The 115343-nt window shown below is 24.1% G+C and carries 96 protein-coding genes (2 of these 96 running past the window's edge); 62 read left to right on the top strand and 34 right to left on the bottom strand.

Going from position 1 to position 115343, the window contains the following annotated elements; all coding sequences use genetic code 4:
* Together SCANT_RS03055 and SCANT_RS03050 are read left to right on the top strand one after the other, a co-directional pair.
* A protein-coding gene (locus SCANT_RS03055) for a hypothetical protein (protein WP_053946259.1) crosses the window boundary here: on the top strand, positions 1-67 show its final stretch. 488 nt of this gene lie to the left of the window's left edge; the window shows 67 of its 555 coding nt (coding positions 489-555); its start codon lies off the left edge, out of view; the stop codon is at positions 65-67.
* The gene (locus SCANT_RS03050) at positions 67-372 is read left to right on the top strand and encodes a PTS lactose/cellobiose transporter subunit IIA (protein ID WP_053946258.1); all 306 of its coding nucleotides are present in this window, start codon (positions 67-69) and stop codon (positions 370-372) included. The genes SCANT_RS03055 and SCANT_RS03050 overlap by 1 nt, the downstream gene beginning before the upstream one ends.
* Before the next feature lie 29 nt (positions 373-401).
* Here the strand turns inward: SCANT_RS03050 and SCANT_RS03045 are convergent, their stop codons facing one another.
* A complete protein-coding gene (locus SCANT_RS03045) occupies positions 402-1232 on the bottom strand; it encodes a MurR/RpiR family transcriptional regulator (RefSeq protein WP_053946257.1) in 831 nt (276 codons plus the stop codon).
* 145 nt (positions 1233-1377) lie between these two features.
* On the opposite strand from SCANT_RS03045, the gene SCANT_RS03040 reads away from it, so the two are divergent.
* The 7 genes from SCANT_RS03040 to SCANT_RS03010 all read left to right on the top strand — a co-directional run bounded on the left by SCANT_RS03040 (position 1378) and on the right by SCANT_RS03010 (position 8768).
* Complete coding sequence (locus tag SCANT_RS03040) at positions 1378-3276, top strand: PTS transporter subunit EIIC (protein ID WP_053946256.1); 1899 nt, start codon at positions 1378-1380, stop codon at positions 3274-3276.
* Between the two features lies 1 nt (position 3277).
* A complete protein-coding gene (locus tag SCANT_RS03035; RefSeq protein WP_053946255.1) occupies positions 3278-3952 on the top strand; it encodes a ribulose-phosphate 3-epimerase in 675 nt (224 codons plus the stop codon).
* Position 3953: 1 nt separating this feature from the next.
* Positions 3954-4376, top strand: coding sequence for a ribose 5-phosphate isomerase B (gene rpiB / locus SCANT_RS03030; RefSeq protein WP_053946254.1), 423 nt, complete (start codon positions 3954-3956; stop codon positions 4374-4376).
* Between the two features lie 191 nt (positions 4377-4567).
* Complete coding sequence (locus SCANT_RS03025; RefSeq protein WP_053946253.1) at positions 4568-5299, top strand: ABC transporter ATP-binding protein; 732 nt, start codon at positions 4568-4570, stop codon at positions 5297-5299.
* A gap of 118 nt (positions 5300-5417) precedes the next feature.
* Positions 5418-7034, top strand: a complete 1617-nt coding sequence (locus SCANT_RS03020; protein WP_235443279.1) for a hypothetical protein — start codon at positions 5418-5420, stop codon at positions 7032-7034.
* A 143-nt stretch (positions 7035-7177) separates the two neighbouring features.
* Positions 7178-7879, top strand: coding sequence for an ABC transporter ATP-binding protein (locus tag SCANT_RS03015; RefSeq protein ID WP_053946251.1), 702 nt, complete (start codon positions 7178-7180; stop codon positions 7877-7879).
* A 1-nt stretch (position 7880) separates the two neighbouring features.
* A complete protein-coding gene (locus tag SCANT_RS03010) occupies positions 7881-8768 on the top strand; it encodes an ABC transporter permease (RefSeq protein ID WP_053946250.1) in 888 nt (295 codons plus the stop codon).
* Between the two features lie 77 nt (positions 8769-8845).
* Here SCANT_RS03010 and SCANT_RS03005 read toward each other — a convergent pair whose 3' ends face one another.
* On the bottom strand, positions 8846-9682 hold the full coding sequence (locus SCANT_RS03005) for an SDR family oxidoreductase (RefSeq protein WP_053946249.1): 837 nt from the start codon (positions 9680-9682) through the stop codon (positions 8846-8848).
* Positions 9683-10316: 634 nt separating this feature from the next.
* Here SCANT_RS03005 and SCANT_RS03000 point away from each other — a divergent pair.
* The 5 genes from SCANT_RS03000 to SCANT_RS02980 are packed head-to-tail and all read left to right on the top strand — an operon-like array spanning position 10317 to position 16985.
* Positions 10317-11999 (top strand): PTS transporter subunit EIIC, encoded by a 1683-nt coding sequence (locus SCANT_RS03000; protein ID WP_053946248.1) that lies wholly within the window; start codon positions 10317-10319, stop codon positions 11997-11999.
* A 29-nt stretch (positions 12000-12028) separates the two neighbouring features.
* Entirely contained in the window at positions 12029-12727 is a 699-nt protein-coding gene (locus SCANT_RS02995; RefSeq protein WP_053946247.1) for a GntR family transcriptional regulator, read from the top strand.
* 32 nt (positions 12728-12759) lie between these two features.
* On the top strand, positions 12760-14610 hold the full coding sequence (locus SCANT_RS02990; RefSeq protein ID WP_053946246.1) for a PTS transporter subunit EIIC: 1851 nt from the start codon (positions 12760-12762) through the stop codon (positions 14608-14610).
* Between the two features lie 3 nt (positions 14611-14613).
* Entirely contained in the window at positions 14614-16065 is a 1452-nt protein-coding gene (locus tag SCANT_RS02985) for a glycoside hydrolase family 32 protein (RefSeq protein ID WP_053946245.1), read from the top strand.
* Between the two features lie 2 nt (positions 16066-16067).
* Positions 16068-16985: a carbohydrate kinase family protein gene (locus SCANT_RS02980; RefSeq protein WP_053946244.1), complete on the top strand. Its 918-nt coding sequence runs from the start codon at positions 16068-16070 to the stop codon at positions 16983-16985.
* A 76-nt stretch (positions 16986-17061) separates the two neighbouring features.
* On the opposite strand, the gene SCANT_RS02975 is transcribed toward SCANT_RS02980, so the two are convergent.
* A complete protein-coding gene (locus SCANT_RS02975) occupies positions 17062-17916 on the bottom strand; it encodes a formylglycine-generating enzyme family protein (RefSeq protein ID WP_053946243.1) in 855 nt (284 codons plus the stop codon).
* Between the two features lie 80 nt (positions 17917-17996).
* On the opposite strand from SCANT_RS02975, the gene SCANT_RS02970 reads away from it, so the two are divergent.
* The 31 genes from SCANT_RS02970 to SCANT_RS02825 all read left to right on the top strand — a co-directional run bounded on the left by SCANT_RS02970 (position 17997) and on the right by SCANT_RS02825 (position 65372).
* On the top strand, positions 17997-18827 hold the full coding sequence (locus SCANT_RS02970) for a sulfite exporter TauE/SafE family protein (RefSeq protein ID WP_053946242.1): 831 nt from the start codon (positions 17997-17999) through the stop codon (positions 18825-18827).
* Positions 18828-18951: 124 nt separating this feature from the next.
* Positions 18952-20490, top strand: coding sequence for a sulfatase (locus SCANT_RS02965; RefSeq protein WP_053946241.1), 1539 nt, complete (start codon positions 18952-18954; stop codon positions 20488-20490).
* Positions 20491-20528: 38 nt separating this feature from the next.
* Positions 20529-23186: a PTS transporter subunit EIIC gene (locus SCANT_RS02960; protein ID WP_053946240.1), complete on the top strand. Its 2658-nt coding sequence runs from the start codon at positions 20529-20531 to the stop codon at positions 23184-23186.
* 29 nt (positions 23187-23215) lie between these two features.
* Positions 23216-24187 (top strand): ROK family protein, encoded by a 972-nt coding sequence (locus SCANT_RS02955; RefSeq protein WP_053946239.1) that lies wholly within the window; start codon positions 23216-23218, stop codon positions 24185-24187.
* Between the two features lie 389 nt (positions 24188-24576).
* Positions 24577-24795 (top strand): 4Fe-4S cluster-binding domain-containing protein, encoded by a 219-nt coding sequence (locus tag SCANT_RS05600; RefSeq protein ID WP_200902955.1) that lies wholly within the window; start codon positions 24577-24579, stop codon positions 24793-24795.
* Positions 24796-25124: 329 nt separating this feature from the next.
* Complete coding sequence (locus SCANT_RS02950; RefSeq protein ID WP_053946238.1) at positions 25125-25850, top strand: MurR/RpiR family transcriptional regulator; 726 nt, start codon at positions 25125-25127, stop codon at positions 25848-25850.
* A gap of 96 nt (positions 25851-25946) precedes the next feature.
* On the top strand, positions 25947-27398 hold the full coding sequence (locus SCANT_RS02945) for a glycoside hydrolase family 1 protein (protein WP_053946237.1): 1452 nt from the start codon (positions 25947-25949) through the stop codon (positions 27396-27398).
* Between the two features lie 91 nt (positions 27399-27489).
* On the top strand, positions 27490-28227 hold the full coding sequence (locus tag SCANT_RS02940; RefSeq protein WP_158500863.1) for a MurR/RpiR family transcriptional regulator: 738 nt from the start codon (positions 27490-27492) through the stop codon (positions 28225-28227).
* Between the two features lie 82 nt (positions 28228-28309).
* Positions 28310-30964 carry a PTS glucose transporter subunit IIABC gene (locus SCANT_RS02935; RefSeq protein WP_053946235.1) on the top strand — a complete coding sequence of 885 codons (2655 nt, stop codon included), beginning with the start codon at positions 28310-28312 and terminating at the stop codon, positions 30962-30964.
* Positions 30957-31895: an ROK family protein gene (locus SCANT_RS02930; protein WP_053946234.1), complete on the top strand. Its 939-nt coding sequence runs from the start codon at positions 30957-30959 to the stop codon at positions 31893-31895. The genes SCANT_RS02935 and SCANT_RS02930 overlap by 8 nt, the downstream gene beginning before the upstream one ends.
* The gene (locus SCANT_RS02925; protein WP_053946233.1) at positions 31888-33291 is read left to right on the top strand and encodes a glycoside hydrolase family 1 protein; all 1404 of its coding nucleotides are present in this window, start codon (positions 31888-31890) and stop codon (positions 33289-33291) included. The genes SCANT_RS02930 and SCANT_RS02925 overlap by 8 nt, the downstream gene beginning before the upstream one ends.
* The gene (locus SCANT_RS02920; protein WP_053946232.1) at positions 33291-34742 is read left to right on the top strand and encodes a glycoside hydrolase family 1 protein; all 1452 of its coding nucleotides are present in this window, start codon (positions 33291-33293) and stop codon (positions 34740-34742) included. The genes SCANT_RS02925 and SCANT_RS02920 overlap by 1 nt, the downstream gene beginning before the upstream one ends.
* An 84-nt stretch (positions 34743-34826) precedes the next feature.
* Entirely contained in the window at positions 34827-35564 is a 738-nt protein-coding gene (locus SCANT_RS02915; RefSeq protein WP_053946231.1) for a MurR/RpiR family transcriptional regulator, read from the top strand.
* Between the two features lie 82 nt (positions 35565-35646).
* Positions 35647-38298, top strand: coding sequence for a glucose PTS transporter subunit IIA (locus SCANT_RS02910; protein ID WP_053946230.1), 2652 nt, complete (start codon positions 35647-35649; stop codon positions 38296-38298).
* Between the two features lie 112 nt (positions 38299-38410).
* Entirely contained in the window at positions 38411-39814 is a 1404-nt protein-coding gene (locus SCANT_RS02905; protein ID WP_053946229.1) for a glycoside hydrolase family 1 protein, read from the top strand.
* A 554-nt stretch (positions 39815-40368) separates the two neighbouring features.
* The gene (locus tag SCANT_RS02900) at positions 40369-42990 is read left to right on the top strand and encodes a PTS glucose transporter subunit IIA (protein WP_053946228.1); all 2622 of its coding nucleotides are present in this window, start codon (positions 40369-40371) and stop codon (positions 42988-42990) included.
* A gap of 149 nt (positions 42991-43139) precedes the next feature.
* Positions 43140-45758 carry a glucose PTS transporter subunit IIA gene (locus tag SCANT_RS02895; protein ID WP_053946227.1) on the top strand — a complete coding sequence of 873 codons (2619 nt, stop codon included), beginning with the start codon at positions 43140-43142 and terminating at the stop codon, positions 45756-45758.
* Between the two features lie 86 nt (positions 45759-45844).
* Positions 45845-47074: a serine hydroxymethyltransferase gene (locus tag SCANT_RS02890; protein WP_053946226.1), complete on the top strand. Its 1230-nt coding sequence runs from the start codon at positions 45845-45847 to the stop codon at positions 47072-47074.
* A gap of 69 nt (positions 47075-47143) precedes the next feature.
* Positions 47144-50035, top strand: coding sequence for a cation-translocating P-type ATPase (locus SCANT_RS02885; protein WP_053946225.1), 2892 nt, complete (start codon positions 47144-47146; stop codon positions 50033-50035).
* Positions 50036-50534: 499 nt separating this feature from the next.
* A complete protein-coding gene (locus SCANT_RS02880) occupies positions 50535-51464 on the top strand; it encodes a hypothetical protein (RefSeq protein WP_053946224.1) in 930 nt (309 codons plus the stop codon).
* Between the two features lie 2 nt (positions 51465-51466).
* Complete coding sequence (locus tag SCANT_RS02875; RefSeq protein ID WP_053946223.1) at positions 51467-52600, top strand: SGNH/GDSL hydrolase family protein; 1134 nt, start codon at positions 51467-51469, stop codon at positions 52598-52600.
* A 24-nt stretch (positions 52601-52624) separates the two neighbouring features.
* Positions 52625-54733 carry an MOLPALP family lipoprotein gene (locus SCANT_RS02870; RefSeq protein WP_158500862.1) on the top strand — a complete coding sequence of 703 codons (2109 nt, stop codon included), beginning with the start codon at positions 52625-52627 and terminating at the stop codon, positions 54731-54733.
* 143 nt (positions 54734-54876) lie between these two features.
* Entirely contained in the window at positions 54877-55239 is a 363-nt protein-coding gene (locus tag SCANT_RS02865; RefSeq protein WP_053946221.1) for a hypothetical protein, read from the top strand.
* An 88-nt stretch (positions 55240-55327) separates the two neighbouring features.
* On the top strand, positions 55328-55975 hold the full coding sequence (locus SCANT_RS02860) for a hypothetical protein (RefSeq protein ID WP_053946220.1): 648 nt from the start codon (positions 55328-55330) through the stop codon (positions 55973-55975).
* Between the two features lie 53 nt (positions 55976-56028).
* On the top strand, positions 56029-57810 hold the full coding sequence (locus SCANT_RS05270) for an ATP-binding cassette domain-containing protein (RefSeq protein WP_083434207.1): 1782 nt from the start codon (positions 56029-56031) through the stop codon (positions 57808-57810).
* Between the two features lie 252 nt (positions 57811-58062).
* On the top strand, positions 58063-58554 hold the full coding sequence (msrA, locus tag SCANT_RS02850; RefSeq protein WP_053946219.1) for a peptide-methionine (S)-S-oxide reductase MsrA: 492 nt from the start codon (positions 58063-58065) through the stop codon (positions 58552-58554).
* A 179-nt stretch (positions 58555-58733) separates the two neighbouring features.
* Positions 58734-59543 (top strand): hypothetical protein, encoded by an 810-nt coding sequence (locus tag SCANT_RS02845; RefSeq protein WP_053946218.1) that lies wholly within the window; start codon positions 58734-58736, stop codon positions 59541-59543.
* 154 nt (positions 59544-59697) lie between these two features.
* On the top strand, positions 59698-60567 hold the full coding sequence (locus SCANT_RS02840; protein WP_053946217.1) for a Pr6Pr family membrane protein: 870 nt from the start codon (positions 59698-59700) through the stop codon (positions 60565-60567).
* The gene (locus SCANT_RS02835) at positions 60548-61423 is read left to right on the top strand and encodes a hypothetical protein (RefSeq protein ID WP_053946216.1); all 876 of its coding nucleotides are present in this window, start codon (positions 60548-60550) and stop codon (positions 61421-61423) included. Before SCANT_RS02840 ends, SCANT_RS02835 begins: the two co-directional genes overlap by 20 nt.
* 69 nt (positions 61424-61492) lie before the next feature.
* The gene (locus tag SCANT_RS02830) at positions 61493-62323 is read left to right on the top strand and encodes a hypothetical protein (RefSeq protein WP_053946215.1); all 831 of its coding nucleotides are present in this window, start codon (positions 61493-61495) and stop codon (positions 62321-62323) included.
* Positions 62324-62711: 388 nt separating this feature from the next.
* A complete protein-coding gene (locus SCANT_RS02825; RefSeq protein ID WP_053946214.1) occupies positions 62712-65372 on the top strand; it encodes a valine--tRNA ligase in 2661 nt (886 codons plus the stop codon).
* A 13-nt stretch (positions 65373-65385) separates the two neighbouring features.
* Here SCANT_RS02825 and SCANT_RS02820 read toward each other — a convergent pair whose 3' ends face one another.
* Entirely contained in the window at positions 65386-66024 is a 639-nt protein-coding gene (locus SCANT_RS02820) for a hypothetical protein (RefSeq protein ID WP_053946213.1), read from the bottom strand.
* Between the two features lie 181 nt (positions 66025-66205).
* On the opposite strand from SCANT_RS02820, the gene SCANT_RS02815 reads away from it, so the two are divergent.
* The 3 genes from SCANT_RS02815 to SCANT_RS05385 all read left to right on the top strand — a co-directional run bounded on the left by SCANT_RS02815 (position 66206) and on the right by SCANT_RS05385 (position 71458).
* A complete protein-coding gene (locus SCANT_RS02815; RefSeq protein WP_053946212.1) occupies positions 66206-68779 on the top strand; it encodes an ATP-binding cassette domain-containing protein in 2574 nt (857 codons plus the stop codon).
* A 110-nt stretch (positions 68780-68889) separates the two neighbouring features.
* Positions 68890-69426 carry a hypothetical protein gene (locus tag SCANT_RS02810; RefSeq protein WP_053946211.1) on the top strand — a complete coding sequence of 179 codons (537 nt, stop codon included), beginning with the start codon at positions 68890-68892 and terminating at the stop codon, positions 69424-69426.
* A gap of 1348 nt (positions 69427-70774) precedes the next feature.
* A complete protein-coding gene (locus SCANT_RS05385; protein WP_158500861.1) occupies positions 70775-71458 on the top strand; it encodes a ComEC/Rec2 family competence protein in 684 nt (227 codons plus the stop codon).
* Between the two features lie 24 nt (positions 71459-71482).
* On the opposite strand, the gene rpsT is transcribed toward SCANT_RS05385, so the two are convergent.
* A complete protein-coding gene (gene rpsT, locus SCANT_RS02800) occupies positions 71483-71725 on the bottom strand; it encodes a 30S ribosomal protein S20 (protein ID WP_053946209.1) in 243 nt (80 codons plus the stop codon).
* Between the two features lie 131 nt (positions 71726-71856).
* Between rpsT and holA the strand changes: the two genes are divergently transcribed.
* From holA to coaE, 9 genes are all read left to right on the top strand, one after another.
* Positions 71857-72810, top strand: coding sequence for a DNA polymerase III subunit delta (gene holA / locus SCANT_RS02795; RefSeq protein ID WP_053946208.1), 954 nt, complete (start codon positions 71857-71859; stop codon positions 72808-72810).
* A gap of 19 nt (positions 72811-72829) precedes the next feature.
* A complete protein-coding gene (locus tag SCANT_RS02790; protein WP_053946207.1) occupies positions 72830-74290 on the top strand; it encodes a hypothetical protein in 1461 nt (486 codons plus the stop codon).
* 99 nt (positions 74291-74389) lie between these two features.
* Complete coding sequence (locus tag SCANT_RS02785; protein WP_053946206.1) at positions 74390-74884, top strand: methylated-DNA--[protein]-cysteine S-methyltransferase; 495 nt, start codon at positions 74390-74392, stop codon at positions 74882-74884.
* 127 nt (positions 74885-75011) lie between these two features.
* Positions 75012-77057 (top strand): fructose-specific PTS transporter subunit EIIC, encoded by a 2046-nt coding sequence (locus SCANT_RS02780; protein ID WP_053946205.1) that lies wholly within the window; start codon positions 75012-75014, stop codon positions 77055-77057.
* 268 nt (positions 77058-77325) lie between these two features.
* Complete coding sequence (locus SCANT_RS05430; RefSeq protein ID WP_053946204.1) at positions 77326-77766, top strand: lipoprotein; 441 nt, start codon at positions 77326-77328, stop codon at positions 77764-77766.
* Positions 77767-78660: 894 nt separating this feature from the next.
* A complete protein-coding gene (locus tag SCANT_RS02770; RefSeq protein WP_053946203.1) occupies positions 78661-78939 on the top strand; it encodes a hypothetical protein in 279 nt (92 codons plus the stop codon).
* Positions 78940-78952: 13 nt separating this feature from the next.
* Entirely contained in the window at positions 78953-79993 is a 1041-nt protein-coding gene (locus SCANT_RS02765; RefSeq protein ID WP_053946202.1) for a hypothetical protein, read from the top strand.
* A gap of 96 nt (positions 79994-80089) precedes the next feature.
* Positions 80090-81799: a hypothetical protein gene (locus SCANT_RS02760; protein WP_053946201.1), complete on the top strand. Its 1710-nt coding sequence runs from the start codon at positions 80090-80092 to the stop codon at positions 81797-81799.
* Positions 81800-81823: 24 nt separating this feature from the next.
* A complete protein-coding gene (coaE, locus tag SCANT_RS02755; protein ID WP_053946200.1) occupies positions 81824-82399 on the top strand; it encodes a dephospho-CoA kinase in 576 nt (191 codons plus the stop codon).
* 53 nt (positions 82400-82452) lie between these two features.
* Here coaE and SCANT_RS02750 read toward each other — a convergent pair whose 3' ends face one another.
* The 6 genes from SCANT_RS02750 to SCANT_RS02725 all read right to left on the bottom strand — a co-directional run bounded on the left by SCANT_RS02750 (position 82453) and on the right by SCANT_RS02725 (position 88640).
* Positions 82453-83313, bottom strand: a complete 861-nt coding sequence (locus SCANT_RS02750; RefSeq protein WP_053946199.1) for a hypothetical protein — start codon at positions 83311-83313, stop codon at positions 82453-82455.
* A gap of 123 nt (positions 83314-83436) precedes the next feature.
* Positions 83437-84051 (bottom strand): SprT-like domain-containing protein, encoded by a 615-nt coding sequence (locus tag SCANT_RS02745; RefSeq protein WP_053946198.1) that lies wholly within the window; start codon positions 84049-84051, stop codon positions 83437-83439.
* An 11-nt stretch (positions 84052-84062) separates the two neighbouring features.
* Positions 84063-85376: a Y-family DNA polymerase gene (locus SCANT_RS02740; protein ID WP_158500860.1), complete on the bottom strand. Its 1314-nt coding sequence runs from the start codon at positions 85374-85376 to the stop codon at positions 84063-84065.
* Positions 85363-86184, bottom strand: a complete 822-nt coding sequence (locus tag SCANT_RS02735; protein WP_053946196.1) for a TlyA family RNA methyltransferase — start codon at positions 86182-86184, stop codon at positions 85363-85365. Before SCANT_RS02735 ends, SCANT_RS02740 begins: the two co-directional genes overlap by 14 nt.
* Positions 86185-86209: 25 nt before the next feature.
* Positions 86210-87001, bottom strand: a complete 792-nt coding sequence (locus SCANT_RS02730) for a hypothetical protein (protein ID WP_053946195.1) — start codon at positions 86999-87001, stop codon at positions 86210-86212.
* Positions 87002-87005: 4 nt separating this feature from the next.
* Positions 87006-88640, bottom strand: coding sequence for a 1-deoxy-D-xylulose-5-phosphate synthase N-terminal domain-containing protein (locus SCANT_RS02725; RefSeq protein WP_053946194.1), 1635 nt, complete (start codon positions 88638-88640; stop codon positions 87006-87008).
* 143 nt (positions 88641-88783) lie between these two features.
* On the opposite strand from SCANT_RS02725, the gene SCANT_RS02720 reads away from it, so the two are divergent.
* The gene (locus tag SCANT_RS02720; protein ID WP_053946193.1) at positions 88784-89503 is read left to right on the top strand and encodes a glucosamine-6-phosphate deaminase; all 720 of its coding nucleotides are present in this window, start codon (positions 88784-88786) and stop codon (positions 89501-89503) included.
* 23 nt (positions 89504-89526) lie between these two features.
* Here the strand turns inward: SCANT_RS02720 and xseB are convergent, their stop codons facing one another.
* From xseB to SCANT_RS02695, 5 genes are read right to left on the bottom strand one after another with little or no spacing between them, the layout of a single operon-like run.
* Entirely contained in the window at positions 89527-89730 is a 204-nt protein-coding gene (gene xseB, locus SCANT_RS02715) for an exodeoxyribonuclease VII small subunit (RefSeq protein WP_158500859.1), read from the bottom strand.
* Position 89731: 1 nt separating this feature from the next.
* Positions 89732-91000: an exodeoxyribonuclease VII large subunit gene (xseA, locus tag SCANT_RS02710; protein WP_053946191.1), complete on the bottom strand. Its 1269-nt coding sequence runs from the start codon at positions 90998-91000 to the stop codon at positions 89732-89734.
* A 30-nt stretch (positions 91001-91030) separates the two neighbouring features.
* Entirely contained in the window at positions 91031-92533 is a 1503-nt protein-coding gene (locus SCANT_RS02705) for a hypothetical protein (protein WP_053946190.1), read from the bottom strand.
* A 12-nt stretch (positions 92534-92545) separates the two neighbouring features.
* Positions 92546-92947 carry a transcription antitermination protein NusB gene (locus tag SCANT_RS02700; RefSeq protein ID WP_053946189.1) on the bottom strand — a complete coding sequence of 134 codons (402 nt, stop codon included), beginning with the start codon at positions 92945-92947 and terminating at the stop codon, positions 92546-92548.
* A 20-nt stretch (positions 92948-92967) separates the two neighbouring features.
* Positions 92968-93960, bottom strand: coding sequence for a lipoprotein (locus SCANT_RS02695; protein WP_053946188.1), 993 nt, complete (start codon positions 93958-93960; stop codon positions 92968-92970).
* Positions 93961-94025: 65 nt separating this feature from the next.
* Here SCANT_RS02695 and SCANT_RS02690 point away from each other — a divergent pair, with 65 nt between their 5' ends.
* Complete coding sequence (locus tag SCANT_RS02690) at positions 94026-94451, top strand: hypothetical protein (protein WP_053946187.1); 426 nt, start codon at positions 94026-94028, stop codon at positions 94449-94451.
* A gap of 22 nt (positions 94452-94473) precedes the next feature.
* Here the strand turns inward: SCANT_RS02690 and SCANT_RS02685 are convergent, their stop codons facing one another.
* From SCANT_RS02685 to SCANT_RS02675, 3 genes are all read right to left on the bottom strand, one after another.
* Positions 94474-95379, bottom strand: a complete 906-nt coding sequence (locus SCANT_RS02685) for a deoxyribonuclease IV (RefSeq protein WP_053946186.1) — start codon at positions 95377-95379, stop codon at positions 94474-94476.
* A gap of 680 nt (positions 95380-96059) precedes the next feature.
* Positions 96060-96956, bottom strand: a complete 897-nt coding sequence (locus SCANT_RS02680; RefSeq protein WP_053946185.1) for a riboflavin kinase — start codon at positions 96954-96956, stop codon at positions 96060-96062.
* On the bottom strand, positions 96946-97218 hold the full coding sequence (locus SCANT_RS02675) for a hypothetical protein (RefSeq protein ID WP_053946184.1): 273 nt from the start codon (positions 97216-97218) through the stop codon (positions 96946-96948). Before SCANT_RS02675 ends, SCANT_RS02680 begins: the two co-directional genes overlap by 11 nt.
* A 236-nt stretch (positions 97219-97454) precedes the next feature.
* Here SCANT_RS02675 and SCANT_RS02670 point away from each other — a divergent pair, with 236 nt between their 5' ends.
* Positions 97455-98213 (top strand): hypothetical protein, encoded by a 759-nt coding sequence (locus tag SCANT_RS02670; RefSeq protein WP_053946183.1) that lies wholly within the window; start codon positions 97455-97457, stop codon positions 98211-98213.
* Positions 98214-98223: 10 nt separating this feature from the next.
* Here the strand turns inward: SCANT_RS02670 and SCANT_RS02665 are convergent, their stop codons facing one another.
* The 5 genes from SCANT_RS02665 to SCANT_RS02645 all read right to left on the bottom strand — a co-directional run bounded on the left by SCANT_RS02665 (position 98224) and on the right by SCANT_RS02645 (position 105247).
* Positions 98224-100869, bottom strand: a complete 2646-nt coding sequence (locus tag SCANT_RS02665) for an Ig-like domain-containing protein (protein WP_053946182.1) — start codon at positions 100867-100869, stop codon at positions 98224-98226.
* A gap of 145 nt (positions 100870-101014) precedes the next feature.
* Complete coding sequence (locus tag SCANT_RS02660; protein ID WP_053946181.1) at positions 101015-101302, bottom strand: hypothetical protein; 288 nt, start codon at positions 101300-101302, stop codon at positions 101015-101017.
* Complete coding sequence (locus tag SCANT_RS02655; RefSeq protein WP_053946180.1) at positions 101302-102051, bottom strand: polysaccharide deacetylase family protein; 750 nt, start codon at positions 102049-102051, stop codon at positions 101302-101304. The genes SCANT_RS02660 and SCANT_RS02655 overlap by 1 nt, the downstream gene beginning before the upstream one ends.
* Positions 102052-102161: 110 nt before the next feature.
* Positions 102162-103880, bottom strand: coding sequence for a PTS transporter subunit EIIB (locus SCANT_RS02650; RefSeq protein WP_144416877.1), 1719 nt, complete (start codon positions 103878-103880; stop codon positions 102162-102164).
* A gap of 5 nt (positions 103881-103885) precedes the next feature.
* Entirely contained in the window at positions 103886-105247 is a 1362-nt protein-coding gene (locus tag SCANT_RS02645) for a glycoside hydrolase family 1 protein (protein ID WP_053946178.1), read from the bottom strand.
* A gap of 118 nt (positions 105248-105365) precedes the next feature.
* Between SCANT_RS02645 and SCANT_RS02640 the strand changes: the two genes are divergently transcribed.
* The gene (locus tag SCANT_RS02640; protein ID WP_053946177.1) at positions 105366-106118 is read left to right on the top strand and encodes a MurR/RpiR family transcriptional regulator; all 753 of its coding nucleotides are present in this window, start codon (positions 105366-105368) and stop codon (positions 106116-106118) included.
* A gap of 6 nt (positions 106119-106124) precedes the next feature.
* Here the strand turns inward: SCANT_RS02640 and SCANT_RS02635 are convergent, their stop codons facing one another.
* A complete protein-coding gene (locus SCANT_RS02635) occupies positions 106125-106436 on the bottom strand; it encodes a hypothetical protein (protein WP_053946176.1) in 312 nt (103 codons plus the stop codon).
* A 12-nt stretch (positions 106437-106448) separates the two neighbouring features.
* Complete coding sequence (locus tag SCANT_RS02630) at positions 106449-107099, bottom strand: hypothetical protein (protein WP_144416876.1); 651 nt, start codon at positions 107097-107099, stop codon at positions 106449-106451.
* A gap of 164 nt (positions 107100-107263) precedes the next feature.
* On the opposite strand from SCANT_RS02630, the gene plsY reads away from it, so the two are divergent.
* The gene (gene plsY / locus SCANT_RS02625; protein ID WP_053946174.1) at positions 107264-108103 is read left to right on the top strand and encodes a glycerol-3-phosphate 1-O-acyltransferase PlsY; all 840 of its coding nucleotides are present in this window, start codon (positions 107264-107266) and stop codon (positions 108101-108103) included.
* Positions 108104-108169: 66 nt separating this feature from the next.
* Here plsY and SCANT_RS02620 read toward each other — a convergent pair whose 3' ends face one another.
* The 8 genes from SCANT_RS02620 to SCANT_RS02585 form a co-directional block, all read right to left on the bottom strand.
* Positions 108170-108847 (bottom strand): MBL fold metallo-hydrolase, encoded by a 678-nt coding sequence (locus SCANT_RS02620; RefSeq protein WP_053946173.1) that lies wholly within the window; start codon positions 108845-108847, stop codon positions 108170-108172.
* 141 nt (positions 108848-108988) lie between these two features.
* A complete protein-coding gene (locus tag SCANT_RS02615) occupies positions 108989-109213 on the bottom strand; it encodes a YneF family protein (RefSeq protein ID WP_053946172.1) in 225 nt (74 codons plus the stop codon).
* A gap of 53 nt (positions 109214-109266) precedes the next feature.
* The gene (tkt, locus tag SCANT_RS02610) at positions 109267-111234 is read right to left on the bottom strand and encodes a transketolase (protein ID WP_053946171.1); all 1968 of its coding nucleotides are present in this window, start codon (positions 111232-111234) and stop codon (positions 109267-109269) included.
* A gap of 207 nt (positions 111235-111441) precedes the next feature.
* Complete coding sequence (locus SCANT_RS02605; protein WP_053946170.1) at positions 111442-112065, bottom strand: lipoprotein; 624 nt, start codon at positions 112063-112065, stop codon at positions 111442-111444.
* Positions 112066-112213: 148 nt separating this feature from the next.
* A complete protein-coding gene (locus SCANT_RS02600; protein WP_053946169.1) occupies positions 112214-112420 on the bottom strand; it encodes a DUF896 domain-containing protein in 207 nt (68 codons plus the stop codon).
* Positions 112421-112450: 30 nt separating this feature from the next.
* Positions 112451-113413, bottom strand: coding sequence for an ROK family protein (locus tag SCANT_RS02595; RefSeq protein WP_053946168.1), 963 nt, complete (start codon positions 113411-113413; stop codon positions 112451-112453).
* A 173-nt stretch (positions 113414-113586) separates the two neighbouring features.
* Entirely contained in the window at positions 113587-114891 is a 1305-nt protein-coding gene (gene yqeH / locus SCANT_RS02590; RefSeq protein ID WP_053946167.1) for a ribosome biogenesis GTPase YqeH, read from the bottom strand.
* On the bottom strand, positions 114878-115343 hold the 3' portion of the coding sequence (locus tag SCANT_RS02585; RefSeq protein WP_235443301.1) for a YqeG family HAD IIIA-type phosphatase. Its footprint extends 119 nt past the window's final position; 466 of the gene's 585 nt are visible here — the last part of the coding sequence; the start codon falls outside the window, past its right edge; it ends in the stop codon at positions 114878-114880. The genes yqeH and SCANT_RS02585 overlap by 14 nt, the downstream gene beginning before the upstream one ends.

The following is a 115343-nucleotide window of genomic DNA, read 5'->3' as shown; positions in this document are numbered from 1 at the left end:
AAATTGATATCTTGAGGACTTATTATTTCAATTTAAAGATATAGAAAAATTAGGAGATTATAAATAATGAATGAAAAAATTATAAATGTTAGTATGGAGTTAATAGCAACAGCTGGAACTGCAAAATCAATGGCTTTATCTGCAATAACAATTGCTCAAAAGAAAAATAAAAAGAAAGCTTTGGAAATGCTTTCAGAAGCAAAATTAGAATTAAATAAAGTACATAATATTCATGGTGACTTAATTGCACAGGAAGCTGGTGGTGAAAAACTGGATATATCTTTACTTTTTGTCCATTCACAAGATCATTTAACAAGTGCTATTATTATTATCGATTTGGCCGAACACTTGATTAATTTATATACCAATTAAAAAATTGCCTTAGGCAATTTTTATTTTATTTAAGATTTATTTCACTTAAGAGTCATTTCGTTACCCATCTCAATCTTACTTTTAAAGTCCTTTGTCTTTTGAATTAATCTATTAAAAATTATATTTATTATAAATATTTGCGAATAAAAAGAACTTATCATTGGAAACGAATATTTCTCCTTTGAGTTAATAGAATATTCAATAGTGCACCTTGCAAATTTTATAAATTCATTTTCACTGTTATTTTTATTTGAGGTTATTAATAGGTAAGGAATATTATTATTTTTTAAGAAGTTTAATATAAATTTAATTTCCTTTGTTTTTAATGTATTTGAAATTATTATAGATATATTTTTATTTTTCAAAAACCCAGTTTGCATTAAAAACCCATGAACAGAATCTTGTAAACTTGATAAAATTCCTATTCTTTGTAACTGATTATTTAAAAATGATGCTGAGTTTTTTGAATTTCCAATTCCAAAAATTGAAATACTTGAACTTTCTAAAATTATATTTACAAATTTTTCAACAGCTTTTTTATCTAAATTTTCTTCAGTTCTAAATATTGAATAAAGACTTAAGGCTGTTATGCTAGAGATAGTTTCGTCGATATTAGTATTTGTTTCAAATAATGAGTCCTCCTTAAAATTGTTTATCATATTGCTAATTTTTAATTTACTTCCAAACTCAATTTGCATTTCTTTTAGTGATTTATAATCAAGTTTTTTTACCAATCTTAGAATTGAGGCGTCAGATGCATAATACAATTTACTTAATTCTGAAATAGATTTATTTGTAAAAGTTTCAATATCATTTTCAATTTTCAATAGAATTAGTTTTTCAGTACTTGTTAGTTCCATATTATTATTCCTTTACTCTACTTAAAGTATATCTTTTAAAAATTGTTGCTAAGCAACAGAAAATAAATAAAAAATAGTAATACCTTTTTGAATAATAAAATAAGGCTGAAGGATAGGAGTATCCCTCAATAGAAAGGTATTTAATATGAAATTATTTAAAAAAGAAACTTGAAAAGTTTTTGGTACAAAAACAACAAGCAAAATTTCAAACTTATCAAGAGCAATTGTTTTTCCAATAGCAATATTGCCAATTGCAGGTATATTGCTTGGAATTGGTGGTGGGTTTTTAGCAGCAGCTCAAACTCATGGATGAGGAATTGGTTGAGTTAACTTTTTTCAAGTAATAAAGACAATAGGAAATGTTGTATTTTCCTGTTTGGGAATTTTATTTGCATCATCTATAGCTTTTGGTTTTGCAAAAAAATCAAAAGGTGTTGCTGCTGTATCAGCTATGATTGCATTTATGACAATGACAGTTACAGTATCTGCTCTATTTTTACCGCATCTGAATCAAAATAAAGAATTAATTGTTGGTTTTGATCCTTGAAAAATAACAGGTGATTCTAAATTGGTTGAGATAGGAAAAAACAAAGGTATGTTATCAAGTGTTATGGGTATTAATCCAACAATGGATCTTTCTGTTCTTGGAGGAATAATTGTAGGTTCACTAACAGCAATTGTACATAATAAAACTTATAATATAAAAGTTCCTAGAATGTTATCATTTTTTGGTGGAGAAAAATTTGTTCCGATAGCTACTTTTTTTATGGGAATAGCTTTAGGAGTTGTTATTTTCTTTGTATGACCAATTATGATGATAGCTTTATTTCAAATTGGTTCAGGTTTAGGGACTTGAATGAATGTTGGAAGTAAGGAAGAGTATGCAAGAACATCAGGTTCAATTGCTGCATATTTTTTTGGAGTATTTGAACAATTGTTAATTCCTACAGGATTACATCACGTGTTTTATACACCATTTTGGTTTACCTCAGTTGGAGGTACTTGATATGCACCTGAAATATCTGATGGAGTTATAACAGGTTGAAATTTAACTCAAGGAGCATATACAATTTTTTTTGAACAAATGAATTGAATTGGTCGAAGTTTTGAATTATCAGAAGAAGCTTATCAAAGTATTTTAGATAATAATATGACAAGTTATTTAGATATTATTTATAAAAGTGGAGATGTTTGAAATATTTCATTCAATCATTTTACTACAGAGGTAGGAACTGGATTTATGAGTGGAAGATTTGCAGTTTATAACTATGGTCTTCCTGCAGCTGGATTGGCTATGATATTTTTAGCAAAACCAGAAAATAAAAAAGAAGTTACAGGTATTTTGGGATCAGCAATAGTTACATCTATGGCTACAGGAATTATTGAACCATTAATATTTTCTTTCATTTTTGTAGCTCCTTTATTATTTGGTGTTCATGCTTTAATAGGAGGACTTAGTTATTTATTTGCTTATTTATTAAATATTCAAGCAGGTAATGGATTTACAGCTGGAATGATTGATTATGTTTTCTTTGGTTTAATTCCGGGGTATTCAAGTGGAGTTGATATAATTGGAAAAAGTGAAATAACTATATTTGGAATGTTTGCAGGAAGAAATGGCTCATTGTGAATAATGATTTATGGTTTATTAATAATTGCTCCTGCGTATTTCTTTTCATTTTGATCATTAATCAAATTTAAAGATCTTAAAACTCCAGGAAGAAATTCTCAAGAAGAAGATATAGCACTTCAAAAAACTGAGCAATCCTTAAATAAGACTAAAAATAGTAAAGATATAGTTTATACAATTGAACAGACAAATAAAATAATTAATGGACTTGGTGGACAAGAAAATATATTAGAAGTTAATAATTGTGCGTCAAGATTAAGAATTAAAGTCAAAGACTCTCGATTAATAAATGAAGATATTTTAAATCAAACGGGAAATATGGGAATAATAAAAAAGGGTGAAAACATTCAAATAATTTATGGCCCTCAAGTTTCAAATATTTCATTAAATGTAAAAGAGAAATTAGGTAGATAATATGAAAACAAAAGTTGCAGTATCTATATATGTATTTAATTTTTTAGAAATAGGTAAAAAACTTGATCAATTAGTTAATGCTGGTGTTGATTGAATTCATGTTGATATAATGGACGGCAATTTTGTAAATAACTATGCTTTATGTCAAAAATTTTGTAAAGATATAAAGGAAAAGTATAAAAATTTAATTATTGATGTTCATTTAATGTGCTTAGAACCGCAAAGATATATTAAATCTTTTTCAGAAGCTGGAGCAAATCATTTTAATTTTCATTTTGAATCAGTTACTAATAAAAGTCACGAAAATATTATTAATATAATTAAAGAGATAAAAAAAACTGGAATGAAAGCAATTTTAGCAATAAATCCAGAAACAAATCCTGTAGTTTTAAAACCATACTTAAAATTACTTGATGGTGTAATGTGCATGGCAATTAAACCAGGATTTAATGGGCAAAAGCTTAATGAAATAGTTTATGATAATTTAAATTATTTGTCAAAATATAAAATAAATAGTAAATTAAATTACTTTATACAAGTTGATGGTGGTGTAAGAGAAAATACATATGAAAAATTAAAGTTAGAGGGAGCTGAAGTTCTTGTAGTTGGAGCATTTATAAATAATAAAGAAGCTAATTTAAAAGAACAATTACTAAAAATTGAAAGGGAATTATAAAATGAAAATAGCAATAGGTAGTGATCATGTTGGTTTGGTTTTAAAAGAACCAATAAAGAAATGATTTTATGAATTAGGTTATGAAATAATTGATGTTGGTACAAATAAACTTGAAAGAACCGACTACCCATTATTTGGAAAAGAGGTTGCAAAATTAGTAGCAAATAAAGAAGTTGATTTAGGTGTTATTTTTTGCGGAACAGGTGTTGGAATATCATTGGCTGCTAATAAAATAAAGGGAATAAGAGCTGTTGTTTGTAGTGAACCTTATAGTGCTAAACTTTCAAAGGAGCATAATAATACAAATATTTTATCATTGGGGTCAAGAGTTATAGGATTAGAACTTGCAAAAATGATAATTAATGAATGAATTAATGCGAATTTTGAGGGTGGAAGACATCAAAAAAGAATAGATATGTATTAATAAATATGAAATAAAAAGTGCTTTAGAAGTACTTTTTATTTCATATTGCAAAATTTGATAAAATTTTTTATGTTAATTATTAATAATTGTATTAAAATTATTATGTAATAAATAAAAAATATTTTTAATTAAATTTGCATAATAATATAAAATTTATAGTTATTTTATAGATAACTTTTTTGGGGGAAAAAATGATTAAAATTAATAATATTTCAAAAGTCTATCAAAACTTTGAATTAAAAGATGTAAATTTAGAATTTAAAAGTAGTGATATTATTGCTTTAATTGGGGAAAATGGTTCAGGTAAAACTACTTTAATAAAATCAATATTTAATCTTGTAAAATTAGATTCTGGAAATATAGAATTTGATAATGAGAATTTGCATATTTGAAAAAATTTAACAAAAATATCATTTTTCTCAGATCAAAATAGTATTCCTTTGGAATTGACTTTAAAACAATATCTTTGATATTTATCAAAATTAAATAATATGAAAAAAGATATTTTTATTAAAAAGCAAGAAAAAATATTAAAAATGATTGAGATAGAAGATTTAATAAATAAAAAATTAAAAAATCTTTCATCTGGACAAAAGAAGAAAGCTATTTTAGCAGGTGTATTGCTTACTGAACCAAAATTCATCTTTTTTGATGAACCTACAGCTAACTTGGATATTGATTCAAAAATTGAGTTTTTAGAAATAATTAAGTATCTTGGTGAATTAAAGATAGGGATGCTTATTACAAGTCACTTAGCAGAAGAATTACAACTTATTGCAAATAGAGTAATTTTAATTAAAAAGGGAAAAATTTTATATGATGAATATTTTGATAATAAAAAAAATAGTATTCAAGATATTTATCAAAAATATTATACTAATAAAAAAATGAATATAGATTTGTTGAGGGAAGTTTATGAATAATGGATACTTAAATTTCAAAATGATATTCAATTTGAATTTCATATTTTTTCTAAGGCAATGAAAAACATTATTGTTTAGTTTAATCTTTTTAATTATTAATCTCATTTTTCAAATTGTTTTGATAAATTTGAAAAATGAATTTATTGACGCAAGTAGTACTGCAATTTTAATATTAAGTAATTTATTTAATTATCTTTTTATAGGTATTTTTTCAATAATATTGACATCAACATTATTTAAAAGTAGTACAACTTTAAATATATTAAATATGGAACAAAGACATGGTATTAATAAAAATATAATGTTTTTTACAAGAATTTTATTTATTCTAGCATTTTTATACTTATTAATTATTATAAATTTAATTACAAGTTTATTTTTCTTAATTGGAAATGAAGATACCAATAGAACATATTATTATTATGTAATAAAACCTTATTTGATATTATTGTTTATAACAATATTTTATGTTTCATTTTCAGTATTAATTTTTAGTTATTTTAAGAAAAATAGTGCTTCAATTATAAATTCATTCCTTGTGTTTATTTTATCATTCTCGGGCTTATTTAATTATATTGGAAAACAGATAATTAGTAGTTCTCCAGTAGATGATGTAAAGAGAATGTCTGAAGTAAATGTAAAAATAAATATGGGATATGAATTTTACGAACAATATAAAAATGATGAGTATTTTAAAGATATTTTTATAGCTCCAAATTTTGCAAAAAATATTTGAAATGCTTCGGGTGAGCAAAAGATTAATTTAGCAACTTTTTTTCACGAATATGGTAACACATTAGATCCAGAAACTGCTCGTTTTTATAAAATGGGTCAAATTTTAAATGTAAAAAGTGATGAAACTACAGAAGAAATTTTGCAAGATGATCTAATTATCAATGATGGTAATAAAATATTGGGTAGTTTTGCATTTGATACTTATGAGGTTTTAAAAGATTGAAAAAGCCCATATAATTTAGAGATGATGCCGATGAACATTAAAAACTCAAATAAAATAAATTTTGATACAAAATATTTTATTAAAGAGCTTAAAAAAGATAATAAATATTGAAATAAATACTCTGATTTAATTTTATTTTTAAATAAACGTAAATTATTTTTCTTTCAATATGGTAGATATATGAACTTATATTTTAAAAATAATATCGGATCTGATTTTGGTGAATGAGAAAGTAGTAATAAAACTGAAAAACAACTAAAAGTTAATGAATTTTACAAAAATGCACCAGAATATCTTTTGTTTTCTCAGATGTTGTTTACTTATTGAGCTTATTCAATGAAAATACCATTAAATTCAAATAAAATATATACTGAAAATTATTTTGGAGAATCATTTACTTTTGAAAATTATAATAAGATTTTTATTAAAAATAATGTTGAATCTTTTTTAAATATATTTACATTTAATTCATTTTTAAATGAAGTAAATATAGATAATAACTTTAATAGTGATTATATTTCAAATATAGGACCTATGAATAATTATAAAACTCTTAAGTCAAGATTTGATTTAAAAAATGTCAAAGAAGATATAGATAGAGTTCAAAATGATGAAACTAGTCAATTGAGTACAGACTCAAGTATATTTGATCAAGGTATAAAACCAAAAGAAAAGGGAATATTTTTAATAATTTATATTTATTTATTTTATATAATATTAGATGTCATTTTCATATTTTTTGCTAATAGAAAATTCAAAAAAAATATATATAGTTAAAATAATTTAATATTCAATAGCTTAGTTATAATTAGCAATTTAATTTAGAATTATGTATCTAAAAATATTTGAAAAAATAAACTTAATGTTTATTTTTTTAATTTAAAAATATGTTATAGTAAATACTTATAAGGAGAATTTATATGAAAACTTTAATAGAAATTAATAATATTTCAAAAGCATTTGGTAAAAAAGTTATCTTTAAAGACTTTAATTTAGAAATAAAAGAGGGTCAAAAGGTGGCTTTAATGGGAGCCAATGGTTGTGGAAAAACTACATTAGTTGAAATGATAGCACAATTTTCTAAACCTGATTCAGGAGAAATTAAAATTAATTTGGAAGACAATATTAAGCAAGAAATTGGAATTCAATTACAAGAAGGTAATTGACCAACAGGGATTACAGCACATAATATGTTGGATTTCTATAAAGCAGTTTATCCAAAATTAACAAAAGAGTGAGAAGAAAAAATTAAAAAAGTTTTTGAAATTGATGAATTTATTGACAGACCTCTTAAAAAATTAAGTGGTGGGCAAAGACAAAGATTTAATGCAATGATTTCAATTATGAATAATCCAAAAATTATAATTCTAGATGAGTTAACAACGGGTTTAGATATGGAATTACAATTTAAAATTATTGATTTCTTTTCAAAAAATACAAAAGAATTTAATCAAACTTTACTGTTAGTTTCCCATCACCCAGAAGAAGTTGAAGAAATGTGTGATCGCTTAATTATAATAAAAGATAGTAAAGTTTTTTATGATGACTCAATAGTCAATACAATTAAAAAACACAAATCAGTTAGAGCTCTAATGGATAAATTCTTTAAGGGAGAAATATAATATGAATAAATTAAAAAAACAAAAGGATGTAAATATTAAAAAACAAATTAGTATATTTAATAATTTATCTTTATTACTTTCTAAATCTTTTATTAAAGAACCAAAATCAATAATTTTTATGCTTATTGTTCCAATTTTTTTTAACATTATGTTTTTCTTTATAATGGGTGAAAAAGCAGCTATTGGTGGAAATGGAAATCCTAATTCAATTTTATTCGCCTATACTTTATTGCCTTGTCTTACTTGCTTAACATTATTAGCACCAGCAGTAGTTGAATGAAAAAACTCTGTTTTTTTGAAAAGAATTGATATAACTGGAATCAGAAAAGGGATGTTTATTGGAGCTCTTTGATTTGTCTACTTAATTGCTGGAATAATATCATTTATATTAATGATGATCTTTAATCTAATTTTCTCTGAAATTTATAGTTTAGCTTTAAATAAAAATGATCCTACTTTTGCAAAGCTTTTAGGAGGAGTTCATTGAGGTTATTTATTATTATCAATGATTTTAATAACTTTAACTTCAATTGCTTTAGCAACAATGTTTGGGGGACTATTTAGTTCTGTTGGTTCAATGCAAGGTATGATTATGATGATTTACTTTTTTAGTATATTCTTGTCTGGGATAATGCTACCTCCAGAAACATTTGAATCAAGCAAAGGAATGATTATATTTACATATTTCATTCCTCATAAATATTCAGTTTTTATATTTTTATATGCAACAAGAGGTTGAAGCGATAAGGGATGAGATAGTGGATTTAATTTGCATGATGGTTCAAAAGACTTTACAGCAACATGACAACCAGTACTTGGGGCTATATTGATACTTATTGCAATTTTTACAATTACTACTTTAACTTTTAAATGAACTGCTAAAAAATAAAAAATGAACATATAAATAAATTTTTGATAACTAGATTTAGTTATCTTTTTTATTTCTATGTTCATTAGCAATAAAATTTACTTTACATGTAAATTTGTAGCTTCTTTTTTTAATATTTTCATATCTTTTTTTAAATTTGCAATTTTAGTTTCTGCTTTTTTATAAGCATCTCGACCTGTAAAAATATGAAGAGGTGGTTTTGTAGTTTTATTAGTTAAATTAATAATAAAGTCACAATATTTTTCTGGATCTCCATCTTGTTGTTTATTAAATTTTGCAATTCCATCAAAATAAGCATCTCTTGCAGTTTTATAGTCCTCAATTTTACTTTCACCAGTAACCATTGAAGTTGATTCTAAAAAGTTTGTTCTAAAACCTCCTGGTTTTATACAACTTACACCAATATTTAAATTTTCAAGTTCATGACTTAGTGCTTCTGTTCAACCATCAGTTGCAAATTTAACAGCTGCATAAGTAGAAATATAGGGATCTCCTACATATCCTCAAACAGATGAAGTTGTAAAAATATGTCCTGATTTTTGTTGTCTCATATATGGCAATGCTGCTCTAGTTGCATTTAGTGTTCCAAAAAAATTGACTTCAAAACATTTTCTAATTTCTTCATCACTAGTTTCTTCGAAAGTTCATAGTTGACCATATCCCGCATTATTTAGTAAAATATCAATTGAACCAAATTTATCAAAACATTGTTTCATTGCTTTATCCAATTCTTTTTGTTTTGATAAGTCAACTTTAACTGCTAACAAATTTTCATTTTTGCCAATTTCTTGAACTATTTTTTCTGGATTTCTACTTGTTGCTAAAACACAATGTCCTTTTTCTAATAATTTTTTAACAAATATTAGACCAAATCCTTGACTTGCCCCTGTAATAAATCACACTTTATTTTTCATAAATTAATTTCCCCCTTAATTATTTTATTATTATACAACTTAATAGAGTCAAATTAATTTAAAACTAATTATATTTTTATAAAAGATGTGTTAGTTATAATAGGAAATAACTAACACTTTCTAATTATAAAAAAAAAAAAAAAAGCAAATAGTAAAATGAAACTTAAAAATGTTTTATTAAGAAATAAAGCATTTTATAAAACATTTTTAAGTTGAGTAATTCATTTTAACTTATAAAAGTGTATAGATTTTTTCCTTAAATTTTGAAACAATATAAATGGAGGGGAGAAATCTCCTTCACAAATGTTTTTCTCATATTACTAATACTTTTAAATAAATAAACAACAAATGGGATTATTTCTTTGTTCTTAAAATCCTGTTTTATAATTATTTATAAATTTACTATTTACTTATATAACTACTCATAGTTTTCCGAATAAATGTTTAATAGTATTAGTCTTAAAAAAATATTTCCAATAACCAATGTTATGTCCTTAATATTGGTTATTTTTTTTGCTTTTTTACAATTTCATTTTAGCAGTATATTTTATTAATTAAAACTTATGATTATAGGTATATATATTTTTCTTATAAAGTTAAATAATTAATATGAAAAGGTTTGAAGGTGTTCAAAATGTCAAAAAATATATTTTATGACAATGCTGTACTAATGATTGATTTACTTGGTGGTAAAGAAAATATCAAAGAAATTCAGCATTGTGCAACTAGATTAAGATTTGTATTAAAAGATGATGATAAATTTGATTTAGAGCAAGTTAAAAAGCATCCTTTATTTAAAGGATATAAAAAACAAGAAAATCAACATCAAATTATTATTGGTGCTGGGGTTGTAGATAAACTCTATAAACAAATTGATATTGTTCTTAATAATAATTCTATTGATGGAGAATTAAAAATAGAAAATAAAGAGCCATTTTGGAGAAAAGATGTTTCTGTTAAATCTAATTTATTTATGATTTCAAAAAGGGGAATGAATTCCTTTGCTTCAATTTTTGTACCTTTAGTTCCAGTATTTATTGCTGGGGGTATGTCTTTAGCACTTAAATCATTAATTGGATCATTTGCACCTTCATCAGGTTTTACAAAATTACTTGATGTAATTGGAGGAGCAATATTAGGTTCAATTCCAGCATTTGTAGGTTATACTGCAGCAAAAAAATGGGGAGGAAATCCTTATTTAGGAATGGCAATGGGACTGGTTTTAATATCACCAGGATTATTAAATAGTTATTCAACAAGTACGCCAGTATTATTAGAATTTGATTTAGGAGCTAGTGCAAGTGCAATAGAAGAGGCAAGAAAATCAGCTTTTAGTGAGTACTTAATAAATAATGGTCTGCCTGTTATTGGACCAGAAGATGAAGGGTATTTAGAAGCTTTAAATAAAACAGTAGGTATTTATTATCAAGTGTTTGGCGGAGTTGCTGGAGGATTTTTTAAAATTAAATTAATTGGTTATCAAGCTCAGATAGTTCCGGTTTTATTAGTTTTAGCTCTTTCTGTAAATTTAGAGAAACTATTGAAAAAGATTACTCCAAATGTAATTGCTATATTAGTAATTCCGTTAGGAACAATTTTAGTATCATCATGATTAGCTTTTTGAGTAATTGGACCTTTGGGGCAAATTATTGGAAAAGGAATATCAATTGGTTTAGCAGGAATATTTAAATATACAAATTGAAGTTTTATTGGTTTTGGTGGAATGATCTTTGCCTTCTTCTATCCATTTCTTGTTATTACAGGTTTACATCAAGGATTTTTACCAATTGAAACACAATTATTAGTTGATAGTCAATTAAAATATGGTCATTCATTTTCATTTATAACACCAGTAGCTTGTGTTTCAAATATTGCTCAGGGAACAGCTGCTTTAATGCTAATTTTCTTTGTAAAAAAAGATAAGGAACAAATTACAAAAGCTAGTTCTAGTGCAATTGGAGGATATACTGGTATAACAGAACCAGCAATGTTTGGAATTAACTTACAAGTAAAACCTTTATTTATTGCAGCTGCAATTGGAAGTGGAATTGCTGGTTGATGATTAGGAATGACACACACAGTTGCAAACTCACTTGGAAGTGCAAGTTGAATTGGACTTGTCCAATTTGATTGAACAACTTCACATACTGTTGAATACTTTAATCAAGAAGGAATTAATTCAGTTTTACAATCAGTTCCAATGGGAGCACATATCTCAATTGCCATGTTAATTTCTGGGGGAGTCACTGCGGGGGTAAGTACTGGATTTTTAAAAACTAAATGAGGTAAAAAATCTCTTGAAAATTACTTAAAGTAGTATAATTAATTTAATAAAGGGATTATACTATGAATAAAAAATGAGAAGTTATATTCGATTATTTAATGTATTTAATTAGAGAAAATAAAGTTCTTCCTGGAGAAATTTTACCTAGTCAAAATATGTTAAAAACTAAATTTGGTTATTCAGAACAGCCAATAAGAATAGCTTTTAATAAACTAATTGAATTGCAAATTGTTAAGTCAATTAATGGAAAGGGTTTTGTTGTTCAAGATAAAATATCTAATAATTTATTATTTAGTTTTAGAGAACTTTTCCCAGGCTCAAAAAATAAATATTATGACTTAGTTGAAATTACTTGCAATAAGCAATTATCTAAAATGACAGGATTCCAAGAAGGCAAAAAATTATTGTATTTTAAATGTCTAAGAAAAACAAATACAGATGAAATAATTTTGTATCAGGAAAGTTATATATTAAGAGATAAATTCAAAAGTATAACAATTGAAAAATTAAACGAAAGTGGTTTAATGCTTTGAATTGAAAATAATTCTAATTCAATTATAAGTCACTCTTCTAAGGAAATATCTTTTGTTAATGAAAGTGATAATAATGATCTATTAAATAATTTTAAAGATAAAGATTCATTTAACTTTATTCTTGATTTAGGAAAAGTCTATGATATTTTTGGTGAAATGTTAGAGTTTAGAAAGAGCTGATATGATCCAAAATACTTTAAATGAAATTTTATTGAATGAAGAAAATAATTTAATAAAGTAACAAGTGAGGGTATAAAATAATGAAAAAAGTTAATTATGCACAAGAAGCAGAAAAATTTATTAATGCTGTTGGGGGAAGAGCAAACATTGAATCTTATTTACATTGTGTAACAAGATTGCGCTTTAATGTAATTGATAAATCAAAAGTCAATATTGGTGAAATAAAATCTTCACCAATTGCAAAAGGTACAAATTGAACTCAAAATCAATTGCAGATTATTTTAGGAACTGGTGTTGTTGAAGCAACATATAGTGAAGTGCAAAAAATTTTGGAAGTTAATTCTAAATTGGATGAATTAGATAGCATATCAAAAAGTGATTCTTATGAAGAATTTAAACTTAAAGCAAAAGCAAATAAAGAAGCTTTAAGAAATAGTGGTGGAAAATTTGCGTGAATACAAATGAGCATGAAGACTTTGGGAGATATATTCTTACCAATTATTCCTGCAATTGTAGCTGCAGGTTTGGCAATGGGTTTTGCTGCTTTAATTAAAAATTTAATTCCATATGATCCTGAATCAGATTCATTATTATGAATAATAGTAGATATTGTAACTAAAACTGCTTTTAGTTCATTAGCCGTATTAGTTTGTTGGTCAACTGTTAAAAGATTTGGTGGAAATCCTGTTTTGGGTATTATTATTGGATTAATGTTAATTAATCCATTATTGCCTGACAAGGGATTAATTGCAGCTTATAATGCTCAAAGTAATTTTGAAGCTAATGGTGGAAAGCAAGAAGAGTGAATTGCAGCTGGTTTAAAATGATTGGATACTCCAGTTACTGCTAAAATGGTTTGAATAATTCCAATTACAGGTTATCAAGGTTCTGTTTTACCAGCTTTAGTAGTTGGAATTGGTGTGGCTTATCTTGAAAAGTTTATAAAAACATGAATGCCTAAATCTGTAAATATTATTTTTACACCATTTCTAACAATTTTAATTGCATTGTTGGCAGCTTTATTTATATTAGGACCAATTTTATTATTAGTAGAACAAGGTGTATTAATAGGAACCAAATCTATTTTAGCAATACCATTTGGATTTGGTACAGGAATAGTTGCAGGTTTACTACAAGCAATTGTTATAACAGGTTGTCATCAAGTTTTACAAGGTTTAGAAATGCAATTAGTAATTGATGGAAGCATTCCTCAAGGAGTTAATGCAGAAGTAACTGGTTCAATATTTAATGCTATTTGAACTGCATCAATTATTTCACAAGGTGGAGCTGCAATGGCAGTGGCGCTTAAAACAAAATCAAAACAAGAAAAAAATTTGGGTATGTCATCTGCAGTATCAACAATGTTTGGTATAACAGAGCCTGCAATTTTTGGAGTTAATTTACCTAAAATAAAACCATTCATTTATGCTTCAATTGGTGGATTTATTGGGGGATTCTTTGCAGGATTATTAAATGTAACATGTCCTGGAATGGGTGTAACTGTAATTCCTGGATTATTATTATATTCAGGAGATTGAGTTAAATTAATATTAATTATTTTAGTAAATATTATTTCATTTGGTTCTGCATTCGCTTTAGTTATATTTTTCTATTGAGAAGCAGGAAGAAAAATTTCTCAAAAGCAAATTGATAAGCAAGCAACAAAAATTGTTAATAAACAAATTGAAATTAAAAATATACAACAAAATAAAGATACAAAAAATTATCAATTATTAATTAACAAAGCTGAGAAAAAATTGTTAAGTATGAAAACAAAAGAGAAAAAACTAAAAGAAGATAAAATTAAATATGAAAAATATATTGAAGAATTAAAACAAATAAAACAAAAAGAAAAAGAAGAATCAAAAAATAATAAACTTGAAAAAATAAAACTGAAAGAAGAAAAAAAATTAAAAAATAAGGGAGTATAAAAAATGAAATGAGAAAAATATAGTTTAATTAATGAAAATCACCTAAACTTATTTCAAAAATATCATAATAAAAAAATAAAGAATTGATATAATAATCAATTTCACTTGGCAGGTTTTTCTGGTTCAACAAATGATCCAAATGGTTTAGTATTTTATAAAGATCAATACTTTATTTTTATGCAAAATTGTCCTTTTAGTATTCAACATTATAATAAGTCTTGAGCTTTGTATACTACAAAAGATTTTATTAATTATGTTTATGAAGGTTTAACGTTAATTCCTTCAACTGATTATGATAAAAATGGAGTCTTTTCTGGAAGCGCTAGAGTTAATAAAAATGGTGAAATGGAAATTTATTATACAGGTAATGTTAAGTTCAATGATTTAGAAAGAACTAGTTATACTTTAAAAGCATTAATTGATTTAAAAGAAAAAGTTGTATCTAAAGAATTGTTATTTGAATGTGATTTAAAAAAATATACTGGTCACTTTAGAGATCCAGTAGTTTTTGAAAAAGATAATAAACTCTTTATGTTAAATGGTGCACAAACTTTGGAAAACAAAGGAGTACTAAACGTTTATGAGTTCCAAGATGAAGAATGAAAATGAAGCAAAGATATTTTAATAGATGAAAATGATGAGCAAAATTCCTATATGGTTGAGTGCCCAAATTATTTTAATATAGAGAATAAGGAATATATCTTTGCATGTTTAGAACAAGAAACTTCTTTAGCAGAAGGAAGTCATTTTGTTAAATATAGAGAAGTAAAAGTTGATAATAAAGCTAATTTTAAATTTAAATCAAAATTAAAAAAAATTGATTTAGGATTTGATTTTTATGCACCTCAGATATTTTCAAATACTGAAAATAGAATTATTATGTTAGGTTGATTGGGAAATTCAAAATCAAATCCTTTTCCAAAGGAATTAAAAACTTGAAGTAATCATTTAACTGTACCTAGACAATTAACTTTAAAAAATGACTTATTATATCAAATGCCAGTTAAAGAGTTAGAAAAATTAAGATTAAATAAAATCGATTTAAAAAATAATATTTTTAATTATCAAAATGGAATTGTAGAAATTATTTCACAAAAAGTTGCAAATGAAAATTTTGAAATTATAATTAAAAGTAAGAAAAAAAATATTATCATCAAAAATGAAAATAATATTTTTTCAATTGATAGAAGCTTAATGGATTACAATGATGAATTAAATTTGCCATCAAAAATAAATTTTGATAATTTAAAAATTGATTCAATAAGAATTTTAATAGATAGAAGTTGTTTAGAAATATTTATTAATGAGGGAGAGCATGCAATTTCCTTAAGATTTTTTATTAAAAATCATAATCAAATAGAAACTAATTTAAAAAATTTAAAAGTATTTCAACTGGATTCAAATAAATATGTTTGAAATAATATTATTTTTAAAAATGAATTAAAGGAAAAATAAATATGAAAAAAATAATCTCAATAGGTGAAGTTCTAGTAGATGTATATTCTAATAATAGTGAATTACAAGTTGAAGTAGGAGGAGCAAGTTTTAATGTTGCTTGTTCAATTGCGGCTTTAAAAAATAATGAAAGTTTTTTTATGGGTAGTTTAGGAAACGATGAGTATAAAGAGAAGATAGAATTATTAATTAATAAATTTAATATAAAAAAGCAGTTCATTCAATATTCAAAACTTGCAACAACTATTGCAAAAGTTACATTAGATGAAAATAAAGAAAGATTTTTTGAATTCATAAGAAATAGTGATGCCGATTTTAAGTTAGAAAATATTGATACTGATAAATTAAAAGAAATTGATTTTATTCATTTTGGTAGTGCAACAGCTTTTTTACCAGGAAATTTAAATAAATCCTATTGAGATTTATTTAAATTTGCAAAGGAAAATAAAATAAAATTTTGTTTTGATCCAAATTTTAGAGATAAGCTTTGAGTAACTGAAAATGAAGTTAAGGAATTTACAAATTTATGTGAACAATTTTTAGAAACTGCAAATTTAATTAAATTAAGTGATGAAGAATTATTTTTATTAACAAAAATAAAAGATGAAAAAGAAGCATTAAAAATTCTTATGAATAAAAATAAAAAGAGTTTAATTTGTATAACAAGAGGTAGTAAAGATACAATGTGTAGTTGAAATAATGAAATAATTTTTGTACCAACTATAAAATCTGATGTAATTGCTGATACAACAGGAGCTGGTGATGCATTTATTTCTTGTTTGATAAATGAGTATGTAAAGGAAAAAATAGATGTTAACTCATCAAAGGAAAAGATAATTGAAATAGTTTCAAAAGCTAATAAGTTTGCAAATAAAGCTGTTAAATATATTGGAGCGTTATCTTTCTTAGAAAAACTATAAGACATTTTGTTAAACAGTAAATATAAAAAATAAAAAAAGTATTTAAATTTTTGTTTTAAATACTTTTTTTATTTTATTAAACATCTTTAACACATCTAAATCCCATATTTCCTGCAGTTGATCTAGGAGCTGTTCCATTTCTAGAATAAACCTTATATCTTTTACAAAAACCATCATGACATAAATATGAACCACCTCGAAGGGCATAGTCTTTACTTTCATTGATTTCTAAATCTATTATTTCCTTAGTGCTATTTTTTTTAAAATATTCTAGCGGAACATTTTTTACATTGATACATCATTCTCAAATATTTCCTAACATTTGATAAATTCCATATCCATTAGGATCAAAGCATTTTGCAGGAGCTAAATCTAAATAACCATCTTCTAAAGTATTGCCAAATGGAAAGTCTCCATTTCAAATATTTAGATTATATTTATTATTTTGTTTTAATTCATTTCCTCAACTGAATTTATTTTGTACTAAACCTCCTCGAGCTGCATATTCTCATTCAGCTTCGGTTGGTAATCTTTTTCCAGCTCATTTACAATATTCAATAGCATCAAATAAAGATACGTGAACAACTGGGTTGTTCATTTTATCGGCAATATTTGTTTTTGGTCCTTGTGGATGTCTTCAATTTGCTCCAGGAACATCGTATCAAATTCCCATTAAATCAGCTTTTTGATATGTAAGTCTTTCATCATCACTTAATAATCCTGCAAATACAAATGAATTTCCAAATTTTTCAGCTTCGGTTATATAATCAGTTTCATTTGTAAATTTTTGAAATTCTGCATTAGTTACAGAAGTTTCATCAATATAAAACGCATTAATATCTATAAGAGTAGGTGGTCCTTCTTTATCATATATAAAACCATCTTCGGCATCGCCACCCATTAAAAAAGTACCACTTTGTATTAAAATCATTTTTATCCTCCATTACTTATTATAGAATTTTTTCCAAAAAATGCAATTATTATTGTAAAATTTATTTGGAGATATAAAAAATGGGAATTACATTATTATGGCTATCAATTATTATTTTATTGATATCAATATTGGGATCTATTTCTGGAGTTGGTGGTGGGGTACTTTATGTGCCTTTATTTTTACTTTTTTTAAATGATGAATTAAATGAAATAAAGTACATATCGACTTTTTTAGTATTTTTAGGTTCTTCCATGAATGTGTTAATTGAAATTATTAAAAAGAGACTTAATTACAAAATTTTATTAGTTGGTATTGTCTTTTCGACAATATCAATTTTAATTGGAAATACAATATCAAAAAGTATTAATTCAGATAGTGTAATCAAAATTATAGTAGCAGTTACTTTAGTAATTGTGACCTTTATGCTAATTTACTCAGAGTATTTTTTAAAAATAAAAGATAATAGTCAAAAAGTATATAAGCTTAATAAAAATTTTTATATTACAAGTAATGAAGGGGAAAAAATTAATATTCTTCTTTTATCTCTAATTTCTTTTATTGGCGGTATTATAACATCTCTAACTGGAATGGGTGGAGGTCCAATCATAATGCCTTTACTTATAATAATTTTTTCCTTAAAAATAAGTACAGCTGCACCAATCTCTCATACTTTAATAATGATTTCTTCGTTTATTTCTTTGATTTTAAATCCTATTTCTATGGGCTATAATCCTTGAACTGTAAAAGAAGTTTGAATCAAAAATTTAGTTTTTGCTATTCCAGTAATACTAGGATTTATTGCAGCCATCTATTTAAAAAAAATTATTAAAAAAGAAATTTATATTAAGTGATTATTAATAATTGTAATCTGAATATCTATTATCAAAATAATATTAGATCTAATTTAATTAAATCTAATATTATTTTTAATTTCCTTTTTGGATAGTAAAATATTCCAAAATAAGTATTAATATTGGAATATTTACTATATTATATTTGTAGAATGTTTAACATTCTACAAAGGAGAAAAAAATGAGAGCAGTTATATTAATGTTTGATACATTAACAAGAAAGTACTTACCTAATTATGGCAATGATTGAGTTCATGCGCCAAACTTTAAAAGATTAGGAGAAAAGACAATTACATTTGATAATTTTTATGCAGGAAGTATGCCATGTATGCCTGCTAGAAGAGAAATTCATACTGGAAGATATAATTTTTTACATAGAAGTTGAGGACAATTAGAACCTTTTGATAATTCAATATTTGAGCATTTGAAAAATAATAATATTTATACTCATTTAACAACTGACCATTGACATTATTGAGAAGATGGTGGAGGGACTTATCATACAAGATATAACACTTGAGAAGGTTATAGGGGACAAGAATATGATCAATGAATACCGGCAGCTTATGGTAAAAATCACGATCAACCTCATGAAAATGGTTTAAATACTAGTTTTGACCCATCAACTACAGAAGAGAAATGAAATTTTTTGAAATATGGAAAATCAAATTTGGCTCATTTAACACAAGAAGATACAAGTTATTCTAGTGTCCAAACAATGTTATCAGGTATTGATTTTTTGAAAGGACATAAGGAATTAGATAATTGATTATTACAAATTGAATGTTTTGATCCTCATGAACCATTTGTAATGCCTCAAAAATATAGAGATATTTATGGAGCTACATATACAGACAATATTCCGAATTGACCAAAATATAGTCACTATGATGAAGAAAAGGAATCTGAAAATGTTAAAAAACTTCAAATTGAATATGCCGCACTAATTTCAATGATTGATGAATACTTGGGAAAAATTTTAGATTATTTTGACGAAAATGATTTGTGAAAAGACACAATGCTAATTGTAAATACAGATCATGGATTTTTAACTGGAGAACATAATTTTGTTGGTAAATCATCTTCACCTTGATATGATGAATTAATTCACACACCGTTCTTTTTACATATTCCTGAATTTGCAAATATGGATGGAAAAAGATTTGATAAATTATGTCAAACAATTGACATAGCTCCAACAATTTTGGAATACTTTAATATGAAAGACGATTTTGATCGAGATGGTAATTCAATTTATGAAGCACTAAGAAAAGATAAAAATAATCATAAAGAAATTTTATTTGGTATTAATGGAGGACATGTAAATATATATGATGGAAAATATGTTTATATGAAAGCTGCTAAAGATGAAAAAAACTCTCCAAATACACAATACACATTGAACTTTAATTTCATGAAAGGATTTTTACCTGATATCTTTTTAAATGATATGCAATATGTAAAAGGAACAAGATTTTCAAATTGAATGCCAATGATGAAATTTAATTTAGATATACCTTTACTTAGTGCAAACTCATTTAAATATGGAAATCTATTATTTGATTTAGAAAATGATCCAAATCAATTAAATCCATTAAAAGATAAAAAAATTGAACAAATGATGATTGAAAAAATGGTTAAAAAAATGAAAACAGTTGATGCTCCTCTAGAAACTTATCAAAGAATTGGTCTAGATAAAGAAGCTTCAAAAATTGCTTAGTAATCCTGTAATAATTAAACTTTTGAAAGGAATTACTTATGCAGAAAAAAATTTTAAATGTTTATGCTGTTTGTGATGGAGTAATTGATTTAATAGAAAATATTGATGATAAAGTTTTTAAAAATAACTCTCTAGGAATAGGTTATTTTATATCTGCAACATCAAATGAAATCTATAACCCAATTGAAAATGCAAATGTTGATTTAATTTTTGAAACAAATCATGGTTTATTTTTGAAGCAAAATAATTTGAACTCTTCAATCATGATTAATATGTGTCTTGACTTTGAATTAGAGGATAGTAAATATTTTAAAATTGTAAAAGAACAAGATGATAAATTAAAAAATTTTGAAAAAATTGCAAAAGTAAATTTGGAATATTTAAAAGTAGTCCACAAAAATACTAATATTGCTGTTGTAATTAATGATGAATCTAATAGGTTAAATTGAACTTTTAAACCCTATTTTACAGGACCTACAAAAGTTAAAAAAGGTCAATTAATAGGAACTTTTGAATCTATTTTGGAACCTGAAAGGGAAATTGAAGTTGATAAATATTTTAAAACTAGTTCAAATTGAGACTTACTTGCAAGAAGAGTAATTGAACTTGTTGGAAGAAAAGCAAATTATAGTAATTCTTACAATTGTTCAACTCGTCTTAGGTTTAAAATAAAAGATAAAAGTCTTGTAGACATTAATTCACTTCAAGAAATCTCCCAAATAAAGGCAGTTGTTTGAAAAAATAATGAATTACAATTAATTTTAGGAAAAAACGTTTACAAATTGTATAACGCTTTAAAAATAATTGAAAATTCAGGAGAATTTGATTTATTAGCAAATAGAAAAATGTCTTTTAAAAAAAGAATGTTAGTTGTAATTTCTTCAATATCGATGCCATTAATTCCAATTATGATAGGGTCAGGTATTATAATGGCATTTGTTGGAGTTTTACAGATTTCAAAAATAATGCCAGATATAGTTTTAAAAATGCCAGAGAGTGGCTTAAAACCAGGACAAGAATTTATTAAAGAAACAAATGTTTTATGAGCTATTTTATATGTAATATCCAATACTCCCTTAAGGTTTATGGGAGTATTGGCAGGACTAAGTGCTGCCAGGTATTTTAAATTAAATATGTATATTGCTATGAGTATTTCTATTATTTTAGGAAGCCCATTAATATTTGGTGATGGAGGACCAATCGGTTTTGGTTATACTTGAGACTTATTTAAAACAGGAATAAGTCCTAATGATCCTGTTTGATCTGGTCTTTCTTCAATAAAAATAATGCCTCAAGGAGCAAGAATAATTGTTGTAATATTGGCAATTATAATTACAAAAAAAGTTGATAACTGAATTGCAACTTGAGTTCCTAAATCTTTGGAATTAATTTTAAAATCAGCGTTAACATTATTAATTTCAGCTCTAATAACATTCTTTATCATTGGACCTATTTGATATATTTTTGAACAATTAATTGCAGTAGGTTTAAGATTTGTAACAGCAGCTCCATTAGGAATTGGAACTGGTATTTATGCTCTGATTTGACAGCCATTAGTTGTTATTGGAATGCATTCTGCTGTAGGACAAATTTCTCAAATGCAAGTATTAACTGATGGGGTTAGTTATTTAACTCCAGGAGGAGAGTTTTCTGTTTGAGGACAAGTTGGAGCTGTTGTTGCAGTTATAATAATATCTAAAAATGGTTCAACTAAAAGAGAAGCTCGTTCAACTGTAATTACAGGTTTCTTTGGAGTTCCAGCACCGATTGTTTATGGTATTAATCTACCAAAAGTAAGGCCTTTTATTGCAGGTACTCTTGGAGCATTCTTTGCAGGTTGCTTAAGCAATATGCTTAGTGTTTCACAAAGAGTAGGTACTGGATTAGGAGTATTTTCGTTCTTTGGATTTTTCTCAAATCCAATTAACCCAGAAATAGTTACTGTTGAATTACTGCCAAATGCTTTAAATGGTTTTTACAATATTTTATGTTGTATGTTATCGGTTGCATTAGCTTTAATGTTTACAATATTTATGTACAAAGAAAGATCATTGGAAAATAATATTATCAAAAAAAATAATATTAAATTAATTAAAATAATTAATTTATCCAATTCTAATTTATCAACTGAAGATAAACAAAAAATAGTAAATATTTTAAAAACAGAAGAAAATTTCTTTACCAAAGAAGAAGTTATTAAAATAAAAAAAATTGAGAGGTTATTAATTGAAAGTCTAAAATATAAAATTAATCGTGAAATACTTTTTGACAAAGAAAATAAAATCAAAGAGAAATTATTTGAACAAGGTTCTATTTTAATTAATAAAGGTAAGATAGTAAAAGCAAAAGCAATTATGGAAAAACATAAAAAAGTTTTTTTTGAAATTAAAAAAGAAGATTTGCAAATGAAAATTCAACAACTAGATAAAAAAATGGTTGATAAATTAGAGTGATTAAATCAGGCAATTAAAAAGAAAGAAGAAATTATTATAAATAACTTAAATGAATTAGAAAATTATTTTTCACTAGAAGATTTTAATTCAATAAAATTATTATATAAAAATTCTATAAATGATTTAAAAATAACTTACAAATTATCAAACCCAATTGATGTCAAAATCACTTTAAACAAAATAATCAAAAAAATTTCACAACAAAATAACGTAAATAAAAAAGCTAACAAAATAATTGGCTAGCTTTAAAAAAGAAATGGGAATATTAATTTATGAAAAACACTAACTACTTATATGACATTGGAGGATTAAGTATTAAAAAAATAATCATCGATGATAATCAAAAAATATTATCAGAAGGTGTTATAGAATATGATAATCAAAAAAGAGCAAATGCATGACAATTAGATGCAAATTATGTTTTTGAACTAATCAAAAGGGATTTGCCAAGAGATATTAAAATTAATTTAGGAATAAGTATTCCAGGAATTATTGATTCAAAAAAATACAAAATATTATCTGAATCATCTTTAACTAATATTAAAGAAATTAATTTAAAAGATTTTTTTGCTGAATTTAAAAATATTGAAACTTTTGAAATTGAAAATGATGCAAAATCTGCTGCTTATGGAGAATATTATTTTGGTCAGAATAAAAAATATAAAAATATGCTTCATGTCACTGTAGGAACAGGACTTGGTGGGGGAATTATTATTAATGGTAAAATTTATAAAGGTTTTAAAGGGGGAGCAGGAGAGCTATCTAAACTCTTTGCTAACTTTGATAGACCTGATATTAATTTAATTGTTCAAAGCACTTCTACGGGTGCAAATTTAAAGAGATATAATGATTCAATTGAACTAGGTAAAGTTGCCCCAATTGAAAATGTAATAACAGCTAAAGCAAAAGATAGTGCCAAAAAGAAAAATTTAATTGATGGTAAAAAATTCATGAGCTTAGTTGAAAAAAATGATCAAATGGCAGTTGATATTTTTGATATATGAACAACTAGTTTAACTAAATATTTAGTATCATTAAATTTTCTAATGGATTTTGATGCGATTACTATTGGTGGAGGAATAAGTTCGAATAGTAAATTTTTAGATACCATAATTCAAAAGGCGAAAAATTATATTTTATTATTTCAAAATTTTTCACCAATTGAAAATATAAATATAATAAAAAGTAATTTAGAAAATAAAGCTGGCTGTTTTGGAGTTCTAGCAAAGATTTTAAAAAGTTAAATTGATTTACATAAAATTATATATGAAAGTAAAAAACCTTATTATTAATAAGGTTTTTTACTTTCATATATAAATAATATAGGGGTGCTATATTTTAATTAAGATTTTTTATTATATTATTATAAGTCTTTATTGATTTTTTAATTTATTTTGAAAGTATTAATTCACAACTAAATATAAAAGTTTAGTTTTATATTTATAAAAAAATATTTTAAGGATATTGCTCTATGAAAAAAGAATTAGTTACTAATTACAGTAAAGGAAACTAAAAAAGTTTTTGGTGTAGTTGAAGGTGTTACTGATAGAGAATATTTTAGAAACTTAAATCATATACCAGTTTATTATAAAATTAATGAAAATATTTAAAATTTATAAAGAAACAATTAGTGATGGACCTGGTTATTTACATTGCAGGTTGCTTACATGTGTGTTGTGGTTGCCATAATATCTTGAGTTGAAATTTAAAAATAGGGCGAAATTTTGATAAAGAATATGAAACTGAAATTATTTCTGAAATAAAATCAAACTCATTGCTGAGGGGAGTTACTTTTAGCGGGGTGATCCAATGTTTAGCACAATTGAATTATTACCCTTTATTTAAAAAATAAAGCAAGAAACTGGACTAAGTATTTAATTATATACAAGCTTTACAATTAAAGAATTGATTTTAAAAAATAGTTGTAATGAAAAGGATATTACCATGTATCAAGACTGCTAGAAATTGATACTTTAATTCAGGGGAGATTTATTAAAGAGTTATATGACCCAAATATTTTATATAGAGGTAGTTTAAATCAAAGAATAATTGATGTAAAAAAAATATTTTGATTTAAATAAAAGTTAAAAAACTTTTTTTGTTTAAAATTAAATATTTTTTTTTTTTTTTTATATTTATTATTAGATATATAGAAAGAAAAAAATTTCATAGGTAAAACTAATGACATATGTGTTTGATAATTTAAAAATCATTAGCAAGGAATTTGAAGATACAACTTTTAAAATAATAGCAAAAAGAATATTAGAAAATGCTGACAGGGCAATATTTTGTGATCAAGAGGAATTAGCTGCACAAACTTTTGTATCAATTTCAACTATTACCAAGTTTGCCAAAAAAATGGGATTCTCTGGTTTTAGAGAATTAAATTTTAAAATGAAAAATGAATGAAGAAAACTTGATTATGAAAGAAAAGAGAAAATGGAAACTTTCGAAATTTTTCAATCAATTGAAAAATGAATTCATTTAAATGAGGATTTTATAAATACTGTGTGTGAAAAAATTAGGGAAAGCGATTTTATTAATATTTATACATCATATCAAGCAAATGAATCTTCAAGATATTTTGCAAATATGCTATATGAATATGAAAAAAATGTTACAGTTTTGAATAATGAATTTAGATTTAAAGCTAAAAAAAATAATGAAAAGGGGTTTAATTTATTAATATTGACTGGTAGAGATAACGATACTTTAATTGATAATTTTTCAAAAGCTTATGACGAAAATTATACTAATTTTTTAATTTCCTCAGATAAACAAATTGATAAATTAAATTTTAAATTTACAAAAAAAATGACAGTAGATTATTCATTGGATAATTCACAATTTTCATCAAGAGAAGTTGTACTTCATATGCTATTTTTTTATATTTTTAAAAAAATATAGTAAGTACTTTACAAATTGTAAAGTACTATATTTAAAATAAAAATAGATTTATTTTATTTTTATTAAGGCAAAATATTGATAAAGGAGAAAAGAAGTATGAAATTTGAAAGAAAAGATTTTTTATGAGGTGGAGCTACTGCTTCATCTCAAATAGAAGGAGCTTATGATGTTGATGGTAAATCTCTTACTTTAGCTGAAATGAGACCCTTTAATCCAAATTTGGATCGTAAGAATAATCAAGAAATGAATAACTATACTAAAGAAGATTATGAAAAATCAATTGAAAATATAGATAACTTACACTATCCTAAAAGATTTGGAATAGATTTTTATCACAGGTATAAAGAAGATATTGCATTATTTAAAGAAGCAGGGATGAATATCTTTAGAATGTCAATTGCTTGATCAAGAATATTTCCAAATGGAGATGAAAGTGAGCCTAATAAAGATGGTTTAGAATTTTATAGAAAAGTATTTCAAGAATGTAAAAATAATGGAATTGAAGTTATGTTAACAGTTCAACATTATGATGTTCCGTATCCAATTGCAAAAAAATATAAAGGTTGGTCTAATAAAAAAGTTATCGATTTATATATTAAATTTGTTAGTGTTATTATGAATGAATATAAGGATTTAGTAAAATATTGATTACCTTTTAATGAAATAAATGTAGCACCTTGGTCACCGATTACAGGGTTAGGAATTTTTAAAGAAGATTATAAAACAAGTTCAGAATATTTAAATGCAGCTTTTCAAGGATTGCACAATCAGTTTTATGCTCAGGCAAAAGTTATTCAAATAGCAAAAACTATTTCAAAAAATATAAAAATGGGGTGTATGATAGCAAATATGACAACATATTCAATTGATTGTAATCCAGTCAATGTTCTAGAAAATTTACTAACACAACAAATTAATAGATATTTCTTTTATGATGTTGTTGCAAAGGGAGAATATCCAACTTATTCAAAAAGATTTTTTAAAGAAAAAAATATAAAAATAGATATGACAGCAGAGGAATTAAAAGTAATTAAGGAAAATACAGTTGAGTATATAACATTTAGCTATTATATGACTTCAACAGTGTCAAAAGAACTAAACAATCAAAATGGTGGAAACTTAATAATGGGTGGCAAAAATCCATTTTTAAAAGCTACTGAGTGAGGGTGACAAATTGACCCAATTGGTTTAAGAATAACATTAAATGAATTATGAGATAGATATCAATTACCTTTATTTATTTCAGAAAACGGAATTGGTGTTGTTGAAAAATTAGATAAAAATAATACAGTAGATGATAGTTATCGAATTGAATATCTAAAAGAACATTTTATTCAAATTAATGAGGCAATAGGTGATGGCGTAGATGTATTTGGTTATACTATGTGAACTCCAATAGATGTTGTTAGTCTTTCTACAAATGAAATGTCTAAACGCTATGGTTTAATTTATGTAGATTACGATGATTATCATAAAGGAACTGGTAATAGATATAAGAAAAAATCTTTTGAATGATTTAAAGATTTCATCAAAACCAAAGAGTTATAAAAGTAAAATATTTTTCATAAGTAAATATATTATTTACTTTTTTTTATTCAAATATATAATTTTAATTAGTAGGAAAAAAAGGACAAAAAAAATGACAGTAATTAATAAATTGATAAAATTAAGTGATTCTGTTGAAGAGACAAACTTTAAAGCTATTGCTAAAAAAATTATAGATAACTTTGCAAAAGGAGAATTCAAAAATCAAGAAGATCTTGCAAAACAATGTTACGTTTCATTATCAACTATAACAAAATTTAGTCAAAAAATTGGTTGTGCAGGCTATAGAGAATTAATCTTTATTTTAAAAAATGAATATGACCACTATGGCTGAACTGAAAATGTAAATAAAGTTAGCTCTTTAGAAAGATTTGATTCTATTCAAAAATGAATTATAGAAAATAGTTTATTTATTGAAAAAATTACCCAAGCAATTAAGGAAGTGAAAATTATAAATTTATATCCTTCAAATCAAATCAGACATGCTAGTGCATACATCATAGAATTATTTGATAATTTAAATAAAATAGTTAGAGTTATTTCATCTGAGTATATAAAAAATACTGTTAAAAATGATGAAAATGAACTTGAAATTTTAATTATTTGCTCAAGTAACAATAATTCAATAATAAAAACATATGAAGATGAAACTAATGAAAAAAATAAAAAATTTTTAATTACAACTGCAAGTCAAGACATTCAATTAGATGTAGATTTTACTGACAAAATATTAATTAATTACCAATTTGATAAATCAAAGTCTATTTATAGAAATATAGCTTTGGAAATGTTGTTTTTACACATATTTGAACATATTAAAAATACTTTCTAATTTAGAAAGTATTTTCTTTATAGTGGAAAAATATTTATTTTTTCTTAATTTTATGGAAAATATTACTGTAAGGGGAAAATATATGAAAATAAGCTTGTATTCACCAGTTGATGGTGAAATAAAAAATATTCAAGATTGTAATGATTCAATGTTTGCAGATCGTATGCTAGGCGATGGATTAGTTATTATTCCAAATTCGAATAACTTTAAAGGTTTTTTTGATAATGCAACAGTAACTATGATATTTGATACTTATCATGCATATGGTTTTGATATTGAGGGATTGCAATTTTTAATTCATTGTGGAATGGATACAATAGCATTAAATGGAACGGGATTTACAACTACTTTAAAAGTAGGCGATAACGTGACCAAAGAAAATAATATTTTTAATGTAGATCTGGAATTATTAAAGCAAAAAAAATTGTCGATTGAAACTCCAATAGTTTTTGAAATTAATAGTTTAACTGACTATAAAATAAATGACTTGAAGTTAGGTAAAGTAAAACAAGGAGATTTAATTTGTACAATTGATTATGAATTTAAAGAAGAAAAAAAAGAACAGGATCTTAAAAGTATAACTGATCCTATTGAATTCTTCAATATGTCAAATAAGTATGAAAAATGTGCAGCTTCAATTAATAAATTTATAGGAAGCTCATCAAATTACAATGAAGTATATAATTGTATGACTAGACTTAGATTTAGTGTAAAAAATAAGGAACTTGTAAATGTTGATGAAATAAAAAGATTGTCACTTGTAAAAGGAACAGTTTGAAATGGAAATGAACTACAAGTTGTAATTGGTCAAGACGTTTATAAATTAAAAGAAGAAGTTATTAAATTGAATAATGAATCTTTGGCTATAAGAGCTTCTTTAGGAATTAATAATACAAAAATTCCATTAGCAAGAAGATTTTTAGCTATGTTTTCAGCAATTATGGTTAAAATAATTCCTATAATGGTTGGTGTTGGGTTAATTCAAGCAATTATAGCTATTTTAATGCAAACAGGAGTAATGCCAAATATTGTTTTTAAACTAAGTGAAAATCCAGGTGCTAATGATGTTTTATTTAAAGATGCTTCAATAGGGTGAATAATGTTATTTGCAATGGGAAAAACGACAACTTATTTTATGGGAATTATGATAGCTGTATCTGCTGCAAATTACTTTAAATTAGAGGGCATAATGGGAGTTGCACTTGGACTTATTCTCTGCTGTCCTTTAATGTTTGGTGATGGTGGAAGTATGGGACTTGGAAATGATTTTTTATTATTTGATTTGGGAACAATTGATACTGGTAATCCAATGTTAGATCAAATAACAAAAATTAAAGTAAATGCAATGAACACAAAGGTCTTTGTTATTGTTGCAGCTATATACACTGCAAAAATTTTAGACACTCATTTAAAAAAAGTAATTCCAATTGCTTTAGAATTAATGTTTAGACCATTTATTGTAATTATTATAGTAGCTCCATTATCATTCTTTGGTTATGGAATAATTTGAAACTTTGTTGAAACTTTATTTGGTTCATCAATGTTCTATATAGGAAAAATACCATTAGGTATTGGTGTTGGTATATTTGTTGCTATGTGACAAGTAGCAGTTATTTTCGGATTACATATGATGTTAGGTTTAATTTCATTTCTTGATTTATTATCACCAACAACTGGTGGTCAAACAGTTTATGGTATAGCTGGTTCAATTTCAGTTTGATCACAAGTTGGAGCTTTAGTTGGAGTTATCCTAATTACACAAAATGCAAAATTAAAAAAACAGGGAATAGGAATGCTTCCTGCAGGTTTACTTGGAATTACAGAGCCAATTCTTTATGGTATAAATTTACCTAAAAAAAGACCTTTAATTTCAGGGGTATGTGGTGCATTTATAGCTGGGGCTTTTGCAAATATTCTTGGTGTTACACAAAGAGCACAAAGTGGGATTGGAGTATTTGAAGCAATTGGTTTCTTCTCTGAACCAATATATGGAGGAGTAGGAAAACTAAATCCCACTCTTAATGGTTCATTTTATTTATTATCTTGTTCAGTGGCAATATCAACATCAATATTATTTAGTATGATGTCATATAAAGAAAGAGCAACTGAGAAGACTTTATTAAATAAGACAATTAATAAATTAAAATTATTAACAGTTTTAGAATTAAATTTAAGTAAACCTGATTCTTTAAAATTAAAAAAAGATTTAAATGAAATTACAAATATTTTAGACAAAGAAAATTTGCAATTTATAAAAATTATTGAAAAAAATATACAAGCATGATTAAAGTATAAAGTAAGATTAAGTACATTATTAGAAAATGAAGAGATTACAAAAGAAAAAATACTTATTAAAGGTAAAGCCTTAATAAGTAAGAAAAAATTTGATTTAGCAAATTTGTATATGCAAAAATATAATCAAATTGATAATTCTCAAGAAATTAATTTATTAAAATCAAAAATTGATCAACAATATAAATTAATTGATTTAGAAAAATTAAATAAAAATATTTCAAATATTGAGAAGCAAATTATGAGTAAATTAAATGAATTGAATTTTTTAAAAAAAGATGTTATTAAAGATTTAGAACCTATAATATTCAATAATTTAAACAGTGTTCAAATATATTATGGTTTACTTGAAAATAAAGTTCCTAAAATTAATTTAAATGAAAAGATTCATGAGTTAAAGAAAAATAAAGTAACACATAAAAGTCAGGTGAGTTTAAATGTATAATTATTGCTTTGACATTGGGGGAACATCTACAAAATGTATTATCTTTAAAAATAATAAAGTAACTAAAAGTTTTTGAATAAATTATACAATAGCAAGTTCAAAAAACTTAGAAGATCTTCGAACTTCATTTGTAGATGTATTATCTGAAATATCAAAAGTACTTGACCAGGAATCTGAAAAATTTAATTTAGCAATATGCTTACCTGGAATTATTGATACAAAAAATAAAAGAGTACTTAGTGAATCAGCAATCAAAGATGTTGATATTGATTTAATTAAATATTTTAGTAAGTATTCTAAATTAAATAAATTTGTTCTTTTAAATGATGCTAAAGCTGCAGTGTTAGGGGAGTATAATGAAAGAATTAAAAATAATTCTAAAATAATAAATATGATTCACTTAACAATTGGAACGGCAATTGGATGTGGAATTATAATTAATAGAGAGCTTTTTAATGGAAATACATTTCAAGCTGGTGAAATAGGTAAAATGTATAGTAGTTTAAATAAAACAGACCCAGCAACTATAACTTTTGATACAGGAATGGGGACTGCTTTAATTAAGTATTTAATGAGAACAGGAAAAAAAATAACAGGAGAAGAATTCTTTGAGTTATATAACTCAAATGATAAATTAGTTATTGAAATGATGGATGATTTTACTTCTCACTTAGCTAAGTTAATAATAAATTTAAATTATATTTTAGACTTTGACTTATTAACTATTGGTGGGGGAGTTAGTTCCAACGAACAATTTATTGAAATGATTAAGCAAAAATTAACAAAACACAAAAATTTTTACTGAGATAAGAAGCTTATGTACACATGTGAAAATATAGAGTCAAAATTTGATGTATCTATTTTAAAAAATCAAGCAGCTTGCTATGGCGGGTTATATTTCTTAACAAAGGAGGAAAAAAATAATGAATAAATTTCCAAAAAATTTCTTATGGGGTGCTTCAAGTAGTGCATACCAATTTGAAGGAGCAATAAATCAAGGAGGAAAAGTTCCATCGATAATGGATAAATTTGATGAAAGAAAAAATTATCCAAAAGGTATTACAGGGTTTAAAGTAGCAACAGATCACTATAACCACTGAAAAGAAGATGTTGCTTTAATGGCTGAGATGGGATTTAAATCTTATAGATTCTCAATCTCATGACCAAGAATTATTAAAAATATTAAAGGGGATGTAAATCCTGAAGGAATTAAATTTTATAATGATTTAATTGATGAACTTATAAAGTACAATATTGAACCAGTTGTTACAATATTTCATTTTGATACTCCAACATTCATCGAAGAAATTGGCGGGTTAGATAGCAATCAGTTTTCAAATATATTTGAATTGTATGCAAAAGTTTTATTTGAAAATTATGGCTCAAAAGTTAAATATTGATTAACTATAAATGAGTTAAATATGTTTGCTTTTGTGGGTCAAGTTATTGGAGTAATTTCAGAAAAATCAAAAGCAAGTAAATGACAAATTATGCATAATTTAAATGTAGCTCAGGCAAAAGTAATTAGGCTTTGTAAGAAAATGCTACCAAATGTAAAGATTGGTCCCGCACCAAATATTTCATCAGTTTATGCAAATTCAAATAAACCAGAAGATCATTTAGCAAAACTAAATTTTGATCAAATAAGAAATTGAATATTTTTAGATATTGTCTGTAGAGGCGAATATGGAACGTGATTTAAAAATTTCTTAAAAAAAATTAAAGAAGAGATAATTATTACAAAAGAGGAAGAAGAAATTTTAAAAGATTCCAAACCAGATTTTATTGCATTTAATTATTATTCGACAATGACTGTTGAATATGTAAGTGCTCAAGATATTAAAAAAACCTTAGATAATAAGATAGATCAACACTCAGGTCTTGTTATTCCAGGTGTAGGAAAAACTGTTAAAAATAAAAACTTACCAAAAACTGATTATGGTTGAGAAATTGATTATGTTGGATTTAGAAATACTTTAAGAGAAGTTTATGATAGATACCAATTACCAATTATGATAACAGAAAATGGAATTGGTGCAAAAGAAGTTTTAACAAAGGATGAAAAAATTCATGATAATTATAGAATTGAATATTATCAAAAACATATTAAAGCTATGAGTGAAGCTATTTCTGATGGAGTTGAAATGATTGGTTATATGCCTTGAAGCGCAATTGATTTAGTTTCAACTCACGAGGGAGTTTCAAAACGATATGGATTTGTTTATGTCAATCGTGATGAATTTGATGAAAAAGATATGAAAAGAATCAGAAAAGATAGTTTCTTTTGATACAAGGAACTAATAGAAAGAAATGGAGAAAATATTTAATGGCAAAAAAATTAAAATTTCCAAAAGATTTCCTTTGAGGGGGAGCTACAGCAGCTTCTCAAATAGAAGGAGCTTATGATGTTGATGGAAAATCGTTATCATTATTAGAAATGATTCCTTATATTGAATTAAAAGATAAGAAAGATTTAACTGCAACAAGAAAATTAACAAAACAGGATTTATTAGATTCAATTGAAAATAAAAAGGGTTTACATTATCCTAAAAGATTTGGAATAGATTTTTATAATAGATATAAAGAAGATATTGCTTTGTTTAAAGAAGCAGGATTAAAAATATTTAGAATGTCAGTGGCTTGAGGAAGAATATTTCCAAATGGTGACGAAAAAGAACCCAATCAAAAAGGATTAGAGTTTTATAGAAATGTATTTAAAGAATGTAAAAAACAGGGATTGGAAATAATGGTTACAATAAATCATTTTGATACACCATTTCCAATAGTTCAAAATCACGGTGGATGAAGAAATAGACAAGTAGTTGATATGTATTTTAAATACGCCAAAGTACTTATCGATGAATTTAATGAATATGTGAAATACTGATTACCAATTAATGAAATAAATTTATCAGTTTTAATGGGGGCTTTCTTTGTAGAAGATAATACTAAAAAAACTGTATTTGAAAAAATAAATTCTTCTTATCAAGACTTACATCATCAGTTTATTGCACAAGCAAAAGTTGTTGAGTATTCTAAAAAATTTAAAAATATTCAAGTTGGTTGTATGCTTGCTAATTCAACTACGTATGCTTTAGATTGTAATCCAATAAATGTTTTTGAAAATCAACAAAAGGAATTAATGAGAAAATTATTTTACTATGATGTAATGATTAAAGGTGAATACCCTTGATATTCTTTAAAATATTTTAAAGACAATAATATTGAAATTATAAAAGAAAAAGGTGATGATGAATTATTAAAAAATAATCCTGTTGACTTTATTTCATTTAGCTATTATATGTCAAGTACAATTGCAAAAGAAGAAGGTGAATTAACTGAAGGTAATTTAATGAAACTTGGTAAAAATCCTTTCTTAGAAGCATCAGAGTGAGGATGACAAATTGATCCCATTGGTTTAAGATATACTTTAAATCAATTGTGAGATCGATATCATGTCCCTTTATTTATTTCAGAAAATGGAATTGGTGTTTTAGAAAAATTAAATGAAAAAAACACTGTTGAAGATGATTATCGAATTGATTATCTATCAAGACACTTTGAGCAAATGAGTTTAGCAATTGAAGATGGAATAAATTTATTTGGTTATACTATGTGAACTCCAATTGACGTTGTTAGTGCAGGGTCAAATGAAATGTCAAAACGTTATGGTTTAATTTTTGTTGATTATGACGATTATCATAAAGGAACTGGGGATAGATTTAAGAAAAAATCATTTGATTGATTTAAAAAATTTGTTAAAACTATGGAGATATAAAAGTAAAATATTTTACATAAGTAAATATAATATTTTACTTTTTTATTTAAATATATAATTTGAATGAATAGGAAATGATATGATATGACAGCAATTAATAAATTAATAAAATTAAGTGATTCTGTTGAAGAAACAAACTTTAAAATTATTGCTAAAAAAATTATAGAAAACTTTGCAAAAGGGGAATTCAAAAATCAAGAAGAGCTTGCAAAAGAATGTTATGTCTCATTATCAACTATAACCAAATTTTCTCAAAAAATTGGTTGTACAGGATACAGAGAATTAGTTTTTATTTTAAAAAGTGAGTATGATCGTTATGGTTGAACTGAAAATGTTAATAAAGTTAGTTCTTTTGAAAGATTTGAATCTATTCAAAAATGAATTATAGAAAATAGTTTATTTATCGAAAATTTAGCAAAAGCAATTAAAGATGTAAAAATTATAAATTTATATCCTTCAAATCAAATTAGACATGCAAGTTTGTATATTTCAGAATTATTTGCTAATTTAAATAAAGTAGTTAGAATTATTTCTTGAGAATATAGAAAAGATGCAGTAAAAAATAGTGAAAATGAGCTTGAAATTTTAATTGTTTGTTCAAGTAATAATCGCTCATTACTAAAAATATTTGAGTGTGAAACTAATGAAGAAAATAAAAGATTTTTAATTACAACTGCAAATCAAGATATTCAATTGGATATAAATTTTACAGATAAAACTTTAATTAATTATCAATTAGATAAAACAAAATCAATATATAGAAATATAGCTTTGGAGATGCTGTTTCTACAAATATTTGAATGCGTACAAAATACTTTCTAACAGTGAAAGTATTTTCTTTTTAATGGAGAAATATTTTCTTTTTCCCAATTTAATGGAAAATATTACTGTTAGGAGAGGATATATGAAACTAAATTTATATTCACCAGTTGATGGTGAAATAAAAAATATTCAAGATTGTAATGACTCAATCTTTGCAGATCGTATGTTAGGTGATGGACTAGTTATTATTCCAAAATCAAATAATTTTAAGGGATTCTTTGATAATGCAAAAGTGACTATGATATTTGATACTTATCATGCGTATGGTTTTGATGTTGAAGGATTGCAATTTTTAATTCATTGTGGAATGGATACCGTCTTGTTAAAAGGAGAAGGATTCGCAACAAATTTAAAAGTAGGGGATAAAGTAACTAAAGATGATGATATTTTTAGTGTAGATTTAGATTTATTAAAAAGGAAAAAAATAGTTAATGAAACACCAATAGTTTTTGAATTTAATAATTTAAGTAGTTATCAAATAAATAACTTGAAGTTAGGACAAGTAAATCAAGGAGATTTAATTTGTACAATTGATTATAAATTCAAATCAAAAAAGGTGGAAAAAGATTTAAAAACTATAACTGATCCTGCTCACTTTTTTAATATGACAAATAAATATGAAAAATGTGCAGCTTCAATTAATAAATTAATAGGTACTCAGTCAAATTATAATGAAGTATATAATTGTATGACAAGACTTAGATTTAGTGTTAAAAATAAGGAACTTGTAAATATTGATGAAATTCAAAAGTTGGATCTTATTAAAGGAACGGTTTGAAATGGAAATGAATTACAAATTATAATTGGACAAGATGTTTATAAATTAAAAGAAGAGATTATTAATTTAAATTCTCAATCTTTAGCAATAAGAACTTCATTAGGGATTAATAGTTCGAAAGTTTCCTTAGGACGAAAATTCTTAACTACATTTGCAGCAATTATGGTTAAAATGATTCCTATTGGTGCTGGTGTTGGGTTAATTCAAGCAATTATAGCTATTTTAATGCAAACAGGAGTAATGCCAAATATTGTATTTAAATTAAGTGAAAATCCTGGTGCAAATGATGTTCTATTTCAAGATGCTGCAATAGGATGAGTTATCTTATTTGCAATGGGAAAATCAACTATTTATTTTATAGGAATTATGGTTGCTGTTGCATCGGCAAGTCATTTTAAACTAGAGGGATTAATGGGAATTGCACTTGGTCTTATTCTCTGTTGTCCATTTATATTTGGTGATGGTGGACAAAATGGTATGGGAAATGAGTTTTTATTATTTGACCTTGGAAAAATTAATACTGGAAATCCAATTTTAGATCAGATAACAAAAATTAAAGTCACCTCGCTGAGTACAAAAGTCTTTGTTATTGCAGGTGCTATATATACAGCTAAAATAATAGATACTTGACTAAAAAGAGTTATTCCAATTACATTGGAATTAATGTTTAGACCTTTTATTGTAATTATGATAGTTGTTCCTTTATCTTTCTTTTGTTATGGAATAATTTGAAACTTTATTGAAGTTTTATTTGGATCATCAATGTTCTATTTAACAAAAATACCATTAGGAATAGGGGTTGGTATCTTTGTTGCAATTTGACAAGTTACAGTTATTTTTGGATTACATATGGTTTTAGGTTTAATTGCAATGCTTGATTATTTTTCACCAACAACTGGAGGTCAAACAATATATGGTATTTCTTCAATTTCAGTTTGAGCACAAGTTGGGGCTTTAATTGGAGTTATCTTAGTTACACAAAATGCAAAATTAAAAAAACAAGGAATAGGAATGCTTCCTGCAGGTTTACTTGGAATTACAGAGCCAATTCTTTATGGTATAAATTTACCTAAAAGAAGACCTTTAATTTCTGGGGTATGTGGTGCATTTTTTGCAGGAGCCTTTGCAAATATTGTTGGAGTTACACAAAGAGCAAAAAGTGGTATTGGTGTATTTGAAGCAATTGGTTTCTTTTCTGAACCTGTCTTAGGAGGTGTAGGAAAAATAAGTTCTACTCTTAATGGTTTATTTTATCTATTAGCTTGTTTAATGTCAGTTCTATTATCTTTATTGTTTAGTATGATGTCATATAAAGAAAGGGAAAGTGAAAAAACTTTATTTAATAAGACAATTAATAAATTAAGATTATTAACAATGTTAGAATTAAATTTAAATAAATCAGATTCCTTAAAACTTAAAAAAGACTTAAATCAAATTGTAAGTAGTATTGACAAAGAAAATTTACAACTTATAAAATCTGTTGAAAAAAACATTCAGACATGATTAAAAACAAAAGTAAAATTAAATAATATTTTAGAAATTGAAGAGCTTGCAAAAGAAAAAATACTTACTAAAGGTAAAAATTCAATAAAAAATAAAAAATTTAATTTAGCTAATTTATATATGGAAAAATATAAGGCAATTGATAATTCTCAAAAAATTAATTTATTAAAGGAAAAAATAGATGAACAATATAAGTTAATTGATTTAGAGAGATTAAATAAAAATATTTCAGAACTTGAGAAAAAAATTATGAGTAAGTTAAATAAATTAAGTTTTCTAAATAAAGATGTCATCAAAGATTTAGAACCGATAATATTTAATAATTTAAATAGTATTCAAATATATTATGGTTTATTGGATAATAAAAATCCAAATATTAATCTAAATGAAAAAATAGATGAATTAAAAAAAGAAAAAAATTTATTAAAAAAAGAACTTAAATTAAGTGCGTAATTGTTTATTAAATATTAAAGAAGTTTTATATATTTTTAAAGAAATAAATTTAAAACTTACCAATAACATAAAAAAATAGTTGAAGTATTTATTAACTAAGGAGGAATAATAAATGAATAAATTTCCAAAAGATTTTTTATGAGGTGCATCTACAAGTGCATATCAATTTGAGGGAGGAATTAATCAAGGGGGAAAAGCTCCATCAATAATGGATAAATTTGATGAAAGAGAAATTTACCCTAAAGGTATTACAGGATTTAAAGTAGCTACAGATCATTATAATCACTGAAAAGAAGATGTGGCTTTAATGGCTGAGATGGGATTTAAATCTTATAGATTTTCAATATCATGAGCAAGAATTATTAAAAATGCTAAAGGAGATATTAATCCTGAAGGAATTAAATTCTATAATAATTTAATTGATGAGCTTCTAAAATATAAAATTGAACCTGTAGTTACAATGTTTCATTTTGATAGTCCAACCTTTATTGATGAAAAAGGCGGATTAGATAGTAATGAGTTTTCAAATATGTTTGAATTATATGCAAAAGTTTTATTTGAAAATTATGGTTCAAAGGTTAAATATTGGTTAACTATAAATGAACTTAATATGTTTGTTTTTGTTGGAGAAGCTATTGGTCTTATTTCAGAAAAATCAAAAGCAAGTAAATGACAAATTATGCATAATTTAAATGTTGCTCAAGCAAAAGCAATTAGATTGTGTAGAAAAATGCTACCCAATGCAAAAATTGGACCAGCACCAAACATTGCATCAGTTTATGCAAATTCAAATACACCAGAAGATTATTTAACAAAATTAACTTTTGAACAAATAAGAAATTGAATATTTTTAGATATTGTTTGTAGGGGTGAATACGGAACTTGGTTTAAAAATTTCTTAAAAAAAATTAATGAAAAAATAATTATCACAAAAGAAGAAGAAAAAATTTTAAAAGATTCTAAACCAGATTTTATTGCCTTTAACTATTATTCAACAATGACAGTTCAAAATGAAAGTGCTGATGATGTTAAAGATTCTTTAATTAATAAAACCGATCAACAAACAGGTTATGTTATTCCTGGAATAGGTAGAAGTATTAAAAATAAAAATTTACAAAAAACTGAATATGGTTGAGAAATTGATCCAGTTGGTTTTAAAAGTACTTTAAGAGAAGTTTATGATAGATATCGCTTGCCCATTATGATAACAGAAAATGGACTTGGAGTAACAGAGACTCTAACAAGTGATGAGAAAATTCATGATGACTATCGAATTGATTATTATAAGCAACATATTAAAGCTATGAGTGAAGCAATTAATGATGGAGTTGAAATGATTGGTTATATGCCTTGAAGCGCATTTGATTTGGTATCGTCTCATCACGGAGTTTCAAAACGATATGGATTTGTTTATGTCAATCGTGATGAATTTGATGAAAAGGATATGAAAAGAATTAGAAAAGATAGTTTCTTTTGATATAAGGAACTAATAGAGAAAAATGGTGAAAATATTTAATAACAAAAAATAGAATTCCCAAAAAACTTTTTTTGAAAAAATATTTATAAATTTGAATAAAACATTATCTTTACTAAAAATAATATCTTATAGTCAATTAATGAAAAAATATTTTAGTAAAACAAAAAATAGTTTAAAAATATATAGTAGAATTAATTTAAAATAAAATATTGTATATAAAAATTTTGAAATATATTTTATAACAAATACAAAAGATATTTAAATTCTAATTTATTTTAGAGGTAGAATCAGTGATTTGGAAAAAGTTAGGGTTCAATTTCTACTGATTAAATAAATGTCATAATTAAATTTGAAATATTTTTAAGAAGAAATTCCTAGTGATTTAAAAAATATTTCAAATAAATAAAATTTTAAAAAGTTATTTTAATATAAGAAATGACTTTTTTTTTTTTTTTTGAAACTTTTTTGAAACTTTTTTGAAACTTTTTACATTTTTTTTTGAAACTTTCCACTTTTAAAAGTATTTTCCTCTTATCAAAAATTCATTAACTTTTAATTGAATTTGTGAAAATATTATAATGAGGAGGAAGAGAATGGAAATTAGATTATATTCGCCAGTTAATGGAGAAATAAAAGAATTAGAAAAATGTAGTGACCAAATGTTTGCTGAAAAAATGTTAGGTGATGGTTTTATTTTAATTCCATCTTCAAATAATTTTAGGGGTTTTACTGATATTGCAACAGTAACTATGGTTTTTGAAACATTTCATGCTTATAGTTTTGATGTAGATGGTTTACAGTTTTTAGTTCATGTTGGAATGAATACAAAACCTTTAAAAGGAGTTGGTTTTACAACAGAATTAGAAATTGGTAATATAGTAAATAAAGATGACGATCTTTTTACAGTTGATTTAGATTATTTCAAAAAAAATGATTTATCAAAAGAAACTGCAATTGTTTTTGATATCAATGACTTAAATTCATATAAAATAAATAACTTAAAAATTGGTAGAGTTAAACAAGGAGATTTAGTTTGTACAATAACATATGAATTTATTTCTAAAAATGAAAAGAAGATTTTAGAACCCTCAACAGATTCAAAAGAATTTTTTAATATTTCAAATAAATATGAGAATAGTGCAAAATTAATTAATAAATTTGTTGGAGGTTCATCAAATTATGAAGAAGTTTATAATTGTATGACTAGATTGAGATTTAAAATAAAAAATAAGAGTTTGGTTAATATTGATGAATTGAAGAAAACTAATCTTGTAAAAGGAACGGTTTGAAATGGAGCTGAACTACAAGTTATAATTGGGCAAGATGTTTATAAATTAAAAGACGAAGTTTTAAAATTAAATAATCAAACAATAGGAGTTAAAAATGAACTGGGATTAGTAAGTGAAAAAATTTCAATAACAAGAAAAATGTTAGCTATGTTTTCAGGGATTATGGCTAAAATAATTCCTGTAATGGTCGGAGCAGGCTTAATTCAAGCTATTATTGCTATTTTAGTTCAAACTAATATAATGCCAAATATTATATTTAAGACAGGCTCTAAAGATGGCGTATTGATTGCAGAAGCTAATGTGGGGTGAGTTATCTTATTTATTATTGGTATATCAACTAGTTATTTTATGGGAATAGTTCTTGCAGTTTCTGCTGCAAATTATTTTAAATTGGAGGGATTAATGGGTGTTGCTTTAGGAGTTATTCTTTGTTCGCCATTACTTTTTGGTGATGGTGGACGTTTAGGGATGGGAAATGATTTCCTAATACTTGATTTAGGAACTATTAACACGGGAAATCCAGTTCTAGATGATATAACAAAAATTAGAATTAATACTATGAATACAAAAATATTTGTTATTATTGGTGCAATATATACAGCAAAAAAATTGGATACTTGATTAAAAAGAGTAATTCCAGTTGCTTTGGAATTAATGTTTAGACCATTTATTGTAATTGCATTAGTTTGTCCATTAGCATTTTTTGGTTATGGAATTGCATGAAACTTTTTTGAAACATTATTTGGCTCATTAATATTTTATATAGGAAAAATTCCAATTGGAATTGGAGTTGGTATATTTGTTGGTTTATGACAAGTTGCTGTTATTTTTGGTTTACATATGATGCTTGGAATAATAGTTATGATTGATAATCTTGCAAATGGGGGACATAGTGTTTATGGTATTTCTTCAATTTCAGTTTGAGCACAAGTTGGGGCTTTAATTGGAGTTATCTTAGTTACACAAAATGCAAAATTAAAAAAAGAAGCAATTGGAATGCTTCCAGCAGGTTTTTTAGGAATTACTGAACCAATTCTTTATGGAATTAATTTACCTAAAAAAAGACCTTTAGTATCAGGTGTTGCAGCTGCATTTTTGGCAGGAGCTATTGCTAGTCTTTTAAATGTAACTAAAAGAGCTAATACTGGAATTGGAGTATTTCAATTAATTGGCTTCTTTGCTGAACCTCAATTAGGGGGAACTGCTGCAATAAGTCCAATTGAAAATGGATTATTTTATTTATTAGCCTGCATAATTTCAATTTCATTAGCTGTATTATTTAGTATGATGTCTTATAAAGAAAGAGCAAGTGAAAAAACTTTATTAACTAAAACAATTAAAAGTTTAATTACTTTTGCACAGTTAGAATTAAATTTAAATAAAGATGAAGTTACTAAAATAAAAGAAGAACTAAATCAAACAATGTTGAATTTGGATAAAACAACTTTAAAATTAATTAAAGCCACTGAAAAAAATATTCAAAACTGATTAAAAGTAAAAGAAAAATTAAATTCAGTTATTGAAAAAGAAGACTCAATTAAAACAAAAATAATTGAAAAAGGTAAGATTTTAATTGCTAAATCTAAGTTTGAATTGGCAGATATTTATAAAATAAGATATCAATCAATTGACAATTCAAAAGTAATTGCGGTGTTAGAAGAACAGATTGATCAATTGTTTAAGCAGATAGATTTAGACAAATTAAATGAATCAATTATAAACATTGAAAGAACTATTATTAAAAAGATTTATGATTTAATTCATATTAAAAAAAGTATCCTTAAAGACGTAGAAAATATTATTTTTAATAATTTAAATAGTGTTCAAATATACTATAATTTATTGAAAAGTAAAGAAGAAAATATTAATTTAAATTTATTAATAGCAAATTTAAAACAAGAAAATTTAAAACAAATAAAAAGATAGATTAATACATAAAATATAGTATTAAAATATTTAATTTTAGTTTAACAGATTTAAAAAAATACTTTCATTTAATGAAAGTATTTTCTTTTAGAAAAAAATGTGTTTTTTATTTAAAATTATGGAAAAATTACTAGTGAAAGGATGATTTAATGGAAATAAATTTGTACTCACCAGTTGATGGTGAAGTAAAAAAAATTGAAGACTGTAAAGATTCAATGTTTGCAGATCGAATATTAGGTGATGGTTTAGTTATTATTCCAAAAACAAATAACTTTAAAGGTTTTTTTGATAATGCAATAGTAACTATGGTTTTTGAAACCTATCATGCATATGGTTTTGATATAAATGGCTTACAATTTTTAATTCATTGTGGAATGGAAACAGTCTCTTTAAAGGGAGAGGGATTTACTAGTAAACTTAAAATAGGAGACAAAGTAAGTAAAAATAGTGATATTTTTAGTGTTGATTTAAATTTATTAGAGAGTAAAAATTTTTCAAATGAAACACCAATTGTATTTGTTATAAATGAATTAGAGGAGTATAAAATTAATAATTTAAAATTGGGAAAAATTAAGCAAGGAGATTTAATTTGTACAATATCTTATAATTTCAAAGAAAAACAAAAAGAAGATTTGAAATCAATTGATCCCATTAAATTTTTTAATGTTTCGAATAAGTATGAAGAAAGTGCAAAATTAATTAATAAATTTGTTGGTGGTAAAATAAATTATAATGAGGTCTATAATTGTATGACCAGACTTAGGTTTAGTGTTAAAAATAAAGAACTTGTAAATATTGATAATATTAAAAATTTACCAATTGTAAAACAAACTGTTTGAAATGGACCTGAATTGCAAATTGTAATTGGTCAAGATGTTTATAAATTAAAAGATGAAGTAATTAAATTAAATAATAAAGAACTTAATTTAAAATCTTCTATAGCTTTAAAAAATGAAAACATATCGTTATTTAGAAGATTTTTAGTTATGTTTTCAGCAATTATGTTAAAAATAATTCCTATAATGGTTGGAACTGGTTTAATTCAAGCAATGATTGCTATTTTAACTCAAACTGGAGTAATGCCAAATATTGTTTTCAAAATTTCAGGACCTAATCAAGTTTTAATTACTGATACAGGAATTGGTTGAATTATTCTTTATATTACTGGTAGGTCATCTGCATTTTTTATGGGTATTACTATTGCAGTTTCTGCTGCAAATTATTTCAAATTAGAAGGACTGATGGGTGTTGCCTTAGGGATTATTCTATGTTCACCATTGCTTTTTGGTGATGGTGGTAGATTAGGATTAGGTCATGATTTTTTAATACTAGACTTGGGAACTATTAATACTGGAAATCCTATGCTAGATCAAATCACAAAAATAAGAGTTAACACTATGAATACAAAAATATTTGTAATAATTGCTGCAATATATACAGCAAAAAAACTAGATACCTGATTAAAAAGAGTAATCCCAGTTGCTTTGGAATTAATGTTTAGACCATTTATTGTAATTATAGTGGTTTCTCCATTAGCATTTTTTGGCTATGGAATTGTGTGAAACTTTATTGAAACATTATTTGGATCACTAATCTTTTATTTGGGAAAAATTCCACTAGGAATTGGTGTAGGTATTTTTACTGCAATATGACAAATAGCTGTTATTTTTGGAATCCATGGTATGTTAGGAATGATAACAATGTTAGATCATATTTCAAATGGAGGACAAAGTATTTATGGTGTAGGACCATCAATTTCTATTTGAGCGCAAGTTGGAGCATTAATTGGAGTTATAATTATTACACAAAATGCTAAATTGAAAAAAGAAGCAATTGGAATGCTTCCAGCAGGTTTTTTAGGAATTACTGAACCAATTCTTTATGGAATTAATTTACCTAAAAAAAGACCTTTATTATCAGGTGCGATTGCTGCATTTTTTGCAGGAGCAATAGCAAATATTATGGGAGTTACACAAAGGTCTCAATCTGGTTTAGGAGTTTTTGCAGCAATTGGTTACTTTTCTGATCCAGTTTTTAACGGAGTAGGAAAACTCGACCCAGTAACAAATGGATTAATTTATCTAGTAATGTGTTTATTTTCTATTTCACTTGCTATTTGTTTAAGTATGTTAACTTATAAAGAAAGAGCAAGTGAAAAAACTTTATTAGCTAGAACATTTAAAAATTTAGCAACTTTCTCATTGTTAGAATTAAATTTAAATAAAAATGAATTAATTACTTTAAAAAAGGAACTAAAATTGAACTTAAATCTTTTAGATAAAAATACTTTAAAATTAATAAAATCAGTAGAAAAAAATATTCAAAAGTGAATAAAATTAAAAGAAAAACTAAATAGTATAATTTCAAAAGAAGAATTTCAAAAGGAAAAAATAATAGAAAAAGGAAAAAAAATGGTTTCCTTAAATCAGCTAGATAAAGCATCAATTCTTATAAAAAAATATAATAAAATAAATAACTCTGAAAAAATTAATTTCTTAAAATTGGAAATTGATAAACAATATCAAATTATTGATTTTGTAAATTTAAACAATGTTCTTGAAACAATTAATATGAATATTGTTAAAAATATTCATAATTCCAAATTTATTGATAAAAAAGTGGAAAAAGAAATAGAACCAATTATATTTAATAATCTAAATATTGTTCAAATTCATTATGGATTGTTGCAGAATAAAATTTCTAATATAAACTTAAATGAACTAATTGAAGAAAAAATATCTGCAAAAAAAGTACTGAAAACTATTTAAAAAGTACTTTTTATAAAATAAATAATACTTAAAATGAATATTTCAAGTATTATTTTTATAGATAGAAATTTAAGGAGAACAAAATTATGAAAATGAGCCCAATAATTGAAGAATCATTAAAAAAAGAATTAAAACGTCAACAAGATCACATTGAATTAATTGCATCAGAAAACTATGTTTCAAATGAAGTTTTAAAATTGACTGGTTCAGTATTGACAAATAAATATGCTGAAGGTTATCCTGGGAAAAGATACTATGGTGGATGTCGCTATATTGATGAAATAGAATCTTATGGAATAGAACTTGCAAAGAAAATATTTAAAGCTGAACACGCAAATATTCAACCACATTCGGGGAGTCAAGCAAATGAAGCTGCTTATAGAACTCTTATAAACCCAGGAGATACAGTACTTTCAATGAGTCTTGATGCTGGAGGTCATTTAACTCATGGTTATCCTATCAATTTTTCAGGACAACTATATAATTTTGTTTTTTATAAAGTTAATAAAAAAACAGAAGAAATTGATTTTAAAGAAATTAGTGATTTAGCAATAAAACACAAACCAAAATTAATTCTTGCAGGAGCAAGTAGTTATACAAAAATAATAGATTTTAAAAGATTTAAAGAAATAGCAGATAGTGTTGGAGCTTACTTTATGGTTGATATGGCACATATTGCAGGTCTTGTTGCTGGGGGAGTTCACCCAAATCCTTGTGAATATGCTGATGTTGTAACTACAACAACTCACAAAACTTTAAGAGGAGCTAGAGGGGGATTAATCCTTTGTAAAGAAAAATTTGCAAAAAAACTAGATTCAACTGTTTTTCCTGGTGTCCAAGGAGGACCTTTAGAAAATCAAATAGCAGGTAAAACTCAAGCTTTATTTGAAGCAGATAGTGAAGAATTTAAAGAATATGCAAATCAAATTATAATTAACGCAAAACATTTAGCAAATACTTTGAGTAAAAATGGTTTAAGATTAGTAGCCAATGGAACAGAAAATCATACAATAATTGTAGAAGTAAAAGAATCAATTGGAATAACTGGAAAAGAAGCTGAAAGTATTTTAGAAGCAATTGGAATAATATCAAATAAAAATATGATTCCTTTTGATAAAGAAAAACCAGTGCACACATCAGGAATTAGATTAGGTACACCTGCGATGACTACAAGAGGTTTTAAAGAGGCCGAATTTGAACAAGTTGGTAATATTATTGCAAGTGTTTTAAAAAATCATAGTGAAGAGAATTTAAAAATATTGCAAAAAGAAGTAAAAGACTTATGTGATAAATTTCCAATATACACAAATTTATAATCTAATATTTAATAAAAAATTTTATATTTTTGTTATAATTTTATATATATAAAAGAAGTGGAAACAAATATGGATGAAAATCTCTTAGGTTCTGATAAAGAACTTGAAAAACAATTAGAAACTAATATAAAAAAAGGTCTAACTACTGAAGAAGTTACATTAAAACAACAAAAGTATGGTAAAAATGAGCTTCCAAAAGGTAAAATAACACCTTGATATTTAATATTTCTAAAAACTTTAGTAGAACCAATTTTATTAGTTTTAATGGGTGCTGCAGTTATTTCAATTATTGCGCCAATAATATCTAATAAAGGTCATATTGAAGCATCTGAATTTATTGATGCAATTGTTATTTTTTCAATTGTTTTAATTGATGCTATTTTAGAAACGGTTCAAACAATTAAAGCAAGAAAATCAATGGATGCTTTAAAATCGCTTTCTAAGCCAAAAACGGTAGTTATTAGAAATGATATGCAACAAGAAATTGATGCGTCAGAGTTAGTTCCAGGAGATATTGTAGTTTTAGAAGCTGGAAAATATGTACCTGCTGAGTTGAGAATTATTGAAGCAAATGATTTAAGTATTGATGAATCAATACTAACGGGTGAATCAGTATCTGTTGATAAAACTCACTTGGCTTTAAAAGAATCAACAACAATTTTAGCTGAAATGAAAAATATAGCTTTTATGTCAACTTTTACGACATCTGGTAGAGCTATTGGAATGGTTATTAAAACTGGAGTTGAAACTGAAATTGGAAAAATTGCTAAATCAATTAATGAAAATGAAGAAGAATCAACACCATTAGAAAAAAAATTAAATTCATTTACTTATTGAATAAGTGGATTAAGTTTTATTTTGGCGATTTTAATTTTCACAACTTTATTTTTCAGTGGTGATCAAAAAGCCTGAGCAAATTATTTAATGGTAGCAATTACTTTAGCTATTGGAGTTATTCCAGAATGTTTAGCTGCTGTGGTTTCAATTACTTTAAGTATCAGTACTAAAAAAATGGTTAAGCAACATGTTATTATTAAAAAACTTCAAGCAGTTGAAACCTTAGGAAATGTTAACTTTATTTGTACAGATAAAACTGGAACTTTAACCCAAAATAAAATGACAGTTAAAAAAATGATAATGGATAATAAAATTATTGCTTCAAAAGAATATGCCAAAGAAAAAAATGATAATCATATGGATTTATTTTTAAAAGCATTAGTTTTATGTAATGATTCAGTTACAGAAGGTAGTGAAAGAATTGGAGATCCAACAGAATTGGCTCTTGTCGATTTTGCAGAAACTATTGGCTATGATGAACAAGATTCACGTGATGTTTGACAAAGAATTGATGAAATGCCTTTTGATAGTGAAAGAAAAATGATGACAACTGTAAACACAATCAATAAAGTAAATACAGCATTTACAAAAGGAGCTATTGATCAACTATTACAAAGATGTAGCAAAATAATGATAGATAATGTTGTAAGAGATATTACAGAAGAAGATAAAAAAATACTATTAGAATCAGCAAATGAACTTTCAAAAGATGCTCTGAGAGTTTTAGCATTTGCATATCATTTAAATTATGATAAATTAAAGGATAAAAGTGATTTAGAACATGATTTGGTTTTTTTAGGTGCTGTTGGGATGATTGACCCTGTTAGAGAAACTGCAGTAAATGCAGTTAGACTTGCACATGAAGCAGGGATTGAAGTTGTAATGATTACAGGTGATCATGCTGTAACTGCTCTTGCAATTGCAAGAGACTTGGATTTAGCTCATTCAGAATATGAGGTTATGACTAGCAATACCTTAAATCAATTAGATGACAAACAATTATTAAGAGTAATTGAGCAAATAAAGGTTTTTGCAAGAGTAAATCCAGAGCATAAAGTAAGAATTGTAGATGCTTTAAAACAAAAAGGTAATATTGTTTCAATGACAGGTGATGGAGTAAATGATGCACCAAGCTTAAGTAAAGCAGATATTGGTGTTGCTATGGGTATCACAGGAACTGATGTTGCTAAACAAGCAAGTGATATTATTTTAACTGATGATAACTTTGAAACAATTATTAAAGGAGTTAATGAAGGAAGAAACGTTTATCAAAAGATAAAAAGAGCAATTGCTTTTGTTATTGGTGTTAATTTAGCTAATGTTTTAGCAATCTTTATTCTTTCTGTAATTAATACAGTTTCTCCATTAGAAGCAACTAATATTTTATGAATGAATTTAATTGTAGAATCTATTATTGCTTTATCAATGGGAATGGGTTCAAATGACCCAACTTTAATGAAAATTAAACCAATCAAGGGTAAAAATTCATTGTTTAAGGGATTAGGATATACATTATTCAAAATAATTCTATTTACAACAATTGCTTCAATTGGAGCATACTATTTTGGAATGATGTTTGTAACTGAGGATTATTTAAAAGAAATTTTGGGTGATCAGTATAATCCTTCATTAAGTTGACATCAAGCATTAAGAAGTAATGAATATAGTGTTGAACAAAAAATTGAAATTGGAGATTTTGGAAGAACAGCTATGTTTGTAACAATAACTTGTGCTCCATGTTTTTATGCAAACTTTATAAAGTTATCAAATTGAAAAGCAGATAAAAAAATAAATCTAATAATTAATAAACCATTATGAATTGCAAGTATGATAGCAGTACTTGTAAATTTAATTGTAATTTTTATACCTGGATTTAATGAAAAGATACTAAATCTTGCATCAGTTAATAGTTACAATAGTAATAATTGATATCTAATTTTAGGAGCTCTTGGAATATCACTTATTCCAGTAATATTTATGCTTTTATTAGATGCAATTACATTTTTAATTTATCATTATAAACCAGAACCTTGAAGAAGAAATAGAATTTTAGCTCAGGAATTAGTTGAATTAGATATTCAAAATGAAAAACGAAAAAGAAGAAGTAAGAAAAAACCAAGTTAATTATAAAATAGTTAAAAAAACAAACTCATTTTAAAATAAATGAGTTTTTTAATATTTAAATAAACAATAAAAGAAATAATATTAGAATAATTTACTTATATTAGTTTTTATTAAATTAAGTTCAAAAAAAGCTTAAAATGCATTAAAAATTTGATATTTCTATAAAAAGATTTTATTTTATACTAAAATATTTTTATATAAAATAGAAGAGAATATTTATTAATTTTTAACACTTATAAAAGTCCTTTAAAATGGGGCTTTTATAAGTGTTATTTTTTTCTTATTTTTTTAAAATATATAAAACTAAAAAAAGTCAAGTCCTTTAAGACCTTCAAATAAATTGTTAAGGCTTTTTTAAAAGAGTATATTTTTTGTAAGCCTATTTTTTTGTAAGTAAAGATAATTTGAAAAATAGGTGATAAATAATTAACTTTACTTTATGAGTTAATTTATTTTTTAAGTGAAAAAGGATAAGAAATTTAGAAAAGGATTTATTAAAATGAAACAGAAATTTAAGAATTTTCTTAATAAAAAAATAAAGTTAAAATTAATAATTTCATCATCAATAACTGCTTTTTTATTTATATTTAGTTTTTTGATGATAACTCCAGGATTGGGACTTGAATCAAAAAAATTTATTAATAGTATTGAAAAACAAATACAAACTATAATGCCAAAAGGTATGTATGTAATTGATGGCCAAGATTTAGTTTATGAACAAGTAATGAATACAGCAATTAAAAGTGCATATTCAAGTGATGCTCTTTCAACTATAAATTCATTTGAAGATAGTAATTACGTTATTAAAAAAGAAAATTACATTGATTTTTCTAATCAATGATTTGAAAAAAGATGAGCTAATGATATTCAAAATCAAAGAGATATAGATTTATATGATTTGGGAATGGATTTAATTAAATTTGATCAAGCTGTTGCTACAAAATTTTTAAGTTATGGTTATGTTCATGCTGGAATTCAATGAGTTTTTAAAAGTAAAGGCTTAAACGAAATATTCTCTTGACAATTTTATGAACAAGCAAAAAGAGATCAAACAATTATTGACCAAGAAATTTATGATTCATGAATGGATTATGATGGTCCAGGACTAGATGGAATTAAAGTTAATAAAAGTTTAGGAACTATGATTGTAAATAATAAAGTTTGATTTTTAAATCGACAAATTGAAAATATAAAGTTTGGTTTAAATATTTTAGGGCACAGTATTTTTAAAAATAAAGAGTTAAATGAAAATAATATGCCTAAAACAAAAGTAACTTATGAAGAATTATCTTATCCATTTTTTACAGAGACTATAAAAATATTAAGAGCTGGTATTATTATTTTCTTTATGTTTATCATAATTGTCATACCAATTTATACAACATTTTTAACTATTTGAATAGTCAATTTAAAGAGAGGAAATAAATAAGTATGAAAAAATTATTGCTAACTTTATCATCAATTAGTTTATTGACAGTTTCTAGCTCTACAGTAATAGCTTGTATACCAAATGCAACTGATATTAATTTTGATTTTGATAAAAATATCGGAACTCAATTTGATACTAGAAATGCAAAAGATACAAGTGATGATAAAACAAAACATAAAGGGTTTTCAAATTTCTTTACACTAGGTGATTCTTTAAGTGATCAAGGTGGTTTACAAACTATTGTTAAAGACCAATTTAATATTAATCTTAGAATGTCAGGAGAATATATTGGTGGATTTAGCAATGGTTTAACCACAGCAGCTCTTATAAATCAAGAACTTGCTTTTTCAACACAAGAATTTAAATCTTCAAATTTAGTTCATAAACCAGAAATTGAATTAAATCAGCAAAAAGTTTGAGGAAAAAATTATTCTGTTGGGGGAGCAACTGCTTATGAAACAAAGGGTGCAACTTCATTATTATTAGGAAATACAGGAATTTATAAGCAGGCCCAAGCACTTGTAGAACAACAAGTAATACACGATGATGATTTATTTTTAGTTGAAATTGGTGGAAATGATATGTTTGCAATCTTAGATAATCTTAATAACTCAAATAAAAGAGAAGAAATAATGCAAAATGCTTTATTAAATATCAAAAATGCTTTGTATACTTTATTAAATAATGGTGCAAAAAAACTTGTTTTCTTATCACCACCAGATATGACCTTAATACCAAGATATTATAAAATAAATCAAGCAACTAAAGAAATAATTAAAATGATTGGTGATGATTTCAATTATGAAATTTCAAAAATTATTAAGATTGCCAATAAAATGTATAATGACTCAATTTTATTTTTTGACCTTTATACAAGATTTAGTGAAATTACACAAGAATTTAAAAATTCCGGAGCAAATAAAAATATTACAGAAGAGCTTTGTGATTCAACCACATCAGATTTAAGTGGAATTGATATAACAAATTTTGAATTGAAAGCAACTGTTAAAGAAAAAAATGTTGGAAAAGAAGAAGATTTCTTTTTCTTAGATTATGTCCATCCAACAAAAAACGGACATCAATTTGCTAAAAAAATTATTTTTAATGAAATTGAAAAAAAATGAAATCAAAAGTAAAAAAGAAAAGAGATGAATATTAAAATGAAAAAATTATTAAGTTTGATAGGAGCCATTACGTTAATGGCTTCTCCAATAGGAGCAGTTGTAGCATGTGGAAATAAAAACACAACAGAAAAAGAAAAACCAGATGAAGTTGAAGATAATTTTGAAAGTGCTGAAAGACAAGATACTATATCAAAGTTAATGTCTCAATATGCAAAATCACTTTATTTAAATCAAAAGGAATTATCAGATGGTGAAACCCACTTTAGTTCAAAATATATGATGGAAAATAATGTAAGAAATGAGTATTTAAAAACTTTAAAATTAACTGAGTTTAATGATTCAGAGGGTGTTGAATCTAATGATAAATTTTATAAAGTAGCAGATAAGTATTTTAATACAAAGGATTTATTAGCATCTGATTTAAAAATATCAGATAATGTCTATCAAGATTATGTATTGGACCCAAGTGCAGCTGATGAAGGAATAGTTGATATTATTAAAAATACATTACCCACAGTATTATCATTAATGTCAGATCCAACTACCTTACAACAATTATTAGGAGTAGTTGCAAGTAATCCGTCAATGATTAGTTCAATTATTTCTCCTGATTTACTTAAGACATTGGGAAAAGTTTTAAATCAAGAAAATTTAAAACTTTTAGAAAATGCTTTCAGTAATAAAATATATGAAAATATGAATTATCAAACTGCATTGGACTCAAGCATGATAGGTTTATCAAATGCTGTTGAAAAATTAGTAAAAGGTAATGTTACAAAGTTATCTTATGAAACACAAGCAGAAGTTGAACAAAATATTGATAGTGCAACATCTAGTTTGGCTGAAAATATTTCAAATTTAATGAATGGAAGTGTTGAATTAAAACTTGATTTAATTGCAAATATTGATTCCATTGCTGAAATTATTAGATTTGTAAGAACATTAGTAGTTTATATGGAACAATTCAGTTATGAAGAAATGACCTCTTCTGTATTAACTTTAGAAAAAATTGAAGAAAAAAGAAGTCAGATATTTAATAGCAATTCACTTGATATTAAAGAGTTATTAAAAAAATTAAACTATATGGTAAATGAAGATTTAAATGGAGTTGTTTTTAAAAACTATATTGGTATTTTATTTGCCACTAACTCTAAGAATTTTTCAATAGGTAAACAATTTACAGAAAATGTAAATGATGGTTTAATGGGCTTACTTTCAAAAGTTGCAGTTATAGCAATGAAACAAGAATCTATTAATATAATTATTTCCAAAGTTTATGTAAATGCAATGGTAAGATCAATTATAAATGGTGGAATAAATTCAAGTTATGGTGGTAGTTTATTTAGTACTGTAATTGGAGCTCTTGTATCAATGCCTGGAATTTTACCTAGTCCTGTCAAAGAACTAATGCAAAAAATAACTAGTGTATCTGGAGAGGGAAAGAAATTTAAAAATGACTGAATAGGTTATTTATGAAATAATACAAATGAAAACTTTAATTTTTCTATTAGAGATTTATTAGCAAAACCAATGAATGAAATTAATTTATCTGGACTTTTAGGAAATGAATCAAATTCTAAATTTGAACATGAAGAAAATCAAAATAAAGCTGTTAAAAGATTTAATGAAGCAAAGCCTAGTTCGTTAAACTTTCTAGCAAAAAAATCTTTAAAAGAACTTGTAATTGAATTAAACACTCAATTTAATTCAATTACAAAGTCAACTGTTAATTTCTCAGATTTGGGTGAATTAATAGCTCGTTTAGCAAAAGATTCAACACTAGAAAAGGCTTTAAATGACATAGAAAATATGTTTGAAATTCTGGGTTATAACAGTGATGGAACACTAAAAAACGGTTCAGTTTTTGAACAGTTATTTAAAATTTTAAATGATGAAGATCAATTAATTGGAAAAATGAGTGATATTTTATCAAAATGAATTGAAGAAAGTAATCAAGAAATTAATGATTTAAAAACTGAAGCTGAGGAATTATTTAAAAAATTAACAGTTAAAACTCAAATTAAATCTGTTAATAATTTTAGATATACAATAAATGATGGCAATACCGAAACTATTTTTGATATTGCTATGAAATATAAAAATAAGAAACTTATTGTTTCAGAAATTAATTTAATTACACAATAAGACAATATAAAATACCATAGTAAAATTTTATTTTTACTATGGTATTTTTTTCTCCATATAAATGATATATTGTTATAAAATTTTGTTATTTATTTTAAGCAATAGTTTATAATTATAAAAAGTACTAATAAATAGGAGAAAACATGGAAAATAGAATTAAAAATATTAAACAAGGTGTTTATAAAGTAGCCTTATGTTCTGCTCTTATTTTTTTAGTTTCTATGTTGCTTACAGGAGTTTTTATAACTTTATTAGTTATTACTTTAAGTCAAAAAATATCTTGATTATGATTAGGATTAGTTGTATTTTCGTCTTTAATTGCTATATTTAGTTTGATCGCAACTATTTGTGGTTTAATTTTTCTAAAATCAAATAAAAACTGGATAGAAATCCAAAAAGTAACAAAAAAATCATTTCTTGATTGAGGTTTATTTTATTTTGTTTATTCTAATAAAATAGATAAATTTTCTGAAAAAAAAGAACAAAAAGCAGAAGAACAGAAATAAAATTTTTTTAAAAGGTTTATTATATTTAAATCCTTTTAATAGTAACTGATAAATGTGATATAGTAATTATCAAAAGAAGGCGAATTTAATGAAAATAATAAGAACAAAATTAAAATGGGTTTTAAATCCAATTATTTTACTTTTATTTATTTGCTTCATTTTTGCTATTTTTAACGATCAAATAACAAGTAGACATTTTATTTTAATTTTAGGAACTTTTGTCTTTTATTTGTTTTTTACTTTTCAAATAAAATTATGATCAATTAATACAAATAATTATAATTCATTGATAACTAAACAAGTAAATAAGCAGTCTATTAAAATAACATTAAAAGAAATATTTTTAATTTTTGTTAATACACATTTTTTAATAAATTCAATTGCTTATAAATTCAATTTAAATATTTCATTTAGCTTTGAAATTTTCATTATACAATTATTAACTTCATGTTCTGTTTTATTCTATATTTTAATAAAAATAGAAATGTTTAAATTTTATCTAATTAGGGAAATGATACTTTCAATTATTTTAAAAATTTTTAAACTATTTATGAAAGTTTTAGAATGTATTTCATTCTTTTTGAGAAAATTATTTTTACTAATAAGACAATTATTTTTAGAGACTAAAAATCAATTTACTCTTAAATGAAGAATTAAAATTGGATGGCAAAAATATCTAATTCAATTAAAAAATAAATTTTATATCACTAAAATTGCTTTTGAGGATACATATTAATTATTTAATGTTTTTAAATAATATAGTAAAAATTAAAAAAGAGGAGGACTTTTATGTCTAATAATGCAATTGTAGTAAAAGATTTAAATAAAAAATTTAAATCAGGTTATGGAATTTTTGATATTAACTTTAATGTCAAATATGGTAAAGTTTTTGGTTATTTAGGACCCAACGGGGCTGGAAAATCAACAACAATTAGAAGTTTAATGGGGTTTATAAAATCTGATTCAGGAACTTCAAATGTTTATTTAGAAAATAAACCAAATTTAAAAAATGATCAAAGTTTAATTACTGAGTTAATTCAATTTGATTCATGAACAGATGCTAATAAAATTCAAAGAAATTTAGGTTATGTTCCAGGAGAAATTGCTTTTCCAATTCAAATGACAGGAATTGATCTCTTAAAACAAGTTTTCAAATTAAGAAATATGACTAATTGAGATGATGTAAGAAAGTATATTGATTATTGAGAATTTAATCCAAATATGAAAATTAAAAAAATGTCAAAAGGGATGAAACAAAAAGTAGCTTTAGTAATAGCTTGAATGCACAATCCTGATATTATTGTTTTGGATGAACCAACAAGTGGTTTAGATCCTTTAATGCAAGAAAAATTTGTTAAATTAGTACAAAAATCAAAAGAAGAAGGTAAAGCAATTATTTTATCTTCACATATTTTTTCAGAAATTGAAAGAACTTGTGATTATGTATCTATTATTAAACGTGGAAAAATAATTTCAACTATTAATATTGAAGATATTCAATATAATGATGAAAAAACTTATGAAATTAAGTTTAAAGATAAAGTTACTCAAAAGGATGTTGAATCAAAAAATTGAACTATTAAAAGCTTTAACAATAATACTTTATTTGCCGTTGTTGAGAATAAAAATATAAATGATTTTATTGTCAAAATGAGTAAAAATAAATTGGAATTTATTAAAGAACATCCGCTAAATTTGGAGCAATACTTTATGAAATATTATCAAAATGAAATTGAAACTGATGTAATTGAATCATTGGATAATATCAATGTGAATGTTTCTACAAAAGAAAGAAAAATATCATTTGAATTAATTAAAGATACTATGCGAAAAACCTTAGGTTTATGATTGTTTACAACGATATTGCCAGTTATTTTAATTATTGTAGCTTTTGCTGTCATGATTAATGATAGTTCAGTTAATGAAATGATTATTCAAGGAAGTACTTGGTCTGAAGTGCTAACAGGAGCTACTGTAGCATTAGTTGTTAGTTCAACAGGAATTACATATTCATTATTGTTAGTTTATTTATTAACAAGTGGAAATAATATTGTTGCAAGTGAAGTAGATAAAGGTACAATGGTTAATTTATTAACAACCAATCAATCAAGAAAGAGTGTAATTCTAACAAAGGGGGGAACATTTGTTTTCTCTTTATTTATCAGTATATTTATTCAATTTTTAACAACAATAATAACAATTTCTGTTTTTGGGAAAGGTGGGGAAATTAATATTGGATTATTTGCAATGTACTTTTTTGGGCTATTTTTAATGTTATATGCAATTAGTTCAATTGCATTTATATGTAGTTGTTATTTTAATAAATCAGCAGCCTCTTTATCTACAGCTGGGGGAATTAGTATTATATTCTATGTTTTATTTTTTGCAAGTCAAATCCCATCAGTTGAATTTTTAAAATACTTTTCATTAAATAGTTTATTTACAGTTGAATTCAATAATGTGAGTGAAATCTCAAAATATTTAGGTCAATATATTGCCTTGGGTGTTATTGGAACAGGGTTATATATTGCTTCATATTGAATATTTATTAAAAAGGATCTACCTTTATAAAAATTTAAAATCTCTTAAAAATCATTATTTCTATAGAAATAATGATTTTTTTTTTTTTTTTTAATTTAGTTAATAATAGTAACAAAATACTAAAGAAATTTATACTTGTTTAGACTTTCAAATTTTATTTTAAAATCTTATTGAGAAGGTTTTAAAACAATTTAAAAAAATAAAATTTAATTAAATATTGTTATAAAATAATTATTAATTATGAAATAACTTTAAATTTATTTTTAAAAGGAGATGAAAAAAATGAAATCAATATATTTAGCTGGTGGTTGCTTTTGAGGAGTTCAAGCTTATTTTGATTTAATTGATGGTGTAACAAATACTAAAGTTGGTTATTGTCAAGGCGATGTTGAAAATCCAACTTATGAACAAGTTTGTTCTGGAAAAACAAATCATGCTGAGGCAATTTGATTAGAATACAACGATAAGTTAATTTCCTTAGAAAAGATATTAGAAAAATATTTTAAAATCATCAATCCTTATTCATTAAATAAGCAGGGAAATGATATTGGAACTCAATATAGAGTTGGAATCTATTGAGAAGAGGAAGAAGATTTTAAAATAGTTCAAAATTTTTTAGAAAAAAAGCAAAAGGATAGTAGTCAAAAAATAGTTGTAGAAAATCAAAAAGTAAAAAATTTTTTTGATGCAGAAGAGTACCATCAAAGTTATTTAGAAAAAAATCCCTTTGGATACTGCCATATTGATCTTTCATTAGCTTATCAAGAAGATTAACATTAATATTTTTTAATAAAAAGTTTAAAAAAATAATTGTATATTATGATACTATTTAATTAATAACCACATTTTTTTGCTTGATTTAATTCGTAAGAATGGATTTAAAAATTGGTTTTTTTAGTGTATAATATTAATATTATAAATAATTAAATTTTAATTTTTTTGGAGGAATTATTATGTACTATATTTTAGTAAAAGACGGAGTTTTTTTTGTTGTCAGTCCAGATATGACAGAAGTTAATCGCTTTTTAAATTATGATGAAGCACAAGTTTTTTGCAATAATTTAAATTTAATGAGTAGTAATTCTAATGGTATTTCAAATCCAAATTTTGGAGTAAGAAGCAATTTTACAACAGAATTTGGAACTTCTGAATTCACTCCATCAATATTAGGAATGAATAAGTTAAAACCCAACAATATGCCATTAGTGAACTATGGTGAAATAGTTTTTAATTATGGAGAAGATATGACTCAAGAACACAATAATTTATTGCATAATACATTGCAACAAAGTGAAAGTAATTTTATAGTAAATCCTCAAATTAATCATAATTGCAATCATCATGATAATAATCAGACTTTTGGGTGTGAATTTTGTGGAAGTAATATAAATTATAATAATTCATTAAATGTAACACCAGAACCGATTCAACAATCAACACCAGCTGAAGAGACAGTAAAAATTATTGAAGAAGATAAAAAATTAACTGAAGAAGAGAAAAAATTAAAAGAGTTGGAAATAAGAGAAAATTTAGAGAGGTTAAAAGTTTTGGAAAAAATGAAAAAAAATAATAAACAAAAAGCTACTGTAAAATCAAAGTCAGCTACTGTTGTTAAAAAACGTATTGCTCCAGAATCAGTAAACAAAAAGGCTCTTGTAAAAGAAGAAAGATTATTAAAAAAAGAAGATAGAAACATATCTGATAGTGATGAATTTTTAACAACTGAAGATATTAAAAAATTTATAACAAAATTAAAAAAATAAAAAATATACATTAATGTATATTTTTTATTTTTTTAATAAAATTGGAATTTAATAACTAACTTTGAAAAATGTTTATAACTAAAAAAGATACAAAATAGTGAATTATACTGTTAAATAGTCTATAATTTTTTTGTATATTGAAAAGGTGAAAAAAATGTTTATAACTAAAAAAAATTTAAAGGATTGAAAACTTTGATATAAATTATCTATATCTTTATTAATTATAGGTTTTCTTTTACAAGGTTTTATAAGAGGAATGATCAATATTGGTGATAGTGTATATAAAATAGATGGTGAAGAATTTAAAAAATGGGCTATTTATATTAAAGATATAAATAATAATAAACCTGGAGAATTTGTTGGCTATGATTATCAAGGCTATATTATTAACTATTTTAGTTTTTTTACAATTCAATCAAATATTTTAGTAGCAATTTGATTTCTTGTATCCTTTTTTAATCATAATAGAGAAGGTCAAGTGAAATTCTTATCAAGAACTATTACTCTATGCGTAGTTACTTACATCACAATTACAGGGTTAATTTTTAATGGAATGTTACTTCCTCAAGTATTATTAACAGAAAATGATTTAGTTTTAACACCAATTTGATGAATTGATCAAATGGTTTTACATACAGTTGTGCCAATAGCTACAATTGCTTATTATTTATTTTTAATGAAACAAGAATTGAATTTTAGTTTTAAAGAATTTATCAAAAAGGATTTTTTAGTAATGTGTATTTATCCAATAATCTATCTAATTTTTTCTTTGATTAGAGGAGAATTAATTTATAGAAGTGTTGGTTCAAATGCTTTATTAGCAAGTAAAAAAGGAGCATATCCATACTTTTTCTTAGAGATTCACAATAATCAAGTTTCTGGATTAAGTGGAATTGTTTGGATGTTCATTGCTATAATTGCTATAATTTCAATAATAATCGGTCTAGGTAGTCTTTATCTATTTATCGCTTCAAAAATTAATAATTATAAAGGGGAAATTACTAATGAGGAATCAGAAAAATAGTATTAATTTGCTTAAAAAGCATAACAAAATAATTAGAAAGTTTTTTAAAACTAATTTAATGAGTTTATTTGCTTTCATTTTTGATCAAACTATCTTTTCAATAACTTTAGTTTTATTTATTACAAATTTATTTATTAAAGAATCAAATGATATAGTATCATATTTAATTGTTGGGGGAAGTATCTATTTATTGTTAAAATTCACTTATATCAACTGATTTTCAAAGTCTAAATTTTTTCAATTAATTTGTATATTTGATTATAATTTGAAATTAGAAAATCATAAGTTTAAAGCTCAAAGAAGTCTTGAATTTACACCAATTTGATTTTGAATTTATATTATTTTTTCAAATTTTATAACAGTAATATTTATAAATTATGAATTAAGTTCTATTTTAAGTGACAAGCCGCTTTTAACAGCAATCTTAGAGTCAATGTTAAATGTTATGTTACTTCCATCATTTTTAAACTCATTTCAAAAATTAACTCAATCTAACAAAGAAGTTGAGTCAAATTATAAAAATCTAATTAAAACTCAATATTTTTCAAATGAATCTTTATTTAAAGATGCAAAATTTTCAGAAAACTATCTAAATGTAGTTTTCAAAAAAAATGATTTAGTTTCAAAAAATGGATTATTTATTTTTAGCAATAACAAGGATTTAACAAATAATGAGATTTTAGAAATTAAGAAAATAAACGACAAAATTCTTGATAATTACACAAAAATTTGATCAAATTATTATGAATTACTTGAAGAAAGTTCAATGCTTGAATTCTCAAGAAAAAAAGCAAAAAATTTATTTTGAATTGAAAGGGTTTATGACCATATATTCTTAGATTTTTTAAACATTTAAAAGAATACATTCAATTATTTGATTTATTAATTAAAAAACCCTATAATAATATTAAAGGAGTACAAATTAATGAAAATAAAGAATATTAGAAAAAATATTGATTTAAATAATATAATTGTATATTCAGCAATCATTTCTTTATTTGCCATTTTTTTGCTTATTCCATCAGTTGATAATTTAAGATTTAATTATGTTAATTCAAAAATGTTAATTGGAATTAAATTAATTTTAGGAACAATTTCAATTATTTCAATATTGTGAAAATTTTTTAGTGATTATGATGAATTTATGTCAACAATTGACTTTCAAAACATTTCAGCCATATCTTTTAAAAAAATATTAATTAAAAAGAATATTTTAGCTTTTTTAAAAATATTTATATTGGTTTCACCATTAGTTATTTTTACAGTTACACAAGGATTAAATTTAGAAACAAATATCAATAATATTCCTGCTTATTTACCAAATCCAATTGAAAATATTGAATTAGTTGAACTTCCAGCTACTGTTTCAAAGGGAATAATGTTTTCGTTAGTAAATTTAATTATAAATGTTAATAAGGAAATATCATTTGGATTGTCACTGATTTTTATTGGATCAATTTTTTCATTATTTGCATTAACATTTGTTTATATTGCATATAGAATTTCAATGAATAAAATATTAAAAAGTATCAATAAAACTTTTAATAAAATTGCAAAAACTTTAAAACATGAAGAGCTTGAAAGTTATAATGATAATTTAACTGAAATAATTATTGAATTAGAATTAAAAGAAAAGGCTATCCAATATGAAAGAATTTTAAATTTATACAATTTGTTAGAGTATAAAGAAACTAAGTTATTAAAAACTATTAAAAAATCGATTAAGAAGCCAGAATTTTCAGTTTTAGCTATTTAAATACTTAGTTAAAACAAGTGAAGATATTCAATACGATATGAAATAAAAAGAATGAATGTAAATAATTTAAATAATAAATCACAATTAGTGTCGGAATTTTTTGTGATTGAATAGCATTTTATGCTATTTTTTTTATTTGATTTGATATAATTAAAAAGTAAGTACTTATAAGGAGTAAATAAAAAGTAATTTTCAGAGATCTAGTGGATGGTGTGAACTAGAATTTACTATTATTGAAGGTTGTATAAGTTTAAAAAATTTGATATATGAGTGGGTTGTTATAGCAACCAATTAGGATGGTACCGCGTGTTATTTTGAATAACTCGTTCCTATTTTTTAGTAATTAATTATTAAAAAATAGGTTTTTTTATTTTTAAAGGAGCAAAATATGAAAGAATTAGATAAGAAATATAATCATAAGGATGTTGAAAAAAATAAATATTCTAAATGACTTAAGGAAAAAATTTTTGAAGCTGAATTTAATAGTAAAAAACCAGCTTATTCAATAGTAATTCCACCTCCAAATGTCACAGGTAAATTGCATTTAGGTCATGCATGAGATGGTTCCTTGCAAGATTTATTAATTAGATTTAAAAAATTAAATGGTTTTGATACTGTATGAATTCCTGGTATGGATCATGCTGGAATTGCAACTCAAGCAAAAGTCGAAGAACGCTTAAGAGAACAAGGAATTTCAAAATATGATTTAGGACGAGATAAATTCATTGCAAAAGTATGAGAATGAAAAGAAGAGTATGCTGCAACTATTAGAAGCCAATGGGCAAAATTAGGTTTAAGTTTAGATTATTCAAAAGAAAAATTTACATATTCAGATGAGTTAAATCAAATTGTGAATTATGTCTTTGTAAAAATGTATGAAGATAAATTAATTTATAAAGGAAAAAGAATAATTAATTGAGATCCTAAGCAAAAAACTGCACTTTCAAATATTGAAGTTATTTATAAAGAAACTAAGGGTGCAATGTATCACTTTAAATATATTTTAAGTGATAATCAAAAAGATTTTTTACAAGTAGCTACAACTCGACCAGAAACAATGTTTGGAGATGTTTGTTTAGTTGTCAATCCAAAGGATAAAAGATATAGCAAATATATTGGTAAAACTGTTATAAACCCATCAAATAAGGCTCTAATACCTGTTATAACAGACGAATATGTCGAAATTGAATTTGGAACAGGGGTAATGAAATGTACGCCCGCTCACGACCCTAATGACTTTGAAATAGGGTTAAAACATAATTTAGAACAAATAGTTGTAATGAATGATGATGCAACTATGAATGATTTAGCACAAGAATTTCAAGGATTAGATCGTTTTGAAGCAAGAAAGCAATTAATTGCAAAATTAACTAAAGAGGGAACTTTTATTAAAAAAGAAGAAATAGTTCATCAAGTTGGTTATTCAGAAAGAAGCAATGCTATTGTTGAACCATTTATTTCAGATCAATGATTTGTAAAAATGAAACCATTAGCAAAACAAGTTTTAGATTTACAAAAATCAAAAGAAGCTATTAATTTTTATCCAAATCGATTTAATGATACATTAAATAAATGAATGGAAAATAGTCACGATTGAACAATTTCACGTCAATTATGATGAGGTCATCAAATTCCTGCTTGATATCACAAAGATACAAAAGAAGTTTATGTTGGCATAACTCCTCCAAAAGATGAACAAAATTGAGAACGTGATTCAGATGTTTTAGATACATGATTTTCTAGTGCTTTTTGACCGTTTGCAACAATGAATTGAAATAATAAAAAACAATCAGAAATGATGAAAAGATATTTTCCAGTATCAACAATGGTAACTGGTTATGATATTATTTTCTTTTGAGTAGCTAGAATGGTATTTCAAAGTTTAGAATTTACATCTTCAAAACCATTTAAAGATGTTTTAATTCATGGTTTAATTCGTGATGAACAAGGAAGAAAAATGTCAAAATCTCTTGGTAATGGTGTTGATCCAATGGATGTTATTGAAAAGTATGGAGCAGACTCATTAAGATATTTTTTATTAACAAATTCAAGTCCTGGTCAAGATTTAAGATATAGTGAAGAAAAATTAACTAGTACTTGAAATTTTATTAATAAAATATGAAATGCCTCTAGATATGTAATGTTAAATCTTAAAAAAATTCCTACTAATCTAGAATTTGAAAAATTATTGGTAAAAGCTAATGAAGTTAATAATCAAATAGATTTTTGAATTTTAAATCGTTTAAGTGAAACAAAAAAAATGGTTAAAGAAGCAATTGAAAAATATGAGTTCACAGTTGCAGGAAAACTACTTTATAATTTTATTTGAGATGACTATTGCTCATGATATATTGAACTTTCAAAAGCTCAGGTAGGAGAGAATAGTTTATTAAATAAACAAGAAAAACAATTTAGTCAATCAACTTTAGGTTATGTTTTAAAGAATATTTTAATTATGTTACATCCATTTATGCCTTTTGTTAGTGAAGAAATTTATCAATCTTTTGACTTACAATCTTCAATTTTAAAAGAAAGATGATTAGATAAGAAATATCAATTTAAAATCTTAACAGTGGATCATATTTTTGAAATAGTAAATAACTTAAGAGAGTTTAGAGCAAATCAAAATATAAAAAATGCAATTTCTTTAAATATTCATTTTAATCTTAAAAAATCCAAATTTAAATCAATAATTGAAAAAGGAATTAGTTATATTAATATCTTTGTTGAAAAATTAGTTAATTGTAAATTAGATATTAGTATAATTGATGATAAGGATTTAACTTCAATTGCTATTAAAGATTATTTTTTAGATATTTCTAATAAGGATTTCTTTGATAAGGATAAAGCAATTCAAGAAACTCAAGATAAAATAAATGAACTTTTATTAGAAATCGATAGAAGTGAAAAAATGCTTGCAAATGAAAACTTTTTAAAACGTGCTGCTGCAGAAAAAGTTTTAGCTGAAAAAGAAAAATATATTAATTATAAAAAACAACATGAATTATTAGTTGATAAATTAAATGAATTAAAAAAAGAAAAAGCTTAAGCTTTTTCTTTTTTTAATCACTAACTGCTTTTGATAATTTAAAGATTCATAAAATAGTTAAAATTATATCAGGTTCTGCTTTAGATAAAAAACTTAAAGCTTCCATAGTTTCCTCAATTTTTTCTTTTTTTATTGTTTTATCAATAAAAACGCTAAATAAATTATTATAAATTTTATTATAGTTATTGAAAATTTCATTTATCTTTTTATCTTTAAAATTTGCTAAAAACTCCATTTCAGTATCAGGTATTTTATTCAAACTAATTTGCTTACTTGACTTATTTGCTTTAGAAGAACTGGAATTGATTTTCATTTTCTTCAAGTGACTTTTGATATGTTTTTTATACTTGTTATATATTGATTTAATAGTTTTTTTATTTTCAATTAAAAAACTTAAAAAATATAGTATTTTATTTAAATGATTTTCAATTGAATCGATTTCATCGTTATTTTTTTCACTAATATTTAAATAACTATTAATTTCTTTAAGAAAATTTTTATTGAAAGTAAAAAAATACTTTTCTTTAAATTCTCGATAAAAGTCTTTAAAATCATCTTTTTTATAAATTCATATTGATATAAAAGTGGCTAGTATTAAACTTATTATTCCAGTAATTAATGAAATAATATCAACTAAAGTAAACTCAAACATATTCATCTCCTTATTATTACTAAAATTTTAACATTTTCAAAGTTATTTTTTAATACTAATAAGAGAGTTGTGTGTACTATAATAATTGTGAAAGAAAGTGAAAAAGAGAAGAAAAAAGTTATTATTTGAAAAATATTAATTATTAAACTATCAAACATTTAATTAATAGGAGGGACTACTTATGAGTAATAATTTTTTTGAAGTTAAAAATTTATCAAAGGTATTTAAAAACAAGTCTGGAGTTAACAATGTAAGTTTTACTTTAAAGAAAGGTGACATTGTTGGTTTTCTAGGTGATAATGGATCTGGTAAGACAACAATTATTAAATTAATCTTTAATGAATATATTAAAAATGGAGGGGAAATATTATTTGAAGATAATGAAATTCAAAAGACAAAAGCTTTTACAAAAATGGCTTTTTTCCCTGATCAAAATAATTATCCCAAAGATTTTAAAATAATTGATTTTGCAATGTATACTGCTAATCTAAAGAATATTTCAAAAAAAGATGTTCTTGAAAATTTAAGTGCATATGTAAAAGCATTAAATTTAGAAGAATATCAAAATAATAAATTCAGTGAACTTTCAGCAGGAATGCAAAAAAGAGCTCTATTACTTTCAATATTAATAACTGATCCAGAAATTATTATTTTGGATGAACCCACAGCAAATTTGGATATAAAGTCAAGATTAGAATTTCTAAAGATACTTTCAAATTTAGCTACTAAATTTAAAAAAACGATTGTTATAACTTCTCACAATATTGATGAATTAAGTAGTTTAATCAATCGAATAGTTATTTTAAAGAAAGTAGATAATAAGGGAGAAATTGTTTATAATCAAACTTTTGACAATAAGAAAGAAAATATAAGAGATATTTATATTGAACAAGTCGGAGGATTAACAAATAATATTAATTTTGATAAAGTAATAGAAATTGAAAATAAAACTAATGTAATTGAAAGCAAAACAAAAAAAGTGGCATTAAATTTTGCAATTGCAAAAAGAGTATTTTTTGAATTAATTAAATCAAAAATTTTTATTATAATGAGTGTAATTTTATTTACATCAACAATATTTGTTGAACTACTATTTTTATATTTGCTACCTCCAAAGAATTTTGATATTAATTCAACCTTACTAGCTTGAATGCCATTTACTATGATTTTAATTTATATTTCATACTTTGAAATTCATTTTAATGTCAGATTTTATAATAAGGAAATAAATAATGGTGTTTTAAATTTGGAAATAAGAAGTGGTTTAAGTAAAACACAAATTTTTTGAGAAAGATTTTTAATAAATAAATTAATAATTTTTAGCTATATTTTAATTATGATATCTATTTTGGCAATTTTTATACCAACAACTCAAAATTTTTATAGTATAAAAACTTTGAGTAATGTTTTACCAGGTTATTTTATTTTATTTATTCTAGATCTTTTAATATTTTCTATTATTTGTCTTTTTGTGACAATAAATTCTTCAGCATTAATAGGGGTAATTGGAACTATCTTTGCCCTATGTAGTTCAATGTCATTATTGATTGACGCTTCAGTTACAGCATTTATTTTTCCTTCATATACAACATGAAATAAGAATGAAAATAGTAATTATTTAAAGCTTTATAATACTAGATTTTTAGTTGGTTTAGAAATGCAAAAAATAATGAATAAATATGGAGAAGATTCACTTATAAAACAACATCTTGAAAGTTTAACAAACATAAATAAGATTTTTAATTTTGAATCAAATTTTTTCTATTTAACAGAATATAATTATTTATTAAATGATAGCTCTTATAGAAAAGAAATTAATTCCAGAACTTATATTAGAACTTTATTAATAAATGGTCTAATTACTGAAAGTGATAATTTGAGAATTTATAAAGACGGCAGTTTAATAAATTTAGAAGTTAGTAGTGAGTTTAAAGAAAATAAATTAATTAATGATTTAAAGGAAATAAAAAAGTTACAACCAAAAGAAGAAAAGACAAATTATAATTCAACTTTATTTAGAGAATATTCTAAAGCAGAAGTGATTGACAAAGATTTATATAAAGGTTCTAATGGTTTATATGAATTAATTGAAAAAATTAATAGTAAAACTAAGAATAGTGAGTTAAAAGATATTGCAAATCTAATCAAAAAAATATCTAAATATGCTTATGACAAATATGATTTTGAAAAAAATCCTGGATATTCTATTTTAGAAAGACCATTTGATTATTATGATTATTTAAGAAGTGGAATGTGAACTTATACTAAAGAAACAAGATTTAATGATCAATGAAATAATCAAATTAATATTTCAGATGGTGTAAGAACATTTAACAAAATTTATACAGATTTGCTTATGAGCTATATTCACTTAAAAAATCCAATTTATGGTAATTCTAATGATTCATATAGCGACCCAGAATTTGATTTATATGCAAAAGAATATAATCAATTTGCAAGAAAAAATGCTTATTTAAATCCATTTACTACATTTGTTAGAATTCTATTTGAGTCAAGTTATGATAAGTACTTTAATTCACTATATTATTCTACTGAATGAGTGGATACTACTTATGAACTAGTAGGTTATAATGAAAATGAATCAAACAAGTGAGAAAATATAAAAAGTTTTGACTATATTAGGAAAGTGGGTAAAACATTTTCTCCTGTGGCAGGTTCATTTATGTACTTACTATTGAGTTTAATTTTATTAGCATTTAGTTATTTGATATTCATTAAAAAAATAATTAAATAAAATTAGTAATTTTCTAACAACTTATATAAAGATAAGAAATTTAATTTAAAGATTCCTTTTTAAATTAAATTTTTTTATTTTTATAAGCGATATAAATATTTGAGGTGTCTATGAAAAAAATAAAATTAACTATATTGTTATTATTATCATTAATGATTGGATTTAGTATTCTATTAATTGTAAATATTAAAGAAACAGAAATTAATAATGTTATTGTGGATAATCAAAGATATATTTATCTAAAAGTTAAATATGATATTACATTAGAAGAAGAAAATATTTTGCCGGTTAAAGTTAAAAATGAAGAAAATTTGAGTAATTCCAGGGAATTTTTACAAACAAGTAATTTGAGTTATTTAAATAATTTATTTGAAATAGATGAGAATAATAACTTACAGAAAAATAATTCAATTGTTTTTTACCCAAAAGATGAAATTAACGTGATTAAGACAAGTCGCTTTAAATTAGATAATGACTTTTTTTATACAAGAGGAGTTAGTGAAAAAGTATCTAAAAAGAGCGCTGAAATATTTTTAAGTCTTGAAAATTCTTATGATGATTGCATGATAAAGCTTAAAAAAATATATGTAGGAAGTAAATTTAATACTGATTTTTATGCTAAAGCAATTCCAAAATTGATCTATTAGTAAAAATTACTTATTTATAGTTTTTCTAAATCTTGTTTTAATTTCTTTAACTAAAGACATAAAAAATATTTATATTTGTATTTTTATCTATTTATTTAGTTTACTTTCTCTTATTTGAAGAATTAAAAAGACATATCCATTTTTTGTTATAATTGCTCTATTTATAGTTTTTTTCTTAATATTTTATAAGTTAGATTTTAATCAAAAACTTAATTTAAAGCTATATAAAGTAGTAGAGGTTAAAGAAAATTATATTTTGATAAAACAGCTAACGACACTCTATTATATACCAGTAGGGGAGGTAAAATTAGCGGTAGGGGAGTTTGTCAATATTGGGGGAAGCATTGAAAAAGTCAGCATTCAAGGTAACTTTTGGGAGTTTACTTTTAATTCATATTTACTTAACAGAAATGTTAAATATAAGATATTTGAACCAATTATAGAGAAAAAGAATTGACATTTTTTACAATATTATCTATATCAACTAATTACTTCATCAAACCATTTAACTAAATTATTTCTCTTTCAACAAAAAACTAATGATCCAGTTTATATTACTTTGAATTCTTACTCTTTAGGTTTTCTGATTAATTTAAGTGGTTTTAATATTTATATAATTTCTTCTTTTTTTAATAAAAAGATATTTAAAAAATTCAAAATCTATAAAAAATATAAAATTATCTTAATATTATTAGTTTTATATTATTGTTCATTATTAAATTTTCCTTTATTTTTTTTAAAGGCATGTGTACTTTTAATAATAAAATGAGTCGAAGAGAATTGAAAATTCAAACTTTCAAAAATTACAAAATTTTCTATTATTTGAATTGTTTGTTTATTTATAAATCCTCTTTTTATATTTAATATTGGTTTTATTCTTACAATTATTGCACTTTTATTTATAAAGAAATATAAAGATAAGAAACCAATAACCAATATTATCTATAATTTTTTAATTGTAAATGCAATATTCATTCCAGTTCAAATATATTTCGATTACAAAATATATTGATTAAGTTCCTTTTTTGAAATCTTATTAATGCCTTTTATTATTTTTTCATTTATTTTATCTCTATTTTTTTGAATACCATTTTCCAAACATCCTTTGAATTTTGATTATAAGCTTCTTTACTATTATTGCAAAAGTTTTGAATATATTAATATTTTTACAATTTGTGGTCATTTTAGTATATTATTTTTAATAACTTATTTTTTACTATTTAAAGTTATAACTTCTTATAAGACTGAAAAAAAGAAAATTCAAAAAAAATTAGTTTTTTTATTCATTTTTAATTGTTTTTATATTTTTCAAGCAAATCAATTTTCTAAAATAAATCCTTCAGTCACAATGTTAAATGTTGGTAATGGTAATAGTTTTTTATTTCAATATAAAGGTAAAAATATTTTATTTGATGCTGGAAAAGGAAACGGATTCAATAAAAAAAGTTTACAACAATATTTACTTTATAATGGAGTTAGAAAAATTGATGCTCTTTTTATTAGTCATAATCATAAAGATCACTATGACCAAATTGATGATTTAAAAGCTATATATAATATTAAAAACATTTTTTATAATTATGATAATCAATTTATCTTTACTATTAGAGATTTAAAAATTAGTAATTTTATAGAACTAGAAAATAAGGATGAAAATGATAATTCACAAGTTTCATTATTAGAAGTAAAAGGAAAGAAGATATTATTTACAGGTGATATTTCAAAAAAAAGAGAATCAAGATTATTACAAAATAAAGATTTTTTAACAAAAATTAATGGAGGAATTGACTTACTTCAAGTTGCTCATCATGGCAGTAAAACTAGCAGCTCACAGTCTTTTATTAAAACAATAAAACCTAGAAATTGTTTTATATCTGGACATAAATCAAAGATATATGATTTTCCTAGCCAAGATACTATTAAGACATTAAAAAAATATCAATGCAAAACTTACATTACAAATGCCAAAAATAGTTATAAATATAAAGTCAAAAGTAATAGGGTAATTAAAGTACAAAAAAACTTCTTTTAAAAGAAGTTTATATTATTGCATCAATTATTTCATTAATCTTGATTTTTCTCTTGCAGCTTTATTAGCTTTAAAAATTCCTTTTGTTACTGATTTATCTAATAAACTAACTGCTTCATTAATTAAAGCTTCTTTTTCTTTAGAATCTTCTTGTTTTGCAATTAAAGCTTTTTTAATTGCAGTTTTAACTGAGCTTCTAAATGCTTTGTTAGCTAAACGTGATTTTTCATTAGTTAAAATACGTTTTTCTTGTGATTTAATATTTGCCATTTTCGTAATTCACCCCTCTAAACAAGATATTTATATACAAATAGAGTATATAGTAAAAAAATATTTAATTCAAAATAAATTATATTTTTTCTTAATTTTTAATGGTAAATTATACTTAATAGGTGATAAGTATGTTCTTTGTATATTCTAATGATAATTATTTAATTAAAAAGCAAATTGATAAGTTAAGTCAAAAAGCTAATACTGATGGTGAATATGAAATTTTTGAATATTCACTTATTGACGATTCAATTTTAAAAATTATTGAAGAAATTAATACATATTCTATTTTTTCAACTAAGAAGATTATTATCATAAATGATTGCTGATTTGTAAATGAATCAAAAGTTAAATTGCATAAGGATTATGATGTTAAATATGTAGAGCAAATTTTAAACAAAAATAATAGTGAAGTTGAAGTAATCATGACTTTAAATTCAGATAAGTTTTCAAAGAAATTAAAGATTGCAAAATTAACTGATGAAAAATGCAAAATGTTAAAATTGGATGAACCAAATTTAGTACAAAAAAAAGCTATTGTAACTAAAAAATTAGAAAATGCAAAAATAGAATTTGACAGTGATTCAATAGAAATATTTCTTGATAAATTACCAAATGATATGCAAGTTTTTACAAATGAAATTAATAAAATAATTGCATTGCGAAAAAAAGTAACAAAAAAATTAATAGATGAAATTACATCAAAATATAATAATTTTGATAGTTTTGAAATTGCAAATTGTTTTATTTCAAATGATATTAAAACTTTTTTAAAACAATGATCTAGTTATATGGAAATGAACAATGATATTTTTTCTTTTCTAGCTTTATTAGCAAGTAATTTAGTTACATTAAGAAATATAATTTTATTAAAAGAGGAAAAAATGAGCAATTCAGAAATTGCATCGACTCTAGGAGCAAACCCATATCGAATTTCTAAACTATTAGAACAAAATAAACTAAATATTAAACAAATAAATGATAAAATTAAGTTGTTATATTTACTTGAAAAGAATATAAAAGGTGGAATTTTTGACAATAAAATTATTCCAGAGATTGAATTGCTAAAAATGTTCAATATTTAATGAGAATAGAGGTTAAAAAATGGAAGCTAACAAGATATATCAAAATTCGATATTTTTATTAGCAAATTTAATAAAAGATGAAAAGCTAAGAGTGGAGTTATTAAATAACTTAGACTATAAAAAGCAAGTAATTGAGTTAGTTAATAATTTATTGATTTTAGAAATAGATGAAAATTGTAGTTTTAAAGATAAAAAATGAGGACCTATTTTTGGTAAATCTTTGGTAAATATTACTAAAGAAAAAATAAAATTTGTAAAACCAGATAACAAAACTATTGACGACATACTAAGTGATATTACTTACTTACAAACTTATTGTTTTAATAACTTGCAAATAGCAAGAGATACTTTAACAGATGAAAGTTTTGAATTATCAGAAGAATTTGTTAAAGAAAATTCAAAAATTTCAAATGAAATGAAAGAGAAATATCTAAAGAGTAGTGAAAAAACAGTTATTGAACCAGAAATAGTTGATAAACAAAAGGAAAAACCCAATACTGAAATACCTGATTATTCAAATATGGCTGGTGCACAAAGTGCACAAGGTAATCCATTTATGGGAACTGTACCTTTACATCCATTACAAGATCCAAGATTTTATCCGTATAATAATAAGCCAAAATATACTAAATGATTAAAACTTTCATTAGCAATTTCAATTGGGATTTTTACATTATTATTTATTGTATTATCTATTTTTGTTCAAGTTGCAAAACCTTATTTAATTGATAATGAATTTAATAGTATTGCTGGATTTTCTCAAGAATTTCAAAAGCAGTGGAAAGAATTTTTAAGTAGTGAAAAAGTAGACAAAATGGGTTGACTTTTTGCAAATTCATTAGGAATGCAAGCTGGTGGTATGGGTATTGCCTATATTATTATTATGGCATTAATTATTTCATGAACTATTTATACTATTGTACAGCCGCCTAAAACTTATAGACAAAAATTTATTATTCCTGGAATGACACTAGTTATTCCATCAATGTTTTTGATTATGATGGCTTTTAGTTTTATTAAAGGATTTTCATATATTTTTGGTTCTGATGTACCACTTTCTCAGTTAAGCGGTTCGTTATTTAATGTAGCGAAACAACAGGGGGAAAAGGCTAACTTTAGTGACTGATATAATTTAAATCAAAGTGGTATTAAAGAATTATTAAGTGAAATAAATAGTTCATTTAATATGACAGGAGCTAAAGTATTATTCTGATTATTCTTTGTTTCACTTTTAATGACAGCTGGAACAATTATTTTAACTCTATGTTTAAATCCAAAATTAGATAGAGATAAAATTTCAAAAGCAAATCATGAATATCAAACAATGATTGCAGAAGCAATGCAGGGTAGAAAATACGAAATGGATCAAAGTATCTATGAAGATAAGAAAGATATTGATGACTTTTTAGCTGAACTTCAGAATGGAAAAAATAAACATAATAATAAGAATAAAAATGATGAAAAAGATCAAGATGCTTAATCATTTATTTATAAATAAAAATATAATTAATATTTAAAATATATTGACAAACTCAACAGATGTTGAGTTTTTTTAATATAATTTAAATGGGTGATATGAATGGTTGAAAATATTTTAAAAATTTTTAAGATTACAATGTTTGAAAATAAAATTGTTAAAATTGGTATTATTAACGATAAATTAAGTTACATTGGTTTTGAACAAGATAATATTCATGATTTTTATAATAAATATACAATAAGAAATGTAATAAAAGATGATGAGTTTATTAAATATATTAATTTTTTAAGAAAGTTTGAAAATAAAGAAAAAATAGAATTAGATTTTCAAGATTTATTTTTACCAAATTTAACGCAAAAACAAATAGAGATATTAAAAGAACTTTGTAAATTAGATTATGGACAATATAAAACATATTCTGATTTTGCAAAAGATATTAAGAAATCAGATCATACACGTTTTATAGCTTCGTGTATGGGAAAAAATCCAATTTTATTGCTAATTCCTTGTCATAGATTAATTAGTAAAAATTTGGATATTAAATATAGGTCTGGAAGAGAAATTAAGAGTTTCTTAATAAAAAATAATTATTAAAGTTATAAAATTACTAAGATTTTTTTCTAAAAAACTATTATATTTTGGAAAAAAATATTGGTTTTTTTTTTTTTTTTTTATAACATATATATGGTTATAAGTTTTTATAACCATAGAAAGAAAAGATATGGAAAAAAATATTTTTAACAAAGAACAAATATTTTTAGATGTAGAGTTAAATACACAAGAAGAAGTTTTTAACTTTATTTCATCTAAAGCATTTGAATTAGGGATTGTTTCAAATAAGGAATCATTAATTAATGGTTTTAAAAAACGTGAGTCTGAAAGTACAACAGGATTTGAAAATGGATTTGCTATTCCACATGCAAGAATAAAAGAAATAAATAGATCTTCTTGTATTTTTGTAAAATTAAAAAATGATGTTGAATGAAACTCATTGGATGGAAAACCAACAAAGTATATATTTGCATTAATGGTTTTAGAAAATGAAAATGAAAATTATTTAGCAATATTGAGTGAAATTTCAACAAAACTATTAATTGATGAATTTAAAGCATGAATTATTAATTCAAAAACTAAAACTGATATTTTAAAGTCATTTGATATAAAGGAACAAGAAAATAAAAATTCAAATAATAATAGTGTTAACGTTGTTGGTGTATCTGCTTGTGCAACGGGAGTTGCGCATACATATATGGCAAGACAAGCTTTATTACGAGCAGGAGAAAATCTTGGGTGAAATGTAAAAATTGAAACTCAGGGTCAAAAGGGTCATGAATTTCAATTAACAGAAAAAGATATTAAAGAAGCTGATGTTATATTTTTAGCAGTTGACATTTCTGTTGATAAAGATAGATTTATTGGAAAAAAAATTTATAATGTAAGTACAAAAAAAGCATTAAGAAATGCTGAGGAAGAATTAAAAAATTCTATTAAAGAATCTACTATTTTTACAAATGATAATAAAAATAAATCATTTAATGTCAAAAATAAAAATAAACAAAGTTTAGTTCAACACTTAATGGCAGGAATTTCTTATATGATACCTTTCATTGTTTTTGCAGGTTTAACTTCTGCAATCGTAGCGGGTATTGCAAATGCTGCAAAAGTTACTTTGACCCCAGATTCAACTGGATGAGTCAAATTTATGTGACATTTAAATGAATTTTCAAATATAGGATTTTCAGTTATGATGGCAATAGCAGGAGCTTACATTGCAAATTCAATTGCGGGTCGAGCTGCAATTGCACCTGCTTTTATATTAACAATGATTGGAAATAATCCTTCTCTTGTATGACAAGGATATTTTCAAAATATCCTTGTAGAAGGACAAAATGGTAATATGGTTTCAATAAATTCTGTAATGCAACCATTAAATATTTTCGGAGCAGTTATTTTTGGTTTAAGTGTTGGTTATACAGTTCAATGAATTAATACAAAATGAAAAATTCATCAATATATTCAACCAATTATGCCAATTATTATAATTCCAGTTTTTTTAACATTAATTTTTGCTGTAGTTTGAATGTTTACATTTGGACCATTAATTGGAATTGCTATTGGTTATTTATATACAGGAATTCTTGCTTTAGAAAATGCAGGAGTAGGTATGATATTAGTGGGATTAGTTCTTGGTCTTTTATCTGGAGTTGATATGGGTGGTCCAATTAATAAAATTGCTTCCTTTGGAGCAACAGCTATGATACCAGTTGATGGTGGTTTAGCAATGGGATGTGCTGCTGCTGCTTTTGCAGTAGCTCCACTTGGAGCAGGAATTTCAACAATGATTTTTAGATCAACTTTTAAAGATGATAAAGAATTAGGAATAAATGCAACAGTATTAGGAGTAATGGGCGTAAGTGAAAGTGCAATTCCATTTGCAATTAAATATAAATGAGCAATAATTATCCCAAATATAATTTGTTCAGGAATTGCTGGGATGATAGCAGGAGCATTTATGGTTCAAGGTCATGTTGGAGCTTGAGGTGGTCCAATTATTGCAATATTTGCAGGTGTTACAGATAAAAGTGGAAACTTTATTGGAATACTTTGATATTTAATTGCAATAATTATTGGAGTTATATGTCATATAATTTTATTTAGAATATTGGTAGAAATTCAAACAAAAGGTAGAATTTCAAAAGATAGTTTTAAAGCAATTTTTAAAAAAAATAGTAAAAGTGACAAAAATAAAAAAACAAGAAAAGCTTAATAAAAAAGAAAAATTATTATCTAATTTTATATGAGGATTTTTTAAGTTGTATAAAATGTAAGATAGTAGAAAGTTAATTTTAATTTGAAAAGTACTTTTTAAGTACTTTTTTTTTGTTTTTTTGTTAATAATTATTGTTGCTTTAAATTAATTTAATATGACATATATTAAATTATTAAAACTTTATAAAATTCAAAGTAATATTTACTAAAAATATTTTTGAAATGATAAAATATTTTTAGTAAATATTATAGAAAATGGGTAAAAAATGAAAAAATTATTAAGTCTATTAGGAGGGATTTCTTTAGTTATTTCTTCATCATCAACTGTTGTTTCATGTTTTGATACAAGGCCAATCATTGATCATACTTTTAAAGATGAATTTGAAATATTTGATTTAGGTTTAATATCAGGAGTTAAAGATACTCCAAGTATTGAAACTATATATTATGCGATCGAAAGGGCACATAAAAATGTTATAGATTGACGATGATCAGTACCATTGAATCATCTAATTTTCGTTAATGAACCAACAAATGATTCTTGCACTATTAGAGTTATTGATGGACATAACCAACCAACTCTTACAGGAGAAGTGCAATTTACATATAATTATAAAAAAATAGAAAAAAGCAAAATTAACCTTTATTCAAATAGTCAAAATAAGGTTATTAAAAGAAATTGCAGAATTCTCACACTTAGTTACTAATTGAAAATGAATAGAAAAAATATCATCAAATCAAGTTTGACATGTAGAGTTCTTTCTAATTATGATTCATCATGATGAACAGGGTTGTGTGAATATATTGCTCTTAATATGTTAATAAATTATTCTCCAGTTTTTTAAAAATATAATTTATATTCTAATTCTGATTTATATATAAATCAGAATTAGATTCTAGAAGTATATTTCATAATGAAAGTGGTAGCGGCAATAAAAATACAATTTCTTATTTAATGTATAAAAAAGTATCAGATAAATATGGTGGAAGATGTTATAACATTCGAGAAGGAAAAGGTATTAAAAAAATAATGAAGACATGATTAGGTGCCAATTCAAAAAAAATTATGATTATTCAGTTAGTTGATTCCATAATTCAAAACCGAAAATTGAATTAAAAAATATGACAGACGTGTCTTATTGTCATTTTTTGTTAAAGAAGAAGAGCATTCTCAATAGTTATATATGGTTATAATGATTCTAGAAATGAATATGTCGTTAATTATGGTTGACCTGGTAGCTGATATAGTAGACAAATAATTAAGAAATCTGAAATTTGGTCATATTTTAGTATGGGTTTTTAATATGACTTAATAGATAAATAATTTAATACAAAAAACTAGACTATCTTTCAAGGTACAGTTTAGGATAGGCAAAGAAGTCAATGAATATTCAGCTTTGCTTCCTAAAAGAGTAAGAAAATGATATAAAATCTGTTGAACTAGTTAGTTTAATATATAATTTATATTTCATGTTTATTTTTTGTAAAAAAATAAAATTCTTAATAAGATATATGTAATTTACATTTTTTATATAACCTTTTTTTATTTTTACTTTAATGTAATATAAAAAAACTTTATAATCATAAAGGTGAGGTACTTTATGAGTTATTATTATAAGCATGAATATGGTTTTTCAACTCATTCTATTCAAAGAATAAGACAAAGGCTTAGACTTAAAGATGAAGAGGAATTTAAATTAAAAGATAAAATTTTAAAAATGATTGCAAAATCAATTTATAGTTTTGAAACTAGTAAACATATCTATATAAAAACATTAAAAAGTGAAGTTTACTTTGTTGTTGATAAAATTCAAAAAACTATCATTACAGCAACACCAATTTCACCAACAAAACAATTATGACTAATAGAAAATGAATAAAGAAGGAGCTAATATGAAAAAAATAAAAAGAAACTTAATTTTACCAACTGATTTTTTAAATAATTGGCTAACCCAAAAAGAAGATGGGTCATTTTGTTTTAAATACATTGATTTTGTAAGTGATAAAGTTGAAGAAATTAAGATGGATAATGTTCCTTTTATTGAAGTATTATTTAGTGATTATGAAAATTATGATGTTAAAAAAATTTTAAAACAATTTAATCAAATATCAAAAGTAGCTAAAGCAATTATTGATAAAAGAATTAAAAAAAATAAAGATAATATTGAAGTTACAGGTAAAGAGGTTCTTTTCTTAAAATATTTCTATTTTTTGATAACTATAATAAATGGTGAGTATAAATATTCATTTTCAAATTCTAATAAAAAATATAGAATTTTTGATGTTTTAAATAAAGATATTCAAAAAGAATATCGATTAATAATTTTAGATGTAATTAGCTATGTTCTTTTTGAAATGTATGATTATATTTTTAGTAAAAGAACTTTTGAAAGTCTATATGAATATGTTGAAGACTCTTCAATAAATTTTGATTTACAAGAATATCAAAAAAGAATAATTATTCCTTATGATATTTTAGTAACTCAAAACTACAAATTTTTAGATATATACTTCCACAATATTGTTAATAATACTTTCTTTAAATTTTTTAGAATATCTGATTTAGATAGAGAGACATTTTTATTAACAAATAAAACTATTGCAAACTTTATTGATGATAGAACAAAAATTAATATTTTAAGTATTTTTGTAATAGATCCAAAAGTAGCAATTGGTTTGGTTAATTTAGGACCTGGAAGAGGTGAGTATAGACCTTTATTTAAATACTTCAACGAAAGTGTTATTAATAAAGAAATCCTACCTTATTGTTTATCACCAGAGCATAAAATTGAAGAAGATGGCATTTACTTATCTGGTGAACAAAGATTTAAATTTTCAGTTTTTGAATTAATTGAAAATCAAGTTAAATTAATTAATGATTGTTTAACATATAGAGATTTAAAATCAGATTTTGATCAATTTATTAAATATTAAAAAACTCTATTAACAAAATAGAGTTTTTTAAAACCATTCTATAAAAAGAAGTTAAAAATATTATATAATTAATATAGTTTATAAGGATGTTATGTTATGGGCAAATTTAAGATTTTAAAAAATAATAAAAAATCGCAATTTATGATTATTGCTTTAATAGTTTGTTCTTTTTTGATATTAATTTATACTATTTTATTAAGTATATCTCCAATAATAAGTAAAAATAATATTCTAACTATTAATGATGCAATTTTACAAGAAAATTATCAAAATATATTATCAATGTTTTTATATAATGGCAAATCGTGAATAGTTAATCCAAATATATTTTTAATTTGTTATTTACCAATGTCTCTTAGTTTATTAGCAATTATATTTTTAACTAGTCGATTAATAACTTATTATATTGGTTATAAAATTAAAAATAAAAATGGAATTTCAAGAATCGTTAGACCAATTCGAAGTTATCAAATAACAATAATTTTTGTTTGAGTTTTTTTAATTTTATTGACATTAACAACTTTTTTATCTTTATTATCTGCTTCACCATTTTTTATGGGGGTATCATTACAATTTAGTATTTCAAATTTTATAGAAATTGACGAAGCTATTACAATCAAAATTGTAAACCAATTAGAAGGGCAATTTGGACAAATTTATTGATTTTCTTATGGTTGATTTTCGAATTTACAAGGAGTTAATAATCCTCAAGAAGTTTATAAAATCATTGATAAAATAATGTGATTCATGATGCCTTTTATCATTCAATTTCTTGCATTATTTTTAGGCTTTATAGGTGCTATTTTTGGTGAATGCAGTTGGTGAACAATTAATATTGCAGTTTTGAAAGCATTTGATCTGCAAACAGGTACATCATTGGCAGATCAATATGTTAAAGTTAAGAAACCTAAAATTAATGAAAAAAATTTAATTGATAAATCAATTTATAAAGATGATATTAAAATAAAAAATTCTGAGATAAGCAAAAATTTAGAAACTAATGACTTTAAAACAGCTGAAATTGCTAAAAATATTACTAATTGAGAAGCTAAAAGGGAGTTTGAATCAATGAATACAATTAATAATTTTGAAGAAAATAAAACTAGTGAAATTCAACAAAATCAACAATCTTTAGAAACAAAACCTTATGAAAATATAAAAGAAGTTAAAAAAAATTATAATGAAATTGATTTATCACAAGATAAGACATTTGATCCATTAGTTGAAACTAAGTGCATTTTATTTTATAAAAAACTAATTAAAATGTTAGAAATAGCAGATAACACAGATACACAATTGTATTTAAATGTTGTTGAAAAATTAAAAATAATTAAAGATTCACAATATAACGATTGATTAACTATTTCAAATGAAATCCAAAAAGAAATAAATTTTTTCACTGCAGTTGATCTTGAACTAGTAAATTTAATTGAAAATTTAATTTTAACTTCAAATAATAATTTTTTTGCAAGATATAAAAGTGATTTAGAAGAGTTAATCGAAGATTATTATTTTGCATTAAAAACATGAGACTTATTTCAAGCTGAAGTTAAACTTGAACAGATTTTAGCTATTGCGTTTACAAAAAAAGAATTACTACCAAAAATAGGATTTTGTTTAAAAAATAAAGTTTTAAATAATTTTGAAAATATTAATAAGAAAACAAATGTGATCAATAGATTAGAAAGTGCTAAAAATAATAAAGATTTTAATAGTTATAGAGATATTTGCATAGAAATAATTAAAGCTATTTCACCAATAAAATCAATTATTAGCAATTATATTAATAAAATAATTTATAATTAAAATTAATTAAAAGAGGTGTTTTTAATGAAAATAATAGGAGTTAGTGGTTTTATTGGTACAGGTAAAACAACTATGTTGGAATATTTAATTAAAAATCCCAAAATAAAAGTTATAGAAGCAGATAAGGTTTCTAAAGACATTCTTTATGATGTTAAAATTTTAAATTTTATTAAAAAATTTATGCCAGAGGCAATAAGTGAAAATAAAATTAATAGATCAATTTTAAGAGGATTTTTATTTAACAATCATAAATTAAACGAAAAATTTACGAAAATTGCTTGACCATTAATTTCAAAAGAAATTAATAAAATTATTGCTTATGAAAAAGACGCAGAACTAATTTTTGTTGAAGCTGCAGTTATAAGTGGAATTAATGTAAAATTTGATAAAAAAATATTATTAGTAATGGAAAATGATCAAAGAGTAAAAATTGTAAAAAAACGAGATAATAGGGAATTGGAAGAAATTGAATCTATTACAGCTTTTCAACTAAAAAAACTTAAAAAAACTAAATTTGATTATATTTTGAAAAATAATCAAAGTAAAAGTAAATTTTTTAAAGAAATTGATAATTTAATTAAATTAATTGAAGAGGGATAATAGATATTTTAAAGAAAATAATTATAAATAAAATCAAGATTGACATCTTGATTTTATTTATTCTTTTTTGAAATAACTTTTTTGGTTACAGTAGGTTTTTTATTACTTTGCTTTTTAACAATTGCTGATTCCTTAGTTTTAGTAGACACTTTTTTATTAGTTGCTTTTTTAGCAACAGTGGAAGTTTTAGTTTTATTGGTTAACTTTTTAGTAGTTGGTTTTTTCTTTATTTTATCATTTTTTATTAATCCAACTTGTTTTAAAGCTTCTTTTACAGCTAGTTGAATTAATTCTTGAGTTTCTTCTTGAGTAAACATTCTTTCATCAATATCTTTTTTTATTGAAGTTTGCTTGATTTTTGCTGATTTAGTAGTATTATTTGCTACTAAATCAGCACTTTTAGACGTTATATGGGGTCGATTTGCTCTTGGTAGTATTCTACCATTGGTTTTACCTTGATTTGCTCTTTTAGGAGCTTCATATTGAGTTTCTGGGTGATTACTCTGATAGTTTTGAGCATTTTCAATAACTGTTTGAAGATCAGATGAAGTATTAGAAGGTGATTGGTTATTTTCAGCCATTTTTGCTTTTAAATTGGCAATTCTATCATTTATTTCATCATTGTTAACTACTTTTGTCTCAGGTTCTTCATTATGAGGAAGTTTGGCAATTTTTTCTTTTTCTTCTTCAATTCGAACTTTTGCTTTTGATAAAATATCACCGATACTACCTGGAGCATCTTTTTGTTTTAGATTACTTTGAGCAATTTCTTCTTCAGTTTGAATACCATGCATTCGTCTAATTTTGGCGTTAAGTCCTTCATGAATAACTTTGTTTTTATTAAAGACATTCTGTAATTCACAAGTATGAATTTTTAAGTGAGTAGGGCAAAACTTTGGTACAATTCCTGACATAAAAACCTCCGTATAATCTATTTTTCAAAGTAAAGATATAATTCAATTTTAACATTATTAGGTACCAAGTAAAGGCAAATATTGTGTTTTTATAAAAAAGTGCATATTACAATATGCACTTTTTTATAATATTTCAAACATTATATTGCAGTCCATACATTTAATATTTAGTGTCACTTCTCTTGAATTGTTTATAATAGTATCGCAACCTTTACAAAGATACTTATTACTTTTATTATAACCTTTTGGATGATAATTAATAGCATCTTTATGCATTAAAGATGTGAATAGGTCTTTGTTAAAATCAAGTTCATTTTCAATAAATTTCACAAGTTCTTGTGAAGGGGAAGTAGATGAAAATCCACGTCTAGAATTTTTAGCAACAGTGAGCATAGCCACCTCTTCACAAATTTTTTTAAAATGCTTATTATGTCTTTGATTATTTTCAACATCTTTAATATTTCTTTCAAAATTATATTGATGTACCATTTCATGAACAAGCACCCCTATGATGTTTAAATAATCTCCATTTAAAGCTAAAGTTCAGATAGTTATTTGATTCAAATTATCTGATCAATCCTTTGCTGTATCAAAGTGACCTAAGGTTAGTCTACTTTTTCTTTTACTAGTTTCAATATTTATTTTAACTTGCAAGAGGGTATTGGAAAATAAAAATTTATTTAATTGATTATGGATTGAATGTAATTCCAAGATTAAATCATCAATTCGATATTTCATTTTTATACCCCCTATTTATTTTTTCATTTATTAATCATTTGCTCATTTGAAATATGAACATCGTCATTTTTTAAAAACTTAGATTGAACTACATTTTTCTCAATATATTTTAGTAATTTATCGCCAGTAAAAATTTTATCTTTTCCAAATTTTAAATTTAAATTATAAATAACTTTTTCAACTTCACTATAGTCAATACCTTCATATAAATCTATTTCATCAATTGATAACTGTTTTGTTTGTTCAATTTGATTTGCTAAATTACTTATTCTAACTCCTAACAATAATATTGGTTGACCAGTTCATAATTCATAAAAACATTGCTTTGCAACAGAATAAATTATTTCTGGATCATTTGTAAGTTCTTGAACTGATTCTTGTTTTGTAATATGCTTTTTTCTTAACTTATCATTATAAAATTCACTTGTATTATCATCTAAATATTTAACAACTATTGTAATAGTCTTACCTTGTAGAAATCTTTTTTTGGCTCTATCTGCAATTTTTAAACTTAACTCATATATTATTTCTTCAATCTCTTCATGATTAGTTGTTGTAAAATTCAAAGTTAATTCATTGCCAATTGATTTAAATTCACTAGCTTCTCTTGTTACTTCGTCATTACCTTTACCATTAGCTCAATATCAAAGCGTCATTCCCCTTTTTCCTAATATTTCAATTAAAAAATTTAAATCATGAAGTGCTAAATCTCTTATTGTTGAGATATTATTTTGATTAAGAATTTTTTGAGTTGCTGGACCTATCATAAACATTTTTTCAACTTTCATTGGTCAAAGCTTTTCTTCAATTTCTTCTTCTAATAAAAAGGAAATTCCTTTTGGCTTATTAAAATCAACACATGTTTTTGCTAAAAATTTATTAGTACTAATTCCAATTGAACAAGTTAAACCAGTTTCTTTATAAATCATATCTATAATTGCCTGAGCTGCATTTTTAACTGTGCCAAATTTTTTTCACGTTTTTGTCATATCAATATAACATTCATCAATTGAAGCAACTTCAAAACTTTTTGTAAAATTATTATAAATAATATCAAAAACTTTTTCTGAATAGTCAATATATAAACTAAAATCTGAATTTGCAATGTAAAGGTCTTTACACATTTCCAATGCTTTAAAAACTGGTGTACCTGCTCTTATTCCAAATTTTCTTGCATTATAACTTGCTGTAGTTACAATTGCTCTTCGATTTGGCGAAGCAACTACAACATTTTTATTTCTAAGACTTGGATCTTTTGCCATATGACAACTTGCAAAAAAAGCATCCATATCTAAAAGAAAAATTACTTTCTTATTCTTCTCCATTATTTTCAAAAAACTCCCAACATTCATTTACCAATTGCTCAATTAAATTTATATTAAAGCTATTTTGCAACTCATTTATTTTTTTAATATAACACAAATATTCAATATTTTTTTTCTTACTACCAAGTATTGGCGATCAATTAAGATCGATTATAGAAAAAAGATTTTGATTACAATAGTTAATAACTCTTTTAATTGCTTTAATATGTCCTTCTTTTGAATTAATTTTTCCATTTTTAACATCTTCACGATCTGACTCAAATTGAGGTTTAATTAAAATAATTCCTGTTACATTTTCATTTACTATATCTTTTAAAGGTAAAAGAATTTTTTCAACAGAAATAAAACTAACATCACAACAAAAAAAATTAATTTCTTTTTCAAAAAAACTTTTATTTACATTTCTAAAATTTGTTTTTTCTAAAGATTTAACCTTTTCATTACTTCTTAATTTTCAATCCAATTGATTAGTACCCACATCAACTGCATAGACATATTTTGCCTTATGTTGTAAACAACAATCAGTAAAACCACCAGTTGAAGAACCAATATCTAGACAAACTTTATTCTCAATATTAATATTTCAATATTTAATTGCTTTTTGTAGTTTATTACCTGCTCTACTTACAAATTCATTTTCTTGTTTAGTTATTTTAATTTTTACTTTTTCCTGATCAAATAGTGTTCCAGGTTTAGTTATTTTTTCATCATTAACTAAAACTTTACCATCAATTATAAATCCCCTAGCCTTATTTCTGTTTTCTGACAATTGCAAATCTAATAAAATTTGATCAAGTCTTTTTTTCATAGAGCAATCTCCTTAAAATAATTTTTTAAATCCTTTTTTTCTTTTTTAATTTAATTTTTTCTGCTTTTAAATTATTTATTTTTTTATTTCTATCAATATTTTCATACAGTTGATTTTCTTTATGTACTCACAAACTTACTTTTTTAAATAATTCACTACCATAAGTATCTTCAAAACCTTTTTTTAAAGCTTCAAGTTTTTTCATATATTTTGTTGTTGATAATGAAAAAGGTTTTGTTAAATTTAATTTATTATAGTTTCCTTTTTTTAAAGAGTCTCTAATATCTAAAAGCATTTTATTTTTTTCTTCATTTGAATCTACATAAATCTCTCTACTATTTTTAATAATTTCAGACTCATAAGTTTCATCTTTTAATAAATTATCTATAAAATCATTTGGATTTGATTCACTTGAAATTGAATCTCCAAAATCCTGAATTGTTTTTTCAACAATTGGATTTAAATTTTTTTGATATGCTTTTTCTAAGTTATTACTACTAGTATTTTTTATATTTTCATCTTTTTCAAACTCTAAAATATAATGCTCAGGTAAATTAGCATATATTTCTTTATTGAATTTATTTAATTCCTTTACTAAAGTATCTTCTGATCCTGTTGGAATAACTATTAATTTCTCATATTCAAATAAAATTTTCTTATCAGTTTGTGTTTTTAAATGTAAAATTCTTCTTAATTCTTTTAAATGCTCAAAAAATTCAATGTTTTCTTTACTAGTTTGCTTATGGAGTAAATCAACTATTTCTTTGTCTTTTGAAACTTTGTCTAAAAAATAATTTTTATCAATTATATTTTCCATATTCTTACACTCCTAATATTTTCTTTATAATGGATTCAACATCCATTTCTAAATCCTTTAATAATAATTCTTTTTCACCATGCTTTATATTAATTTTATCAAATGAAAAGTTATAAATATTAAAATTATTATATTTATTTTTAATATTTGTAAATAAATTATTTTTATTAATAACTTGTTCATAAACATAAATTTTATTATTTAAATGTTTATTTATTAACTTTGTATCAATTGGATTAATATATCGAGCATTTATTAAATTAATATTTAATTTATTTTTTTCTATATATTCTTTAAATTCATTAAGTACATTTCCATAACTAATTAAAGTAGTGGAATTTGTTTTATTAAAAATTAACTCTTCTCATTCACCTATTTCAAATTGGGAATTTGAACCATCTTCAATTGCTTCTAGATTTTCATATCTCAAAAAAAACTGCTTATTGTTTGTTATATAAGCTTGTTTAACCATCTGTTTCAAATCATTTATGCTATATGGTTGACAAACTATTGCTTGATTAAAGTTATTAATAAGAGATAAATCATAAATTCCATGATGACTAACTCCCCCACCATAACTTAAACCTCCCCTATCAATTAAAAAAGTAATTGCAAGATTATTTCTAAAAACATCGTGAACTAATTGATCAAAAATCCTTTGAAAAAACGTTGAATAAATTGATATAAATGTTTTTTTACTTGTATTTGCAATTGCACAAGCTGTTAGAACACTAAATTCTTCATTGATTCCTACATCAATTACATTTTGATTGAATTTATTTTTTAGATTATTAAAATTTGAAGAACTTATCATTGCTGGACAAACTAAATAATCATTTTTTGTAAAGTATTTTTCTAATTCACTAGATACTAGCTTAGAATAATTATTTGGAATTATCGCTTCTAGAGAATGATTTTCAAATAAAATTTCTTCACCACTATATCCCAAGGCTTTTTTAGTAATACAATGAATAAAAACATGTTTAGTTTCTTTTTTTGCTTGATCAAAGGCACTAAATAATTGGTCAAAATTATTTCCATCATTACATTTAATGTATTTTAGACCCAAAGATTCAATATACATTTTCATATCTTTTATCTTTATTGAATTTTCTCCAATTGCTTGATTATTATCATTTAATATTGTAATTGTTTTTTTATTTGTATTTTGTAAATTAATTAAACCTGGTAATGTATATGAACCTAAAAAAGCAGCATCTCCTATAATTGAAATAATGTTTTCCTTATTACTAGCCAATGCATAACCAAATTGATAGGCAATTGAAGTTGAACTATGTCCTGTACTAATTCAATCATGTTCTGATTCTTGAATTTCTTGAAAATTACTTAAACCTTTAAACTTTTTTAATGTATTAAATTTTTTAATTCCATGAATTAAAAGTTTATAAACATGAGATTGATGACCTGTATCAAATAAGACAATTGAATTATCTAGATTATAATAGACTAAAATTGATAATGTTAATTCAACAACTCCAAGATTACTTCCAATATGACCTTTATTTTTTTTTACAAAGTCATTTAAAAAAAATCTAATTTCTTGTGCTAGTTGTTTTAAATTTTCATTATCTTTCAGTTGATATAAATCTTTAAAATTTTTTAAGTCTATTAATTTCATTTCTTTTCACCTATCTTATTTTACAATATTGAGTCTATAAAAACCCAAATTGTTTGGGTTTTTTATTATTTACTTTCCTTTTTGGAAAGTAAATATACAATAACTTATTCTAAAATATTTTTATAAGAAAGGATTTTAAAAAAATGAGAGTTATTACAACAAAAAATTATGAAGATATGAGTAATAAGGCTTTAGAACTATTTATTGATATTATTAACAAAGATGAACATAAAAAAAGAATCAACGTTGCTTTAACTGGAGGAAAAACTCCTTTGCTATTTTATAAAAAATTAATAAGTAACTTAGATAAAATTAATGAATTAGAAAGAATTCACTTTTACAATTTTGATGAGATTCCTTATAAAAATGATCTTTCAAAGGGTATTACTATTGATGATTTAGAAAGAATATTTTATTCATTGACAAAAATAGATGAAGGAAATATTCATAAAATGAATATATTAAATTGAAAGGAACACATTAAACAATTGGAAACTGATGGAGGTTTAGATTTAGTTTTGTTAGGTATTGGCATTGATGGTCATTTTTGTGGAAATTTATCTGGAGTTACAAAATTTGGAGATAAAACAAGATTAATTAAAAATAAGGATTTGGAAAATAATATCAGCGTTCCAAAATTAGATAATAACTTATTTCATGACGAATATGTAACTATGGGGCCTAGAGAAATAATGGCAACAAAAAATATTATTATGATTGCTAATGGAGAAAATAAAGCAGAAATTATTGATCAGTTATTAAATGGTCCGGTTGTTGAAGATATTCCCTCTACAATACTAACATTACACCCTTATTTCAATTTAATTATTGACGAAGATGCAAACAAAATTGCAAAAAAATAAAATCTGGTTATTAAACCAGATTTTTAAAAATTTGTTACTTCATTGTTATCTAAAACTTTTTTAACTTCACCTTCAAGATTAGTTAGTTGTTCTTTAGCTTCCTTAATCATATCAGTTCCTTTTTTAAATAATTCAATTGAATCTTCCATTGATGTATTTGAGTCATTTAATTTATTTGAAATATTTTTAATTTCGTCTAATAGTTCATTAAAATTCTTTTTATTCATATTATTCATTTCCTTCCTCTAATTTAAAATTAACAGTTCCATCTTTTAATACAGCATTAATAAGTTGATTTTTTGATACATCTTTAACTGATCTAATAACTTTATTTTCTTGTTTTAAAATTGAATATCCCTTTGATAAAGGTAAATAAGGACTTTGTAATTCAATTTTTTCTTCATAAGTTTTTAATTCTATAATATTTTTTTCTAATTTATTTGCTAAACTTTTTTTTCAAATTAAAATATTATTTTCAAAACTAGTATTGATGAAATTTAGTTTATTTATAATAATTGAATTAAAATTTATTGAAGTATTTTTAAAGTTATTTATCATTTGATTAAATTTAGATTTTATACTTAATTGTAACTTTGCTGAAAAGTTATCAACTTCTATAATAATTTTTTCTATTTTATTTTTTAATACTTTAGCAAAGTCATTTGTTTTTGTAGATAAAGCTTGCAATACACTCTCTGTATCAGGAGTAGCTTTTTCTCCTGCAGCTGTTGGTGTGGAAGCTCTAAAATCAGAAACATAATCTGCTAGAGTTATATCTGGTTCATGACCAACACCACTAATTACTGGTATTTCACTTTCTTTAATTGCTTGAAGAACTTCCATTTCATTAAATGATCAAAGATCTTCGTAACTTCCCCCACCTCTTCCAACAATTAAAGTATCAATTTTTATTTTAAAGTTATTTGCTTGTTTTATTTTTTTAGCTATATCTTTTGCTGCTCCATCACCTTGAACTAATGAAGGGAATAAAAATATATTTACAGGAGGATATCTTCTTTTAATTGTTGTAATTAAATCTTTTATAGCATCTCCTGTTGCAGCTGTTACAATTCCTATATTGTTTGGAAATTTAGTAATTGGTTTTTTAAATTCATCTAGAAATCAACCTTGCTCTTGCAACTCCTTATATCTTTTATCATATAAAAGAGCAAGTTCACCAACTCCATCAACTCTCACATCATAAACTATAAAAGTAATTTTTCCTGTTGGTTTATAATATGATAAAGAACCTCTTGCAATTACTTCAGTTCCTTCTCGAATATTTAAATTAGTAAAAACACTAGCATTAGTTTTTCAAATCGCACAATCAATTTTTGCTTGACTATCTTTAAGCGAAAAATAAATATGTCCTGTTTTATTAAGAGTTAAATTTGCAACTTCTCCTTTTACATTTACATTTTTAAAAGTATTTGAATTCTCAAGATATTCTTTTAACATATCTGTAAAGTCTGTAATTTTAAAGATCATTTCTGTCATAGTAGCACCTCTTAATTATCATCTACTTTTTTATTTTAATAATTCATTTTCTTCAAGACATTTTTTTGTTTTTTGATATAAAATTTCATAATTAACTAAATCTTGTTTCAATATTTTTTTATTTTTTAAATAAAAAACTAAATCATCATATTTATTATCAATAAAATTTGATAAATCTCAGATGTCCTTTTTATTAACAGACTCTTTAAAATTTAAATATTTATCTTGGTCATAATTATCTGTTAATAATTCTATTTCATTTTTATTTTCTTCGTATAATTTTATAAAATTTTGAAATCTCTCTATTTTATCTTTTGAAATTGGTTTTTCAACTATGCTATTAATTGGTTCTTGAATTTCATTTTCATTTAAAATATCATTTGGTGTATCTTCTTGAATTTCAAAAATATTATCATTTGATAAATCTGATAGAGTTTCATGAGCATTAAAAGTAACTGTTTTTTCAAGATCTCTTTCTTCATCTGATTCTAAATTTTTATTTTCTTTTTTTAGATCCTTATTTTCTTCATTTGAATCTGTATTTTCTAGAATTTTATTTCAATATCAATTTAAAGTATCTGTTGTTTTTGAAGTATCTGTTGTTAACTCAGTTGTCGGATTTCTTTTTTTATTTTTAAATAAGTATTTAATCAATTCATTAAAATTTTTGAAATTTCTTAAAGATAATGGCTTTAATAAACTAAAGAAATTATCTTTATCTATTGTAAAAATAGGACTGTCATCTTTAATAAAAATTTCAAAGAACTTTAAGTCATTTACCAAAGTTGCTTTGTAGTTATCTTTCACTTCAACATTATTTAAAAAAACATATATAGTATCTTCGCTAATAACCTCGTTTAATTTTTCAAGTTTATTTTGATATCTTAGTTCATCATAATTAAATTGTGTATAAAGAAATTTATCTAAACTGTTTATAATTTTTTTTGTTAAAAATTGATTTCATTCATTTTTATAACTTATTTTAGTTCCAGCAAAAATATTATTTGATAAATTATCAAATAGTTCTTTATCATAAACTTTTATTAATTTTATTAATTGCTCTTGATAATAAGAAACTTTTCTATCTAATTTAGCATACTGTAAAAAGTGTTGATTATTATATCAATCTAAATTTCTTATTGTAACATTTACATTTAGTTCATCAGTTAATTTATGAATAACATCTTGAATTTCTGGGTCTTTTTTAGATACTTTAGTAGCAGTTATAAAAACAACATTTTCAAAATTCTGCTTTGAAAATTTTCTCTTTGAATTTTTTAAATAATCTTTTACTATTAAATAATTTTTTGAATTTAGAAGTTTAGATTCAAAACTTTGTAAATAGCAATAAGTTGATAATTCACAAAAAGCTTTTGTAAAAAAATTTTCTTTTACTTCTGTGTAAGAACTTATTTTTAGTTTAAAAATATAATTTTTAAACTCTTTATAAAGTAAAAATTTGATTTCTTTTGCCATTAAACTTAAGTGATCTGCTAAATCATCTTTAAAATTTGTAAAATTTGTTATGCTCATAATTGTACCCTCTTATTTTATATTATCTAAAAGACCATTTACAAATGCTGTTTCAAAACTTGGTAAATATTCTCTTGTTAATTCTATACTCTCATTTATAATTACTGCCTTTGGTGTTATTTCCTTTTTAATTTCATAAACTCCATTAACTAAAATTGCTTGAATAATTTTAGGTAATCTAGTTCAATTTCAAAGTTCAGGTAGTAAATTTGAGATTAATGCTTTATATTCAAGTGTATTATCTAAGATATCAAAAATATAATTATTTAATTCTTCTTCAAATGTTTCCAATTGAAAACCATCTAGAACTTCTTGTTTTATTTTATTGATATCTTCTTCTAATAAAAAAAGTCTATACAAAATTTGAATTGTATTTTTTCTTCTTTTTTTTAATATACTAATTGTCTTTTCCATTTTTCTTTTTTTATCTTTCTTTATTGTTTTAAAATAAAAACATTATCTGTTAACCCTAATCATGTTAATTTTTTTAAACCACTACTATTTTCATTTTTTAATTCCTTTATTAACTCTCCAAAACCCTCTAGTAGGCTTTCTTCATCAGCAGATGTGTTCAATAATTCTCTATAAAACTGTTCTTCAGGAGATAATACTTTTCATTCATATTTAGGATTTTTTTCATCATTAATATGAGGATTTTCCATTTCGACTCACTGTAAAGTATTTGATAAATCAATGTTGTTTTCAGAAGATTCTTTTATAGCTTTAAAAATGCCTTTTATAAATTTTAATGTAGATTTTTTATTTTTTTTAAAAAAAGCTGAGTCAAGTGATTTTGTATCATTTTGCTTTACCACATCACTTAAATCATTAAAAAAATATTTTTCTATTTGAATTGTTTTATTGATATTTCCAAAAATACTATTACTATCTTTATAAACTCCTTTTTTTAACTCTGGAATATTTGTGAATTTTAAATCTAAATATTTATCATTAAGTTTATCTGGATTTTCTTTATTATTTGGATCTTTATACTTAAAGTAAACTTCAACTGGTTTACTTTTATCATTTTGAAAGCTATCTGTTAAAAATGTAATCAGTTTCTCTTCATTTCCAATTAGAAAACCCAAATTTGACTTATAAAATTCAAATTTAATTAATTCAGTTTCATCCTTAACTGTTGTATTATCTGGTTTATTTCCTAAAGCCTTGTTAACTTCTTCTTGATTAATAAAATTATTAGATATAATTTTCTTTATTTCAGTATTAATATATTTTAATTTATCATCATCACTTTTTGCTTGTTCACTATTAAAAATAATTGTATTATGAGTTTTTGTTCCTCAATATTTTTCAATATCTTTAAAACTTCTAAAAGTATTATCTGTTGTTATTTTACAACTAACTATTTGAGTTGCTGGAGTAACAATTATAGATAAGCCAGTTAAAATTGTAAGTAATTTTTTCATTTTTTTCACCTTAATTCCCTATTATTTTACATTAATATATTATTAAATAAAGGAGAAATTTAGTGATGAGTGATGATTTTTTAGATGATAATGTCAATATGAATACTTTATTTCATTTATTAGGTAATAATCAAAGAAATGAAATAACAAATAAAGAAATTAATGAATTATGTATCAAGGTATTAAGTAATTTTAACCTAATTTATTCGGATTTAAAGATAATTAACTTATTTGATAAAGAATGCTTAAAAAAATATAAATGTGATTTTAAAAAAATACTTGAAAATGAACAAATTAACTTAAAGGAAATGAATCAATATAGTGAAAATCCTTCTATTTGAGTAGAGTTTTTAACAACAATTTCAATGTTATTAAACATTCAAGATAACTACTTGCAAACGATTTTTACTGAACAAATAAAGGAAATAAAAACAAATATTAAAATTCTTGATAAGTCATTGAGATTAAGATTAAATTTATATCATAAATAAAAACTGCTTTTTAAAGCAGTTTTTATTTTATTTCTTTATCTTTAAACGGATTTGTAAATTTATTATTTTTAATCATTTCAATTTCTACTTTATAAGGACTAACTTTTGCATTAATTCATGGTGTTTCTAAAACAATTGGAATCTCTTTGAATAATGGATTATGAACAATATTGGCAAGTGATTCAAAACCAATATAACCATAGCCAATATTTTCATGACGATCTTTATGATTTGCAATTGGATTTTTACTGTCGTTTAAATGAATTGCCAATAGTTTATCTAAGCCAACTATCTGATCAAATTCTTCAACTACTTTATCAAAGTTATTTTTAACATCATAGCCAGCATCATGCATATGGCAAGTATCAAAACATACTCCAACTTTATCCTTTTGCTCAACTAAGTCAAGTACAGTTTTAATTTCTTCAAATGTAATACAAACCTCTGTTCCTTTTCCCGACATAGTTTCTAAAGCAACTTTTACTGGAGTGTTTGGAAGAGCTTTATAAACCATATTTAATCCTTTTGCAATATTTGCTAATGCAAGTTCTCTTGGAGCTCCTACAGCTGCACCTGGATGTAATACAACAGTATGAACACCAATTTCTTCTAATCTAAGTAATTCTTCTTTTAAAAGTCTAACTCCTAAGTCAAAAGTTTCTGCTTTTACAGTATTTGCCAAATTTATTGTATAAGGTCCATGACAAATAACTTTGCTTATATCAATATTATTTTCAATCAACATTGATTTAAATTCAACAATATTAAGTTTGCTTGTTTCAGTTCTTCTAGTATTTTGAGGAGCTCCTGTAAAAAACATTAAAGTATTTGCTCCATTTTCAATTGATTCTTTTGCACTACCAATTAGATAATTATTTGCTGCGTTCATTCCTACATGACTACCTAAATAAAATTTTTGTTTTTCCATAAATTATTTTGCTCTTTTCATTCAAATGTATTTTAACATAAATAAATTAAAGTTCAGCATTTCTGATATTGCTTTCATTATTCTTTCTAAATAGGATAATAGATCCATAACTTGTCGATATATATTATTATTAATAACCGCAATTAATAAATCTTACTTTATGAGCAATCGCTCATATAACTTGTAAAAAATATGGGGTTATATGAGAACCGCCATTAACTCATTTTTTAATATAAAATACTAAGTGAAATGATAGATCGTTCACTACCTTCATCACTTCAAATTGTTCCTAATCTAAGTTGATATCCGCCCCAATAAGTTCCCCAGAAGAAACTTGCTCAGTTACATCAAGAATATCAACTTTATTAGTAGAGTTAAATTCATCATTTTGTTATAAACTGAGCATTCTGGGCCAGGAACTAAATGATTGCTATAATTACTGCTATTACCAACAGAAGTATTAAAAGAGACATTTATTTTATTTCTATCTTTAAATATTCAATCTTGAGTACAATGAATATACTAAAAAAACTAAATAATTGAATCATTTATAAATTTCCCTAGAATCCCTTATAGTATGATTTTTTTTTTTTTTTTTAAAAAAAAAAAAAAAAATGTAAAAAATTCTCTTAGTATATTTTTATGTCTTTTAACATTATGTACACTAAGAGAATTAATTTCTATTTTATATGTTTTTTGAATTTAAGTGTATTTGCAAGATCCTTTTTTAATAGTTCCTTTAATTCATCAAAACCATTAACTTTAATATTTTCTCGTAATTTTTCAATTAAACGAACTTCAACTTTTCATCCATAGATTTCTTTATCAAAATCTATTAAAAATATTTCAAATACATCTTGTTGCATTTCATTTTTTCAATAACATCCAGAGCCTAAAAAATGTTTGTCTAAACTTTCAACATATACATCACAAGCATACACACCATAACTTAAAGCTATGAACTCTTCTGTTATTAAATTTATTGTAGGAAAACCAATTGTTCTTCCCCTCTTTTTACCTTCACTAACTCTTCCAGTAAATTCATAATTTAGATTATTTTCTTTTTCAAATTCTTTAAATTTACTTTCCTTTAATAAAATTAAATTATCTTCTAAGTCTTTTGTTTTTTTAACTTCTATTATTATTGCATTTTCTTTTCAACATTTTTTAACAAAGCTTGTTGAAAATTTACTTGCTTCTTTTAATAAAAAATTGTTTGCAACAATCATTTTTTTTATATTTAAAAAACCACTAATGTTTTGATATAAATCTAAATCATCCATAGTATTAATCATTGGATTTAATTGATAAAAAACAACATAATCAATTTTATTTAATTCTGCTTTTTTAATTATATTTTTAGAATTTCAAAGTCCGTAGTTCATTTCTCTACTACTTAAAATAAAAAGTGTAGTTTTTAAATTTTCTTTTAATGCAGTCTCTTTTAATAAAGATATTTGTTCATCTTCACTTTTACTTCAATTTTCAAAATCAGCTAATAAACCAACTGATTTTTCAAGGTGTAGCATAATCATTGTCATGTTATTGTAAAAAAATGTAATAGTATTATTGTTCATTATTGTCACCATTTCTTAATAATTTATAATTATTTTCTGCTAATTCAAAATCAAAATCTTTTAAAATTCTTTTCTGGAATTTAAGTGCTTGTTTCATACTTTCAAATGTAAAAATAGTAAAACATTTTGTACATTTAAAATAACTATCTCTTTTATCTTCTGCAAGATTATCATGAAGACAATCACTAATTCCTTGATTGAAATAGACATAATCAAGATCAAATTTCAGTTCTCTATTTAAATCAAATATTTTTTTACTCATAAGAAATCACCATATTTATTTTAACATATATCTAACTATTTTAAAATAGATTGTATTATCTTTAACTTTTGTATATTAAAATTATTGGTTGACTTTTTGAAAACTAAATTATTAAAAATAATTTTATATTTATTCAGAGTTTATTAAAAAGTTTTTATTATTCTTTTCAAAATAATATTTAAAAAATTAGAATATATAATATTTGTGATTAAAAAAGAAATAAGAACAAAGAAAATATGAATGAATTACTATATAAAAAAATTGAAAAAATAAGTAAAAATGATTTAAATAATACTTTTAAAATTGTAAGTCAACAAATTTTAAAAGATTTTTGAAATAATAGTTTTAAAAAACAAAAGCAATTAGCTAAAATTTGCAATGTAAGTGAAGCTACAATTACAAATTTCTCAAAGACTGTTTCAGTTTCTGGATATCGAGAATTAGTTATTATTTTAAAACTAGAATATAAAAATAACTTCATTGATATAAAGAAAAGCAAAACAAGTAAGATATCTGAAATTTTTATTAATTTTACAAATTTTACAAAAAATACAAATTTTAAAATAGATCTATTTAAAAAACGAGTTTTAGAAGCTAATAAAGAAATTGTAATAATGTCTTCATATGAAACTTCTTTCTCATCAATATTTCTTTCTGATTTACTAAATCAAAAAAATTATAAAACTAACATTTTTGATTTATCAAAAAATTTAAATAATTTAAATCAAATTCATTTTCTTGATTATTCCTACATTTTTATTTTCACAGGAAATGAAACCGAAAGTTTATATAATGCTTATGAGTTCCTAAAAAATAAAATAGATAAAAATAATATTTTTATCTTATATACATATTTATGAGAAAAGAATTTTGAATTAATTGATAATAAATTATTTTTGGACCAAAAGTATTATGAATCAAATATAAATGGAATAAATTTTTTTCTAATTAATTTATATAAATATTTATCTACTTTAATAGACTATAAAAATTAATAAATCAAATTTAAATCAATCTTGCTTTTACTTCTATTTTAACAATTTCTCTGGCATTATCAGCATTAACTGTAATAGTTGCATCTCCTATAAGAAGTGCCTTAATTGAAATTGTATCTTCCTTAACAGATACTGTAATTAAACCTGAAGAACTATTTTTAACTTCTGGATTTTCTAAATCCTCATAGTTTAATATTTTTATTTTTGTCAATGCACTTCCTACTCTAATTTTAACTTTAGTTTTATTAACTTTGATATCAATTAATTTTTTTGTAATTGTAACATTTATTTCAACAGGATTTTTTGCATTATCAGCGTTAACAATTATTTTTGTTTCACCTTCTACAAGTCCTTCAATTTTAATTTTCTCATTTTCATGAACTACTCCAATAATATCTTCATTATTTGATTTAATACTTACATTAATTAAATTTTCAAAGTTTTCTATTGTTATTAAATCATTTTGTTCTGCTTCAATACTTATATTATTGTTTGATAATTCAATGTTAAATAATTTTTTTGTAACTATAACATTTATTTCAACAGGATTTTTTGCATTATCAGCGTTAACAATTATTTTTGTTTCACCTTCTGCAAGTGCAGATATTTTTATAATTCCATTTTCATTTTTTATTTCTGCGACATTATTATTTTTAGATTTAATACCTACATTAACTAAACTATCATAATTATTTATTCTTATTGATGAATTAGTTTGACCACTTTCCAAAGTAATATTATCATTTGATAATTCAATGTTAAATAATTTTTTTGTAACTATAACATTTATTTCAACAGGAGTAATTGCATTATCAGCGTTAACAATTATTTTTGTTTCACCTTCTGCAATTGCAGATATTTTTATATTATTTGATTCATTAATTACTAAGGCAATTTTTGAATTTTTAGATTCTATATTAATATTTTTTAAGCTATTATAGTTTTCTATTGTTATTGAATCAGATTGACCAGCTTCAATACTAATTTCTTTATTTGATAATTCAATGTTAAATAATTTTTTTGTAACTATAACATTTATTTCAACAGGAGTAATTGCATTATCAGCATTAACAATTATTTTTGTTTCACCTTCTACAAGTCCTGTTACTTTAATAATTTCATTTTCATTTGTAACGTTAATATTTTTTTCATTAGTTATTTTGAAAGAAACATTATTTAAATCCTCAAAATTTTTTATTGATATAGTTGAATCAGTTTTTTCTGCTTCAACACTTATATTATTGTTTGATAATTCAATATTAAATAATTTTTTTGTAACTATAACATTTATTTCAACAGGATTTTTTGCATTATCAGCGTTAACAATTATTTTTGTTTCACCTTCTGCAAGCGCTGTTACTTTAATAACTTCATTTTCATTTGTTACTTGTGCCACATTAATATTTTTAGATTCCACACTAACATTATTTAAACTTTCATAATTTTTTATTTTTATTGATGAACTAGCTTGACCATTTTCAATACTAATATTATTGTTTGATAATTCAATAATAAATAATTTTTTTGTAACTGTAACATTTATTTCAACAGGATTTTTTGCGTTATCAGCGTTAACAATTATTTTTGTTTCACCTTCTGCAAGCGCTGTTACTTTAACAACTTCTCCTTCATTAATAACTGAAGCTATTTTTGAATTTTTTATATCAACATTAACATTCTCTAAATTTTTATAATTTTTAATAATAATTGAAGAGTTAGTCTGACCATTTTCAATACTAATTTTATTATTTGATAATTCAATATCGAATAATTTTTTATTTACTATAACATTTATTTCAATAGGACTTTTTGCGTTATCAGCGTTAACAATTATTTTTGTTTCACCTTCTGCAAGTGCTGTTACTTTAATAATTTCATTTTCATTTGTTACTTGTACTACATTATTATTTTTAGATTTAACACTTACATTCATTAAACTTTTATAATTTTTGATACTAATTGAAGAATTAATTTCCTCAGTTTGGAGATTGATATTATCATTTGATAATTCAATATCAAATAGTTTTTTATTTACTATAACATTTATTTCAACAGGATTAATAGCGTTATCAGCATTAACGATTATTTTTGTTTCACCTTCTGCAATTGCAGATATATGAATAATTTCATTATCATTAAATACTGTTGCAATATTTTTATTTGTAGACTCTATACTAAGATTACTTAAACTTAAATAATTTTTAATTACTATTGAAGAATCAGTATTACCAGTTTCAATACTTGAATTATTATTTGATATCTCAATATTAATTTTTTCAGGCTCTACTGATTCATAAATTTCAGTTGGAAATATTCATTTTTTTTCTAAATTTGAATTTTTTGTTGATCCTACTAAAGTTAGAAAAGTTTGACCAACACTATTTGCATTTAATTCAAATTTTCCATCATCATGAATTACTTTTTCAGTAACATGTGCAATGTCAGTATTATTTGAATAAATTTCAAAATTTTTATGATCTTTATTATATTGTTCTCAATTTTCAATTCAATGTCAGTCCTTATTACCATGATTCATAACAAAATTTTGCTCTTGTACTTTCTTATCTTTGCCCTTTGGTAATGCATACATAAATGTTAAAAAGATAAGTCCGATAATTAATATAATGATTGCTAAAGGTTTAAAAATTTTTCTCATAATTTGCCCCTCAAAATATTCTATTTATATTATAATATTTAGAAAAATTAAAGTACTTTAACTTACTTAAAGTACTTTAATATAAAAAAACAATAATATTAATTATTGTTTTTTTATATTTTTAAAATTTAAATAATAAAATTGCTTATTTTTTTAATTTTAAAATGAATCACATTGATAAATATAATATATCTAAAATAATAAAACCAAAGTTTACACCAACATTGACACCTCAAGATGATTTTCAAATAAAAAAGTTTAAAGTATAAATTAAAATAATTCAAATAGAGTTTAATCCCCCGATAACTATATGTACAATTCTAAGTCATTTCTTTTCTTCTTTATTAATAGAATTAATAACTGCAAAATAAATAAAGAAAATTGAAATAATATTTAAAGTAATAAATTGAATAATTTCAATAGCTGATCACATTAGAATATTAATCCCCCATAATTTCTATAGTCTTGATCACCATTGGTGAAATTAACCGTTTTATAATTTTTTTCATTTAAATGTTTTAAAAGATCAGGAAGTCATTCTTTTGCATAATCTCTTGTATGACAAACTAATATTTGACCTGGTCTTATATTACTTTTATACTGTTTTAAAATTTTTTCTTTTCCACAGATTGCTTCATCATAATCACAACCTAAGTAACCTCTTACAAAATATTCAACTTGCATTTTACTTTGTAAATAATCCATCCCTCGATAATATTGCAAGAATGGCATTCTTATTGGGACATCACTTATTGTTTTAGGTATATTATTTTCTGCATAAATTTTAACTATCATGTCACTTGTTTTATAAAACTCATCATAAGCAGACTTTGTCTTAAATTGATACTTATTGTGATAATATGAATGATTTCCTAAAGTGTGACCCTCATTAACCATTCTGTCAGTAATTGCTTTTACTTTTTCATCTTTTCAATATTTTTCATAATTAATACCTGTTCCAAAAAAAGTAGCTTTTGCATTGTTTTCTTTTAAAATATCTAAAATAGTTTCATCTGCTAAACTTGGTCCATCATCAAAAGTTATCATAATAACTTTTTCTTTTGTATTAACTTTATTTACTTCATAGTTAATTTTTGGTGTTGAAAAATTAAAAATAATACAAAAAGATAAAACTAATAAGATACAAATATGCAACGGATTTTTTCATTTAAATTTATTCATAATTTTTTTCCTTTAACAAATATATTATAAAGTAAATTTATTTTAAAAAAAGAACTAGAAAGTGAATTTATTTACTTTCTAGTTCTTTAAATTATGTCTAAAAATTGCTGTTATACATTATTTCTGATATGTTTATTTCTTTTTTCTAATTTGATTTGGTGCTTTAAGGACTTTTTAGTTTCTTTTTCTTTTTTGAGTATTTCTTTAAAATCACCTTTTGATATTAATTTTAATTCATTTAAATCTTCTTTATATTCTTCTAAAAGTAAATCTCGAGTTCTAGAATTAAAATATTTAATTTTTCCTAAGATAAGAGTCATTACAAACGTTACACAACAACTTACAATAATTGAAATTCCCCCTCAAACAAATCCCCCACCAATTCAAGTAGTAACTCCTGTTGCTTCTGGTGCTTTATGTTGAAACATTAAGAACCCAAATATTGAACTAGCTCCTTGTAAAGCAAAAGTATTTGAAGCTACAAGAATTATACTTCCACAAAATACTCCTATTGAACATGCAATTAAAGGAAATAAGTGTTTTAAGTTTACTGTAAATAATGAAGGTTCAGTAATTCCCCCCACAATAGCTGAAACACCATTTGAAACTCCTAATTCTTTTAACTGTCTAACTCTTCGATTTAAAACTACAAAAGCAATTGTAGCTACTCCTTGAGATACATTTGATAATGTACATAAACCTTGAATAATTGTAGCTCCATAAGCTGATTGACCTTGTAAAATAATTGGAGTTAAAGAATGATGTAATCCTGTTATTACAAGAGGACCATATAGTGCTCCTAAAAGTGGCAATGCAATATATTTTGCTATTTTATTTGTACTTAATCAATTAACTGAAATTGATAAATAATTTGTAAATAATAATCCAATTGGAGCCACAATAAATATGGCAAAAATAAATGTCACACCAATTATTAATATTGGACTTAAAATATTTCTTGCAGTGGCATTACCAATTTTAGAAGTTCATCTTTCCATATAAGCTCCAAAGATTGCCACTCCAATCATTGGTACCATTAGACCATTAAAGTTTATTTTTCATGGATAGACAATATCTTTTCCCAATAAGGTTCAACCTGGATACTGTGACAAAATAGTTTGACCTTCTTCAACTTGAACTGCTCCCATTGTTACTAAACCCGGAGCAGTTAAAACAACACCAATTAGGATTCCATAAATTGAAGTACATCGCATTGCTTTAAAAACTGTATAACTTACAGCTATAGTAATAAACAATGAAAAAGTACTAGTTAAAATATCAAGTATACTTGCGAATTGACCAAAGAAATGAATACTGTCTCCTAATGAAGTACCATCTCCATTTCATTCAACAGTCATTAGTGATCAAATTGTTAATAAAAGTCCATAACCAATTAGAGGATAAACTATTGGTGAAAAGACTTTACTAACAAATGACAAACATTTATTTGTAAAACCTTTAACTCTAAATTTTCCTTTAATTTGTTTAATCTCTTCAAGTTGTTTTGTTTTGAAATCACTATCTTTTGAATTAGTTGATTTTACTAATAAAGTTCTACCATCAGTATCATAACCATTTATCTTACAAAATGTTTCATAAAATTCAGCAACTTCCATACCAATAATAATTTGATACTCATCTCCACCTTCATTTTTTTTAATTCCAGTTACATGTTCGTTAGCTTTTATTTTTTCTTCATCAATTACCTTTCAATCCTTTAAATGAAATCTCATTCGTGTCATACAATGAGTAAAGTAATTTATGTTTTCATAACCACCTAAATATTGAAAAATATCTTGAACAGATTGAATATATTTCTTCTTAAGCATTTTCATTATCCCTTCTTATTTGCAATTAATTGTTTATATCAAAAAGCTGACTTTTTAAATTTTCTGCTTTGATCTTTTAAATTAATTTCAATTAAACCATATCTATTTTTAAAAGCATTTCTAAAACTTCAACAATCTAAAGCAGCTCAAATATGATAACCAAAACAATTTGAACCATCATCAATTGCCTTTTTAATTTGACTTAAATGATTTTCTAAAAACTCAATTCGATAATCATCATTTATTACTCCTTGTTCATCTCTGAATCTATTTTCATTTTCAACACCCATTCCATTTTCTGCAATGTATCAAGCAATATTATTATATTTCTCTTTAATTTCCATTCCAATTTCATAAAGAGCTTCAGGATATATTTCTCATCCACGATGAGGGTTTATTTTGGCATCTTTGGGAATATCAATAATGAAATTATCCATAACTCATCTATTTTTGCCATTACTTTGAGCTTTTACTCTACAAGGGAAGTAATAGTTTATTCCTAGAAAATCAATTTTGGTTTGCTTAATTATTAATAATTCTTCTTCACTATAAATTGGCAAGATTGAATATTGTTTTAAAGTTTTTATTAAAATTGGATCAATAACACCATTAAACATAATATTTAAAGGTCCTCTATTAACATAAGCATCATAAATTTTAGCTGCCTTTTGATCTTCAATTGAATTGGAAAAAGCATATGTATAATTTCAATTGAAAACTACACCAATTGGAGCTTTTAAACCATATTTTCTAAAAGCCAATAGTACTTTTGAATGAGCTAAAAATATACCATAGGCTTGTTGTACTGCTTGTTTAGGGTCATCTATTGCAGGATAATGTCTATCATTTAAATAACCTTCATATACAGGAACTAATGGTTCATTAAAAGTCACATAAGAATCTACACTATCACCATATTCTTGAAAAACAAACTCACAATACTGAACAAAAGAATCAATTACCTCTCTTGATTCTCAACCACCTTTTTGATGAGCTCAAAGCGGCATATCAAAGTGAAATAAAGTCATTACAATTTTTATCTTATTTTTTCTATATTCATTAATATAATCGTGATAAAAACTTACTGCTTGTAAATCAACATTCTTACCATCAGGAAATAATCTTGCTCAAGAAAAACCTGTTCTTAATGAATCAAAGCCAATCTCTTTAAACATTTTAATATCTTCTTTATAGTGTCTTGTAATATCACATGTTATATCAGGACCAATATTATTGTGAAATAACTCTGGCTTTTCTTGAAAATATTTATCAAACGCTAATTGACCTATTTTAGTAACACCCTTTCCTTCAGTTTGCATTGCGCTCATTGAAGCACCTATTTCAAATTTTTTTGAAAAATTAATCATTTTAATACCTCCATTAGTAATTGTAAGGTTTAGAATATTTTTTACAATGATTTATAGAAATGGAGAATTTTTTTGGAAATTCAAAAGAAGTTTGCTAATATATACCTAGGAGATAAATATGTTCAAAAGTATTAAAGAAAAATTGATTTTAATAAAAGCAAATTTGGAAAACCAAACTCATGTATCTATTGCAAATTATCTGCTTGAGTGTATTGAAAATAAAAAAACGCCTAAAATTAATGAATGTTCAAAAGAAAGTTTTTGTTCTGAATCAGTCATTACAGCGTTTGCAAAAAAATATGGATATGATGGATTTAAGGAATTGGCAATAAGAATTAAAGTTGAAACTGAATATTATAATTGATCTTCTTTAACTAACATTGGTCAAAATAATAAAAACTCTTATAGAAATTTAATAGACAATTCTCTTAATTTTATTGATACTCAGGAAAATAAAATAATGGAATTAATTAATTCCATTAAAAAGGCAAAAAATATTTATGCTATTAGTTGTTATCAACAATTATTTAATACTGAGTTATTTATAAGTGAATTAAATTTACTAGGATATAATGGTCATTTTAACTATCAAAGAAAATTAAATGAAACTTGAGTTAACAGAGTAACAAATAAAGATACTTTTTTAATAATTGCTTTTGGATTAGATAATCAGTACGTTATTAATTTTTATAATTTACTTAAAACTAAAACAGATAATATTTTTATTATCTGTTCTCCATCACAAGAACATAAATTTGATAAATATAGTCAAATTATTACTGTTGATTATTGAGAGCGTGGAACATTTTTAGAATCAACAAGAAGTTCTTTAATTATGTATTTAATGAGTTATATTGTTTACAATCTGTAAATAATTTTATTTTTCAAGTTTTTGATTAGCTTTTTCAATTTTAGATTTAATGACTTGAATTTCTAATTCAATATAAATTAAATCCTTTTTTTTATCTTTAATAATATAATAGTTTTTATCATTCTCTTTTCGTCTTTTAAGATGAATTTGATAGAAAAGAAAACCTAATAAGGGAAAAAAGAATCACCATCATAAATTTTTTTTCACTTTTTTATCAATTTTTTTCTCTTCATTTAATAACTCTTTATATTCTTTTTCCACAATTAAAAGTTTTTCCTCTAACTCTTTTTGATTCATTTTGTCATATTTATTAAACATATTTCTTTTCCTTTAAACAGCAATGATTTGCTTTAATATCTCATTTACTAAATGGTTTAATGATTGAAATATTATTTTAACTTCATTTGTATGAGCTAGAAATTGTTGCTTTTCCTTTTCTAACCCAACAACTTCTAAGCTAGAATAGATGTTTTTTGTGTCTTGTAAAAATAAAACCAATTGTTCACAATTGTATAATTTTTCTTGAAAATTATTTGATTTACTAATATTTTTCAGAAGAACTTTAATATCTTGTGAAAATTTTTTATTTCATTTTTCAATATTGAATTCTTCGATTATCTCTTGATAACTATTATTGTAAAGTTCTATTTGGTCATTAAAAAACTTACTAATATAAGTTAAAAAGAATTCCCCTGGATCTTTTTCTTCAATCTTTTCAAAATTATTACAATAAGTTCTTCACTCTAATTCAGTCTTATAAAAATAATGATATCTTTGTAAAACTAAAGTTAACATTAAACTTAATTCAATTGGTTCATTATTAATATTTTTTTCAAAAAAATTATTAATTCCTTCAAATAATGTTTTACACTCACTTGTTTGACCTAAAGAAATTAATTCATTTTTTTGCTCTTCGCTCAAATTAAATTCTTTTTTGCTTAAAAGACCTAATAAATCTTTTTTATATAAATTAAAAATCATACTTTTTAAATTTATTTTTTCACTTAGTTTCACTTTTAATAAACCCTCCCATTTTAAAAATAATTTGTAGGACTATTTTATTATTCTAAACTATTTTATTGCATATTACTATAACTTTATAGTAAGATAAATTATGATTATTAGATTTATAAGGAGTTTAAAATATGACTTTAGGAATTATTATAGGAACTTTTATAACTTCTATTCTTGCATATCTTTTAGGAAGTTTTTCATTTTCAATTGCGATTGTAAAATTAAAAACCAATAAAGATGTTAGAGAACAAGGAAGTAAAAATGCAGGTGCTACAAATGCAAGTCGTATTATTGGTAAAAAATGAGGAGTTGTAATTATGTTATTAGATTCCTTTAAAATATTTTTAGCAGTTCTTCTTGCGTTTTTAATTAGTTTAATACCAACAGGTTCAACTGAAATTTTTAAAAATACAATTTTAATTATTCCTGGGTTCTTTGCATTAGTTGGTCATTGTTGACCAGTTTATTATAAATTTAAAGGTGGAAAAGCTGTTAGTTGTTTCTTAGGTTTAATGCTAGTTGCTAATATCCTTGTTGGATTAATATTTTTTACAACATGATTAGTTTTGGTTTTAGTTTCAAAAAAAGTAAGTATTGGTTCAATATTTGCAGCTATTTTAGCTGCAATATTAATGTGAATTCCTCAACTTTCTGGACTAAAGCATTTTTCAATTAATGGCAATGACTTTCAAAATGCTTTTGCTCCCTTTGTTTGATATAATAAATTCCATTTAGTAAACGAATCACCTATGGATAGTTTTCTAATAATAAATTTAGTTATAACTTTTGCAGCAATTATTCTTTTAGCAAGACATTATCAAAATATTATTAGATTAATCAAAGGTACTGAACCTGCCTTTTTAGGAAAAAATAAAATAAAATCTAATGAACAAAAGGAAGAATCTAAAAAATCTGAAAAAAATATTAAAACAGAATCTGAATTAAAAGTTGAAAAAAATCAGCAAAAATAAATTAAAAAAAAAAAAAAAAATGTACTTAAAATAAAGTACATTTTTTTAATTTAATAGATTAAATTACTATTTTGAAGTATATTTTCTTAGCAACTTTGCGTCTTTATCTTCTAAAATATTATTAATTTTAAATCCATAATCATAATGACCAGTAAATACTGAAAAATCCTTATTGAAATTACTTATTAGTCAGTTAAAAGTTTCTAAAATCAACTTTTCATTTTCATTATTTAGTTGCAATAATCCATCAACTAAATAAGTTTCATCTTTAAGAATGAAATCACCTGTAAATAAACATTTCTCTTTTGGAACTGAAATTATTAAAGAACCTTCTGTATGACAATTCTTTTTAAATATTTCAATATCATAGCCATTTAAATTAACTTTGCCATCTTGTGATATTACTTTCAAATTTTTTATAGGTTCTATTATACATTTATTAACACCTTCAAAATAGTTACTCATATTTTTTATAGGATCAAATAGATTTAGTAAATCTTCTTTTCCTATAAAAACATTGGGACTATTTTGATTTTTAGAAATTTCATTTAACCCATAAAAATGTGGAAAATGACCATGTGTTATAAAAATATCTGTTATTTGAATGTTATTGCTTTCAACAAATTTTATTATTTCTTTATACGATTGGTAAGCTGTATCAAATAATACAGCTTTTTTATCTTCGTTGTATAATAAAAATGCATTTACCCTTTTAAATTTTTTACAAGTAAAAACTTGTATCATTTTTTTGTCCACCGTTCTAATTTTATAATTTATATTTCTGTACTTCATACGGAATTAATTCCTAAATAATTATATAATACTTTCTTAATAAAAAAAAAAAAAAAAGTTTTATTATAAAAACTCTTTTTAACGAAAAATTTATTATTTTCCTCTTTTAACAGCATTCATTGTTTTTTTAATATCACTTTCAGTTGGTTTTCTTCCCATACTTCTATACATAGCTCTTATTTGATTTTCATTAATTGGCGGATTTTCTCTTAATTGTTTTTGAATAACTTTTCTTGTTATTATAAAACCAATTATTCCCCCAACAATAGCAGTAGCTATTGCTATTAATAATGCACCTCATCATACTATTGTCCCCATTTGTAGATCCTCCTTTATTAATAAATTCTTTTTAATATTAACATAATAATTTATTATTTTAATATAGTTAATATGTCTTTTGCAATTTCTGCACTTGTAAACTTAATTTCTTTAATAACATCATTGAACGGAGCTGAATAACCAAATGTATCAATTCCATAAGCTTTACCATTATCACCTAAGAATTGATGTCATCCAAAAGTTGTTGATAATTCAATTGAGAATCTATGGGTATTTCTGTTGATAATTGAATCTTGATATTTTTTTGGTTGCTTAATAAACTCATTCATATTTGGCATTGAAACAACATTTACTTTATTTCCCTTTGATTCTAAAATTGCTTTTACATCCATTGCTAAAGCAACTTCACTTCCTGTTGCAATTAAAGTAATATTAGCATTTTTTGTTTCACTTAAAATATAAGCTCCCTTTTTAACATCTTCAATAATTTTATTATTGTGTTCTAATTCCTTTAAATTTTGTCTAGTTGCTACAATTACACTTGGATTATTTTTATTGTTTAAAGCATTATAATAACTTGCAATAGTTTCTGCCATATCACATGGTCTATATAAACTCATGTTAGGAATACTTCTTAGCATTGCCAATTGTTCTATTGGTTGATGAGTTGGTCCATCTTCTCCAACAGCTACAGAATCGTGAGTAAAAATACTTAATGTTTGAACTTTCATAATTGCACTCATTCTTAAAGCAGGTTTTAAATAATCTGCAAAAACAAAGAAGCCTGAAGCTACTGGTAATAAACCACCATGTAATGCCATTCCATTATTAATAGCACACATTGCAAATTCTCTTACTCCATACATAATATTTCTGGCACTTAAATTATTAAAATCATAGTTTCCATCAGGACCTTTAATTTTAGTAGATTCACATAAATCAGCACTACCTCCGATAATTGAAGTTATATTTTTACTTAAATAATTAAATACTTCCCCTGAACTTACTCTTGTAGCTTGCTCTGCATTTTTATTTAAAGCTTGTAATTCATTTAAATCAATATTTCACTCTTTATTAATAGATTTAGTAAGTTCTTGTGCTAATTTTGGATTTTTTGCTTGGTATTTTGCAAATTGTGAACTCCACTCTTTGTCTGCTTTAACTCCCCTATTCAAAACATTCTCTTTTCAAAAGTCATATACTTCTTGGGGGACTTTAAATTCCTCTTCTTTTCAATTGAAATAGTTTTTAACTGTTTCAATATCATTTCCCAAAGGTGCGCCATGAACTTTAGTAGTTCCTTGATTAGTCGCACCAATTCCAATAATTGTTTTAACTTCAATATAAGTTGGTTTATCGCTTTTTTGAGCTGTTAAAATTGCCTTTTCAATTTCTTTTAAATCTTCACCATTTTTGATATACAAAGTGTTTCAACCAGCTGCTTTAAATTTAAGAGCAATGTCTTCGCTTTGAGCTAATTCAACAGGAGCATCTAATTGAATATCATTTGAATCATGTAAAACTATTAATTTATTTAATTTATATCTTCCTGCAAAACTTATTGCTTCTTGACATACACCTTCTTGTAAATCACCATCACCACATAAAACATAAGTAAAGTGATCAACAATATTAAAATCTTTTGTGTTATATTTTCCAGCTAGATGACTTTCTGCAAGAGCCATTCCAACTCCCATTGTAAAACCTTGACCTAAGGGTCCTGTAGTTGCTTCAACTCCTTGTGTATGACCAAATTCAGGATGTCCTGGAGTTTTTGAATTTAACTGACGAAATTGTTTCATATCATCTATTGATAAATCAAATCCTGATAGATGTAATGCGCTATAAAGTAAAGCACTACCATGTCCTGCGCTTAAAACGAATCTATCTCTATTAAATCAAGATGGATTTTTAGGATTTAAATTCATTAGTTTTGTAAATAAAGTAAATACTACTGGACTTGCTCCTAATACTATTCCAGGATGTCCTGAATTTGCTTTATTTACAGCTTCTATCCCTAAAATTCTTAGAGCATTTAGATTTTTATTTTCTCTATTCATATTTCTATTTGAACCTCACTTTTATTCAAAATAATTATATCTCTAAAAATAAAAAAATCTTATTAAGTATCAAGATATATTTAAAATTATCAGTTTAATTAAAATATAAAATTAAAAAAATCCATTAAATGGATTTTTTTTAATAATTTTATGCATAAATTATTTTAATAATATGTTTTTTAAATTTCTTGTTTTTATAGGTACAAATTATTTTTTAACTACAACAATAGTTGCTGTCCCTGTCAATAATTTTGAAGACTTAGTTGCCTCAACTTTGAATGAATCACCTTCTGCAACAACGTCTTCACCTTCATTAGTTTTTTTAGTGAAAGCAATTGTATAATCCACTGTTTCTTTAGCATCTTTTGATAATTTTTCAATTTCTGCAACAATTGCTTTTTTAGCATCTTCTTGAGTAGTTTCTGCTTTAATTTCAGCTGTTAATTTTGATATATCTTTTTTTTCAGATTCTGGTTTAGCTCCAACTTCAACTTCTTTTGAACCTGTTAATAATTTTGAATCTCCTGTTGCTGCAACTGTTAATACAGTTCCATCTTTTAAAACATCTTTTCCAGTTTCTTCATCATTTGCTTCTTTACTTTTTAAAGTAACTGTAAAATCAGTATCAATTTTAGCATCTGCTGATTTTTCATTAATTTGTTTTGTAATATCAGTTTTTGCTTCTTCTAAAGTTTTTCCTGATTCTACTGTTAAAGTTAATTTTGATAAATCAATTTTTTCTTCTTCTTTATCTCCACCACAAGCAACTACTGTTGCACTTGTTGTAGCAACTAAACCAGCTGCTCCTAATAATCCTAATAATTTTTTCATTTATGTTCCCTTTCGTAGCCAATTAAGGCCTATTTATATTATAATAAAAACTTTTACAAAAATAAAAGAATTTTTAAAAATTTTTATTATTTAAATTTAATTATAAAAATATTTTAAGGAACAATAATTCTTGATAATAGTCTTTTAACTACTTAATCTTTTTTGGCTTTGTTATAGTGCCATTTTCATCAATTATTGAGACATTTTCTAATTGTTGTTCAAGACCTTGTCTAAATATAACAATATATCTTTTTCTTAATTGATCACGTTCTTTAACCTCTTTTGGAGTTAATTCTCTTTCTTTTGCTATTTTAGCAAGTTCATTAATTCGTTTTAATAATTCTTCTATTTCCATACAAATCTCCCATAAAAAAATGATTGAAAATTAGAATATTTTTCAATCATTTAATGCGTAATAAGCGCTTCCAATCATTGCTGAATCATTTCCTAATTGAGCGTTTTCAATTGTTAATTCTTCTGCAAACATTTCAATAATATATTTTTTAATGTTTTTCTTAATTATTTTTATTATATGTTGATCTAATTGAGTTAATCCTCCAGCTAGAATAATAGCTTCTGGATCTAAGGCATTTTGCATTGTTGCCATATGCATTACAAGTGGTTCTACAGCTTCTTGTAAAAGTAAAATAACTTCAATTGGATCTTCATTATTTTCAAAAACCTCAACAATTTCTTTAAAAGTAATTGTTTCGATATTATTAAAATAACTTGATGCTGGATGATTTTTTTTTGATTTTAAACTCTTTTTAAAATGATTGACAATTCCTGTAGTTGAAGACATTGGTTCAATACATCCTTTTAAACCACAAACACAGTCATACTTATCTTGAAACATTCCACCACCATGTCCAAATTCTCCTGCAAATCCTCTAGCTCCTGGTGAAAGTTTTCCCTCAGTTATAACAGCTCCACCAATTCCACTATCAATATAGTAAAAAATGATTGAATCATATTGTTTTGCAACTCCTGTTCAAAACTCTCCTAATGCACTTGCATTAGCATCATTAATTACAAAAATTTGCTTTTTAAATAATTCTTCAGCTTCTTCTTTAATATTATAATTTGTTAATTCTAAATTTGCTGAATATCTAATTATTCCAAGCATATGATCAACATAACCTGGAATTGCAATTCCAACTTTTTCAATATCATCATCATAATTTATACCAATAGTTTCTAAACCATCAATTATCTTTTCATACAAATTGGGAATTATTCTATCTTTTTGGTGATCAACTGAAAATTGAGCTTGTAAATCACCATATTGATTAACTAAACCTACTTTTGATGCTGAAATCCCAACTTCAATAACTAAAACTAATTTCATTATTTTTTGTGGCCTCCAAACTTATTTAATATAAATATATCACTTTTTACTTAATTAATAATATATTTTTTTCAAAATGTTATTTTTTATTTTTTGAATTTAATTGAAAAATAACAAAAAAAGTAATTATACTCTTATTATTATTTTTAATTTTCTAAAGATCTAAAACTTCTTTAAATTAGAGCATCTAATTCACTTACTCTTATTCCATATTCTGTTTTTGGAACTGTAATTTCTAATTTCATACCTTTATATGATCTGAAACTTATTCAACCTAATCCTGAAATATGTAAATCTATTTTTTTGTCATCATTATATAAGAAAGTATGTACTTCAAAATCACTGTCACTTGATAATAATCTTGGAGATAAACTATAACGATTTTTTTTAAAATAATGCTGTGCGTTTACTTTTTTTGTTCTATGTAAAGGCATTTGTTTATTAACATAAAAATGGAAATTTGTCTTAATTGGTTTATTATTTTTTTCATTAACTGCTTGGCCCTCAACAAAACTAAATCATGCAAGTCCGCCATAAAAAATTGATTGACCCGCATTTAATTGATAAGTAACTTGTTTAATTTCTTTTTGAAAGAAGAAAAAATCTCAATAATTTGGTGCAGTTGCAATAGCAATATGATTATGCTTTACAAGACCAGGTGTATCATAAACATAATTATTTTCTGTAAAGTTAATTTTAATTTTATCTAAAGTGGTATTAACATATTTTGAAGTAACAATAGAAGGAATTTGATGGTTAAATTTCAAACAAGCGTTTATTAAACTTGATTTTCCTGCATTTGAAATACCAATAATATATTGATCATAGTCTATGGATTTTAATTCACTTACTAATGGTGAAATATAGTCAACTTTAAGTGATGAAGTAAAAATTATTTTTGAACCAGCAATTGCTGAATCTTCAAAATATTTTTTGACGTAATTTAGAATTTTTAATTTCTTAACTGATTTTGGAAATAAATCAATTTTATTAACTAAAATAACTACTTCTTTTTTAGAAATTAATTTTTCTAATCAAGTTAATCTACTTCCAGGTAAATCAAACATATCAACTACATAATAATATCTAATTTTATTTTTAGTTTGATTTATTTCATCAATTATAGCAATGAAATCTTCATCATTAATTTCTTGTTCCACTAATTTATTATAATATTTTATTTTAAAACATCTTAAACACAAATCTTGTTTTGCAATATCTAAACTAAATCCTGGCAATCTTTTATCATCCATCTGTAATTGTTTTCCACAACCAATACATTTTTTTGGTCCTACTGATTTATAATTTGTTGTATTACCAATTCCTGGCTTAGGCTCAGTTAAACTAACCTTACTTCTTTGTTTTACTTTGCTTGAATTTGGTTCAGCAATATTAGAATTGATTTGCAATGCCACATCTTCTAAATTTTCAAGCTGTTTTTCAATGTCATTTAATTTGTCATTGTTAGAGAATTTCATAATTACCTCCAATTTCTCCTTCATTGTAGAATCCTTCATGTAAAATATTTTTTTGTGACAGCTTTTTTAGTATGTGTTTTTCTAAAAATTGCACCATCTTACTTTCTTCTTTATTTCTACTTAATGGTGATACCAAAATGCTTTTAATATGGGCTCTATTTGCAACAAGCACATCAGTAACAAGTTGGTCCCCTATTATAATCATTTCTTCTTCTTTATATTTAAATAGTTTTTTAACCAATTTCATTTTACCTAAAAGTGGTTTTTTACAATCTCAAAAGTAATTTGTAATTCCTGCTTTTTTAGCAAAGTTTTCAACCCTACTTCTAATATTGTTAGAAAATAAGACAAATTCCATATTATGCGAATAAATATTTTTAATAAAATTTAAAACATTTGGTGAAGGAATTCTTTCATTTCAACCAATTAAAGTATTATCCATATCACACATT

The sequence above is a fragment of the Spiroplasma cantharicola genome, from assembly GCF_001281045.1.
Classification (GTDB): Bacteria; Bacillota_I; Bacilli_A; order Mycoplasmatales; family Mycoplasmataceae; genus Spiroplasma_A; species Spiroplasma_A cantharicola.
Note: the sequence above shows the minus strand (reverse complement) of the source record. Positions and strands in the feature narration are given on the sequence as shown.